Raw genomic sequence first — 113,605 nt, 5'->3', positions numbered from 1 at the left:
TGAGGAACTCCGGACGGAAGTGCGTCTTGAGCTCGTCGTTGACCTTGGTCTTCATCCGCTCGTAGGACGTCGACAGGTCGCCGCCGGCCTGGAAGCCGGTCAGCATGCCCTTGGCGATGTCCCGCGTGCCGAGGTTGGTAGTCATGATGATCACGGTGTTCTTGAAGTCGACCACCCGGCCCTGCGAGTCGGTCAGGCGACCGTCCTCGAGGATCTGCAGCAGCGAGTTGAAGATGTCCGCGTGGGCCTTCTCCACCTCGTCGAACAGGACGACGGAGAACGGACGACGCCGCACCTTCTCGGTGAGCTGACCGCCCTCGTCGTACCCGACGTAGCCGGGGGGCGAGCCGAACAGCCGCGAGACCGTGTGCTTCTCGGAGAACTCGCTCATGTCGAGCTGGATCAGCGCGTCCTCGTCCCCGAACAGGAACTCGGCGAGCGCCTTGGCCAGCTCCGTCTTCCCGACGCCCGTGGGGCCGGCGAAGATGAACGACCCACCGGGCCGCTTCGGGTCCTTCAGGCCGGCGCGGGTGCGGCGGATCGCCTGCGACAGCGCGTGGATCGCCTGGTCCTGCCCGACGACGCGCTTGTGCAGCTCCTCCTCCATGCGCAGGAGCCGGCTGGACTCCTCCTCGGTGAGCTTGAACACCGGGATGCCCGTGGCGTTGGCCAGCACCTCGGCGATCAGCTCCTCGTCCACCTCGGCGACGGCGTCCAGGTCGCCGTTCTTCCAGGCCTTCTCCTTCTCGGAGCGGCGCAGGCCGAGCTGCTTCTCGGTGTCGCGCAGGCGCGCGGCCTTCTCGAAGTCCTGCTCGTCGATCGCCGACTCCTTGTCGCGGCGCGTCTTGGCGATCTCCTCGTCCAGCTCGCGCAGCTCCGGCGGGGCCGTCATGCGGCGGATGCGCAGGCGCGCGCCCGCCTCGTCGACCAGGTCGATCGCCTTGTCCGGGAGGAACCGGTCGTTGACGTACCGGTCCGCCAGCGTGGCGGCGGCGACCAGCGCGGAGTCGGTGATGGAGACGCGGTGGTGCGCCTCGTACCGGTCCCGCAGGCCCTTGAGGATCTCGATCGTGTGCGCCAGCGTCGGCTCGGCCACCTGGATCGGCTGGAAGCGCCGCTCCAGGGCCGGGTCCTTCTCGACGTACTTGCGGTACTCGTCGAGCGTCGTGGCACCGATGGTCTGCAGCTCGCCGCGGGCCAGCATCGGCTTGAGGATGCTGGCGGCGTCGATGGCGCCCTCGGCGGCGCCCGCCCCGACGAGGGTGTGGATCTCGTCGATGAACAGGATGATGTCGCCGCGCGTGCGGATCTCCTTGAGCACCTTCTTCAGGCGCTCCTCGAAGTCGCCGCGGTACCGGGAGCCGGCCACCAGCGCGCCGAGGTCCAGCGTGTACAGCTGCTTGTCCTTCAGCGTCTCCGGCACGTCCCCGCGCACGATGTCCTGCGCGAGGCCCTCGACGACGGCCGTCTTGCCGACGCCGGGCTCCCCGATCAGCACCGGGTTGTTCTTGGTGCGGCGGGACAGCACCTGCATGACCCGCTCGATCTCCTTCTCGCGCCCGATGACCGGGTCGAGCTTGCCGTCGCGGGCGGCCTGCGTCAGGTTGCGGCCGAACTGGTCCAGCACGGCGCTGCCGGAGGGCTGACCCTCGGCCGGGCCGCCGGACGCCACGGGCTCCTTGCCCTGGTAGCCGGAGACCAGCTGGATCACCTGCTGGCGGACCCGGTTCAGGTCGGCGCCGAGCTTGCCCAGCACCTGGGCGGCGACGCCCTCACCCTCGCGGATGAGGCCGAGCAGGATGTGCTCGGTGCCGATGTAGTTGTGGCCGAGCTGCAGCGCCTCGCGCAGCGACAGCTCCAGCACCTTCTTGGCGCGCGGCGTGAACGGGATGTGACCGGAGGGGGCCTGCTGGCCCTCGCCGATGATCTCGATGACCTGGGCGCGGACCGCCTCGAGCGAGATGCCGAGGGACTCCAGCGCCTTGGCCGCGACACCCTCACCCTCGTGGATCAGGCCCAGGAGGATGTGCTCGGTGCCGATGTAGTTGTGGTTGAGCATCCGCGCCTCTTCCTGGGCGAGGACGACCACGCGACGGGCTCGGTCGGTGAATCTCTCGAACATGTGCACTCCTCACGAGCAGCGAGCTTCGGGACCCGCGCGCGTGGGCTGCACGGAGCCGACGAAGCGGCGTTGTTCGATGCTAACGGCGGGGTTGTGCCCGGTCGTCCCGTGTTCGCCGCAGGCGTGACGACGGCTGTCGGGCGTCCTCGTCGGGCTTCCACGGCCGAGGTCGGTCGACCGTCAGTCGAGCGGCGCCGACCAGCGCAGCAGCGCGCCGCGCCCCGACGGCGGGCGCAGCAGGGAGAACGAGCCGCCGGCCTCCTGGGCGCGCAGCGCCAGGTTCTTGGTGCCCGACGAGCGCTCGGGGGCGGCCGGCACGCCGACCCCGTCGTCCTCGACCTCGACGACAACCGAGCCGCCCGGTCCGGAGGTGACCCGCAGCCGCACGTCGACCCGTCGCGACCGCGCGTGCCGCGCGACGTTGGCCAGCCCCTCCCGGACCACCGCCACCACGTTGTTGGCCCGGCCGGGTGCGACGAGGGCGTCGACCGGTCCGGCCGGCTCCCCCTCGTCCTCGACGTCGAGCTCGGCGCCGTCCACCTGCACGGACAGCGTCGGGGTGAACCCGAGGGCCCCGCGGGCGATCTCCACCTCGGCGCGGATGCGCGCCACCAGCGGCACGCTGGCGTCCGGGTCGTCCAGCGCCCGCACGATGACGCGGATCTGCCGGATGCCGGCGTCGATGTGCTCGGTGACCTCGTCCAGGGCGCGGGCGACACCGGCGCCCACGGGTTCCGACGGGTTGCTGGAGACCGCCTCGACCTGCATGCCGGCGGCGAACAGCTGCTGGATCGCCAGGTCGTGCAGGTCCCGCGCGATCCGTGCACGTTCGCCGCGCAGCGCCGCCTGACCGCGCAGGTGCTGCGCCTCGGCCAGCACGAACGCGAGCGCGGCCTGCTGCGCAAAGGACGTGGCGAGCTCGACGTCGTCCGGCTCGAACGGCAGCGCACCCGGGCGTCGCAGCACCGCCAGCACGCCGACGCCCTGCCCCTCGGTGCGCAACGGCGCCAGCAGAATCGGTCCGTACCGGCCCAGCGGGGAGCCCGGCGTCACGGCGGACGCCGAGCCGACGTGCCCGTCCTGGCCGCCGAACACCTGGCGGACCAGCGGCTCGTCGGACACGTCCAGGCCGAGCAGGTCGTCCGCGTCGCCGGACACGATCTCGGTGATCAGCGCCTCGTCCGGGGTGGGGAGGATCAGCACCGTCCCGTCGGCGCCGTCCACCTGGCGCGCGGCGTCCGCGACGGCCTGCAGCACGTCCTCCGCGTCGGCGCCCTCGAGCAGCATCGTCGAGATCTGCGCAGCGGCCTGCGCCCACCGCTGCCGGCGCACCTGCAGCTGGTACAGCGCCGCGTTCTGCACCGCGACGGCAGCCGCCGCGGCGAGGGTGAGCACCACGCCCTCGTCCTGCTGGCCGAACCCGCCCGGCTTGTCGGCCAGGTAGAGCGTCCCGTACCGCTGGCCCCGCACCCGGACCGCGGCGCCGAGGAACGGGCCCATCGGCGGGTGCGCGGCGGGCAGCCCGTGGAAGTTCGGGTGGTCGGTCAGGTCGTCGAGCCGCAGCACGCCCTGGTCGGGGATCGAGCCGAGCACGCCCCACGCGTGCGGCGGGTGGCCGAGGGCGGCGACCGTCGCCGGGTCCACGCCCGTCTGGACGAAGGTGATCGACGTGCCCGTGTCGTCGACGATGTTGATCGCGCCGTACCGGGCGCCGGTCAGCTCGGCGCTCGCCGCGACGAAGCGCTCGAGCAGGCTCGCCACGTCCAGGTCCCCGGCCATGCCGAGGATCGCCGACAGCAGCACGCCGCCCTCACCGTCTCCGAGGTCGCCGGAACCACCCGTCCGACCGGGGCGATCCGTCTCGCGCCCGTCCGTCTCGCGCTCCCCCTCGTGCTCCCCCACCGCACCGTCCTGCACTGCCACGCGCACACCGTAGAACGACCTAGGACCTAGGTCCTAGTGCCTGCCGGTACGACGCACCGCACCCGCCCCGCACCGGCGTACGGTCGACGGCGCGATGAACGACCACCACGACCACCACCACGGCCCGCAGCCGACCGTCACCGTCCTCACCGGTGCGGGCATCTCCACCGGATCCGGCATCCCCGACTTCCGTGGACCGCAGGGCGTCTGGACGCAGGACCCCGCCGCCGCCGAGCTCCTGGAGATCGGCCGGTACATGGCCGCCGCCGAGCTCCGGGCGCGTGGCTGGGCGATGTGGCGGGACCACCCGGCGTGGGCGGCGCAGCCGACGGCCGCGCACCGGGCGCTGGTGGAGCTCGAGCGTGCGGGCCTGCTGATCGCGGCGCTGACGCAGAACTTCGACGGCCTGCACCAGCGCGCCGGGTCCGACCCGCGGCTCGTCGTCGAGCTGCACGGCACGCTGACCACGACGTCGTGCATGCGCTGCGGCGCGCGCTGGCCCACCGAGCAGGTGCTGGCGCGCCTGACCGACGAGCCCGACCCGGGGTGCACCGAGTGCGGTGCAGGCGTGCTCAAGCCGGACATCGTCTACTTCGGTGAGCGGCTTCCCGACGAGGCGCTGGAGCGGGCCGTGAACGCGGCGACGGACGCCGAGGTGTTCGTCGCGATCGGCACCACGCTGACCGTGCAGCCCGTGGCGAGCCTGGCCGGGCTGGCGGTGGACCGGGGCGCCCGGCTCGTCGTGGTCAACGCGCAGCCGACGCCGTACGACCACCTCGCGGCCGAGGTGATCCGCGAACCGATCGACCAGGCGGTCCCGGCCCTCGTCGCGCGCCTGCTGGACGAGGTCGGCTCCGCGGCCGGCTGAACCGCCTCAGCCCTGCCGGCCCGGTCCCGTCGGGCACGCCTCGCCGGCGCCGCGGACCCGCTGCATCAGCCCGGCACCGCCGATGGCGAGCGCCAGCATCGCCTGCCCCAGGTCGCCGGGCGCCGAGGCGACCACCACCAGTGCGACCAGCGAGGCGGCACCGGCCGCACCGGCACAGGGCGTGCAGCCGAGGCGCGACGACCAGGGTCGGCCGGGGTCGGGGACGTAGGTCGCGGCGGTGGCCCCGACGAGCACGGCGACCACCAGCGCGCCGGCGGTCCAGCCGGGCCCTGCGGGGCCGCCCGAGACGACCAGCAGCACCGCGGCGACCAGGGGCGCCACGACGACGGCGACCAGCCGACGGCGCTGCACCCCGGCGCGCTCAGGCGCCGGCGTGCCGAGCACGGGCGGGGGCGTCGGAGCGGACGACGGCGCGAACGGGTGCTGGGGCACGGGACCTCCGGTCGGGTTCAGGTCTCGACGATATACCCCCATGGGTATCCGGTTCGGAATCGGAAGCCGATCCGGCTCACCAGCCGTGCAGCAGCGGCTCCGGCCCCGTGTACGTCTCGAAGGCCGCACGCTCCTGGTCGGTGAACGGCCGAGGCAGGTGCGTCGCCGCGTCCAGCTGCACCATCCGGGTGCGTGCCCGCAGGCACACGGCGCCGTCCTCCGGTGCGTCCCGGATCTCGTAGGCGATGTCCACCGACGACCGGCCGGTCCGCGGCACCCACACCTCGACGACGAACGGCACGGGACGGAAGGTCAGCGGCGCCAGGTAGTCGATCTCGTGCTTGGCCACCACCAGCAGCGAGGCCGTCAGCGCCCCCGACTCGTCGACGCCCATCTGCGGGAACAGGGTGAACCTCGCATCGTCCAGGTACCGCAGGAACGCCGCGTTGTTCACGTGCCCGAACAGGTCGACGTCGGACCAGCGGACCGGCATCACCACGCGCCCGCGAGCACCGACCTGCGCACCGACCTGCGCACCGACCTGCGCACCGTTCGACTCACCGTTCGGCTGACCGTTCACACGTCGGACCGTAGCCCCGAGGCCTACGCTCGGCCCGTGCCAGCCGCTCCCGCCCCGTCCTCGGCACGCTCGCGCCGACCGTGGTGGTGGGTGCTGGCCGGCGCCCTCGTCGTCGGGCTCGGTCCGGTGCTGGTGGTCCAGGCGGTCGGCCAGACGGCGGTGCAGCCGGACGTCGCCTCGGTCGCCCCGAAGCCCGTGGCGCTGGTGCTCGGCGCCGGCCTGGAGCCGGACGGCACCCCGTCGGTGTACCTCGCCCGTCGTCTGGAGGCCGCGCGGCAGCTGTTCGCGGCGGGCACGGTGCAGGTGATCCTGGTCAGCGGCGACAACTCGACGCCGTACCACGACGAGCCGGGGGCGATGCGGACCTGGCTGCTGCAGCACGGCGTCCCCGACGCGAGGATCGTCCGCGACGCCGCCGGGTTCGACACCCACGACAGCTGCGTGCGCGCCCGGCAGATCTTCGGCGTGACCTCGGCCGTGGTGGTGACGCAGGACTACCACCTGCGTCGGGCGCTGTTCTCCTGCCGTGCGGCGGGCATCGACTCCACGGGCGTCGGCGTGTCGGCCGCCTCGGTGACGCCGCGGCAGGCGGTGCTGTGGCGGCTGCGCGAGGTGCCGGCGTCGTGGAAGGGCGCGTGGGACGCGCTCACGCACCGCCGGCCGGTGTTCCTCGGACAGCCGGAGGACAGCGTGCGCACGGCCCTGACCACGCCCTCCGCCCCCGCGTCGTGACCCCCGCCGGCCTGCTGCTCGCACCGGGGGCGGGCGCCACCCGCGACCACCGCACGCTCGTCACCCTCGAGCGCGCTCTCGCCCCGTTCCCGGTGCGCCGCGTGGACCTGCCGCGGTCGGCCGTCGCCGCCGTCACGGCCGTCGGACGCCTGGCCGCCACGTTCGCCGCGGACCTCGGGGTCGGCACCGCGCAGCTCCTGGTCGGCGGCCGCTCGTTCGGTGGCCGGATGTGCTCGATGGCCGTCGCCCACGGGCTGGCTGTCGCCGGGCTCGTGCTGCTGTCCTACCCGCTGCACCCGCCGGGCCGCCCGGAGAAGCTGCGCGTGGAGCACCTGCCGCGGATCACCGTCCCCGTGCTCGCCGTCAGCGGCGACCGGGACCCGTTCGGCACGCCCGACGAGCTGCGCACGCACCTGGCCACGGTCGCCGGCCCGCTGACGCTCACGCTCGTCCCGGGTGCGCACGCCCCTGCCGACGGGCCGGTGGCCGCCGCTGTCCAGGCCTGGCTCCGGTCCGTCCCGGGGGCCTCGTCGGCGACAATCGACGGGTGACCCCAGCCGACCAGCCCGTCCTCGACCCGCCCGCGCTCGGCACCGTCCCGGACGTCCGGCTGATCGCGGTGGACATGGACGGCTCGCTGCTGGACGACGAGAAGCGGATCGACCCGAGCTTCTGGCCGCTGCTCGACGCCCTGCACGAGCGGGGCGTGGTGCTGTGCCCCGCATCCGGCCGCCAGTACGCGACGCTGCGCCGGCAGTTCGGCCGCGACGACCTCGTGTACATCGCGGAGAACGGCGCCTACGTGGTGCGCGACGAGCAGGAGCTCAGCTCGGACGGCGTGAGCCGGGACGCCGCCCTGCCGGTGGTCGACGCGGTGCGGCAGCTGGCCGCCTCCGGCGCGGACGTCGGCACCGTGCTGTGCGGCAAGCGGTCGGCGTACGTCGAGCGGACCGACCGGGCGTTCCTCGAGCAGGCCGAGCCGTACTACGCGCGGCTGGAGCTGGTCGACGACCTGCGGGCGGTGGACGACGAGGTGCTCAAGCTGGCGGTCTACGACTTCGACTCCGCCGAGCGGGGTGCCGCGCCCGTCCTCGCGACGTTCGACGGCCCCGTCCGCGTGGTCGTCTCCGGCGAGCACTGGGTGGACGTGATGAGCCCGAGCGCCGACAAGGGGCACGCCCTGCAGGCCGCGCAGCGGGCGCTCGGCGTGACGCGCGAGCAGACGATGGCGTTCGGCGACTACCTCAACGACCTCGGGCTGCTGAGGGCGTCCGCGTGGTCGTTCGCCATGGACAACGCGCACCCGCAGGTGCGGGCCGAGGCCCGCTACGTCGCACCGGGCAACAACGCCAACGGGGTGGTGCGCACCATCGCCTCGGCCCTGCAGCTGGACGGCGTGCTCAGCCGCTGACTGCTGCGGCCGGGGCGGCGGCCGCGAGCGCGTCGAGGGTCGCGGCGACCGCCGGGACACGGATCAGGTCCGGCGTGGTCACGGCGTAGACCCGGCGGGCGGACGTGCCGGCGGCCGGCCGCAGCACGACGCCCGGGTGCCGCTGCCCCGTCTGGCGCACCAGCCGCGGCAGCAGCGCGACGCCGAGCCCGGCGGCGACCAGGGACAGCACGGCGACGTAGTCGTCCGTCGCGTACGCGATCTCGGGAGCGAACCCGCACGCGGCGGCGGAGTGCAGCAGGTGTCCCCGGCACTGGGGGCAGCCGGCGATCCAGGTCTCGTCCGCCAGGTCGGACAGCTGCAGGTGCGGGTCGTCGGCGCGCGGGTGGTCCGCGGGGAGCACGGCGAGCGTCGGGTCGTCGAGCAGGTGCCGCGCGACGAGCCCGGACAGCTCCGCGTCCCGGGCGGCGTCCGCCCCGGCGTGCCCCACGAGACCCGGGGTGGCCGTCGAGCCGCTCTCCGCGTACGCGAACGTGACCGCGACGTCGCACGTGCCGGCACGCAGCCGGGCGAGCGCCTCGGGCGGTTCGGCCTCGTCCAGCGTCACCGTCAGCCCGGGATGCTCGCGGCGCAGCCGGGCGAGCGCGAGCGGCACCAGCGTGGCCGACGACGACGGGAACGCGACCACCCGCACCACCCCGGCACGCAACCCGGTCAGCGCCGTGACCTGCGCGGCCGCCGCGCGGACCGCCGCGTTCACGGTCCGACCGTGCGCCGCCAGCACCGCTCCGGCCTCGGTGAGCCGCACGCGCCTGCCGGACCGGTCGAGCAGCGCCGTGCCGAGGCGGCGCTCCAGGCGCCGGACGTGCTGGGACACCGCCGGCTGGCTGGTCCCCAGCACCGCCGCCGCCGCGGTCAGGGTGCCGTGCTCGGCGATCGCCTGCAGCAGCCGCAGACCGCCGACGTCGAGCCCGGCGAGGGCGCCGACCGTCTCCCCCTCGTCGCCGGCCACCGCGGCGGCACCACGCCCTTCCAGTCTCCCCATGGCGCGGAAGCATAACGAGAATGGATGGCCTCGGGGCCGAATTCGCCGTTGTGTGATGCCACGGTGCCCGGGACGCTCGTCGTCATGACGCTCGACACCCTCCGCACGCGCTTCGCGCCGACCCGCGGGTACCTGAACGCCGCCACGTGCGGGCTGCCCGTCGCCGGCACGGTCTCCGCGCTGGTCGACGGTGTCGAGCGCTGGAGCCGTGCCGAGCACGACCTCGCCGACTACGACGCCGCGGTCGCCGCCAGCCGCGCGGCGTTCGCCCGGATCGTCGGGGTCCCCACGGCCGATGTCGCGGTGGCGGCGCAGACCGCCGCCCTGGTCGGCATGGTCGCCACCAGCCTGCCCGCGGGGGCGGAGGTGCTGACGGTCGAGGGCGACTTCACGTCCGTCACCTACCCGTTCCTCGTCCGCACGGACCTGCGGGTGCGCGCCGTGCCGCTCGCCGAGCTGGCCGACCGGATCGGCACCGGGACCGACGTCGTGGCGTTCTCCCTGGTCCAATCGCACGACGGCGCGGTCGCCGACACCGACGCCGTGATGGAGGCCGCCCACCGGGTCGGCGCGCTGACCGTCGTCGACCTGACCCAGGCGGCCGGCTGGCTGCCGGTGGACGCCGGTCGCTTCGACGTCACGGTGACCAGCGCCTACAAGTGGCTCTGCGCGCCGCGCGGCGTGACGTTCCTCACCGCCGGCCCGCGGGCCCGCGACCGGCTGCAGCCCGTGCACGCCAACTGGTACGCCGGTGCCGACGTCTGGTCCTCCGTCTACGGCCACGACCTGCGCCTGGCGGACGACTCCCGGCGCTTCGACCTGTCCCCGGCGTGGCTGTGCTGGCTCGGTGCGACCCCCGCCCTCGAGGCGTTCGCCGACGAGCTGGCCGGACCGGCGCCCGACGCCGTCCGCCGCCACGACGTCGCGCTCGCGGACGGGCTGCGCGCCGGCCTGGACCTCGACCCGGCCGGCAGCGCCATCGTCTCCCTGCCGGACCCGGACGGGTCCGCGGGCGCCCGGCTGGTACGGGCGGGACTACGAGCGGCGGCGCGAGGGGGTTGCGCCCGCCTGTCCTTCCACGTCTGGAACGACGACGACGACGTCGCGGCCGCCGTGGAGGCGCTCCGGGGCTGACCGCGGGACGGCGACGGCTGCCGAGCTCAGCCCTCCAGCGCGGCGGCGAACGCGCGGAACGCCGCGTCGTTCCACAGCACGAACCGCACCGTCTCCGGACCGCCCTGGTGCGTCCGGCCCCACTCCCGCACGGTCGCCACCGCCACCCGGGCCACCTGCGTCACGTCCCAGCCGTACACCCCGGCGCTCACCGCCGGGAACGCGACGCTGCGCGCCCCGACCTCCGCCGCGACGTCGAGCGAGCGGCGGAAGCACGACGCCAGCAGCTCCGGGTCGTCCTGACCGGCGTGCCGGTTGGGACCGACGGTGTGCACCACCCACCGCGCCGGCAGGTCGAAGCCTGGTGTGGCGACGGCGTCACCCACCGGCAGGCCCTTCGGCAGGGTGGTGGCCCGCAGCTCGCGGCACGCGGCGAGCAGCCGCGGACCCGCCGCGGCGTGGATCGCACCGTCGACACCGCCGCCGCCCAGCAGCGACGAGTTCGCCGCGTTCACGATCGCGTCGACGTGCTCGGTGGTGATGTCGCCGCGGACCGCTTCGAGCTGCACCCGCCCATCGTCGCCCGTCCGGCGCCGTCGGTCATCCGCACCGCCCGCCGCCGGCACCGGCCGACCCGCTCCGGGGGTCCGCCCCCTGAGACGGGGGGCGGAGGATCCGGGGTGCGATCGGGGGACACCCCGATTCCGCCGTCGTCGGCTGCAGGTGAGGGTGGACGACGTGCCCCGCACCGCCGCCCCGCTCGGACCCGACGTCGCCCCGTCGGCCGTCCGGCGCACCGGGGCCCTGCTCGTCATGGGGGCCGCCGCCCTCTCCGCGTGGGCGTGCTGGTTGGGCAGCTCGCTCCCGCCGTCCGCTCTGCGGCAGTCCTGGTCGGCGGCGTGGACCGGGCTGGGCAGCTGGCAGCTGACCTGGGTGATGGTCGACTCGCTGGAGGTGCTGGGGCTGCTGGTGACCGGTGTCGCGCTGCGCCGTGGCCACTGGGTGTCGGCGTTCAGCGCCGCGGTGAGCGTCCCGCTCTTCGTGCTCGACGCGTGGTTCGACGTGATGACGTCCACCACGCGGGTGGAGCTGTGGCAGGCGGTCGCGATGGCCGTGCTGGTCGAGCTGCCCACGGCGGCCGTGCTGGCACGCGTGGCGTGGTGGGGAGCAAGGACGATGCGGGCGGCGACGGTGCCCGGACATGGCGAGGCCCCTCGGACGCTTACTCCGAGGGGCCTGTACCGGGACCAAGGCTAGGGACGGCCTGCCGCCGACCGGGTGAACGACACGCGAACTGTCCACAAATTCCGTCCACAGGCCTGTGCCTGACCAGCGTTGTCGCAGGTCGTCCTGTGCACAGAGCTGTGAGGTCAACTGTGCACAAAGTTGCTCTCCAGAACCCCTTGTGGGCCCGTCAAGGCGCGACTAGAAATCACTCATCGGCCTCGGCACCGAGAACCGACGGAGAGAGACTCCCCCCGGGGAGATCCCACCGACGGGGACAGGTCGTCGAGGATCGGACCGACCGGAGAACGGACGGCCAGATCGGCGGGGAAACCCGACGACTCGCGGCGACGACGCGAGGGCCATCACGGACCGGGCGGTCGATCGCAGTCGTCCCGTTCGCGGTGGACCGGTTCGCCGGATCCCGTCGCAGCGGGACGGAGCCGCAGCGTCGCAGCGGCGTCCCCATCGGGTGACCGATGAGCCAAGGGACCTGCGATCAGAGGGAGGCCCCCCGGACGCTTACTCCGAGGGGCCTTTCCTCATGTCCGGACTCATGACGGCCTCGTCGGCTCGGACTCCAGCAGGATCGTCACGGGCCCGTCGTTCACCAGCTCCACGGCCATGTCCGCACCGAACACCCCGGTGCCCACCCGCAGCCCGCGCTCTCGCAGCGCCGCGACCAGCGAGTCCACCACCGGCTCGGCCACCGGCCCCGGCGCCGCGGCGTTCCACGTCGGCCGTCGGCCCTTGCGGGTGTCGGCGTACAGCGTGAACTGGCTGACCACCAGCACCGGCGCCCCCACCTCGGCTGCCGACCGCTCGTCGCGCAGGATGCGCAGGTCCGCCACCTTCCGGGCGATCAGGTCCACCTGCGCGGGGCCGTCACCGGGCGTGACGCCGGCCAGCACCACCAGCCCCGGCTCGTCGATCGCGGCGACCACCTCGCCGCCCACCGTCACGCGGGCGCGCGTCACCCGCTGCACCACCGCGCGCACGCGTCACCAGCCCCCGCGGGACGGGCCGCCGCGCGGCCCGCGACCGGAGTACGGCCGCACCGCGGGCCGGACGTCCACCAGGTACACGACGGCCGCCACGGCGGCGAGCAGCGCGAGGAACTGGAAGAAGCTGCTCGGTGCGAACCCGAGGGGCACCGCGAGGAAGGCCACCACGACGGCGGCCGTCAGGATGCCTGCCCAGAACGGCCGGGTCCGCTTGTCCGCGGCGGGGAAGGCCCGGGCCGGACGGGTCAGGCAGTCGACCAGCGCCCAGACGGTCAGCGCGAGGATCGCCACGAAGAAGACGAGGAAGAGGCCGGCCTGCACGGTGCCGATGGCTGTCACGGGCCGAGCCTACGGTGCCGGTCGACACCACCCCGTGCCGCCCTACAGCTCCGGCAGGACGGCCCGCGCCTCGGCCGGGTCGGTCCCGGCGGCCTCCAGCAGGTCGACGACGAGCGACCGGGCCAGCAGCACCAGGCTCTGCGCCTGCCAGTCGTCCGAGCCCATGGCGTACGGGTCCAGCCGCTCGGCCACCGCGCGGAGCGCCGCACGGGCGCGGGCCGGGTCACGGCCGGCGCCGAACGCCTCGGCCAGCGCGTCGGCCGCACGCGCCACCTCCTCGAGCAGCTCGGCGGCGAGCTCGGTGCGCTGCCCGTCCTCGACGGCGGTGACCGCCCGGCGGATCAGCACCCGCGCGTTGCGCACCGCCCGGTCCAGCAGCACCGCGGCGGACACGGACCGGGTCAGCTCGTCCCGGTGCCGCCAGGCGGCCGGGGACACGCGGGCCAGGTCACGGGCGGTCCCGGCGGACTCGCGCCACTCGTCGAGCGCCGGCTGCGACGTGCGACCGCGCAGCAGCGCGTCCTCCACGTCGGCCACCGTGCCGGTGCGCAGGCCTCTGGCCAGGGTGTGCAGCATCCCGGCGAGCTCCTCGGTGGCCGCACGGGCCTGCCGGTGCAGGTGCCGGCGGGGGTCCGTCGGGGTGAGCACCACGACGACCAGGCCGATCACGCCGCCGACCACCGCGTCCACCCACCGGCCGAAAGGTCCGCCCGTCAGCGCCGGCAGGGTCATGATGACGATCGCCTGCACCCCGGCCTGCGTGGTGATCAGCGGCGCCCGGTCGACGAACCGTCCCACCAGGGCGGACACCGCCAGCACCACGCCCATCTGCCAGATGCCGGAGCCGATCAGCCGCACCATCAGCTCGCCGAACCCGACCCCGAGCGCCACGCCGACCGCCAGCTCGGCCACCCGCCGCGTCGACCGGTCCCGCGAGAAGCCCAGGGCCACCCACGTACTGACGGGGGCGAAGAAGGGGTGCGTGTGGCCGAAGGCGTAGAAGGCCACGGCGTACGCGATGGTGCCGGCGACGGCGGCCTGCAGGATCCAGAACCAGGACGCGTGCACCCGGGCCCAGCCCTGGCGGGCGCGCACCTCGGCCGTCACCCGCAGGTCCCGCAGTCCCGCCCGCCGCCCGGTCCGGGCCGGCCGCGCCGGTCCCGCGGCCGCCTCGGTCACAGCGAGACGTGCGGGCCGAGACCTCGGGCCACCGGCCCGCGCGGGGCCGGACGGTCCACCGAGACACCGTCGCCGGGCACCACCTGCTCCTGCGCGGCGGCCACGGGCTCGGCCGGGCCGTCCACCCGCAGCTCGTCGTCCGCGGGCACGGACCGCTTCACCACCGCGAGCGCCACGGGCCCCAGCTCCTGGTGCCGGGCCACGGTGGTGATGGTCCCCACCTCACGGCCGTCCACGGTGCGGACCACGGCACCGGCCTCCGGCAGCAGGTGGCCGGACCCGTCGAGGTGCAGCATCACCAGCCGCCGCGGCGGACGGCCGAGGTTGTGCACCCGGGCCACGGTCTCCTGGCCCCGGTAGCAGCCCTTGTGCAGGTGCACCGCCGTGCGCAGCCAGTCGAGCTCGTGCGGGATGGTGCGGTGGTCCACCTCGTGCGAGAACCGCGGCCGCCAGGCCGCCACCCGCACCGCCTCGGTGGCCCACGTACCGGCCAGCACCGCGCCGGCGGCCTCGCGGACCGCCACCTCGTCGGCCAGCCGCTCCCGCGGCACGAGCACCAGCCGCCAGGGCCGCTCGGCACCGGGGTGCTCGTCGTCGGGCGGTCCGTACCGGGTGCCGCCCGCCGCGACGTGCGGCCACGGGTCCCGCCACGTCAGCGGCTCGTCCGCGTGGCCCTCCGCGTCGACCGGTTCACCGATCACCACCCACTCGTCGGTCACGTCGGCGACCTCGACGCGGAGCATGAAGCGCATCCGGTCCAGCCACGCGGCCAGCTCGACGGGCGTCTCGGTGATCAGCCAGGTGGCCTCGCCGTCGTCCACCACGCCGGCGGCGTGCTCCACGTGCCCCTGGGGGTCCAGCACCAGCAGCTCGGTCGAGGTGCGCGGTGCGAGGTGCTCCACGTCCTGCGAGGTGATGGAGTGCAACCAGCTCAGCCGGTCCGGCCCCGCGACCCGCAGCACGCCCACGTGCGACATGTCCACCACGGCACCGCCGCGCTCGAGCGCACGCTGCTCGGCGACCGGGTCGCCGTAGTGCCACGCGACCCCGGCGTCCGCACCGGCCGCCGGGACGGCACCGTGGCGGTCGAGCAGCGGGCTGCGGTGCCGGGGCGCCGCGGCCGTCGTCCGGTCGGGGGCACCGCCCGGGGTCTGCACCGCGGGCAGCTGGTCCGTCATCGCTCAGTCCTCCACGCGGGTCAGCCGGCCGGAGGAGTACGACTGCAGCGGCTGGCCGAACGCCGCAAGGTCGTGCGCCCACATCAGCTCGCCGTGCACCAGGCCGTACAGCCGCCGTCCGGCGGACACCTCGGCACCGGTCGCCGTACGCGCCACCAGGTCGCTGACCAGGTCGATCCGCCCGTTGCCGACAGCACCCACGTACACGGCCACGTGCCCGGACGGGTCGGCCACCAGCTGCTCCACCGGGTGCTGCCCCTCGGCCAGCTCGACCGACGGCTCCGGCGGCACGCGCCAGTACCCGACCTCCGACGACCACACCGGCCCGGTGTGCTCCGCCGGCGTGCTGGGCGGCGCGTCCGGGGCTGCGGTCGGCTCGTCCCCTGCGGGCTCCGGCGTCGTCTCCAGCGCCGTCAGGTCGTCAGGTGCCACCACCAGCCGGATGCTCGACCGGTAGGCCAGGTACGGCCCGCCGTCGCTGGTGACCTCGAGCTCCTGCGTGAACGCCGCCTCCTCGACACCGGGGTAGGCGAGCACGCCCTCACCGCGCCAGCGGCCCACCAGCCACGCGAGCGGGTAGACCTCGGGTGCCAGACCCTCAGGCAGCACGAAGGGCATGGTGCCTCCCTGACGGACGGCGGTCGGTGCGGACGTGGGACGCGGGCGTCCCGGTCAGGGCCTGGTCAGCGCTGGCCCTGGTACAGCTTGTAGACGGACAGCGCCGCGAACCACCCGATCGCCAGCGTGGTGACGGCGAGCAGGCTGACGAAGAAGATCTCGAGCCCGGACATGGGCCCATCGTAACGACGGCCGGTCCCTTCCCCCGTCCCCGCCACCGCACCGCGCTCAGTCCTCGGCGACGTCGATCAGCACCTTGCCGACGATGCCGCCCTCGACCGCGTCGTGCGCCGCGGCCGTCTGCTCCAGCGGGTAGTGGTGCAGCGGCAGGCCGTGCTCCTCACCGACGCCGAAGGCACCGTCCGCCACGGCGGCAGTGACGTCCGCGGCGGCCGCCGCGAGCGCCGCGGCCCCGACGGTGTAGAGCAGCACCCCCTGCAGCCGCACGTTGGTGGAGAACATGCCCCGCACCGGGAAGCTCAGCTGGTCGCCGCCGTTGTTCGCGTAGATCGAGACGGTGCCGCGCGGCCGGATCACCGCCAGGTCGGTCTCGAGGTTCTGCGCCGGCGCCACCTCGACGACGACGTCGACGCCGTCCGGCGCGATCGCGCGCACCGCCCGCACCACGTCCTCGTGCCGGTAGTCCACGGTGTGCTGCGCTCCGGCGGCCGTCGCGAGCGCCGCCTTCTGAGGGCTGCTCACCGTGGTGACCACCGTCGCACCCGCCCACCGCGCGAGCTGGATCGCCGCGTTGCCGACGGCTCCGGCACCCCCGGCGACCAGGACCGTCCGACCCGTCAGCGCTCCCGGCGACAGCCGGCTGGGGCCGTCCTCCAGGGTGGTCAGCGCGCGGTGCGCCGTCACCGCCGGCACGCCGAGGTCCGCGCCGAGGTCGAAGCTCGCCCCCTCGGGCAGCCGGTGCACGCGGTCGACCGGCAGCACGGTCAGCTCCTGCGCCGTCCCGGTGGGGCGCCGGTGCTGGGCGAGCATCAGCCAGACGCGGTCGCCGACCGCCAGGCCGTCGACTCCCTCGCCGACCGCGTCGACCACGCCGGCGCCGTCCTGGTTGGGCACCACCTCGTCGAACGCCAGGCGCGAGCCGGTCGACCCGCTGCGCGACTTCCAGTCCGTCGGGTTCACTGCCGACCGCACCACCCGCACCCGCACCTCGCCGGCACCGGGCGCGGCCACCTCCCGGTCGACGAGCTGCAGCACGTCGCTGGCGCCGGGACGGGTGAAGACGATCGCTCGCACGGTTCGGACCTTTCGTCGGGGACGGCGCCGTGAGGTGGCTCCGTCGGGGGCCAACGGACGGCGGGGTACGGATATGCCCGCGACCGCGGCGCGACCCGGCACGGCCGAGCCCGCGGTCGCCTGGCTAGCCTGTGCCGGTGACGCGCTCCCTGGTGATCAAGTCCACCTCCGGCACCGACCGCCCCGAGGCCGCGAACCAGGCGTTCACGGTCGCGGCCGCAGCCGTCGCGGCGGGTGCCGACGTCAGCCTGTGGCTCACCGGCGAGGCGGCCTGGTTCGCCGTCCCGGGCCGGGCCGCGGAGCTGGAGCTGGCGCACGCCACACCGCTGCCGGAGCTGCTCGAGCTGCTGCTGGCCGACGGCCGCGTCACGGTGTGCACGCAGTGCGCCGTCCGGCGCGGCATCACCGCGGACGACGTGCTGCCGGGCGTCCGGATCGCCGGGGCGCCCGTGTTCGTGGAGGAGGTCCTCGCCGAGGGTGCCCAGGCGCTGGTCTACTGACCGTCCGGGCTAGGCCGAGCGCACCGACCGCAGCCGCTGGCCCAGCAGGTACAGCTCGCACCCGAGGCACAGCCCGAACGCCGCGTTGAGGAACGCCGCGACCAGGGCGAGCGCCGCGCCGACCGTCACGCCGAGCGGCGCACCGAGCAGGGCGACGACGAGCCCGAGGCCGGTGACCACAAGACCCACCAGCTGGGCGAACCGCGGGGGTCGGGGGTCCTCCCGCTCGGTGGGCGGTGCGAGCCGCGGCGCGACCAGCCGGCGGTAGACGGCGCCCTGCCACGTGCCGCCGACGCCGCGAGTCACGCCGAGGGCGAACCCGGCGGCGACGACGGCGAGGACGACGGTGGCCGCCGTGCCGGTGCCGAGCAGCAGGACGACGACGAGCAGCGCGGCGGTGAGCGCCGCGCCGAACCTGGGGCCGCGGGGGTCGATCCCGGCGGGTGCCTGCACGGGGATGGTGGACGTGCTCATGGGGTTCTCCGGGGGCTGGTGCGGGGCGCGGGTGCGCCAGGGCGCGGGGCCGGGACCATCCGATGCCGGGGTGGTGGACGTGCAGCGCACGTGCACCGGGACCGCGGCGGGGCCGGACGCCTCCGCCGCAGCGGGGCTCAGCCGGCGGTGGTCCCGCGCGGACAGCCGTCGGCCGGAGGCGGGCACGCCTCGAGGGCAGCGAGCGCCTGACGCCGGTCGGTCGCCCCGGACATCCGCCCGACGACGACCCCGGCGCCGTCGATCAGCAGGACGGTCGGGGTACGCATCACGTCGAAGCGTCGCACGAGGTCCAGGTGCTGCGCGACGTCCAGGTCCACATGCCGGACACCGTCTTCTTGAGCAGCGAGATCCGCGAGCACGGCGTGGGTGCGCCGGCAGGGCGTGCACACCTCGCTGGACAGCTGGACGAAGGTCGCCCGCGTCCCGGGCTCCACGCCGATCTCCGCGCTCGTCAGGCGCTCCACGCCGGGCGCGTGGACGTGCGGCCCGTCCGTCAGGTCGGCGGCCGCCAGCACCGCCGTCGGCACCGCGGTGAACCGGCCGTTGCGCCGCTGCCAGGCCAGGCCCACCAGGACCGCCGCCGCCAGCACCGCCACGACCAGCACCACGCGGGTCACGGTCACCGGACCAGCACCCGTCCGACCACGTACAGCACCATGCCGGTCACGCACACGGGCAGGGCGATCGCGGCCAGCGCCGGCATCCGCCGCCGCAGCTCCGGCATCCCGTCGAACAGCGCGTCCATCGCGGCGACCAGCACGCCCACGGCTCCGCCCAGCAGCGCGCCGACGGCGGGGCTGAACGAGGCGAGCGGGATGCTGACCAGCGCACCGACCCCGGCGGCGGACAGGACGGTGGTCACCGCGCTCACCCACCGCGCGACGGCCAGGGCGGACACCGCGGAGCCGACCGCGAGCGCCACCGCGCCGGTGACCACCAGCGTCGGTCCGCCGGACAGCGCGTCGGCCGCCGCCCACCCGGAGGCGGTCAGCGCGATCACGGCACCGGCCGCCGTGCCGGACACCGACTCGACCATCCGCACGCGCCCGTCCCGGCGCAGCAGCTCGTTGACGAACGCCAGCAGCAGCGCCGCGGCCATCGCGATGGACAGCGCGGACAGGTCCGACGACGCCGTGACGAACGCGACGGCGTACAGCGCACCGGCGCCGGCGAGGCCGATCACCGCCGACGAGCCGGGCGGGAAGGGCAGCCGAGCGAGCCACGGCCAGCCGAGCGCCAGCAGCACGACGAGCACGAAACCAGCCCCCACCAGGGCCGTCGGGTGCAGGTAGCCGGCCAGCGCGACCGCTGCGGCGAGGGCGGCCGTGGCCACCGACCGGGTGGCGACGGTCATCGGGCCACCACCTGCCCAGGGCCGCCGAGCGCAGGCAGCGGCACGGGGGCGGGGGTCAGCACGCTGGGATTCTCGCAGATGCCGTGCCGCGGACGGCTCGGCGTGCGGCCGCGCAGTGCGCGGTACCGTGTGCTCACTCGCGCGCCTGGAGGTCCTGGTGGCAGACCTGCTGCTCCTCACTCCGGCGTCCGGGGGGTCCGCGCAGGTGCTGCCCGCACTCGGCCTGCTGTCGCACCGGGTCCGGGTCCTACCGGTGGAGCCGTCCGCTCTCGTGGACGCCCCGGACGCAGACATCGTCGTGCTCGACGCGCGCCGTGACCTGGTGACGGCGCGCACCACGTGCCGGCTCCTGCGCGCCACCGGCCTGACGGTCCCGCTGATCCTGGTGCTGACCGAGGGCGGCCTCACCGTGGTGACCGCCGAGTGGGGCGCCGACGACATCGTGCTGGAGAACGCGACCCCGGCCGAGGTGGAGACCCGCTTCCGCCTGGTGATGGAGCGTGCTGCGACCGCCGCCTACGAGGACGCACCGCTGGAGATCAGCGCCGGCGAGCTGACCATCGACGCCGGCGGGTACACCGCCCGGCTTCGCGGGCAGCCGCTCGACCTGACGTACAAGGAGTTCGAGCTGCTCAAGTACCTGGTGCAGCACCCCGGCCGGGTGTTCACCCGGGCGCAGCTGCTGCAGGAGGTCTGGGGCTACGACTACTACGGCGGCACCCGCACGGTGGACGTCCACGTGCGGCGCCTGCGCGCCAAGCTCGGTCCCGAGCACGAGCAGCTGATCGGCACGGTGCGCAACGTCGGGTACCGGTTCGACCCGCCGAAGGAGACGCGGCGCGGGGCGGACGACCGCTCCGGCCTGACCGAGACCGCGGGCCTGTGACCACCCTCGACCGGTAGCCTGGCTGGCGGTGTGCCGGGAAGCCTGGTCGGCGTCCTGCTGCCGACCCCGGAGGTCCCCGTGCCGCCCCGCCGCGACAACCACCGTCCGACACCGCAGGGCGTACCCACCGGACCTGTCGCCGCCGGGCGCCCGCCGCGCGAGCACCGCCGCCTCTTCGCCGCCCTCACCCCCGGTGGCGAGCGGAACCTGCTCGACACGCTGCGCGACGAGCGGACCGGCGCCGTGCTGCTGCTCGTCGCGACGGCCCTCGCCCTCGGGTGGGCGCAGCTGTGGCCGGCCGCGTACCGCTCGGCGTGGGCGACCGCCGTCGGCCCCGCGGCGGTGCACCTGCACCTGACGCTCGGTCAGTGGGCGACCGACGGGCTGCTGGCGGTGTTCTTCTTCGTCGTCGGGCTGGAGCTCAAGCGCGAGCTGGTGACCGGCGAGCTGCGCCGACCCGCGACCGCGGTGGTGCCCGCCGTGGCCGCCGTCGGCGGCATGGCCGTGCCCGCGCTCGTCTACCTGGCCGTCAACCTGACGTCCGCGGACGGCCGCCCGGTCGGCTGGGCGGTGCCGACGGCCACGGACATCGCCTTCGCCGTCGGGGTGCTCTCCCTGGTGGGACGGTCGCTGCCCGCCTCCCTGCGCGCCTTCCTGCTGACGCTGGCGGTGGTGGACGACCTGCTGGCGATCGTCGTCATCGCGGTGTTCTACGCCCGCTCGCTGTCCGTGCTCCCGCTGCTGGGCGCCCTCGGTACGGTCGCCCTGTTCGCGGTGCTGGCGCGCCGCACGCGCCCCCCGGTGTGGCTGCTGCTGCCGCTCGCCCTGACGGCGTGGGCCCTGCTGCACGCGTCCGGCGTGCACGCCACCATCGCGGGCGTGCTGCTCGGCCTCAGCGCACCGACCAGCACTCCCGTGGGCGCGGCACCCGGCACGGCCTCGACCGCGGAGCGGTGGGAGCACCGCTGGCGTCCCCTGTCGGCCGGCGTCGCGGTGCCGGTGTTCGCGCTCGCGGCGGCGGGGGTGACCGTCTCGGGCGACGTGCTGCGCGCCGCGTCGCACGATCCGGTCGCGCTCGGCGTGGCGGCGGGCCTGGTGCTCGGCAAGCCGCTAGGCATCCTCGCCGCCACCTGGGCCGTTGCCCGGTTCACGCGCGCCAGCCTCGCACCGGCGCTCGGCTGGGCCGACGTGCTGGGGGTCGGGCTGGTGGGCGGGATCGGCTTCACCGTCTCGCTCCTGGTGGGTGGCCTGGCGTTCGGCTCCGGGAGCCCGCAGGACGAGCACGTGGTGGTCGCGGTGCTCGCGGCCTCGGCCGTGGCGGCCCTGCTGGGCGGCAGCACCCTGGCGTGGCGGGACCGGGTGCACCGAGGGCGCCGCCGGTCGGTCAGCGGGTAGGTTTCGTGCCGATGAGCACCGTCGACTCCGCCGAGCTCGCCGTCGACGGCCCGTGGGAGCACCGCTTCGTGCCGGCCAACGGCGCGCGGTTCCACGTGGCGCTGGCGGGCCCGGACGAGCGGGACGCCCCGCTGGTGGTGCTGCTGCACGACGTGCTCACCTACTGGTGGGCCTGGCGGCACCAGCTGCCGGCGCTGGCCGAGGCCGGCTACCGGGTCGCCGCGATGGACGTGCGCGGCACCGGCGGGTCGGACAAGCCGCCGCACGGGTACGACGCACCGACTCTGGCCACCGACGTCGCAGGGGTGATCCGGTCGCTCGGTGCCGGTCAGGCCGTGCTGGTCGGGGCCGGCACGGGAGGTCAGCTCGCGTGGGCGACGGCGGCCCTGCACGGCGACGCGGTTCGCGCCGTCGCGGCGTTGTCGTGCCCGCACCCCCTGGACGTCGGTCCGGCAACCGTGCGCCCCGCAGCCGCGCGCCGCCTCGCCTACGTGCAGCTGCCGTCCCTCCCGGAGCGGGCGCTCACGGAGGGCGATCTGGCCGAGCGCCTGATCACCGGCCTCAGCGGCGGCCGCGGACGGCCCGACGCGGAGGCGGTCGAGGCGTACAGCCGCGCGCTGCGGGTGCCGTTCGCCGCCCACAGCCAGCTGGAGCAGGTCCGGTGGCTGCTGCGGTCCCGCCCCCGGCTCGACGGCCGCCGGTACCTCGCCGCGTTCGAACGCGCACGACCGCTGCCGACGCTGCAGGTGCACGGCGACCGCGACGGGGTGTGCACCCCGGCGGCTGCCGCGCTGCACAGGTCGACGGCCGCGGCGCTCGCCCGCCCCTACCGCTACGAGCTGCTGCGGGGCGTCGGCCACTACGTGTCCGACGAGGCACCCGAGCGCCTGACCGCCCTGCTCCTGGACTGGCTGGCCGAGACCCTCGTCTGACCCCACGCCGAGACCTTCGTCCGAGGCGCACCGAGGCCCTCGTCCGACCCCACGGCATTCCCGTCGAGCCGCCCCCGGCCTCGCGCCCCGGCGTCGCGTCCCCGGGGCTCAGCCCTTCACCATCGCGGCCGCCTTCACCGGGTCGTTCTCCCCCATCCCCGCCGACGGGCACAGCGCGAACACCGGGCACGCCCCGCACGCGGGCTTGCGCGCGAAGCAGATCCGACGGCCGTGGAAGATCAGGTGGTGCGAGGCCATCGTCCAGTCCTTGCGCGGCAGCAGGGCGCACAGGTCCTGCTCCACCTGCACGGGGTCGTCGCTCCCGGTGAGGCCGAGCCGGCCGGACAGCCGGAGCACGTGCGTGTCCACCGGCAGACCGGGCACGCCGAACGCGTTGCCGAGCACGACGTTCGCCGTCTTGCGCCCCACCCCCGGCAGCGTCACCAGGTCCTTCATCCGGCCGGGCACCTCGCCGCCGAACCGCTCGACCAGCGCCTGGCCGATGCCCATCACGGCGCGCGTCTTGGCCCGGAAGAACCCGGTGGGTCGCAGGATCTCCTCGAGCTCCGTCGGGTCCGCCGACGCCATCGCGGCAGCGTCCGGGAACCGGGCGAACAGCGCCGGGGTGGTGAGGTTGACGCGCACGTCCGTGGTCTGCGCCGACAGGACGGTGGCGACCAGCAGCTCGAACGGCGTACGGAAGTCCAGCTCGATGTGCGCGTCGGGGAAGCGGACCGCCAGCGCGCGGTCGATGCGACGTGCTCGTCGGGTGCGGGCGAGCGCGGACTCGTCGGGAACCAGGGTCACCGTCGCAGGTTACGCGGCGGCTCCGACACGGCCGCCGGGCCGCCGCGCCCCCGTTCGGCTCGCACGTTCGGCCGTCCGGGCGAACCGGCCCTGCACAGGGAGTCGGCGGTACGTCCGCGCGAGTGAATCTGGACGCGCGTCCGGGTGGTGGCGCTCAAGTCGGGGGCCCGACGTCCCGAATCAGACACCAGGAGACCGGCGGACGGAGGTGCGGTGACCACGCAGCACGTGCTCGACGTCCACGCCCTCCGGCTGGACCACCGCGCGTTGCGCGCCGAGCGGTCCCGGGTCGGCTGGTGGCGGCGGCTGGTCCGCGCGCGCCTCGACCTCCTCGTCGCCCGTGCCGTCGGTCCGCAGCCGCTGGGTGAGGAGCTCGCCTTCCAGCTGCCCCTCGACGTGGGGCTGGACGTGCCTCGACCGGACGAGCTCGAGGCGGTGCTGGGCGGCCCCCGCTCCGGCACCCACCTCGACCAGCTCACCGCCCTCCGGGCGCTGGACAGCCGGCTGGTGCGGTACCAGGACGGTGTCGACGCCGCCCTGGCGGCCGCCACGGAGCGGCTGATCGGGCACCTGGCCGGGCAGCCGGACGCCGTGCTGGGACCCGTCCCGGAGCACGAGTCGCGCAACTGACCTGCGCGACCGCCATGGGGCAGACTGAGCGCTGACGCCGTCCCTTCGGCGCCTGCGGGAAGGTGGACTGATCGTGGCTGACGACGTGGTGCTGACCGCCCCGCTCTTCGCGGGCCTCGAGCCGGACTCCGCGCGCACGCTGATCGCGTCGATGAAGAGCATCGACGTCGGCCGCGGGGACGTGCTGTTCCACGAGGGCGAGCCGGGCGACCGGCTCTACGTGATCCGCGAGGGCAAGATCAAGCTGGGCACCCGCTCCAGCGACGGCCGCGAGAACCTGCTCGCCGTGCTGGGCCCGGGCGAGATGATCGGCGAGCTCTCGCTGTTCGACCCCGGCACGCGCACGGCGACCGCCACCGCGATCTCCGACGCCGTGGTGCTGGAGATGGGCCACCACGACCTGCAGACCTGGTTGGCGTCCACCCCGGCGGTCGCCGAGCACCTGCTGCAGGCGCTCGCCCGCCGCTTGCGCCGCACCAACGAGGCGCTGGCGGACCTGGTGTTCTCCGACGTGCCGGGCCGCGTGGCCAAGGCGCTGCTGGACCTGTCGAGCCGGTTCGGCCGACCGGTGGAGGACGGCATCCGCGTGGCGCACGACCTGACGCAGGAGGAGTTGGCCCAGCTGGTCGGCGCGTCCCGCGAGACGGTGAACAAGGCGCTGGCCGACTTCGCCGCGCGCGGCTGGGTCCGCCGCGAGGGCCGTGCCGTGGTGCTGCTCGACGTCGACCGCCTGGAGCGGCGCGCCCGCTGAGCGGCGCCGCTCAGGCCGCCTCGACTCAGGCGACCTCGACGACCAGCTCCACCTCGACCGGCGCCCCGAGCGGCAGCGCCGCGACGCCGACCGCCGAGCGCGCGTGCACGCCTGCGTCGCCGAGCAGCGCGTGCAGCAGCTCGCTCGCCCCGTTCAGCACGGCCGGCTGACCGGTGAACGTCGGGTCGCTCGCGACGAACCCGACCACCTTGACCACCCGCACCACCCGGTCCAGGGCCGCGACGGCGTCCCCGCCGGGACCGGCCAGCAGGCTCCCGACCGCGGCGAGCGCGTTCAGCGCCGCGATGCGCGCCTGCTCGGTGGCGGCCGGCGGCGTGACCTGACCGGGCGTCAACCCGACGATCCCCGTGACGGTCAGCCCGCCCGCGACGAACGGCAGCTGGCCGGACGTCCACACGTACGAGCCGGTGCGCACCGCGGGCACGTAGGCGCCGACGGGCGCGGCGGAGGACGGCAGCTGCAGGCCCAGCTCGACCAGACGGTCGGCGACGGACATCAGGCCTCCCGCGGGCGCTTGAGGTAGGCGACGAGGTTGCCGTCCTGGCCCTGCAGGACCGTGACCAGCTCCCAGCCGTCCACCCCCCACTGGTCGAGGATCGCCTTGGTGGCGTGGACGATCAGCGGGACGGTCGCGTACTCCCAGGCAGTGGCCATGCACCCACCCTAGGCGACGGCCCGACGCCGGTCCGGTGCGCGCCCGCCGCTGTCCGCCTGCGGTGCGGCACCGGACCTCGGCTGCGCCGTCAGCGCACGTCGCCGGCGGTGGCGAGCTCGCTGCGCCACGACCGGACCTCGGGGCGACGACGCAGCAGCGCGCGCCGCTCCCGCTCGGTCATGCCGCCCCACACCCCGAAGTCCATCCGGCTGTCGAGCGCGTCGGCCAGGCACTCCAGCCGTACCGGGCACGTGCCGCACACCGACCGGGCGTCCCGTTGCGCCGATCCCTCGACGAACAGGGCGTCCGGCGCCAGCTTCCCCTTGCCGCAGGCTGCCGACGCGGTCCAGTGGCCCTCCCGCGATGTCCAGGCCATCGCGCACCTCCTTGTCACGCGGGCACCCCCCCGAGTGCCCCCTGGTGGGGGACCGTACCGGGGAGTAGTACCGCTTGACGAGCCGCCGTTCGGGTCATCCTGCCTGGTGAGAAGCGTGGAAGCGCTACCAGGCAAGCGTCCAGCTGTGTCCGTGATGCCACGAACGTCCGGATCTTGCTGTCCAGCACAGGCAACCAGGACGAACGTCCCCGCCGTGGACGGGCCGGTCAGCGGTGTGCACATACCGTGCAGACCCGGCTCGCACGAGGAGGTCCACGGGAACGGGTCAGGTGTCGCCGTTACCCTGACGGGCATGGCGTCCCCTGCCCGCTCGCCCCGTACGCACGGCCGGTTCATCCGGCCCGGCCAGGCGTTGGCCCTCTTCCTCGCGCTCGTGCTGGTCGCCGGTGTCGGGGGCGTGCTCGCCGCGGGGCTCGCGCTGCCCGCCGTCGCGGTCGCGGACGGCACCACCAGCATGACGGTCAAGGCCTTCGACGGGCTGCCCACCGAGCTGGAGCAGAAGCCCCTGCCGCAGAAGTCGACCATCCTCGCCGCGGACGGGAAGGTGCTGGCCACCTTCTATGACCAGAACCGGGTGGTGGTCCCCCTCGACCAGATCGCCCCGATCATGCAGAAGGCCGTGATCTCGGTGGAGGACAAGCGGTTCTACGAGCACGCCGGGGTCGACATGCAGGGGATGGCTCGAGCGGCGATCAACACGCTCGTCGGCCAGAAGGAGGGCGCCTCGACGCTGACGCAGCAGTACGTCAAGAACGTGCTGATCGAGGCGGCGCTGGCCATCCCGGACCCCGCGCAGCGGGCGCAGGCGCTCGCCGACGCACGCGACAACTCGGGCTCCTCCGGCATGGCGCGCAAGCTGCGCGAGGCGAAGCTGGCGATCACGCTCGAGAAGACGATGACCAAGGACCAGATCCTGGAGAAGTACCTGAACATCGCCCAGTTCGGCGCCTCCTCGATCTACGGGGTGGAGTCGGCGGCGGAGTACTTCTTCGGCAAGCATGCCAAGGACCTGACGTACCTCGAGGCGGCCACCATCGCCGGCATCACGCAGAGCCCGACGAAGTGGGACCCGGTGCTCAACCCGGCCGACTCGCAGAACCGTCGCGACACCGTGCTGGACCTGATGTACCAGCAGGGCTACATCACCCAGGCGGAGCACGACAAGGGCGTCGCAACCCCCCTGAAGGACACGCTGCACGTCACGCCGATCAAGCAGGGCTGCATGACGGCGAACGACACGGTGGCCGGTTCCGGCTTCTTCTGCGACTACGTCACCAAGGTGATCCTCAACGACCCCGCCTTCGGCAAGACGCAGTCCGACCGGCAGGCCCTGCTGTACCGCGGCGGCCTGACGATCACCACCACGCTGATCCCGGGTGAGCAGACGGCGGCCGACGAGGAGGTCAAGGCCGGCGTGCCGGTGAACGACCCGTCGGGCATCGGCAGCGCGCTGGTCTCCGTCGAGCCCGGCACCGGCAAGATCACGTCGATGGCGGAGAACCGCGTCTACAACCCGATGCAGAACGCCGGCCCGGGTGAGACGGCGCTGAACTTCAACACGAGCTTCGAGTACGGCGGGTCGAGCGGGTTCTCGCCCGGTTCGAGCTACAAGGCGTTCACGCTGCTGGAGTGGCTGCGGCAGGGCCACTCGCTCAACGAGAAGGTCAACGCGACGCCGCTGCAGTACAACATGTCGCAGTTCACCTCCTGCAAGGGCCGGCTTTCCGGTACCTACAAGTTCAGCAACTCCGAGAGCAACCAGAACTACCCGCAGACCGTGCTGAGCGCGACGGCGAACTCGGTGAACTCCGCGTTCATCGCGATGGGCCTCCAGCTCAACCTGTGCAACATCGTCGACGGTGCCGCCGACCTGGGGGTCCTCCGCGCCGGTGACCCGAACCTGAAGGACAACTCCGGGCAGCCGTGGGGCGGCGTGCCGTTCGGCCCCTACCCCGGCAACATCCTCGGTTCGGAGCAGACCTCACCGCTGATGATGGCCGGCGCCTACGCAGCGTTCGCCTCCGGCGGCGTGTTCTGCAAGCCGATCGCCATCACGAGCGTGACCGATGCGACGGGCGCCAAGCTCAACGTGCCGAGCGCCGACTGCCAGCAGAAGGTCGAGCCGCAGTACGCCGCCGCGATGGACTACGCGATGAGCAACGTGTGGAACGGCACGGCCAAGGCCGTCGGCGCACCGCCGTTCCCCGCCGCCGGCAAGACCGGTACGACGACGTTCAACGAGGAGCTGTGGTTCGTCGGCTTCACGCCGCTGCGGGCCACCGCGGTGTGGTCCGGCCAGATCACGGAGCAGCAGAAGACGCTGCACGGCGAGACGATCAACGGCAAGACGTATTACCAGGGACCGTTCGGCTCGGACATCTCGGCACCGACCTGGAAGCGGTTCATGATGCGGATCATGGCCGGCCAGAACGTGCCGAACTTCCCGGCGATCGGCAGCGACCAGCTGTACGGCAAGCAGGTGAGCGTGCCGTACGTCGTCGGCCAGCCGCAGGACCAGGCGACGTCCACGCTGCAGAACGCCGGGTTCACCGTCCAGGTGTCACCGAACCAGGTGTCGTCCTCCGTGGCGGCCGGGTCGGTGGCGAGCCAGTCGCCCACGGGCACCGCGACACCGGGGTCGACCGTCACGCTGGTGATCTCGAGCGGGCAGCCGGCAGCCCCGCCGCCGCAGCCGACCCAACCCGCACAGCCTGGGCCCGGTGGTGGCAACCCCGGTAACGGTGGCGGGAACCCGCACGGCTGATGGGCACCCTGAGCCGGACGACCGGCGCCCTGGCACTGGCCGGCGCCGGCGCGCTCGCGTGGGGCGCCCTCGTCGAGGTCCACTGGTACGCGCTGCGTGAGGCGACCGTCCCGGTGCTGGCCCCCGGGCAGGCGCCGCTGCGGGTCCTGCACGTGTCCGACCTGCACCTGACGCCCGGTCAGCGGCGCAAGGTCGACTGGGTCCGCGACCTGGCGACCACGCGGCCGCACGTCGTCGTGAACACCGGCGACAACTGGGCGCACCTGGACGCGATGCCTGCCCTGCTCGAGGCGCTCGAGCCGCTGCTGGAGGTGCCGGGCGCCTTCGCCCTCGGCTCCAACGACTACGTCGCGCCGCAGCCCAAGAACCCGGCGCGCTACCTGCAGCGCGACGCCCGCACCGCGCAGGTGCAGCCGGTGGCGCTGCCGTGGCGTGAGCTGGTGCGCCGGTTCACGTCGGCGGGATGGGTGGACCTCGACAACCACCGGGGGGTGCTGGACGTCGACGGTCGGCGCATCTCGCTGGTCGGCACGGACGACGCGCACCTCGACCGCGACCGCTTCCCCGCCGCGGGCGGACCGGACGACGTCCGCAGCACTGACGTGCCGGTGGACCTGCACATGGGCGTCACCCACGCGCCGTACCGGCGGGTGCTCGACGCGATGCTCGACGACGGCGTCGACCTGGCCATCGCCGGGCACACCCACGGCGGACAGCTGGGCCTGCCGTTCTGGGGCGCGCTGGTGACCAACTCCGACCTGGACACGCGGCGGGCCAAGGGTCTGCACGGCTGGCCCGGTCCACGTCCGGACCGCCCGGGTGGCGGCGACTCGATGTGGTTGCACGTGTCGGCCGGGCTCGGGACCTCGCCGTACGCGCCCGTGCGCTTCGCGGTGCGGCCCGAGGCGACCCTGCTGACACTCGTCCCCCGCTGAGTCCCGGGCGGCCCCTGCGTCGTGCCGTAAGGGCGCTGCCTCCGCCACCTCCGAGGCGATTTCCTCGCCCGTGTCGGCGTCGGCTATCCTTGCCAGGTTCCTCCGGGGTGTGGCGCAGCTTGGTAGCGCGCTTCGTTCGGGACGAAGAGGTCGTGGGTTCGAATCCCGCCACCCCGACCCGGAGACGACGACGGCCCTTGACCGGCAGAAGTGCTGGTCAAGGGCCGTCGTCATGTGCGCTGAACGGTCCCGGACCGTGCGGGTGGTGGACCGCTCGCCCACCGGTGGGACGTCGAGGCTCGGCGCGCCGCCGCCCGGCAGACTGGTCCCGTGAGCCCCGTGATCGAGCCCGCTGACGACGTGCTGGCGGGGCTGGCGGCCCTCCCCGGCGTCCCCGCCGCCGTGACCAGGGCCCGGGACGCCTGCACCGAGCTGCGCCGGCATCCCGCGATGCGGCGACGCTGGTCGGAGGTCCGGGTGCGCGCCGGCCTCGAGGCAGCGTGGGCGAGCGCGGCGCTGGACGGCGTGCGGGTGCCGGTCGAGAACGTGCGGGCGCTGGCCGCCGGCGCACCCGCGCAGGGGCCGACGGACGACGTCGTCCGCGGTGCGGTGCGGGCGCACGCAGCCGTCGAGCGCCTGATGCCGGACCTCGGCGCGCCGGGTCGGGTCGGCGACGGCAGGGGCACCCTCGGCCCGCTCCCGCTGGGCCAGCTGCTCGCGCGGCTGCACACCCTCGCGGCGACCGGCAGGGTTCCCGACGAGGAGCTGGGCCGCCCCCGCGGCGACCGCCCGACCGCCGACCTCGCCGGCCTGGGAGCCGCGCCGGCCGGTGCGGACGTCGGCCATCGGCTGGCCGCGCTGACCGAGGCGGTCCACCGCACCGCCGCTCCCGCCGCGGTGGTCGCCGCCGTGCTGCACGGCGAGCTGCTGGCGCTGCGGCCGTTCACCGCCGCCAACGGCGTGGTCGCCCGTGCCGTCGCCCGGCTCGCCGTCACCGCTGGCGGCCTCGACCCGACGGGGTGCGCCGTCGCGGAGCCCGTCTGGGCGGATGCGCCGCTGGTGTACCAGGCCACCGCCGCGGGCTTCGCCACCGGTGAACCGGACCGGGTGGCCGCCTGGCTGGTGCTCTGCGCCGATGCCGTCACGGAGGGCGCCGCCCGGGCGGCGCGGCTGGCGGACGAGGTGCTCTCGCACTGACGGGTGACGGCGCTCAAGGCCGCGCCGGCACCTGACGATGCGTGCCTCATGAGTGCGCCGCTTCCACCCGCGGGCTGGTACCCGGACGGGTCCACCCCGAACGTCGTCCGCTGGTTCGACGGCAGCCGGTGGACCGAGCACGTCACGCCGCTCGCACCGGCCGCCGCGCCTGCCGGTGGGTACGCCTCGCCCTCCGGCGGGTACGGATCGCAGGCCGGCGGGTACGGCCCACCGGTCGGCGGGTACGCGTCACCCGCTGGTGGGTACGTCCCCGGGGCGTACGCCACGGCGGCCTACGGACCTGTGGCGGCCCCCAGCACGGACCTGGGGCCCGGCAACGGTCTGCACTGGGTGCTGCCGGTGGGCCGCTCGTGGCAGTCGATCGTCGCGGGCTACGTCGGGCTGTTCGCGCTCTTCGCGTGGTTCATGGCCATGGTCGGGACCGGCGGGGCCGTGTTCGGTGCGGTCGTGGGGCTGCTGTCGGTGGCGCTCGGCATCGTCGCGATCCGTCGCGCGTCGTCCGGCGGCCACGGCCGCGGCAGGGCCTGGTTCGCCGTCGTCGCCGGCGCGTTGTGCCTGGTGATGACCGTCGTGGTGGCCTCCGGCGCCTGAGGTCCTCGGCCATCGGCCACCGGCCCCACGACGCAGACCGGCCCCGGCACCGTCGGGTGCCGGGGCCGGTCCTCGAGCGCGGTCAGGCCGTGGCGAAGCGGCGGGCGACCAGCAGCTCGGCGATCTGGATCGCGTTGAGCGCGGCGCCCTTGCGCAGGTTGTCGTTGGACACGAACAGCGCGAGACCGCGCCCTTCGGGCGCGCCCTCGTCGGTGCGGATGCGGCCGACGTACGACGGGTCCTTGCCGGCCGCCAGCAGCGGCGTCGGGATGTCCTCGACCTGCACACCAGGGGCGTCGGCCAGCAGCTCGTAGGCCCGCTCGACGGACAGCGGCCGCTCGAACTCGGCGTTGACCGACAGCGAGTGGCCGGTGAACACCGGCACCCGCACGCACGTGCCCGAGACGAGCAGGTCGGGGATCTCGAGGATCTTGCGGGACTCGTTCCGGAGCTTCTGCTCCTCGTCGGTCTCGCGCAGGCCGTCGTCCACCAGGTTGCCGGCGAACGGCACCACGTCGAAGGCGATCGTCCGCGGGAACTTGGTCGGCGCAGGGAAGTGCACGGCAGAGCCGTCGTGCACCAGGCCGAGCGTGTCCTCCTCGACGGCGGCGCGCACCTGCGTGTCGAGCTCCTGCGCACCGGCGAGGCCGGCCCCGGACACGGCCTGGTAGGTCGAGACGATCAGGCGGCGCAGCCCGGCCTCGTCGTGCAGCGGCTTGAGCACCGGCATCGCGGCCATCGTGGTGCAGTTCGGGTTGGCGACGATGCCCAGCGGGATCTCGTCGAGCGCGTGCGGGTTGACCTCGCTGACCACCAGCGGGACCCGCGGGTCCTTGCGCCAGGCAGAGGAGTTGTCCACCACCAGGGCACCGGCGGCGGCGAAGCGCGGCGCCTGCTCCTTGGACGTCGCGCCACCGGCGGAGAACAGGGCGATGTCGATGCCGGACAGGTCCGCCGTCGCGACGTCCTCGACCGTGATCTCGTCGTCACCCCAGGGCAGCGTCCGCCCCGCGGACCGCGCCGACGCGAAGTACCGGATCGACGCGACCGGGAACTCGCGCTCGGCCAGCAGCCGGCGCATCACGCCACCGACCTGCCCGGTGGCCCCGACCACTGCGACGTTCACGCCGCTCATCCCGCTCACCGCCCCGTCCCGCCGTACACGACGGCCTCGTCCGACTCCGTGTCCAGCCCGAACGCCGTGTGCACCGCGCGGACCGCCTCGTCGAGCGAGTCGGCCCGGGTCACCACGGAGATGCGGATCTCGGAGGTGGAGATCATCTCGATGTTCACACCGGCCTCGGACAGCGCCTCGAACAGCTTGGCGCTGACGCCCGGGTGCGAGCGCATGCCCGCACCGATCAGCGAGAGCTTGCCGATGGTGTCGTCGTACTGCAGCGACGCGTACCCGATCTCCGGCTGGTGCTCCGCGAGCGCGGCCATCGCCACCGTGCCGTCCGTCGCGGGGAGCGTGAACGAGATGTCCGTCAGGCCCGTCCGGGCCGCGGAGACGTTCTGCACGATCATGTCGATGTTCACGCCGGCGCCGGCGACCACCGTGAAGATCTTGGCGGCCTTGCCCGGCACGTCGGGGACGCCGACCACCGTGATCTTCGCCTCGGAGCGGTCGTGCGCGACGCCCGAGATGATCGGCTGCTCCACGGGAACCTCCTGGGTGGTGTCGGGCTCGTCCGTGACCAGCGTGCCCGGGTGGGTGGAGAACGAGGACCGGACGTGCACCGGCACCTGGTAGCGGCGGGCGTACTCGACGCAGCGCAGCATGAGCACCTTCGCGCCGCTGGCGGCCATCTCGAGCATCTCGTCGTAGCTGATCCGGTCGAGCTTGCGGGCGCTCGGCACGATGCGCGGGTCGGCGGTGAACACGCCGTCGACGTCCGTGTAGATCTCGCAGACGTCGGCCTGGAGCGCGGCCGCCAGCGCGACGGCGGTGGTGTCGCTGCCGCCGCGGCCGAGGGTGGTCACGTCGTTGGTGGCCAGGTTGACGCCCTGGAAGCCGGCGACGATCGCGACCTGGCCCTTGGCCAACGTCTTGGTGATGCGGCTCGGCGTGACGTCGATGATGCGCGCCTTGCCGTACGTCTCGTCGGTGATGACGCCGGCCTGCTGGCCGGTGAAGCTCTTCGCCTCGACGCCGAGCTGGTCGATCGCCATCGCGAGCAGGGACATGGAGATCCGCTCGCCGGCGGTCAGCAGGATGTCCATCTCGCGCTCGGGCGGCAGCGGGGTCACCTGGTGGGCGAGGTCGATCAGCTCGTCCGTCGTGTCGCCCATCGCCGAGACGACCACCACCACGTCGTTGCCGGCGCGCTTCGCCTCGGCGACCCGCTTCGCGACGCGCTTGATGCTGCTGGCGTCGGAGACGGACGAGCCGCCGTACTTCTGCACGATGAGGGCCACGAGGGTGCGCTCCGGAGGGGTTGCGCGATCAGACCGCGATCGGACGAGGGGCGCCTGCGAGTCTAGGTCGGCCCACGATGCGGACCGACGGGTTTCCGCATGACGGACGCGGCCGCCCGCGGCCGGTGTGCTCCGCGGCGTTCGCGCTGGTCAGCCCAGCACGTCGACCGCGAGCCGGGCGATCAGGGCGGCCACGACGACGACGAAGACGATGCGGACGAAGGCGCTGCCCCGGGCCACCGCCGTCCGGGCCCCGAGGTACGCACCGGCGATGTTGGCTCCGCCGACCAGCAGCCCGAGCCGCCACAGCGGCGCCCCCTCGAGCGTGAACACCAGCAGGGCGCCGAGGTTGGTGGCGACGTTGACGATCTTCGCCTGCGCCGACGCCTCGAGGAACCCGTAGCCGACGATGCCGACCAGGGCGATCACCAGGAACGAGCCGGTGCCCGGGCCCAGGAGACCGTCGTACGCACCCAGCACCAGGCCGAGCGCCAGCGCCACCGCCTGGTGTCGCCGACCCGTCCAGCGCAGGTCGGTGGCCCGGCCCACGCGTGGACGCGCCACCGTGTACGCGCCCACCAGCACCAGTGCCACGAGGATGACCGGCTTGAACACGGAGGTGGGCAGCAGCCCGGCGAGGGCCGCTCCCCCGGCTGCGCCGACGAGTGCGGTCATCGCCATCGGCCCCGCAGTGGACAGGCCGGGCTGCACCCGCCGGTAGTAGGTCAGCGCGCTGACCGACGTGCCCATGATCCCGGCCACCTTGTTGGTGGCCAGCGCCTGCACGGGAGTGATGCCCGGCACCAGCAGCAGCGCCGGCAGCTGCACCAGCCCGCCGCCGCCGACCACCGCGTCGACCCAGCCGGCGGTGAACCCGGCGAGCATCAGCAGGCCGACCGTCGCGAGCGTCAGGTGCAGGCCGGACACGGTCACGGTGGCGGACCCTACCTCCCGGCCGGTCTCGGTCGGAGGACGGCGGGCCCGCCGGGTCGGAGGACGCCGGGACGGCCTGCCGTCGGACCGCCAGCAACCGGCGCAGTCCCGGCACAGGATCCCCTCAGAAACGGGCCACGCCGCCCTTTGCCCGACCCCTACCGTCAAGCCATGACCAGCGACGTCGCTGCCTCGGCCGTCCCTCCGCACCCTGGCTCGCCCGGGCCAGGCGGCCCGGACGGGATCCGCACCGCCGGCGTGGTCCGCAGCTTCGGCGCCGTGCGGGCGCTGGACGGCGTCGACCTGCACGCCCGCGCCGGCCGGGTCACCGCCCTGGTAGGGCCCAACGGGTCCGGGAAGACGACGCTGCTGCTGGTGCTGGCCGGGCTGCTGGCGCCTGATGCGGGCACGGTGAGCATCGACGGGTACGACCCGGTGACGGACGGCCCCGCCGCACGGGCCCGGACCGGCTGGATGCCGGACACGTTCGGCACGTGGGACTCGCTCACGGCTCGCGAGGTGCTCCGGACGTTCGCGGCGGCCTACCGCCTGCCTCCGGCGTCCGTCGGGGCCCGCGTCGACGAGCTGCTCGCCCTGGTGCACCTGTCCGAGTACGCCGACCGGCCCGCCGCAGTGCTCTCGCGGGGCCAGAAGCAGCGGCTCGGACTGGCCCGCGCGCTGGTGCACGACCCGGCGGTGCTGCTGCTCGACGAGCCGGCCTCCGGCCTGGACCCCCGGTCCCGCGTCGACCTGCGCGAGCTGCTGCGCCGGCTGGCGGACGAGGGGCGCACCGTGCTGGTGTCCAGCCACGTGCTGTCCGAGCTGGAGGAGATGGCCGACGACGCAGTGTTCCTGTCGCACGGTCGCACGGTGCTGACGGGCGACACGGAGGCGACCCTCGGCACCGCGGGCGCCCGCCGGCCCTGGCGGGTGCGCGCGCTGGACGCGGAGGCGCTCCAGCGCTGGCTCACCGCGGTGCACGCCGCGTGGCGGCCGGACGACGACGGTGTGTTGATCGACGTCGACGGCGACGAGGGCGCCGCGACGCTGGTGCGGGACGCGGTGGCGGCCAGCGTGCCGCTCGTCTCGATCGCCCCCGCCGGCGGGGTGCTGGAGCAGGCCTACCTGGCACTGGACGAGGAGCGGCGATGAGCGGCACGTGGCGGGTGTCCTGGCACGGGGTGCGCACGGTGGCGGCCCTGGAGCTGCGGCAGCGGGTGCGGTCCACCCGCTGGATCGTCGCGCTGGTGGTCTGGTTCCTCGTGGTCGGCGCCGTCACCGCGCTCACCACCGGAGCCCTCGGCGCGCTGACGGGTCACGACACCTCTCCCCTGCACCGCGGTCCGCTGCTGTTCTTCGTGGTGACCTTCCTGGTGCTGGGGCTGGGGCTGCTGGTCACCCCGACCCTGTCGTCGACCGCCGTGAACGGCGACCGCGCCGCCGGCACGCTCGCCACGGTCCAGGTGACCCTGCTGACCCCGGCCGAGATCGCCACCGGCAAGCTGCTCGGGGCGTTCGCCGCCGCCACCGCCTTCCTGGTGGCGAGCCTGCCGTTCTACGGGCTCGCGATGGCGATGGGCGGGACGAGGGTGATCACGCTGGTCAGCGTCGTAATCGTGACCGCCGTGGTCCTCGCGTCGGTGTGCGGCATGGGCATCGGGTTCTCGGCCCTGACCGCCCGGACGGCTGGGTCGACCGTGCTGACCTTCCTCGGGGTCTCGGCCCTCGCGGTGTTCACCCTCGTCTTCTTCGGCCTGACGCTGCCCGCGAACACCTCCCAGGAGGAGGTGCGCGTGTGGGGCGTCTCGCCGTCGTCGGCGCAGTGCGAGTCCAATGCCCTGGGCGACACGACGTGCAGCGGCAGCGTCACCCTCGGCGGTAGCACGGCCGCGGGCGACTCCTCGGCGGTACCCGCGTGCGAGTGGCGCACCGAGACGCGGCCCGTCGTCCACACCGAGCGGACCTGGTGGCTGCTGGCGGCCAACCCGTTCGTCATCGTCTCCGACGCCTCGACGGTGCCGCAGCAGGACCTCCAGTCGGTGACGTCACCGTTCGGCGCCATCCGCGAGGAGGTCCGTACCGCGCGTGCCGGCGCCAGCGGGATCTCGAACGAGTGCTGGGGCCCGATGGGACAGGTGTCCCTGCCCACCGAGGGTCCACGGCCGTCGGCGGTGCCGGTGTGGCCGTGGGGCCTGGCGTTCACGGTCCTGCTCGGCGTGGCCGGCTACGTCACCGCCGTGCGCCGGCTGCGCATCCCGCAGCACGCTCTGCCGCGCGGGGTGCGGGTGGCCTGAGGCGCGGCTCCGGTTCGGGGGCGTACGGCGTCGTCGCGACGTCCGCCCTGGTCAGGGCTGCAGCGCGTCGTACTCCGCCTCGGCAGCCACGTCGTCGTCCACGTCGAGCCGCAGGTGCGCCAGGATCGTCTGCACCGTGCGCAAGGCCGACGACGCGCGCTCGCCCCAGTCGGACAGGTAGGAGAACTGCCACCACCACAGCGCCTCGACCGGGCGGCCCGCCTCGTAGTGGCGCAGCCCCTGGGCCAGCGCCCCGGCGATCGCGACGAGGTCGCCGGACAGCGTCGCCTGGGCCACCTCCGGGCCGACGACGGGGTCGACCACCTCGACGTACTCGTCGACTCCCTCGAACACGTTCGCGAGGTTGGCGCGCAGCGGCTCGACGTCCGGGTCGGGACCGACGTCCGGCTCGAACCGCAGGGCCGGCACCACGTCGTTGATCGCACCGAGCCGGGCACCGGCCGCGATCACGTCCGACAAGGCGAGGAGCAGCAGCGGCAGCGTGGCCTCCGGCGCCGAGCCGGCGGCCACCTCCGTGACCGTGGTCAGGTAGCTGCGCGCCTCGTCGTGCACCGACCGGGCGAGGTTCGCGAGGTCGTCGGTGTCGCTGTCGGTCATCGTCCGCTCCCTACGCGCTGATCCGTCGGCGGCCCTCGAAGGCCCGGCCCAGGGTGACCTCGTCGGCGTACTCCAGGTCCCCGCCCACCGGCAGGCCGGAGGCGAGCCGGCTGACCGCCAGGCCCATCGGGACCAGCAGCCGGGCCAGGTAGGTGGCGGTCGCCTCGCCCTCGACGTTGGGGTCGGTGGCCAGGATCACCTCGGTGACGGTGCCGTCCGCCAGGCGGCTGAGCAGCGAGGCGATCCGCAGGTCGTCCGGACCGACGCCGCCGATCGGGTTGATGGCCCCGCCGAGCACGTGGTACCGGCCGCGGAACTCGCGCGTCCGCTCGATCGCAACGACGTCCTTGGCCTCCTCCACCACGCAGATCACGTTCGGGGAGCGTCGCGGGTCGCGGCAGATGCGGCACTGCGCCTCCTGGGCGACGTTGCCGCAGATCTCGCAGAACCGGACGCGGGCCTTGACCTCGGTGAGCGCGTCGGCCAGCCGACGGACGTCCGCCGGGTCGGCCGAGAGGATGTGGAACGCGATGCGCTGGGCGCTCTTGGGGCCGACCCCGGGCAGCCGCCCGAGCTCGTCGACCAGGTCCTGGATCGCCCCCTCGTACACGCGGTCAGCCTAGTTGGTCACCCATCCAGTTGACCTCGCGAGCCCGTCGCAGGGCGGCTGTGGCGGCGTCGACCCGACGGACCGACCGCACGGCGTCGACGTCGTGGAACCGCGACTCGAGGCGGGCGGCTCAGGCGTTCGGGTCGTCGATCTGCTCGTCGATCACGGTGCCGCCGAGCAGCCGCGCGACCAGCGGCGCGCCGACCAGGCCCGATCCGTCGATCAGCGGGTCGTCCGGCGACGGTTCGTCGGGCTCGTCGGACCAGCCCGAGCCCGCCGGACGGGGGCCGGAGCCGGCCACCGGGTCCCGCGGGACGTCGCGCGGGTCCTCGAACGGCACCTCGTCGTCCGGCGGGATCCAGTCGCCGGGCGGCAGGTCGTCCACCGGCTCGTCGGGCGGGTCGAGGTCCGGTGGCTCGTCCGCAGGACCGCTGCGGCGTGCAGCGGCAGCGGTGCCGGCGGCGCGGCCCCGGGGTGCCGAGCCGCGGTCCGGACGGGCGCCCGACGGCGCAGCAGCGGTGCCGGGCCGGCCCTGGGATGCGCGCGCTCCCGATCCCGACGAGGCCGCACCGGGAGATCCTGTGCTCGAGCCTGCCGAGCGGGACGAGCCGGCGGCGGGTGCGGCCGAACCGTCCGGCGCCGACCCGGCGTCCGGGGAACCGGGTTCCGGTCCCGAACCCCCGGCCGGAGCCGAGCTGGACGGCACCGGACGACCCCATGACGCGGCGGCCTCGTCCACGCTCGGGATGCCCGGCGTACGCCGTGCCGCACGAGCAGTCGAGCCGGTCGATGACGCGCCGGCGGGCGTGTGAGCTCCTGACGCCGGTGCAGCGCCGGCGGCCGACCGGTCGGACGCCGCACCGCTGCCGGCTGGTGTCGCCGCGTCGCCCAGCACGCCCTCGACCCTGGCCTCGACGCCCAGCGTCTCCCGGAGAGCCTGGGCGACCGCCTCGGCGTGGCTGCCGCGCTGGAACTGCTGGATCAGACCCGGCTGCGCGAACCCGAGCCGCAACGTCGTCGCGTCGAGCTCGAGCACCTGGGCGTGCTGGCTGACCAGGGCGTGCGTCAGCAGCCGCAACCCGCGAAGGGTGCCGAGCACCTCGGGCCAGCGGCGACGGAGCATCTCGGTGTCCGGGCCGCCGGCGCCGCGCGGCGCTGCCGGTGGTGTGGTTGCCGCCGGGGCGGACGGTGCGGGTGGTGCGGTTGCCGCCGGGGCCGGTGGTGCGGGTGGTGCGGCTGCTGCCGGTGCGGGCGCCGCCGCGGCGGCTGGAGCCGGCGAGGGACCAGCGGTGGCCGTCTTCCGTCCGGACGACGACCGGGCGGGCACGTCGTCGACCGGCCACGGCGGTGTGTCCAGGTCGGCAGCGGCGTCCGTAGCGGCCTCGGCGTCCGCTGCCTCAGCGGGTGCCTCGACGGCGGGCTCGGCGGCCACCGGCGGGGTGCCGAGCGGCGGGGTGGCCGGTTCCACCGGTGCCGATGCACGGCTGGCCACCACAGGCGCACCACCGGCACCGACCACCGCCGGGGCGGCCGCGAACCCGCCGCGCTCCAGCCGGTCGAGCCGGGCGCCGAGCCCGAGCGTGCCGTCGTCCGCCGCCGGCAGCAGCAGCCGCGCCATCAGCAGCTCGAGGTGCAGCCGTGGGGACGTGGCACCGGCCATCTCGGTCAGCGCGGCGTTGGCCAGGTCGGCGGACCGGGACAGCTCGGCGGCGCCGAGGTGCCCCGCCTGAGCACGCATCCGGTCCAGCTGGTCGGCCGGGATCATGCCGAGCGCCGCGCCGGCGGCGTCCCCCGCTGCGGCGAGGACGATCAGGTCCCGCAGCCGTTCGAGCAGGTCCTCGACGAAGCGCCGCGGCTCGTGGCCGGTGGACACCACGCGCTCCACCACGGAGAACGCGGTGGCGCCGTCGCGGGCGGCGATCGCCTCGACCAGGTCGTCCAGCAGGGACGCCGGCGTGTACCCGAGCAGCGCCACCGCGCTCTCGTACTCCAGCCCGCTCTCCCCCGCGCCGGCGATCAGCTGGTCCAGCACCGACAGGCTGTCCCGCACCGACCCGGCACCCGCCCGCACCACCAGCGGCAGCACGCCTGAACCGACAGGCACGCCCTCCTGCTCGCACAGCTGCGCCAGGTACGGCACCAGCACGTCAGGCGGCACCAGCCGGAACGGGTAGTGGTGCGTGCGGGAGCGGATGGTGCCGATCACCTTGTCCGGCTCCGTCGTCGCGAACACGAACTTCACGTGCGGCGGCGGCTCCTCGACGATCTTCAGCAGGGCGTTGAAGCCCTGGTTCGAGACCATGTGGGCCTCGTCGAGGATGAACACCTTGTACCGGTCCCGGGCGGGGGCGAAGGTGGCCCGCTCGCGCAGCTCACGGGCGTCGTCCACACCGCCGTGGCTGGCGGCGTCGATCTCGACGACGTCGAGGCTGCCCGGACCGCCCGTCGCCAGCTCGATGCACGACTCGCACTCCCCGCAGGGCGTGTCCGTCGGGTGCTCGGCGGTGTTCTGCGCGCAGTTGAGCACCCGCGCGAGGATCCGTGCGGAGCTCGTCTTGCCGCAGCCGCGAGGGCCGGAGAACAGGTAGGCGTGGTTGACCTGGCCGGAGCGCAGCGCCTGGCGCAGCGGAGCCGTCACGTGGTCCTGCCCGATGACCTCCGCGAAGGTCTCGGGCCGGTACCGGCGGTACAGCGCTGTCGTCACGTGCGAACCCTATGCGGCAGATCCGACACCCGTCTCCGGCCCTCCCGGGCTCAGGCGAGGGCGCCCATCGGGTCCCAGGCCGGCAGGACGAGGGGCTCGGCGGTCAGCGCGGGACGCAGCTCCTCCGGCAGGGCGTCGGTGCGGACGACGACCTCGAAGACGTACTCGTCGAACCACGAGTCGTCCATGGTGAAGAAGCCCTTGTCGGCCTTGTCGTCGCCCCAGCTGTTCTCCACCCGCCACCGCCGCGGGGTGCCGTCCACCACGTCCACACCGGTCAGCAGCATCGCGTGGGTCATCGCCGACTCGCCGGAGACCACCCGCTCCTCCTTGGTGGTGGACAGGTCGACGCCGTACACGCCGGAGTAGTCGAACAGGTCGGCGGCCCAGATGCCGTCCTCGCGGTGCATCTGCGGCTTCACGTCGCAGCCGAACCAGACGGGCTCGCCGGCGACGATCGACGCTGCGGCCAGCTCCTTGATGGTGGCCATCGGCGCGTTGACGTACCGCACCTGCCGACCGCCGACCACGTTGCCGAGGTTGGCCACCGTCAGCGCCGCGCCCTTGGGGTGCTCACGGCGCGGGTCGTCCACCAGGCACACGTACTGGGTCAGGTCGAGGGTGACGTACCGCTCGAAGAACTGCTGCGGCGTCAGCACGCCGTCACGGTGGAACTGCTTCGCGTCGTCCGTCCACTGCCAGTCGAACGACGTCGGCGGCGTACCCAGGTGGATGGTCAGGATGGCGTGCACGTCCGTGAGGATCGCCGCCTTCACCGCCGCCACGTCACCGCCGTCGGCCACCGCCGCGCGCAGCGCCAGGGCGCCCTTGCGCAGCCGCGCGCGCAGCTGGGTGTTCATCGCATCGGTGTCCGAGGACGACTGCGTCTCCGGCATCGCCTCCTTGGGCACCACGCCGTGCTTGAGGAACACGCTGACCGCCATGTCCCACTGGCCGCCGTCGCCCAGCAGGGTCTGGAGCAGGAAGCCGACCAGGCGCGAGTCGATCGGCTCGCCGGCGGTCGCGATCACGTCCTCGCAGAAGAAGTTCGCCCGCTCGAGCTTGTCCCAGTACATGGCGTAGTTCTGGCTGAACTCGAACTCCTTGACGCCGAGCTTCTGCTTGGCACCGACGCGCAGCAGGTTCAGCGCCGCGAACAGCCAGCAGCGGCCGCTCTTCTTCTGGTTGGCGACGGACCAGTCGTCGAGCTGGTTCGACACGCTGGTGCGGATCGAGGTGGCGCGCGCGTGGTTCATCGCGACCTCGCCGACCGGGGTGCGGGTGACGGCGTTCTGCGCGCGCAGCCGGGCCGGGTCCGCGGCGAAGCCGGCGGCCAGGGTGGCGACGAAGTCGGGGTGGAGCGGCGTCGCCGCGACGGTTCCGGTGTGATCGGTGCTCTGCGTCGGGATGAGTGCCGGCGTCTGGGTCGGGTTCGGGGTCTGGGTCTGGTTCGAGGTCGTGGCAGTCACGCCCGCCATTGTGGTCCTCCCCTGTTGTCCGGCTCCTGGGACTGCGGTTCGCTGAGGCCATGACCCCAGCGGTCCGTGGTTCTGCTGGCGACCCCGAGCTGGCTGCGGTGTACCGGGCCACGGCGACGCCCGTCCGGGTGGACGTGCCACCGCTGCAGTGCCTGATGGTGGACGGCGTCGGAGATCCCGAGACGACTCCGGCCTACGCCGACGCCGTCGGCACCCTCTACGCCGTCTCCTACGGCCTGCGCTTCATGGCCAAGGCGATCGGTGAGCAACCGTGGAAGGTCGGGCCGCTGGAGGGGCTGTGGTGGGCCGACGACCCCGACGTGTTCCTCACCGGCACACGCGCGGAGTGGCGCTGGACGATGCTGATCGTCCAGCCGACCCGCGTCACGGCGGACCTCGTCGGACGCGCGCTGGACGCGGCCGTCGCCAAGGACCGTGCGCCCGCGGCGGAGCACCTGCACCTCGACGTGCTCGACGAGGGCACCGCCTTCCAGGTGCTGCACGTCGGCCCGTACGACGCCGAGGGGCCGACCATCGCCGGCCTGCACCGCGCCATCGCCGACCAGGGGTACGCGCTGCGGGGCGCCCACCACGAGATCTACCTCGGCGACCCGCGCCGCTCGGCGCCCGAGCGGCTGCGGACGATCATCCGCCAGCCGGTCCAGCCCCCGGAGGACGCGCCGCAGGGGTAGGACGCGCCAGCCCGGCGCGACGCGTGGCTGGGTGGAGCCGATGGCGGGTCGGGACCCGGCACGAGCGGGACGGGGCCGACGAGACGGGCCCGGACACCTCCGCCCCCGGGCACCCATTTCGGACTGTGCGCCCGGTGTACGTACATCGGGCGTACAGGCCGTTCGGTACCTTGCCGAGCCGCGCGGACTCGCCCGTGAGCCCGGGCAGCCCACCGCCGGGCGCGATGAGCTGGGGAAATCGGGCATATCGGGACACGGCTTCTGCCAGGCTGCACGCGCCCCCAACGCCGCGCCCGCCGAGGTCACCCCATGTCGACACGCGCCCGCACCCACCACCGGAGCGGTCGGCTCGCGCTCCTCGTCCCCCTGGCCGTCGCCGCTCTCGTCGCAGGCTGCGCACCGGACCCGACGCCCGCGCCGACCCCGGGCGCGCCCAGCCCCTCCGCCAGCCCGACGTCGCCGCTCCCCGCTCCAGCCCCGTCACCGACACAACCGGCGGAGATGTCTCGCGACGACGAGACCGGCGCGGTAGCCGCCGTCGCCTACGTGCTGAGCCTCTACGCGTACACGGAGTCAACCCAGGACACCGCACCGTGGTCAGCGATCAGCCACCCATCATGCAAGTTCTGCCAAGGCGTTCTCGACGATGTCGCCGCCCGCCGCGCCGCGGGTCAAACGGCGCGATTCCAGCCGCTGATCGTGACATCGAGGAGGACCCTGAGCGCCAGCCCCCTCCAATACTCGATCGCCGTCAGTGTCGCCGCGGGTCCTGACTCCTCCTGGACCAAGGACGGTCGCCTCATCGACCCGGGCCGAGTGACGACGGGCGAGCTGACGTTCCTGATGGTCTTTCAGATCGATCGGTGGCTCGTTCGCGAAGCCCAGGTCAAGGCGACCTCGTGATGTCAGCTGCGCCGGTACTCGCCGCGGCGCTGGCACTCGTATCGGCGGGACTGGCATGTGATCCGTCAGCTGATCCGTCAGCCGGGCCCCCCTCGACGCCTGTCTCGATCACAGCGCGAGCGGGTGGCTCCGACGTCGACGTCGCCGGTGCGACGAGCCAGCCCGGCGCAGTTCGGGACCTCACACCGTCGACAACGGGCGAACCTCTCGTCGAGAGGTTGCGGGCGCCCATCTGCCGTCGGAACCTCAGCGACTCTCCGAATCTCTTCCCGTGCCTCGGTGACGACATCACTCCGTTGCCGGAGTGCGAGGCGGCGGGGGTGGCGACGTTGGCGCCGGTTTGGCAGCGGACCCGGGCGGATGCGGCGAGCCCGTGGAGCGAGTGGACGGTGACGGCGCCGGCGTCGTGCGCCGCGGCAGCGACCGTGACACCCGAGATGGTGCTGGCCGAGTTCCGACGGATGACGCTGACGCCCAGCGCACTGACGGTCCAGCCGGATCGCGGGTGGGTGCTGGTGAACAAGCCGACGGTCGTCTACGCCGCCGGCGCGGCCGACCAGACGCTGACCACCACGATCCTAGGCACCCCGGTGACCATCACCGCCCACCCGCACAGCTACCGGTGGGACTTCGGCGACGGCGCCGTGATCAGCACAACGATCCCGGGTCGGCCCTGGCCCCAGGCGGACATCTCCCACCCCTACGTCCACACCGGCACCTACGCGATCACGCTGACCACCACCTGGTCGGCGACCTTCACCCTCGCCGAGGATCCGACGCCCCGAGACGTCCCCGGCACGGCCACCACGGTCAGCACCAGCAGGCCCTTCACCGCCGAGGAGCTGCGCTCCCACCTCGTCGCCACCACGTGCAACGAGGAGCCGCACGCCCCCGGCTGCGACTGACCGACCACCGACCACGCCGCCAGCCGTCCACCGGGCGGCGCGCGGGCATGGACACGCTGGAGGCCGCGGCGAGCAGGTGCGACAGTGTGTCCACCGGCGCGGCCGTCCACCGGTGTGCGGCTCGCCTCTGGTCATCCGTTGGAGGACCCCTGTTGGGTACCGAGATCGTCACGCGCACCCTGGCCCCCTGCACCATGGCCGCCGTCCGGGACACCCTTCCCTCTGCCGCCGACGAGGGTGTGCTGTGGGGACGCCTGTGGTCAGGGCTGGCCACAGCCGGTGCGACGCCCGTCGCCATGCCCCTGGCGCTGACCGTCTACCACGACGACTTCCTGCTGAGCCGGAATGCCGATCTCGAGGTGCTGCTCGAGGTGGCGCGCCCGTTCGAGGACACCGAGGCGGTGCACTGCCGCCAGGTCCCCGCCACGCTGGTCGCCTGCAGCCGGCAGGACGACGGTGAGCCGGAGCTGCACACCGTCTTCGACGCGCTGGGCCGGTGGATCGCCCGGAACGGCTACCGGTTCGCCGGACCGATGTTCAGCGTGCACCGGCCCGAGCCGGGGATCGTTCCGCAGGCCGGGCGGGGCATCGTCGAGGTCTGCGCGCCGGTGTCGCTGCTGCAGCTCTGAAGGCGCTCGGGTTCGTCCGACGACGCCCGTTGGCCGCTGACCCCGCCGGATGGCGCCGGATGGCCGCTTCCCCGGCAGCCGCTGCCCGGGCATGAGAGGACCCCCCGCACACCCGCCAGAGCTCACCTGCCCTTGCTGCCTTCCGGCCCTGGGGGAGTTCAGCGAGATGACGCCGCACGAGGGGTCTGCCCCCAGTCTAGGGCAGGGCCAGGGTGGCGCCGGTCGCCCCCTGCTCGACCGGCGCCGGCTCAGCGCAGCACGTCGGCCAACGGACGACGAGGGCTCGCGACCGCCCGACCGCTCGGTCGGCCCATCCGGAGCGCCGCGATCACCTGTCCACCGGCGAGCTGCGTCAGCGGTCCGTCGAACCGGTCCGCCGTCCCCAGCGCGGCGTCCCGCTCGGCCATCTCCACCGCCTGGTTCATATGCTGCATCGCCCATCCCTCCGCGACCAGGGCCAGGTGCAGCCGCTGCAGCACACGGCCGGCGTGCACCCGGGTGGCCGGGTCGCTGCGGTCGCCGACGACGAGCCCGTAGGCACGCGCCGTCGCGGTGTGCACGTCCCGCGTGGACCGGACCCAGGAGTTGTCGCCCTGCGTGCGCGACGTGGCCGGCAGCAGCTGGGCGGCCACCTCGAGGAACGGTGACAGGGCCTGCGCGTCGATGGTGAGACCGTCGCCGTACCGCTCCACCTGCTGGTGGTCGTACCGGATCAGCTCCGCGTTGTCGACGCTCATCTGGTGGTCGGCGGTCAGGGCGGTGGCGGCGTCGACGAGCAGCGTGCCGAGGCGTTGCCGCTGGTCAGGGGTGGTGATCCAGACGAGGTCCACACCGGTGCTCCCGTCCAGCGCGGTGGCGCGCAGGCGGCCCAGCAGATCGGCCGACGGCTCCTCCGGCGGGTACGCACCGCGGTCCGAGTGCCGGTGCCAGATCGCCTGGGCCAGCGGGTCCGGATCGGCGGGCGTGCGCGGGGTGAGGACGAGGCGGGCCAGCAGCGTCTCGTCGTCGGCCGCGGGCCGCACGGTCAGCCGGGTGTCGAAGCCGAGCGCCGGGGCCGCGACCTCGGCGTTGGCCACGGCGGCGCCGATGCCCAGGTGCGCCTCGCGGCGGTGCGCGTCGACCACGCCGAGGGACCGCGAGGTGTCGTCGTGCACGTCGAGCGTGACCGAGCCGTCGGCGGCCGCCGTCGGACGGAACCACCAGTTCTGCAGGTTGTGCGGGCTGGCGGCGAGCACCGCCGCGGCGACTACAGCCTCGGCACCGGTGCGGTGCGTCGGCTGCCACGCGGTGTACGCGGGGCCGGTGCGGGGGTCCAGCAGTCCCTGGCGCTGGGCGCGCACCAGCGTCCCGCCGACGACGACGAGGGCGCCTGCGCCCACCCACCCCAGCACGGCTCGTCTGCTCACACCGTCAGTGTCGTCGTCGTCCGCACCGGGCCGGCGACGCGACCGCCGGCTCATCGTCCGGCGTCCGCCGCGAGCGGGACGGAGGGGAGCCCGGCCCCCTCCAGGCCGGTGGCGAGGTACGGCTCGATGAGGGCCCTGATCAACCGCTCGCCCTCGACCGGTTCGGGCCGCTCGTCATCCAGCTGCGCGAACGCCCACCACGACTCGGCGAGCACCAGCAGCGCCTCGACGACGTGGTCCAGCCGGTCGTCGTCCACAGGGACCAGCACACCCCGCGCCCGCCAGCCGCGCGCGACCCGCCCGAACAGCTCACGGCGCTGGACCCGCACCGCCCGGTATGCCTCGGCGAGCTCCTCGTCGTCGCGGACCAGCGTGATCAGGTCCCGTGCGAAGTACGGGTGGTCCGCCGTGATCCGCGCGCCGGCCGCGACCAGCCGGTCGAGGCGCTCCGGGGTGACGTTGTCCGGGTCGATCCCGTCCCACACCGCCGAGTGCGCCTTGGCGTACCGGGCGAACAGCGCGCGGACGATCGCCTGGCGGTCGGCGTACCAGTAGTAGAGGTTGCCGGGGCTGATCCGGGCGGTGGACGCGATGCGGTTGGTGGAGACCGCGCGGACGCCTTCCGCCGCGAACAGGTCACCCGCCACGTCGAGGATCCGCTCGGCGGTGCCGGGGCGGCGCTTGCCGGTGACCCGGAGGCTGCGGCGGACGGGGGCGACGGTGGGGATCTGCACGGTGGACTCGGCCATGCCTAGAGTTTTCGCTCTAGAGCGAGCGCTCTAGTGGGACGGGGGTCCCGGGTGAAGACCTGTCAGGCGCACCGCCGGGGCTCCGCTAGACTTGCCGCCGCGGTCGGCCCGTCAGCCCAGGGTCGCCGTGCACGTGGCAGTACCAGGAGGATTCGCCTAGTGGCCTATGGCGCACGCTTGGAAAGCGTGTTGGTGTAACAGCCTCGGGGGTTCGAATCCCCCATCCTCCGCCCGTGAATGTCCGAAGGGCCCGTGACCTGCAGCGATGTGGGCTACGGGCCCTTCGTCGTTTCGGCGGTGACCATGCGTGGAGTGCCGTGGCTGCAAGCAGGTCGGCGGCGTGACGTGCGGAGCGGGACCCACTCCCAGCGGAGCGCGCGGGCGCTCCCTCTGGACGACGCCCGCCGTGGCACCGGCGGCTAGCGTGGCCGCATGCCGCACCCGGGCCAGCACGACGAGCGCGCGTGGGGGCCGCCCGGGACGCGTGGCGGCGGGCCGTGGGGCCCGCCCTGGATGCGCGGTGAGCTGGATCCCGAGCGCCGCCGCCCGGGCGCCGCGAGGCTCATCGTCCCGGCCCTCGTGCTCGCGGCCATCGCGCTCGGGGGCTCGGCTGCCGCCGATCACTTCTCGAGTGCGCCGCGGGCGCTCGACGGGCTCGGCCACCTGCTGCTCCTCGTCGCCCCCGCCTGCCTGCCCATCACCGCGCTCGGCCGGCGCGTGGGCGCGGTGGCGGGATTCGTCGCGGCGGCTGCGGTGGGCACGTACCTGTGGCTCGGCTACGCGTTCGGACCGGTCCCGCTGCCGCTCGTCGTCATCGTGGTGGTCCTCGGCGCCCGTGGGCGGCGCGGGGAGTCGTGGACGGTCGCCGGGCTCGGCATCGCCGCGATCGTGGCGCGCGGCCTGACGGACGCATCGGCACGGCCGACCGCAGCTGCCCTGTGGACTGCGGCGCTGCTGGTCGGCGGCCTGCTGGGTGAGGGCGCGCGCGGTCGCGGCGAGCGCATGCGGGCGGTCCAGGCGGCCAGGGTGTCGCGTGAGGAGGCGGCCGCCACGGCCGAGCGGCTCCGCATCGCGCGGGAGCTGCACGACGTCCTCGCGCACTCGCTGTCGACGATCAGCGTGCAGGCGGGTGTCGGGTTGCACCTCATGGACCGCGAGCCGGAGCGGGCGCGCGACGCGTTGCGCAACATCCGGACGACGAGCGTCGACGCGCTCGACGAGGTGCGGCAGGTGCTCGGGATCCTGCGCGCGGAGGGGGAGGCCGCCCCGCGCGAGCCGGCCGCGACCGCTCCGGCGGACGCCGTTCCGGCGCTGCTCGACTCGGCGCGCGCGGCGGGGATCAGCGTGGACGACCAGCTCGACCCGGCGGTTCTCGCCGGCCTCGACCCCGACCGGGCGACCGTGCTGGTGCGCGCGCTGCAGGAGGCGCTGACGAACGTGCGCCGGCACGCGGGAGCGGGCGCCCGGGTCACCGCGAGCGTTCGGGTGGAGTCAGGGGTCGTGCGGCTCGAGGTGGTCGACGACGGCAGGGCCGACCGCGGCGGCGCACGCTCCCCTGGCATCTCGTCGCCGGGTGACTCAACGGGCCACGTCGGCCACGGCTTCGGCCTGCGCGGCATGCAGGAACGCGTGGGGGCGATGGGCGGCACGGTCGACGCCGGGCCGCGCGGCACCGGATGGGCCGTCGTCGTCGAGCTGCCGCGGGGCGCGGCATGATCCGCGTGCTGCTGGCCGACGACCAGCAGCTGATCCGCGCCGGCCTGCGTGCCCTCGTCGACGCCGAGCCCGACCTCGTCGTCGTCGGCGAGGCGGCGACCGGCGCGGAGGCGGTCGAGCGCACGCTCGACCTGCTGCCCGACGTGGTCCTCATGGACATCCGCATGCCGGGGCTCGACGGGCTCGAGGCGACCCGCCGCATCGTCGCGGATGCCCGGGCGGGCGGTGTGCACGTCGTCGTCGTGACGACGTTCGAGCTCGACGAGTACGTCGGCGAGGCGATACGGAACGGCGCGAGCGGGTTCCTCGTCAAGGACACCGAGCCCGCGGAGCTGCTGCGGGCCATCAGGGTGGCGGCTGCCGGCGAGGCGCTGCTGTCGCCCACCGTCACACGCCGCCTGCTCGAGCGCGTGGCGCGCGCGACGCGCGACGCGCCGCCGTTGCCGGGCATCGCCGAGCTGACCGCACGGGAACGCGAGGTCGTCGTCCTGGTCGGCGAGGGCCTCTCGAACTAGGAGATCGGCGAGCGGCTGTTCCTCTCGCCGCTCACGGTGAAGACGCACGTGCTGCGCGCGAGCGGCAAGCTCGGTGCCCGCGACCGGGCGCAGCTCGTCGTCGCCGCCTACGAGTCCGGCCTGGTCCGGCCGGGGTGGGCGACCTGAGTCTCGTGCTCCGTCCGGAGCGTGCGGAAGGCTCCGCCGGGACGACGACGGGGACCGTCCTGCCGAGGGAGCGTGGAGCTGCGGCCGAGGTCCGGTCGCACGCCACACCGGGAGGTTCGTCATGCTCACCACGTTCGCCAGCGCGCTGGCCCACCCCGTCGCGTACGGCGGCTGGTGGCCAGGCCCGTGGTTCCTGCTGGTCCCGCTGTTCTGGTTCCTCGTCGTCGTCGGCTTCGTCGTCTTCTTCGCGACGCGCCGGCGCCGGTGGGCAGCCGCTGGTCGAGGCCCGTGCGGCCCTTGGCCGGGGATGGTAGGCCGGAGCTCGGCGACGTCCGTGCTCGCCGAGCGGTTCGCCCGCGGCGAGATCGACGAGGCGGAGTACCGCGCCCGGCTGGAGACGCTGCTCGCGACGGAGCAGCCAGCGCAGCCCTGACCGACGCGCCGCCGGACCGTGGCCCGCGGTTCGGCGGCGTCGCCCCGGGGCTACGGCGCGGTGAGCTCGACCAGCTTCAGCACGGTGTTCCAGTTGCGGCTGGTCGCGACGACGCCCTTGGGCGGTCCGGACCGGGCCAGGGCCTCGGCGAGCGGGGAGCGGCCCAGACCGTCCGGGGCGTACAGGTAGAGCGCGCGGTCGCCGAGACGGACCTCCTCCGGCAGGAACGCCGCCAGGTCGAGGGACGCGAACCGGGACTCCTCGACCGGCTCGGAGAAGTACGTGACGTGCAGCTGCTTGCCCTGCAGCACCCCCGCCGGGAACGGGCAGGCGTCGGCGACGGCCTTCAGGTAGTCGTGGTCGCGCACCAGCACCTCGACGTCGAACCCGAAGCGTGCCCCGATGGCCGCCCGGAGCCGGGTCGCGAGCGCCTCCTCGTCGTCGTGGTCGCTGGTGAAGACGGCGTTGCCGCTCTGCAGGTAGGTGCGCACGTCGCCGTGACCCAGGTCGGTCAGCAGCGACCGCAGCTCGGCCATCGGCAGCTTCTTGTTGCCCCCGACGTTGATGCCCCGCAGGAGCGCGGCATAGGCCTTCGTCACGGCGTGACCGCGGCGCGGGTGGACTGGCGGACCACCAGGTGCGTCGGCAGCGGCGTGTCCACCGTGACGCTGTCCGGCTCCTCGACGGCGACCAGCACCTTCTGCATCATCAGCTCGCCCAGCGCGGCGAAGTCCTGCCGCACGGTGGTCAGCGCCGGGTAGAGGTAGCCGGACTCGGGCACGTCGTCGAACCCCACCACGCTGACGTCGTCCGGCACGCGCAGGCCCCGCTCGCGCAGGGCCGAGAGCACACCGATCGCCATGTGGTCGTTGGCCACGAACACCGCCGACCCGGGGGCGACGTCGAGCTCGGCACCGAGCCGGTAGCCGCTGGCCGCGGACCAGTCGCCGTGCAGCGGGGTGACGATCTCGAGCCGGCGCTCCGCGAGCTCGTCGCGCCAGCCGCGCACGCGCTCGATCGCGTCGGCGGCCCGCTGCGGGCCGGCCAGGTGCAGGATCCGCTGGTGGCCCAGCTCGGCCAGGTGGCGGACGGCGGAGCGCGCACCCCGGTACTGGTCGATCGAGACGAACAGCGGGCTGCGGCGCGCGGTGGACGCCGCGGCGACCACGGGGACGCTCAGGTCCAGGCCGCGGACCAGCTCGAGCACGTCGGCGTCGGCGACGACGAACACGATGGCGTCCACCCGCTGGCGCAGCAGGCTCTCGACGATCGCCCGCACGTCGGTCGGGTCGGTGTCGAGCAGACTGACCGTCTCGACGTTGTAGCGGGCGGCCCGGGCCGCGACGTTGAAGTGCATCGCCACCGACGTCGGCCCGAAGTCGGCGGCCATCGGGGTGACCAGGCCGATCGTGCGGGTGCGACGGGTCACCAGCGCACGGGCCTGCGGTGACGGGCTGTACCGCAGTTGCGCGATCGCCTGCTCGACGCGCGCGCGAGTGGCCGGCCGCACGTTCGGCAGGTCGTTCAGCACGCGCGAGACCGTTTGGTGGGACACCCCCGCGAGCCGCGCGACGTCGAGGATGTTCGCGGCGCGCGAGCCGCCGTCGCCGCTCATGCCTCGTCCCCCTCCGACCGGGCCACCATCGCCAGCAGCGAGTCCGTGGTCAGGCCCTCGGACGGCACGACGTCGACGACGCGGCCGTCCTGCAGGATCGCCACGCGCGTGCCGACCCGCAGCACCTCCTCCAGCTCCGCCGAGATGAACACCACGGACAGCCCGTTGTCGGCCAGCTCGCCCACCAGGTTCTGGATCTCCACCTTGGCGCCCACGTCGATGCCGCGCGTCGGCTCGTCGAGCACGATCACCCGCGGGGACAGCGCCAGCAGCCGGGCGAGCAGCACCTTCTGCTGGTTGCCGCCGGACAGGCTGGCGACCGGCCGGTCGAGGTCCGGCGGGCGGATGTCCAGCGCCTCGACCCAGCTCGCCGCGAGCTCCCGCTGGCGCGCCGACCGGATCCGGCGCAGCACCCCGCGCTGCGCCTGCAGGGCCAGCGTGATGTTCTCCAGCACGCTCAGCTCGCCGATCAGCCCCTCGGTGCGGCGGTTCTCCGAGGAGTAGACGACGCCGAGGGACAGCGCTCGGCGCGGGCTGGACAGGCGCCGCTCCTGCCCGTCGATGCGGATGATGCCGGCCTCCAGCCGGTCGACACCGGTCAGGGCGCGGGCGAGCTTGGTCCGGCCGGAGCCGAGCAGCCCAGCCACGCCCAGCACCTCGCCCTCGACCAGGTCGACGTCCGCGTCGGCGATGCCCGGCAGGACGGTGACGCCGCGGGCGCTCAGCGTCACGGACGGGTCGTCGTCGGGCGCGTCGAACGCCTGCCGCTCGGCGAGCGCGGCGGCGGACCGGCCCAGCATCTTCTGCACCAGGTCGATCCGCAGCAGCTCGGTGGTCAGGTACTCCCCGACCAGCCGGCCGTTGCGCAGCACCGTGATGCGGTCGCAGATCTCGTACACCTGGTCGAGGAAGTGCGAGACGAACAGGATCGCGACGCCACGGGCCTTCAGCTCGCGGATGACGCGGAACAGCTCGGCGACCTCGTCGAAGTCCAGGCTCGACGTGGGCTCGTCGAGCACCAGCACCTTGACGTCCGTCGAGATGGCGCGGGCTATCGCGACGAGCTGCTGCACGGCCAGCGGGTGGGTGCCCAGCACCGACGCGGGGTCGATCTCCAGGCCGAGGGCCGCGAGCGCCTCGTGCGCCAGCCGACGGGTCGCGGCCCAGTCGATGGCCCCGACGCGGTTGCGCGGCTCGCGGCCGAGCGCGATGTTCTCCGCGACCGTCAGGTTCGGCAGGAGGTCGATCTCCTGGTACACGGTGCTGATGCCGGCCAGGTGCGCGTCGTGCGGCGTGGCGAACCGCACCACCTCACCGCCGAGGCGGACCTCGCCGGCGTCCAGCGCCAGCGCGCCCGTGAGCGCCTTGATCAGCGTCGACTTGCCGGCGCCGTTCTCGCCCATGAGCGAGTGGACCTCGCCGGCGAACATGCGGAAGTCGACGCCGTCGAGCGCGGTGTCCGACCGGAAGCGCACCGTCGCGCCGGTGACCTGCACCAGCGGCTGCGCGTCCTCCATGGTGCTCATCATGCCGTGGCCCGCACGGCGCCCCGACGGGCCACGGCGAGCCTATCTGCGCCGTGCGGACCGGGCGACGATCAGCCGCTGGACCACGACGAACAGCAGCAGCAGGGCGCCGATGGTGATGCGGGTCCACGACTGGTCGACACCGAGGAAGTTGATGATCGTCTTGATCATCCCGTAGACGAACACGCCGATCATCGAGCCGACGACGAACCCGCTGCCGCCGGTCAGCAGCGTCCCGCCGATCACCACCGCGGCGATCGTGTCGAGCTCGGTGCCGATCCCGTTCAGCGGGTAGGCCGCGCCGGTGTAGGCGGTGAAGATGACGCCCGCGAGCCCCGCGCACGTACCGCTGACGACGTAGGCGAGCAGCTTGGTGCGGGCGACCGGCAGGCCCATCAGCCGCGCCGACTGCTCGCTGCCACCCACCGCGTAGACGGTGCGGCCGAACCGCGTGTACGCCAGCAGCCCGGCCCCGACCAGGACCACCAGCAGCGCGATGATGCCGGTCGGCGTGATGTACCAGCCCGCCCCCGCCTGCAGGCGCGTGCCCTGGAGCCAGAGGATCGCCGGGTCGGTGACCTTGATCGAGTTCAGGCTCACCACGAACCCGAGCCCGCGCGCCAGGAACATCCCTGCCAGGGACGCGATGAACGGCTGCACGTCGAAGTACTGGACCAGGACGCCGACACCGAGCCCGATGAGGGCGCCGGTCGCCAGCATCGTCGGGGCGACGACGGACGACGGCAGCCCGTCCCGCAGCAGGCTCGCACCCATCATCCCGGTGAACGACATCACCGCCCCGACGGACAGGTCGATGCCGCCCGTGAGGATCACGAACGTCATGCCGACGGCCAGGATCAGCAGGTAGGAGTTGTCGAGCAGGATCGACGACACCAGCCGCGGCGTGAGGAACTTGCCGAAGTAGAGCTGGGCGCCGACCACCATCACGACGAGGATCGCGACCGCCGCGAACACGGGGATCCACGAGGCGTGCCGAGCCATGAACCGGTGCGGGCGCGTCACCGCGCGCAGCTCGCCCGTCAGAACCGTCTGCGTGCTCGTCATGACGCGACCTCCGTTCGCTCGACGGGCTGGGCGGACCGCACGCTCAGCCGACCGCCGAGCCGACCGACCCAGCGCCGGAACCGGCTGGACTGGATGAGGACGACGACCACGACGACGGCCGCCATGAACACCGGCGTGACGGCCGGCGGGACGCCGAGGAACGTGATGGTCGACTTCAGCGTCTGGATGGTGAACACGCCGACGACCGTGCCGGCCAGGCTGAACGTGCCCCCGGCCAGGGAGGTCCCGCCGAGCACCACCGCGAGGATCGCGTCGAGCTCGATGTACAGACCGGCCGCGTTGGCGTCCGCCGCCATGATGTTGGAGCTGTAGAGCAGGCCGGCGAAGCCGGCGAGCAGCCCGCTGGCGGCGTAGGCGCCCCAGATGATGCCCCTGGCCCGCACACCGGCCAGCCGGCTCGCCTCCGGGTTGATGCCGACGGCCTCGGTCAGCACGCCGAGCGCCGTGCGCCGCTCGATCACGGCGACGACGGCGATCGCCGCCAGCGAGACGTAGAACGCGAACGGCAGCCCGAGCACGTACCCCTGCGCCATGAACTTGTAGGGGTCGCTGTTGATCGTGGTGATGAAGCCGCGCGTGATCAGCAGCGCGATGCCGCGACCGGCGAGCATCAGCACGAGGGTCGCGATGATCGGCTGGATGCCGAGCACCGAGATGAGGAAGCCGTTCCAGACGCCGCACGCCAGGCCGGCCAGCACGGCGGTGCCGATGGCCACGGCGAGCACGGACGGGTTCGACGGGGCACCCGAGTCCTGGATGATCTGCAGGGCCACGGCCCCCGACACCGCCATCACCGCACCGACGGACAGGTCGATGCCGCGGGTCGCGATCACCAGGGTCATCCCCAGGGCCACGAGCATCAGCGGTGCGCTGTTGCGCAGGATGTCGATGAGCGACCCGTACAGCCGCCCGTCCTGCACGGTGATGCTGACGAAGCTCGGCCGCGACAGCGTGTTCGCCAGGATCAGCGCGAGCAGCACCACGACCGGCCAGAACAGCCGATGCTTCATGACGGCGTTCACGCCGCTCCCTCCCGGCCCTGGTGGGCGATGAAGTCGATCAGTCCGTCGACGTCGGTCTCGCTCGAGGCCAGCTCGCCGATCTTGCGGTGCTCGCGCATCACGACGATCCGTTGCGACAGGCGCAGCACCTCCTCGAGCTCCGAGGAGATGAACACGACGGACAGCCCCTGCTCGGACAGCTCGGCGACCTTGCTCTGGATGTCCGCCTTGGCGCCGACGTCGATGCCGCGCGTCGGCTCGTCGAGGATCAGCAGCGCCGGTGCGGTGGCGAGCCACCGGGCCAGCAGCACCTTCTGCTGGTTGCCGCCCGAGAGGTTGCGGATGAGCATGTGCGGGTTCGCGGGCCGGATGCCGAGAGCAGCGATGTACTCGGACACCAGCGCATCCTGCTCGGACCTGCGCACCTTGCGCCATCCCCTGCGCGCCTGGATGCCCAGCACGATGTTCTCCGCGACGGTCAGGTCGCCCAGGATGCCCTCGGCGCGACGGTCCTCGGGCGAGTAGGCGATGCCGTGGTCGATCCCGCGCCGCGGCGTGTTCAGCCTGACGGCCTTGCCGGCGACCTCGATCTGGCCCTGGTCGGCGTGGTCCGCACCTGCCAGCACCCGCGCGAGCTCCGTGCGGCCGGACCCGAGCAGGCCGGCGATGCCCACGACCTCCCCGGGGTAGACGTCGACGTCCACGGGCTCGATGAGGCCCTTGCGGCCGGCCCCCTTCATGCGGACCACCGGGGTGCCGGACCTGTCGACCGGCCGGTCGGACGCGCCCGAGAGGGCGGCGAGGTCCTCGAGCTCGCGGCCCAGCATCAGGGAGACGAGACGGCCGGGCGACAGCTGGTCGATCGGGTAGTCGCCGACGAGCCGGCCGTTGCGCAGCACCGTGCACCGGTCCGAGATCTCGAACACCTGGTCGAGGAAGTGCGTGACGAACAGGACGGCGACACCGCGCGACCGCAGGTCGCGCATCACGGCGAACAGCTGCTGGACCTCCCCGCGGTCGAGGCTGGACGTCGGCTCGTCGAGCACCAGCACCTTCGCCTCGGTCACCATGGCGCGGCTGATCGCGACGAGCTGCTGGACGGCGATCGAGTGGCTCCCCAGCGCGGTGCGCGTGTCGAGCCTCAGGCCGAGGTTCTGCAGGTGGCCGGCCGCTTCCCGGTGGGTCGCGCGCCAGTCGATCCGTCCGGCGCGGCGCACCTCGTGGCCGAGCATGACGTTCTCGCCGACCGACAGGTTCGCGCAGAGGTTGACCTCCTGGTACACCGTCGACACGCCGGCCGCCTGCGCATCGGCGGTGCCGTGGAACACGCGCTGCTCACCGGCGACGGCGATGCTGCCGGCGTCGACCGCGTACTCCCCGGTGAGGGCCTTGATCAGCGTCGACTTGCCGGCGCCGTTCTCGCCCATCAGCGCGTGGATCTCCCCGCCGCGCAGCGTGAGGTCGACGTCGTCCAGGGCCTTGACCCCGGGGAACTGGATGGTGATGCCGCGCATCGCGACGAGCGCGTCGCTCGTCGTCTCCTCGTCGGTGAGGGACATCGGGGCTTCCTTCACGGTGGGCCGGGGCGGGGGCCGGTACGAGACCGACCCCCGCCCGTCGACGGTGCCTGGCGGGTCAGTACTTGCGGCTGGGCAGCGCCGTCTTGGCCTGGTCCTGCGTGAAGGACTGGTCCGTGGCGACCTGCGACTTGGGCACCGACTGACCGGCGACCACCTTCTTGACCAGGTCGGACACCTGCGGGCCGAGCAGCGGGTTGCACTCGACGACGTAGTTGAACTTCCCGTCGGCGAGCGCCTGCAGGCCGTCGTGCGTGGCGTCGATCGTCACGATCTTGATGTCCTTGCCGGGGGTCAGACCGGCTGCGGTGATCGCGTCGAGCGCGCCCAGACCCATGTCGTCGTTCTGGGCGAACAGCATCTGGATCTTGTTGCCGTACTTCTGCAGGAAGCCCTCCATCACGGTCTTGCCGTCGGCCCGCGTGAAGTTGCCGGTCTGCGAGGCGAGGGTGGTGATGGGAGCACCGGCCGAGCCGGCCGTGAAGCCGGTCGCACGGTCGAGCGCCGGGGCCGAGCCGGTGGTGCCCTCGAGCACCACCATGTTGGTCGGGCTGGTTGCCGTCTTCTTGGCCCACTCGCCGGCCGTCTGGCCCTCCTTCTTGAAGTCGTCGCCGACCCAGGCGGCGTACAGGCTCGGGTCCGACACGTTGATCGTCCGGTCCTCGAGGATCACCGGGATCTTGGCGGCCTTGGCCTCCTTGAGCACGTCGTCCCAGCCGTCCACCGTGATGGGTGCGATGACGATCGCGTCGACGCCCTGGTTGATGAAGCTGCGGACGGCCGCGATCTGGGCCTCCTGCTTGTTGTCCGCGGCGTTGAAGATCAGCTTGAAGCCGTTCGCCTCGGAGAACGCATCCTTCATCGACTGCGTGTTGGCGGCGCGCCACCCGGACTCCGAGCCCGTCTGCGCGAACCCGACCGTGATCACCTTGTGGGCGGCGCCCCCTCCACCGGCCGTGCTCGAGCCCGTCGAGCCCGAGGCAGAGCCCGAACATCCCGTCGTCGCCAGCGCGATGGCCCCTGCCAGCGCGAGCCCAGCGAGCAGCCTCTTCCTCATCCTCAAAACCTCCTTGTTTTGAGCCCGGACACGTCCGGACTGAGCCGGAAACCTGCTGAGCCAGGTCCGTGGGCGCGACGTTAACCTTCACATCGGACATCGGGGAAGATTGTGAGCGGTAACAATTGGGTAACGTGCCTGCTCACCAGCGGCGATGGCCTGGCTGCGGACCTCCCCAGTGGCGCCTGGTGTGATCCTTCACATTCCGGTTCCAGGGCGTGAGCAGCGGCTTCGTCGCCGCGACGGGGCGAAGGCCCGGACTCGTGGTCCAGGCAGGGCGTCAGGCGTCGAGCAGCGCGAGCACCGGGCGGAGCGCCTCGATCGAGCCGGCGGTGATCGGGTCGAGCACCAGCTGCACCTCGGTGATGCCGGCGTCGGCGTAGGCGCGCAGCCCCGCGGCCAGCTCCTCGGGCGAGCCCGTGAGCGGGCGCACCTGCTGGGAGTCCGAGGTGTCCCCCATCGTCCGGCCGACGCCGCCCGGCAGCTGGACGAGCACGGCGACGGTCCGCGCGACCTCGTCGGACTCCCGTCCGGCCGCCCGCAGCGCCGCTGCCAGGGGCCGCGCCGCGGCGGCGGCCCCGTCCGGCGTGTTACCCGTGTCGGCGTACCAGGCGTTCCACGAGTCGACGTGCGGCGCCGTGGCAGCCAGCATCCGCGGCCCGATCGAGCCGATCATCAGCGCGGGGCCGCCCGGCGTCGGGCCGCGGGGCACCAGCTCGCAGTCGCGTGCCGACCAGTACTGCCCGACGAAGTCCACGGAGCCGTCGCGCAGCAGGGACCGGATGATGGTGAACGCCTCCTCGAACCGCGCGATGCGGTGGTCGAAGGGCAGCCCGAACGCCGCGAACTCGACGGGGTTCCACCCCGCGCCCAGGCCGAGGACGAAGCGGCCGCCGCTGATCTCGTCGAGCGTCGCCGCCTGCTTGGCCAGCACCGCCGGGTTGCGGAAGGCCGTGCACGCCACCAGCGGGCCGAGGGTCACCCGCGACGTCGAGGCCGCGAGCGCGGCCAGCAACGAGCCGGCCTCCCACGGGCCGCGGGTGGAGCCGTCGGCGAAGCGGTAGAGCAGGTGGTCGCCGACCCACACCGAGTCGAGGCCGACGTCCTCCACGCGGCGGGCCAGGTCCAGCAGCTCCGGCCAGCGGACGTCCCGCTCGACCTCCGGCAGCTGGACGCCGACCCGGAGCGGGCGACGGGAGGACGCGCTGGAACGGCGGGGATGGCGCGGCTCGTCGGGCATGTGCCGACGGTAGCTGCGCGCCCCGACCTGGGCCGGACGGGCGGAGGACGGGACGCATCCCGGCGCCGGGTCGGGCCGGGCCGCGGTCGGCCTGTGAGGAGTTCCACATCGCCCCGGGGACCACCGGCCCGGAGGTGCCGGGGCAGCCCCCGGTTACCGTCGACGCCGGACCGTCACGGGCGACGCGCCCGACCGCCGCGACCCTCCGACCGACCAAGGACCACCCCGTGCGCACGCTCCAGCGCGTCCCCGTCAGCTTCTTCGGCATGGTGCTCGGCGTGTTCGGCCTGGGTAGCGCGTGGCGGTACGGCGCGAGCATCGGGCTGGTCCCGCACTGGGTCGGTGAGGTCGGCGTGCTCGCCGGCTGCGCCGTGTGGCTGGTGCTCACCCTGATCTACGCGTACCGCTGCGTGCGCGCGCGGGACGGCGTCGTCGCCGAGTGGCGCGACCCGGCGACGTTCTCGTTCATCAGCCTGCTGCCGGCGGGAGGCATCCTCGTCTCCGCCGGCCTGCACCCGTACGTGCCGGCGGTCGCGGCCGTGCTGCTGTGGCTGGGCATCGCCGGGCAGGTGGCGTTCGCCGCGATCCGGGTCGCGCCCCTGTGGACGGGCACGCAACCGCTCGAGGCGACGACGCCCGGGTTCTACCTGCCGTTGGTCGCGGCGAACTTCATCAGCGCGATCGGGCTCGGTGTCGCCGGTCACGATCAGCTCGGGTACCTGTTCCTCGGCGCCGGGCTGGTGTCCTGGTTGACGCTCGAGCCGATCATCACGCACCGGCTGCGCACCGGGACCGAGGTGGCCCCCCGGGCCCGCGGGGTTGTCGGGGTGCAGCTCGCACCGGCGTTCGTCGCCTGCTACGCGTACCTCTCGGTGAACGGCGGCCGGTTCGACACCGTCGCGCTGCTGCTGTTCGGGTACGGGCTGCTTCAGCTCGCGCTGATGCTGCGGCTGTGGCGCTGGGTGCTCGGCGCCGGCTTCGCACCGGGGCTGTGGGCGTTCTCGTTCGGGCTGGCCGCCATGGCCAACTCGGGGCTGCGCCTGGTGCACTCGCACCCGGAGCCGGCCGTGCTCGTCGTTGCCGTCGCGTCGGTCGGGCTCGCCACGACGCTGCTGCTCGCGCTGGTCGTCGGCACCACGGTCCTCGCCGTGCGGGGACGCCTGGTGCCCGGACCGGTGCGTGAGGCCGACCCCGGCCGGACCAGCCCGGCACCGGCGACGGACGCCCTGGTCTCCGGCTCGATCCGCTGACCGGCCGAGCCTGACCGCGGGTCAGGCGGACCCGTGCGACCGCGGCCCCGAGGTGCGACGAGCCTCCCGGCGACGCAGCCGGCACTCGGGACGTCCAGCCGCGCGACGTACCCTGGCTGGCCGTGGCCACCTTCTCCTCCGTCCTGCGACAGCACGTGATCCAGACCCTCGCGGAGTACGACCAGCGCGGCGGTGCGGAGTTCCTCCGCCTCTACGGGTTCACGGCCCAGCCGGAGTACACGGTGGTCCACGAGGGGCTCAGCTACGACGCGCGCGCGGTGCTGGGCGTCGCGCACCGGCTGGCGACGGGTCGCCTGGCGCCTGCCGACGAGTTCCACGGCATGGACGCCGCCGTCGCCCTGCTCCGCAAGCGCGGGTTCGAGGTGCACGAGCCGTTCTCGGCCTCGGCAGCGAGGGCGGCCGCCGCCCGGCCCGCCGCCCGCGCGCCGCGGGCCGTGAGGACGCCGTCGGTCCGCAGCGCACCGTCGCGGTCGGCCGTGGCCGACGAGGCGCCGGCGATCTGCCCGACGTGCTTCATGGCGCTGCCCGCCACCGGCATCTGCGACAACTGCGGCTGAGCCGCCCGACGAGGAGCGACCCCCGATGTCCCTGGACCGCGCCCGCGACCACCTCGCCCGGTACGGGCGCGCCGACGACGTGATCGTCACCGAGCACTCCAGCGCCACCGTCGAGCTCGCGGCGCAGGCGCTCGGGGTTGCCCCGCAGCGGATCGCCAAGACGCTCAGCTTCCGCGGGGCCGACCCCGACACGGCGATCCTCGTCGTGCTGGCCGGCGACGCACGCCTGGACAACGCCGGCTTCAAGCAGGCGTTCGGGCTGAAGGCGCGGATGCTGGGTGGGGACGAGGTCGAGCGGCTGACGGGCCACGAGCCCGGCGGCGTGTGCCCGTTCGGCAACCCGGAGTCCGCCACCGTGTGGCTGGACACGTCCCTGCAGCGGTTCGACTCGGTGTTCCCCGCGTGCGGCGACGCCGCCTCGGCCATCGAGCTGACGTGCGACGAGCTGGAGACGGTCGCCCGGCCGGCGGGGTGGGTGACCGTCTCCCGACTGCCCGACTGACCCCCCGCCAGTCTGCGGCGGGCCGGCTCCGGCTTGGGGCGGGCGGCGCTCCTGCTCAGTGCGTCGGCACCACCGCGGGCGCCTGCTCGATCGCGGCGTGCACGCAGGCGTCCCAGTCGAGCAGGTCCCGCGGCAGCAGCGCGCGGATCGGCACTGGGTCGCCCACGAGGTCGTCGGCCAGGTGGTCCAGGGCGGCCCGCAGACCCCCGCGCGGGTGTCCGCCGACGCGCTCGAGCAACGGTGCCACCAGGTGCAGCACGCCCAGCGGCAGCCCGATGACGTGCGGCGCCGGCCGGCCCAGCGCAGCCGCCGTCGCGGTGACCAGCTCGCGGTAGGTCGGGGCGTCGACGGTGCCGACGTCGAGCACCCGGCCGTACGTCGCCGGCTCGTCGAGCGCGTCCACCAGGTAGCCGACCAGGTCGTCGAGCGCGATCCACGACCAGCGCTGCCGTCCCGCACCGCGGATCGCGGCGACAGGGCGGCGGGCGGCCGTCAGCAGGTCGTCGAACCCGGCCCCGCCCTTGCCGGCGACGAGCCCGGGCCGCAGCACCGTCACGTCGAGCCCGCTGCCGAGCAGCTGCCGCTCGACGGCCACCCGCGAGCGCACCCAGGGGTTGGTCGCCTGCGCCCGGGCGTCGATCAGCCCGACGGTGAGCAGCCGGCGGGTGCCGGCGCGGCGGGCGGCCGCGACCAGCAGCTCGGTGGCTCGTCGTTCCGCGTCGGCGAAGTCCCCGGCGCCGTCGGGCTGCCGGGCGGTGACGGTCTGCACCAGCACGTAGACGGCGCGGGCCCCGGCGAGCAGGGCGTCGAGCGCGGCTTCGTCGTGCATGTCGCCGACGACGACGTCCAACCGCTCGCCCCCGGCACCGCCGAGCCGGGCGCGGGCCCGCGCCTCGTCGCGGACCAGCACGCGGACCGGCTCGGGACGACCGCCCTCCGCAGGGCCGGCTGCGCGCAGCTGACGGGTCAGGGCCGTACCGACGAACCCGGTTGATCCGATGACGGCGATCATGGTTCCTCCTCCACATCGATGACGTGTCACCGAGTCTGCCTCGCCGTCCTGACCGGTGCAAGACATGTCACGCATGTTGTGTCACCGGTATGGTGACCCCGTGGATCGCATCGAGGAGCTGCGCTACCTGGTGCTGGCCGCGCAGCGCGAGGGCAACCGGCGGCTCACCGAGGCCTTGCGTCCCCTGGGCGTCACCCCGGCACAGTCCGAGGTGCTCACCGTGCTGGCCGGCAGCCACGAACCGTTGTCCGTCAAGGAGCTGGGCGCCCTGCTGGTGTGCGAGACGGGCAGCCCGAGCCGGCTCACCCGCACGGTGGTCGCCGCAGGCTGGGCGGAGCAGGTCCCCGACGAGGCCGACGGCCGCCTGACCCGGCTGCGCCTCACCCCGTCCGGCGCCGAGCTCGCGCGGCAGATCGCGCAGGTGGAGGCGGCTTTCCACGCACGGCTGCGGGCCGCGCTCCCGGACGACGAGACCGCCCACAGCACGATCACCGTGCTGCGCGCGCTCGTCGCCGACGGCCCCGCGGGCGCTGCGATCGAGCGCCGTCGCGCGCGCGTCTGATCCGGCGGACCGTCCGCGTGCGCCGGTCCCGACGGCGGGCCCGGAGCACGGCGCTAGCCTGCACCCCGGAGTGGTCAGGGTGGACGACGGGAGCGGGTTCGGTGGCAGAGGGGCACTCGACGGGGACCGGCAGCAACGGGTCGCGGGCCAAGACCACCACCGGTGAGCGCAAGCGCGAGCAGATCCTCGACGCCTCGGTCCGGGTGTTCGGCACCGGCGGCGCCTCCGCGGTGACGCACCGCGCGGTCGCCAAGGTGGCGCAGGTTCCCCTCGGGTCGACGACGTACTACTTCACCGACCGGGACGACCTGCTGCTCCAGACGATGGCGCACGCCCGTGAGGCGGAGGCGGTGCGGCTGGCGTCCATCGTCGACGCGCTGCACGAGGTGCCGGACGTCGACCGGGCCCTGGACGTGCTGACCGAGATGTTCTTCGACAAGACGGTGGCCGACCCGCTGTACGACCTGGCCCTGTTCGAGATGTTCATGGAGGCGACGCGCAACGGCGTGGTCCGCCACGAGGCGCGCGCCTGGTCGCGGATGATCGGCGAGCTGGTGGACCGGGTGCTGCCGCCTACCGACCCGGCGGTGCCGCGCGACCAGGCGGTGCAGATCGTGGCGTGCCTGGTGGACGGCCTGATGCTCGAGGCCGTCTCGAACGCCGAGCTCAGCGTGCCGGACCTGACCACCCGGCTGCGCGTGGTGGTCGAACGGCTCTGCGTGCAGCCGTAGTCAGCTCGACCGCACCGCAGGACGAAGGTCCCTAGGCCTCAATCTCGTCACATGTACGTTTGTACAACACGAGAAGTTGTACGTTTGTACATGTTCGGACCAGACCTCGCGACCGCGAGCGGCTCCCCCGGTGCGACGTGCGCGACTCGGCACAGCGGCACGCCACGCAAAGGAGCTGCAATGACCGCGCAGACGGACCGTCCCCCGACGGCCGACACAGGGACCCGCAAGACGTTCCGGATGTTCGACATGGTGCTGTTCTCGGTGGCGGCGATGCTGCTGCTGTCGCAGCTGACCGTGACGGCCGCCGTCGGTCCGACCGCCATCTTCTGGACGGTCGCGATCATCGTCGTCTTCTTCGTCCCCTACGGCCTGGTCACCAGCGAGCTCGGCTCCGCCTACCCCGACGCGGGCGGCATCTACGCCTGGGTGGTCCGGGCGTTCGGCAACCGCTGGGGCACCCGGGTGTCGTGGTGGTACTGGCTGAACGTCGGCCTGTGGGTGCCCAGCGTGTACCTGATGTTCTCCGGGGCCATCTCGTCGATGTTCTTCGACGGGCACCTGAACTTCTGGGTGCAGGTGGCGGTGACCGTCACGCTGATCTGGATCAACTACTGGGTGAACGCCCGCAGCCTGAAGACCGGCACGTGGGTGTCCAACCTCGGCGCCGGCATCACCATCGCGGTGATCGTCGCCCTGGCCGTCGCCGGCGGCATCTACACCGCCCACCACGGCTCGGCCACCACGTGGTCGGTCGGCTCGGTGATCCCCACCCACACGCTGCCGGCGTTCATCGCGGCGCTGCCGATCGTCATCTACAACTTCCTCGGGTTCGAGCTGATGTCGTCCGCCTCCACCCAGATGGAGAACCCGCGCCGGGACGTCCCGCGGACCATCGCGATCGCCGGTGCGCTGATCGGTGCGTTCTACCTGGTGGCGACGGTCGGCATGCAGCTCATCGTGCCGGCCGACGAGATCTCGAAGACGACCGGACTCGTCGACGCGCTGCGCCGCGGCTTCGGCGACTCCGGCGTCGCGAGCACCGTGGTGACCATCCTCGGCATCGGCGCCCTGTTCTGCTTCTTCGCCAGCCTGGTGCCGTGGACCATCGGCGCGAACATCGCCGCGGCCGAGTCCGCCCAGCAGGGCGACCTGCCCAAGGTGTTCGCCCGGACGCACCCCGACCGCGGCACCCCCGTCGGCGCCGCGATGCTCTGCTCCCTGGTGGGGACGGTGTTCACGCTGGCGTACGCCGTGCTGTTCTCGGTGACCGGCGGGTCGATCGACGAGGTGTTCTGGAACCTGTTCGCGTTCTCGTCGGTGATCTTCCTGCTGCCCTACATCGTGATGATGCTGGCGTTCGGCAAGCTGCGTCGCATCGACCCGGACCGGGTGCGGCCCTACCAGGTACCCGGTGGTCGGACCATGACGTGGCTGGTCACGTGGGTGCCGACGGCCCTGCTGACGGCTGCGGCGGTGTTCTTCGTCTGGAACCCGTACGACTTCTCCTGGGCCGTGACCGGCTCGATCCTCATCGGGCTCGCCATCACCGTCGGCATCCAGGAGTACTTCTGCGCCCGCGCACCGCGCTGGACCCGGGACCGCGCGCTGGAGCGCGGCGAGGACCCGGACGCGGAGCCGGAGCTCGCGGTCGTCGACTGACCGCACCCACCTGATCCCCCGACCCCGGGTGGTCCCGGGCGATCCCCGACCGGGACCACCCGGCACGACCACCGACGCCCCAGGAAGGTCGCCTCCCATGGCACGCACGCACAGCTCCACCCCCGCCGCCGACGGCTACCGCATGCCGGCCGAGTGGGCCCACCACAGCGGCTGCTGGCTCGTCTGGCCCGAGCGCCCCGACAACTGGCGCCTCGGCGGCAAGCCCGCACAGGCCGCGTTCACCGCGGTGGCGACGGCCATCGCCGAGACGGAGGCCGTCACCGTCGCGGTGTCCGCGCGGCAGTACGACAACGCCCGCAGCCAGCTGCCCGAGCAGGTCCGGGTGGTGGAGATGTCCAACGACGACTCCTGGATGCGCGACACCGGCCCGACCTTCGTGGTGAACGACGAGGGTGACGTCCGCGGCGTCGACTGGGTGTTCAACGCCTGGGGCGGTCTGGTCGACGGGCTGTACTTCCCCTGGGCGGCCGACGACGCCGTGGCCCGCAAGGTGCTCGAGATCGAGGGCGTGGACCGGTACCGCGCACCGCTGGTGCTCGAGGGCGGCTCGATCGACGTCGACGGTGAGGGCACGGTGCTGGTCACCGAGGAGTGCCTGCTGTCGGCGGGCCGGAACCCCGACCTGACCAGGGAGGACATCGAGCAGCACCTGCGCGACCACCTCGGGGTCGAGGTCGTCGTCTGGCTGCCGTACGGCGTCTTTCTCGACGAGACCAACGGGCACGTCGACAACTTCTGCCGGTTCGTCCGGCCGGGCGTGGTGATGCTGACCTGGACGGACGACGAGACCGACCCGCAGCACGAGCGGTCGGCGGCGGCGCTGAAGGTGCTTCAGTCCACGACGGACGCGCGCGGCCGGTCCTTCGAGGTGGTGAAGATCCACCAGCCCGGTCCGATCGTCATCACCGAGGAGGAGTCCCGCGGCGTCGACTCGATCGAGGGCACGCTGCCGCGCGAGGCCGGTGACCGGCTGGCCGGCAGCTACGTGAACTCGTACATCGGGAACGAGCTGGTGGTGCTGCCGGTGTTCGACGACCCGCACGACGACGCCGCGGTGGCCGCGTACACGCAGCTGTTCGCCCCCCGCCGCATCGTCACGGTCCCCGGCCGGGAGATCCTGCTGGGCGGCGGCAACGTGCACTGCATCACCCAGCAGGTGCCCTCCGGGCGCTGACCACGCCTCTCCACCACCCCACGCCCTGACCAGGGCGTTCGCCCGACCCCGACGGGGCCGACGCGACCGGCGTCACGACGACGCCACCATCCCTCCCCCGGCATCCGACCGGTCCTGCTCCCGCACCCGCGGCGACCCGACCGCGCTCGGCCGACCCCGCACACCCAGAACCAGCCCACGAACCAGCCCACGAACCCGCAGGAGAGAGCCATGTCCCCCCGCCACTTCATCGACACCCAGGACCTCACGAAGGACGAGGTGCTCGACCTCGTCCGCCTCGGCCTGACCCTCAAGCGCTGCGTCCGTGCCGGGTACTTCCCGCCGCTGCTGGCCGGCCGGACGCTCGGCATGATCTTCGAGCAGTCGTCCACCCGTACCCGCGTGTCGTTCGAGACGGCGATGTCCCAGCTCGGCGGGCACGCGCAGTACCTGGCTCCCGGCCAGATCCAGCTCGGCGGCCACGAGTCCATGGAGGACACCGCCCGCGTGCTGTCCCGCCTGGTCGACGTGGTGATGGCCCGCGTCGCGCGGCACCACACCGTGGCGGACCTGGCCCGGTACGCCACCATCCCGGTGCTCAACGGGATGTCGGACTACAACCACCCGACGCAGGAGATCGGCGACCTGATCACCATGGTCGAGCACCTGCCGGCCGGGAAGCGGCTGGAGGACTGCAAGGTGGTGTTCGTCGGCGACGCCACCCAGGTGTGCGCCTCGCTGATGATGATCACCACCAAGATGGGCATGGAGTTCGTCCAGTTCGGGCCCGAGAGGTTCCAGCTGAAGCCGGAGCTGCAGGCGATCGGCCGGGCGAACTGCGAGACGTCGCACGGCAGCGTGCTGGTGACGGACGATGCCGCCAAGGCGCTGGCCGGCGCGGACTTCGTCTACACCGACGTCTGGTACGGCGACTACGAGGCCGAGCTCGGCGAGGCCGAGCGGCTCGCCGCCTTCATGCCCACCTACCAGGTGAACCGCGACCTGATGGCCCTGGCCGGGCCCGACGCCAAGTTCATGCACTGCCTGCCCGCCACCCGCGGCGAGGAGGTCACCGACGACGTGCTGGACGCCGACTTCTCCATCGCCTTCGACCAGGCCGGCAACCGGCTCACCGCCCAGCGCGCGCTGCTGGTGTACTTCCTGCGGCCGGAGGTGCCGAACCCGGTCAAGGTCGCGGCGGCGAAGGCCGAGCTCGAGTCCGTGCTCGCCGGCATCCTCTGAGGCGCCCGCATGTCACGCATCGTCATCGCCCTGGGCGGCAACGCCCTCGGCACGTGCCCGGCCGAGCAGCAGGAGCGGATCGACGCCGCCGCCCCGGCCCTGGTCGGTCTGATCGCCCAGGGGCACGAGATCATCGTGTCCCACGGCAACGGACCCCAGGTCGGCGCCATCGAGCTGGCGTTCGAGATCGCCTCGCAGCACACCGACCGGGTCGCCGCGCTGGACCTGCCGGAGTGCACGGCCATGAGCCAGGGGTACATCGGCTACCACCTGCAGCAGGGCATCGCCCGTGAGCTGCGGCGGGTCGGCATGCCGTGGCACGTCGCCTCCGTGGTCACGCGCGTGGAGGTCGACCCCGACGACCCCGCGTTCGCGCGGCCGACCAAGCCGATCGGCGGCTTCTACGACGAGGCCACCGCACGTCGGATGATGGCGGCCACCCCGGGGCTGTCCATGTCCGAGGACTCCGGACGCGGCTGGCGCACCCTGGTGGCGTCGCCGCGACCGGTGGACATCGTGGAGCGGGACTCGATCCTCAACCTGCTGGACCACGAGTTCATCGTGGTGGCGTGCGGCGGCGGCGGGATCCCCGTGGTGCGGGACGCCGACGGTGACCACCACGGCGTGCGGGCGGTGGTCGACAAGGACTTCGCCTCGGCGAAGCTGGCCGAGGTGGTCGGTGCCGACTACCTGTTCGTCCTCACGGCGGTCGAGAAGGTGGCGATCGGGTTCGGCACGCCGCAGCAGCAGGACCTGGACCACCTCGACCTCGCAACCGCGCAGCGGTACGTGGACGAGGGGCAGTTCGGTGCCGGTTCCATGCTGCCGAAGGTGCAGGCGGCGACGGGATTCGTCGCGAGCGGGCCCGGACGGCGTGCGGTGATCTGCGCGCTGGAGAAGGCGCCGCTCGCGATGAGCGGTGCGACGGGCACGGTGATCCACTCCTGACGGCTGCGTCCACGGGGCAGCGGATCGCCCTCTCGCGCTGTACGCCTCGTGTACGTACACCAGGCGTACAGAGCGAGAGCCGTCCCCGTCCCGGTGCGGCCGGCTAGACCTGCACCGCCAGCGGGACGTCGACCGATCCGACCCGGAGGGTCGCAGCGCCAGCTGCGACCCTGTCGGGCACCACCACGTCGAACGCGACCGGGTAGCGCTCCGCACGCGGTCCGGCGGCCGTCGAGCCCAGCGGCCAGGCGCTCGCACCCTGCTGCAGGGTCAGCGCCACGTCCGCCATCGGCCGCTCGCGATCCGACGGAGGCGGCCCGCTGCACCCCGGGCCGGTGCTGCCGGTGTCCTCGCACCCCGTGTGGAACAGCTCACCGCGCACCACCAGCCGGTCGCCGCGCCGGACGACCAGCGCGGGGGCGGACTCCGTCACCAGGGTCGGCGTCGCACCACCGACAGCCACCCACACCTGCGGCGCCGCACAGCTGGCCGCCGCGCGGTCGGGCACCCACAGGCCGACGAGGCCGGCGGTGCCGAGCAGCATCGCCACGACGAGCGCACGAGAGCGCACGGTGGTCCGGTCGTCGCGCCAGGGAGCGCGGGGGTGCGCGGCGGACCTCATTGCGGCACAGCCGCGGCACGGGCGCGCAGCACCACGCGCTCGAGGTAGCGCGGCACCACGGCGTTCCAGCCGAGCTCGTCGTCGAGCCGCTCGGCGAACGTCTCGGCGGAGTCCGGCTCGCCGTGCACCACGTAGGCGGTGCGCGGCGGGCTCACGGTGGAGAACCAGGCGATCAGCTCGTCCGCGTCGGCGTGCGCCGAGAAGCCGTCGATCACCACCACCTCCGCACGCACCGGCACGTACTCGCCGTGGATCTTCACCTGCCGGGCGCCCTCCGCGAGCGCGGCACCGCGCGTGCCGGCCACCTGGTAACCGGTGAGGATCACGGCGTTGTCGCGCACCGGCAGCTGGGAGACGAGGTGGTGCAGCACGCGCCCGCCGGTGGCCATGCCGGAGGCGGAGATGATCACGCACGGGTGGTCGGGGTGGTTCAGCCGCTCGGACTGCTCACGGGTGCTGGCCAGGTGCACGCCGGGGGCCGCGAGCACCGCGTGGGCGGCCAGCACCTCCGGACGCAGCGTCGGGTCGTGCGCCGCGAAGGCCTGCCGGTACACCTCGAGCGCCCGCAGGGCCATCGGGCTGTCGACGTAGATCGGCACGTCCGGGATCGCCCCCTGCTCGCGCAGCTCCGACAGCGTGACCAGGAGCACCGCCGTGCGGTCGATGGCGAACGCCGGCAGCAGGCACACGCCGCCGCGGCCGACCGTCCGCGTCACGGCGGCTGCGAGCGCCTCCCGTCCGCCGTGCTCGTGCACGCGGCCGCCGTACGTCGACTCGGTGACCACCACGTCGGCGTCCACGGCTGGCGCCGGCGGCTGCAGCAGCACGTGCCCGGGCCGACCCATGTCCCCCGTGAACAGCACGCGGACACCGTCGACGTCGAGCACCGCGAAGGTCGAGCCGAGGATGTGCGCCGAGGGGTGCAGGGACACCTGCATGCCGCCGGGCAGGGCCGCCGGCTCGGGGCCGTCGTGCGGCCGGAACAGGGAGATCGCCTGCTCGGCGTCCGAGCTGTCGAACAGCGGCAGCGCCGGCGAGTGCTTGCTGAACCCGGCGTCGCGGGCGTACTCGGCCTGCTCCTCCTCGAGGTGGGCGGCGTCCCGCAGCACGATGCTCGCCAGCCGGGCCGTGTCGCGGCTGCACACCACGGGTCCCGAGAAGCCGTTCCGGGTCAGCAGCGGCAGGTACCCGCAGTGGTCGAGGTGCGCGTGCGTCAGCACGACCGCGTCGACAGAGGACGGCTCAACCGGCAGCCGGTCCCAGTTGCGTCGCCGCCACTCCTGCGGGCCCTGGAACAGCCCGCAGTCGACGAGGACGCGCGCGTCCGGCGTCTCCACCAGGAACTTGCTGCCGGTCACCGTCCCCGCCGCGCCGAGGAAGGTGAGGGTGGGCCGACGCTGCGGCCGACGGGGGGTGGACCAGCCGGCGGACGACGAGGCGGGCGAGGAGACGGACGACGAGGCGGACATGGTGCTCACATCCTTCGGACGACGATGTCCTCGCTGCCAGTCTCCACCCCGCCGCGGCCCCGCGGCAGGCCCTTGCAGGACGCTGACCAGGCGAGATCCTCAGGCGCCCACGAGGTCCCGCCGCCACAGCGCCGCCGCACCGGCCGCCGCCAGCGCCACGGCGATGCCCGTCATCACCCAGGCCGCCGGCCACGCGACGTCGGAGGTCGGCACCGTCGCCAGGTGGTGGAACGGCGAGACGTTCAGCACCCAGTCGGGCCACTTCAGCAGCGGTCCCAGGGTCTGCAGCAGGTACGCCGCGATCGCCGCGGTGGCGCCGACCGGGACCACCAGGCGAGGGGCGACGCCGAGCAGCAGCACGTCCAGACCGGCGAACAGCAGCACCACGGGCAGCGGGTTCAGCGCCGACACCACCGCGTCCGGCACCGTCACGTCGGCACCGGCCGACGTGGCACCCACCCAGAACGCCGCACCCGCCACGGCGACCAGCCCCACCGCACCGACCACCAGCACCACCACGTGCCCGGCCAGCCAGCGCCACCTCGGAAGCGGGCCGGCCAGCAGCAGGTCGAGCCGCCCCGCGGCCTCCTCCGCCCGGGCGGCACCCACCCGGAACGCGACCTGCACCGCGACGGCCACACCCGCGATGGTGCCGACCATGCCGACGAACCCCCGCACGTAGTCGCCGGGCGACATGCCCATGGCGGACAGCAGCTGCTGGTACGACGGGTCCTGGTCCAGGAACCCCGTGACGGTCGGCACCAGGGTCCCGAACATCGCGAGCCACACCACCAGGGCACCCGCCCAGGCGAGCAGCGACCCCAGCCCCGTCCGCGTCGCCAGCGCCACCGGGCTGCTCAGCCCCCAGTGCCGCGACCGGTCGGCACGGCGCCGCACCAGCAGCCCGGCGCCGGTGTCCCGGCGCAGCCGCAGCCGCACGGCCAGGACGCCGAGCACGACGACGACGCCGAGCGGCACCGCCAGGACCGCCACCCGGTTGGCGCCGAACGGCGCGAGGTGGTCGGTCCACCCGAACGGTGTCAGCCAGCCGAGCCACGCCCGCGACTCCGCGCTGTTCGAGGCCACCCGCAACGGCAGCGCCACGCCGATCACCACGGCCGCCACCCCGGCGGCGCCGCCGCGGGAGCCGAACAGCTGGCTGGTCACCGCGGTCAGCATCACCGCGGTGCCGGCGAACCCCGCCAGCAGGCCGCCCATCAGCACCGCACCGGTCAGCTGCCCACCCACCGCCACGAAGGCGGCCGCCGCGGCGAACCCGATCACCAGGCAGGCTCCGAGCAGCACGGCCAGCTGGGACGCCAGCAGCTGCACCGGACGCAGCGGCTGCGCCAGCACCGGGTCGTGCCGGCCGGTCCGCTCGTCCGCCCGCAGCACGCGCGCGGTCGTCGTGATCGCCCACGCCGCGGCCACCAGCTCGATCATCCAGCCGGCGTCCCAGACGGTGAACCCGCCGACGGTGTCGACGCCGGCACCAGGCCCGGAGATCAGCCGGATCGACTGGTTCCGCGACCACTCCACGAGCGTCGCCCGGTCCGAGGCCTCGGGGTACGCGACCCGGAACGTGATCCCCTCGATCGCCACGTACACCGCCGCGGCCAGCGCGATCGCCGCCGTCCCCCGCCGCAGCAGCCGCACGGTCAGCGCCGCGGCCGTCCCCGCACCACCGGGTCGCCGCACCGTCCGGGCCGCAGCGCCGGTCCCAGGAGCGGCCCGGTGCACGTGGTGCCGACGAACGGTCGGCGCCGTCGGACGCGTCCCCGCACCGGCCGTCGCGGTCAGCTCGGCGGTCGGCTGAGCGGTCGTCGAGCGCTGCGCCGCCGCACCGCGCCCCGTCGTCGGACGCTCGTCAGTAGTACGCAAGGAACGCCTCCTCCAGCGAGCGTTCCGGTGTGCGCAGCCGCACCACCTGCACGTCGGCCAGCGCGCGCAGCAGGGCGGACGGCGGCCCGTCGAGGGTCACGCGCAGCCCACCCAGCACGCCGGGCATGGGTTCCACGCTGCCGACGCCGGGCACGCCGGCCAGCGCCGGCACCGGCCCGTCCACCACCAGCTCCACCACCGTGGCGCCCATCCGGCGGAGCTCGTCGAGGGTCGCCACCTCCACCAGCCGTCCCTCTCGCAGCATCGCGACGCGGTCGCACAGGTCCTGCACCTCGTCGAGGATGTGCGAGCTGAGGAAGACGGTCTGCCCGCGGCCGGCCGCCTCGCGGACCAGCGCCTGGAACACCTCCTCCATCAGCGGGTCCAGCCCGGCGGTCGGCTCGTCGAGCAGCAGCACGTCCGCCCTGGTCATCAGCGCGACCACCAGCGCCAGCTTCTGCCGCGTGCCGCGCGAGTAGGTGCCCACACGGCGCGACGGGTCCAGCTGGAGGCGTTCGAGCAGCTCGGCGCGGTACGCCGGGTCGACGCCGCCGGCGAGGTTGGCGAACAGCTCGAGGGTCTCGGTGCCGGTCAGCTGCGGCCACAGCGCCACGTCGCCCGGCATGTACCCGATGTGCCGGTGCGCCCGCCGCACGTCGGTCACGGGGATGCCGTGCACGCGGGCGCTGCCGGCGGTCGGCCGGATCAGGTCCAGCAGCAGGCGGATGGTGGTGGACTTCCCGGCACCGTTGGGGCCCAGGAAGCCGAACGTCTCCCCCGGCGTCACCGTCAGGTCCAACCGGTCCAGGGCCAGCACCGAGCCGAACCGCTTGGTCAGGCCCACCGTCTCGATCGCCCACCCGTTGGCGGTCATCGTCGACCTCCTCGCAGGAGCCCTACGTCCAGCATGGCCCGCCCTGCGGGGTTGCGGGAGACCGAATCCTCACCTCAGGGCGCCCTGTCCGCAGGGGCCGCTACGGTGCCGGCCATGGCAGCAGTGGTGCAGGAGGTCGTGGTCGACTGCGCGGAGCCCGCGGCGCTGGCGCGGTTCTGGGCCCAGGTGCTCGAGGCCCGCTGGGCGTCGGTCGACCCGGGCTGGGCGGTCGTCGACGCGACCCCGTTGATCGTGGCGTTCCAGCAGGTCCCCGAGCCGAAGTCGTCGCCGAAGAACCGGCTGCACCTGGACGTCCGTGTCCCGGACGCCGCTGCCGCGGTCGCTCGTGCGGAGGCGCTCGGTGCGCACCGCACCGGCCACCAGGAGCTGCGCGACGACGGCGACGGCTACGTGGTGCTGCAGGACCCCGAGGGGAACGAGTTCTGCTTCGTGGTCGACGAGTCGAGCCGCTGGGCCGGCGTCCTGCGGTCCGCGCTGGAGCACGCCGACCAGACGACGGGCCTGCCCGCAACCGTCTGATCCGCGGGACGTTCGCCTCTGGCGCCGGGCGCGACGCCGGTGGTCTGCTCGACGCATGACGACGCGGACGCCCCTGCTGCCCCCGCCGCCACCGCGGCCGCCGGCCCGTGTGCTCGCCATCGCGGCGGCCATGGCGGTCGGTGCCGCGCTCCCCGTGATCCGCACCTGGATGCTGCAGTTCGGCGCCACCGAGGCGGAGCTCGACGCCCACCTGCCTGGTGACGACCTGATCGCCTCCCCCGACCTGGTGGCCACGCGCGTCGTCGGCATCGCGGCCGCACCGGACCAGGTGTGGCCCTGGGTGGCCCAGCTCGGCCAGGGTCGCGGCGGCTTCTACTCCTACGACTGCCTCGAGAACTTGGTCGGCTGCGACGTGCGTTCCGCCGACCGCGTGGAGGCCCGGTGGCAGGACGTGCGGGTGGGTGACCCGTTCCGGCTGCACCCCGACGTGGCCCTCGAGGTGGTCGCGGTGGAGCCCGGGCGGGCGCTGGTGGTCCGCGGAGCCGTCGGCGTCACCGGGTCCACGGCGTCGTCCGCCGGCGCCCCTCCGTACGACTTCACCTGGGCGTTCGTGCTGCGCCGCGGCCGTGACGGCGGCACCCGGCTGGTGGTCCGGGAGCGGTACGGCTACACGCGCCGTGGTGCCGCCCTGCTGGTCGAGCCGGTCAGCGTCGTCAGCTTCGTCATGACCCAGAAGATGCTGCGCGGCCTGCGGGACCGCGCCGAGCGGGCTGCCGCCTGATCAGCCCGCAGCGGAACACCGTTGCCGCGTCGGACACCCTCCGGTTAGGGTGGCCGACGTAGTCGCAGTGCAGAGATCTTCCCCCCGGTTCTCCGGAGCGGACGACGACCACCGTGATTCACCGGTCCCGGTCGTCGGGGTCGAACACCAACCGCAAGGAGAACGCACATGCCTACTGGCATCGTGAAGTGGTTCAACGCCGAGAAGGGCTTCGGCTTCATCGCCCCCGAGGACGGCGGCCCGGACGTCTTCGTCCACTACTCGGCCATCGCGACGAGCGGCTACCGCTCGCTCGAGGAGAACCAGCGCGTCTCGTTCGACGTGCAGCAGGGCCCCAAGGGCCCGCAGGCCTCGAACGTCACGCCTGCCTGACCAGGCCTCGCCGGCGCACGCCGGCTGACGAAGGGCGCTCCACCTCCGTGGTGGGGCGCCCTTCGCGCACCTGGGGGACGTCGGCGCCGTCCGGGTGCCACGACCGATCGCTCCGTGCCATGCTGCGCCCAGGTGCCGACGACGAGGCCCAGCCACCGGGAGGCTCCGTGGACGACCAGCAGATCCTGGACCGCATCCACCAGCTGATGCTCCAGGAGCACGCGCTGCGAGAGGCGGTCGAGCAGGGCCGGGCCGGCGACGGGCACGTCCGGACGGCCGAGCGGATCGCGCAGCTCGAGGTGGAGCTCGACCAGGCGTGGGACCTGCTGCGTCAGCGCCGGGCGCTGCGGGAGGCCGGCGCCGATCCCGACGGGGCGCACGAGCGGCCTGCCGCGGAGGTCGAGGGGTACCTCGACTGAGGGTCGTCGAGCGCCGGAGCGTGCGCCCGTCGGTCGCGGTGCCCGGCCCGGACGAGGCGGGCGCCGAAGGGTGCGGTGTCGGTGAGGGGACCGTGTGCCTCACGCGTCGACCCGTCGTGCCTGGTCGCGGCCCCCTAGACTCGCGTCCGTGATCTTCAAGGCGGTGGGGGACGGCCGTCCGTACCCGGACCACGGGCTGACGACGGCCAAGCAGTGGGCTGCCGTGGCCCCGCGCCAGGTTCGCCTGGACGAGCTGGTCACCACCAAGCGGACGCTCGATCTCGATGCGCTCCTGGCGGAGGACTCCACCTTCTACGGCGACCTGTTCGCCCACGTGGTGCAGTACAAGGGCGTGCTGTACCTCGAGGACGGGCTGCACCGGGCCGTCCGTGCCGCGCTCCAGCAGCGCCCGGTGCTGCACGCGCGGGTGCTGGTGATCGAATGACCGATCCGGACCGCGCCCGTGCGCTGCGCCGCCGCCACGTGCACGAGCGGCAGGCGGTGATCTTCGGCATCCTGCTCGCCATCCTGGCGGTGGCCGGCGTCTCGGCAGCGGCGATCTACACCGGCAACCTCAACGTGCCGTTCTTCGCCCGCGGCTTCTCCAGCAAGCCGACGCCGAGCGTCACGAGGCAGCCCGCGCCGTGCCCGCCGCAGGGCGCGCTGCCCGTGGCGGCCAACACCATCAAGGTGAACGTCTACAACGGCGCCAACCGGGCGGGGCTGGCGGCGTCCGCGGCCGTGGCGCTCGGTCAGCGTGGGTTCACCATCGGTACCACCGCCAACGCGACCACGCAGTTCGTCGGCTCGGAGCAGATCTCGTTCGGCGTGGCCGGTGTCGCGCAGGCGTACACGGTCGCCGCGCACTTCAAGGACCCCGTGCTGCTGCTGATCGCCCGAGCCGACCCCAAGGACGCGACGGTCGACGTCACCCTGGGCAGCGACTTCGACACGCTGGTCCCCACCGACCAGGTCGGGCTGGACCCGAACACGCCGCTCGTCGGGCAGCCCGGCTGCGTGCCGGTCGAGCAGCTGGCGGCGCAGGCGAGCGCCAAGCCGGCGGCGACGTCGACACCGACCAAGTCCTGACCGGCGCGGTGCCCGCCCGGCGGGCACGCCCTCCTGCGGGCCACGTGCCGCCGCGCAGCACGTCCTGACACGAAGGAGCGCCCCGCGTCGTGACGACCGCGGGGCGCTCCTTCGTCGTGACGCGACGGGCCGTCAGACCCGGTCGCTGGTGACCGACGGCGCCTCGGCCAGCTCCGCGCCACCGGGCACGGAGGCCGGCGTGGCGGGCTCCTGGGAGGTGCCGCGCCACTTCGCCAGCACCCGCATCAGGTGGTAGAGGCCGATCGCGGCGGCGGTGCCGAGCGCGATGCCCTGGAACTGCAGCTTGCCGGCGGTCCAGCTGAAGTTGGCGATGCCGATCACCAGGGCGATCGCCGCCGGGAACAGGTTCACCGGGTTGGAGAAGTCGACGCGGTTCTGCACCCAGATCCGGGCGCCGAGCAGGCCGATCATCCCGTACAGCACGGTCGCGGCACCGCCGAGCACGCCGGCCGGCACCGTGGCGATCGCGGCGCCGAACGTGGGCGACATCGACAGGATCAGGGCGGTGGCGGCGGCGACCCAGTAGGCGGCGGTGGAGTACACGCGGGAGGCGGCCATCACGCCGATGTTCTCGGCGTAGGTGGTGGTGCCGGAGCCGCCGCCGAGACCGGCGAGCGTGGTCGCCACACCGTCGGCGATCAGCGCGCGGCCCATGATCGGGTCGAGGTTCTGGCCCGTCATCGCGGCGACCGACTTCACGTGGCCCACGTTCTCGGCGATGAGCACCAGCACCACGGGGACGAACAGACCCAGCACCGAGACGTCGAGCTTCGGGGCGACGAAGTGCGGCAGGCCGAACAGCGACGCCTGGCGGACGGCGGTGAAGTTCACCTCACCGCGGAGGGTGGCGACCAGGTAGCCGACGACGACGCCGACGAGGATCGCGAGGCGGCCGAGCACCCCGCGGAACAGCACCGTCACCAGGATCACCGTGCCGAGGGTGGCGATGGCGGTCACCGGCGACGCCCGGAAGCCGGAGCAGCCGGACGCCGAGCAGGAGCCCCACGCCGCCGGCGCCAGGTTGAGGCCGATCAGCGCGACGATCGTGCCGGTGACTGCCGGGGGCATCACGGCGTCGATCCAGCGGGAGCCGCCGACGTGCACCAGCAGGCCGACGACCGCCAGCAGCAGACCCGTGACCAGGATCCCGCCGACCGCCACCGACTGGCCGCCGCTGGCGGTCGCCGCCCCGATCGGCGCGATGAACGCGAAGCTGGAGCCGAGGTAGCTGGGTAGGCGGTTGCCGGTGATCAGCAGGAACCCGATGGTGCCGAGGGCGGAGAAGAACAGGGTGGTCTGCGGCGAGAAGCCGGTGAGCAGCGGCACCAGGAAGGTGGCCCCGAACATCGCCACCACGTGCTGCAGACCGATCCCGGTGGTGCGCGGCCAGCTGAGCCGCTCACCGGGGGACACCACGGCGCCGGGGGCGATGGTCCGCCCGTCGCCGTGCAGCCGCCAGCTCCAGCGCTGGGACCCGTTCGAGGACAAGGACGCCATCGGTTCCTCCATCGTCTGCGCGCCCAGCCCGGGCGTCGGGACGAAGAGTAGTGATCCGGGTGCAGCCCGCGTGGGCGGCTCGGCGGGCGTGGACAGGACGGTCGTGCGACGCTCGGACGGACGACAAGGCGGTGCCGGGCCGCACGGGAGCGGTCCGCCCGCCGCGAACCCCACGGAGGTGCGCGATGACCGTCCCGCCGACCCCTGACGAGCAGCAGCCCGGCCTCGACGAGGTGCCCGACCCGGTGAAGGCGACGGAGCCCACCGCGGAACCGGCACCCGACGAGCGCGACGACGAGGACGCGACCGGACCGGTGATCGCCGGGCCCGGCATCGGGGGCGCCACGACGACGCCGATGCCGCCCGTTCCGCCGAGACCGAACCTCGGCAGCGGCCACTGAGCCGAGGCGCCGAGCCGCAGCGCTCGTCGCGTGGCGACGTGGTCGTCGTCACAACCGCCCGGACCGGCGTCCGGAGAAGGTCTCGGTGCGGCTGCGATCAGGTCACGGGCAGGCCACGATCTGCCCCTAACCTGGGGAGGTCCTGTGTGACCGATGGTCGTCCGACGTCTCGCACAGCACCTCCACCTACCCTGGCAGGACATCCCGCCCGGCCCCGGAGGTCATCCTGAAGCGCACGCTGCTGCACAGCCGCCCCGCGGTGTGGACCGCCTTCCTGCTGGTCCACGCGTGGCTGGCGGTGCTCGGCGTGTGGCTGATCCCGCAGAAGGCCTTCTGGGACCTGGACCTGTACCGCTACTGGATGTGGCTGGGCGTGCACGGGTTCGGGTGGCCGGGGATCGACACCAGCTGGGTGTACCCGATCGGTGCGACGGTGCCGATGCTCGCCGCCGGGTTCGGCGGGCTGGCTATCGGCCACGGGTACGCGCTGGCCTGGTCGATCATGGTGACGGTCCTCGACGTGCTCGCCATGGCGATGCTGCTGCGCCGCGACCGCGGCCAGGTGGGTGGCTGGTGGTGGACCGGTTTCCTGCTGCTGCTCGGCCCCATCGCGATGGGCCGGCTCGACGCCATCGTCGTCCCCCTGGTGATCGCCGCCCTGCTGTGGAGCATGGACCGACCGGCCGTCGCGTCCGCGCTGCTGACCATCGGCGCGTGGATCAAGGTGGCGCCCGGCGCGCTGCTGGTCCCCCTGTTCTGGGGCGCGCACAAGCCGTGGCGCGACGTGGTCGCACCGGCGGCGGGCGTCTCGGCGATCGTCATGGGCACCGCCATCGGCTTCGGCGGTCAGGGGCACGTGCTGTCGTTCCTGCTGGAGCAGGGGCAGCGCGGCCTGCAGATCGAGGCGCCCGGTGCGACCCCCTGGGTGCTGGCCGCCCTGTTCACCACCTCGATCAAGCGGGTGCTGAACGCGCAGATCGTCACGTGGGAGCTGCTCGGGCCCGGGACGCAGAAGATGGCGGACCTGCTCGGCCTGCTGCTGCCGATCGCCGCCGCCGCCGCGATCGCGCTGCTGTGGTGGAAGCGGGAGCGCGTCGGCCTGGCGCTGTGGGCGGACCGCAAGAAGCGCGGTGAGCTGGTGGTGCGCGGCGCGATGCTGATGACCCTGGTGCTGCTGGTGTTCAACAAGGTCGGGTCGCCGCAGTACATGACGTGGCTCGCCGCACCTGTCGCCGTGGCGCTGGTGCTGGGCCTGCCTGGCTGGGGCACCACCGCCAAGTGGGTGCTGGGCGTCGGCGCCGCCACCCAGCTGGTGTTTCCGTGGGAGTACACGGAGATCACCGGCGGCGGCCTGGGTGTGACCCTGGTGCTCGCCGCCCGCAACCTCGCGCTGATCGGCCTGCTGGTGCACACCGCCCGAGAGCTGTTCCGCGTGGAGACGGACGAGCCGGCGGCGCCGAGCGCGCCTGCGGACCGACGGTCTGCACCGGCCCCCGCGCCGGAGCCCGCCACGAGCCCCGTGCTCGCGGACGCCCTGCTGGTCGACGAGGCGCCGGCGGTGGAGACCGCGGCGCCGAGCCCCGCGCGCGAGCCGGTCGACCCGTCGCCGCGCCGTGGCGTGCTGCCGGACGGTGGTCTCGCGTCACCCGCCACACCCTGACGCGACTGCCACCGCAGCGAGCGGTGCGGCGGAGCCGGCGCGCCGCGCCGAGCGCAGCCCCCTGCCCGCGCTGAGCGGGCGCGCCGGCTACCGCCAGCTCAGTAGGCGGCCGTGAAGCGCGCGCGCCGGTGGGTGGGGTTCTCCACCTCGTCGAGGATCGCGACCGCCAGGTCGGCCCCGGACAGGTCCGAGCGGCCCTCGTCGTCGGTCAGCAGCACGTCGTCGCCCACGCGGAACGTTCCGGTCCGCTCCCCCGGTGCGTAGGCGCCGAACCCCGCGGCGGGGCTGATGTAGAACCAGTCGAACTGCTCGGGGCTGCCGCGCAGCTCGTCGAGCACCGCGGCGAGCTCGAGGGACTCCGCGAGGTACTCGGCGGGGAACTCCGGCGTGTCGAAGAGCCGCGGGCCACCGGGGGCGACGTGCAGCGACCCGGCGCCGCCGATCACGCCGAGCCGCACGCCGGCGGCCTGCGCCGCGACGGCGAGCTCGTGGATCACCTCGCCGAGGCGGCCCGTCAGGGCGCCGCGCGGGGACAGCGCCTCGACCACCACGTCGGCGTCCGCCACCGCGGCCGCCGCGTAGGCGGGGTCGAGCGCGTCCGCCTGGCGGTAGGCGACACCCTCGACCGGCTGGTCCGGCAACGAGCGGCTGACCGAGGTCACCTGGTGGCCGCGGGCGGCGGCCTCCTGGACGATGTGCCCGCCGGCGTAGCCCGTGCCGCCCAGAACCGTGATCCGTGCCATCTGTGCTCTCCTCGAGGTCGTCGTCCGCGGCCGGCCGCTCACCCGCCTGCCGCCGTCGACCTGACGAACACCGCCGAGGTCAGAACCCTTCCGGCGCCTGCGGCACGTACGGCTGCTCGAGCTGGGACAGCTCCTCCGGGTCGAGCCGCAGCTGCAGGGAGGCGACCGCGTCGTCGAGGTGGTGCGGCTTGGTGGCACCGACGATCGGGGCCGTCACGGCCTCCTGCTGACGGACCCATGCGAGCGCCACCTGCGCCCGGGACACCCCGCGGTCGGCGGCGATGCGGCCGACGGCGTCGACGATCGCGCGGTCGGCGTCCTCGCTCTGCTGGTAGAGGGTCTGGCCGAAGCGGTCGGTCTGCGAGCGCGTCGTCGTCGTGCCCCACTCCCGCGTCAGCAGGCCGCGAGCCAGCGGGGACCACGGCAGCACGCCGATCCCCTGGTCCAGGCAGAAGGGGTGCATCTCCCGCTCCTCCTCGCGGGACAGGAGGTTGTACTGGTCCTGCATGGAGACGAACCGGGTCCAGCCGCCCAGGTCGGCGGTGTACTGCGCCTTGGCGAGCTGCCAGGCGTACATCGACGAGGCGCCGATGTACCGGGCCTTGCCCGCGCGCACCACGTCGTGCAGCGCCTCCATCGTCTCCTCGACGGGCACCTGCGGGTCCCAGCGGTGGATCTGGTACAGGTCCACGTAGTCGGTGCCGAGGCGGGTCAGGCTGGCGTCGATCGCCGAGAGGACGTGCTTGCGGGACAGGCCGCCGCCGTGCGGGCCGTCGTGCATGCGGCCGTGCACCTTGGTCGCCAGCACGACCTCGTCGCGGGACGCGAAGTCACGCAGCGCGCGCCCGACGATCTCCTCGCTGGAGCCGTCGGAGTAGACGTCGGCGGTGTCGAAGGTGTCGATGCCGAGCTCCAGGGCTCGACGGAGGAACTCGCGGCTCGGCTCCTCCGGGAGGCTCCACCCGTGGTTGCCGCGGGCGGGGTCGCCGTAGCTCATGCAGCCCAGCACGATCGAGCTGACCTGCAGGCCGCTGCTGCCGAGACGGTGGTGGTCCATGGGTGTCCTCCCGAGGGGACCGACGGGGACGGACCCGGACGGCCGAGCGGCGCGGGTCCTCGTCGAGGCTAGCCCGCGACCCCGGCAGGCGCCGGGCGGGATCGGGTGCGACCGTGGAAGACCCGCCACGAGGAGGACCACCGTGATCACCGAGCTGGCCACCAGCGTGTCCGTGTCACCCGCGTCCCTGCTGCACGCCCTCGGACCATGGGCGCTGGCGGGGATCGCCGTGATGATCTTCATCGAGTCCGGGGTGCTGTTCCCGTTCCTGCCCGGCGACTCCCTGATCCTGACGGCGGTGCTGCTGCGCGGTCAGCTGGGGCTGTCCCCGGTGTGGATCGCGGTGGTGGCGTTCCTCGCGGCGGTCGCCGGTGACCAGACCGGGTTCTGGCTGGGCCACCGGTTCGGGCGGCGGTTCTTCCACGACGACGCCCGCGTGCTGACCACCGCGCGACTGGCGGAGGCCGAGCGCTTCTTCGACCGGTACGGGCCCGTGTCGCTGGTGCTGGCGCGGTTCGTGCCGATCGTGCGGACGTTCGTGCCGCTGGTGGCCGGGACGGCGCGGCTGCGGTACCGGCGGTTCGTGGTGTGGAACGTCACCGGGGCGCTGCTGTGGGTGGTGGGGCTGACGGTCGTCGCGCTGGCGCTGGGTCGGCTGCCGTTCGTGGCGCACAACATCGACCTGCTGGCGGTGGTGGTCGTGGTGGTGTCCGTCATCCCGATCGTCGTCACCGCCCTGCGGCGGCGCGCCGCGACCGGCGCCCCCGAGCGGGACCGGGCTACCGTCCACGGGTGAGCGACTGGGTGCTGGACGTGCCGCTGCGCACGGAACGGCTGGAGCTGCGCGAGCACCGGGCCGGTGACCTGGAGGACCTGCTGGTGTTCCACGGCGACCCGCAGGTCACCCGGTACACGTCGTGGCCGGTGCGGGACCGGGAGCAGACGAGCGTCGCGCTCGAGCGGCGGCTGACGCAGACGCGGGCCGCCGAGCCGGGCGACCTGCTGAGCCTGGCCGTGGTGGAGCGGGCGAGCGGCACGGTGATCGGCGAGGTGCTGCTCGTGCGCAGGTCGGACAGCACCGCCGAGCTGGGCTACGCGATCCGCGCGGACCGGTGGGGGCAGGGACTGGCGTCCGAGGCGGTGCGGGCCCTGCTGGACGGCGCAGTGACGCTGGGGGTGACGCAGGTGGGGGCCGTGGTGGTGGACGGGAACGACGCCTCCGTGCGGCTGCTGGGCCGCCTCGGGTTCACCGACCTGGACACGGCCGGTCCCCCGGCGAAGGACGGCAGCCCGACGCGGACGTTCGCGCTGACGCTGGGCTGACGGCCGGCTACGGCCGGCGGGGCTGGGGGCCGGGGGTGCGGTGGGCCCGGTCGATGTCGTCGTCGGCCGGGAAGTCCGTCGCGGGCGCCTCTCTCGCGCGGGACGATGGGGGCGTGACCCTCCTCGACCGCCTGGACACCGACCTGCACACCGCGATGAAGGCGCGCGACGCCTTCGCCACCTCGACGCTGCGGCAGGTGATCGCCGCCGTCCGCGGGGCCGCGAAGGCCGGCCCGGTGGCCCGGGACCTCGATGACGACGAGATCCTCGCGGTGCTGACCGCCGAGGTGAAGAAGCGCCGGGAGAGCGCCGAGATCTACGCCGGCGCCGGTGCCGCCGACCGGGCGGCGAACGAGACCGCCGAGGCCGACTTCATCGAGGCGTACCTGCCGGCGGCACTGACCGATGCCGACCTGGACGCCCTGGTCGCCGAGGCGGTCGCCGCGACCGGCGCCACGTCGATGAAGGACATGGGTGCCGTGATGAAGGCGGCGCAGGCCGCGGCGGCGGGCCGGGGACGCGTGGACGGCAAGGTGCTGTCCGGCAAGGTGCGTGCGGCACTGAGCTGACGTGGGCTGACGTGGGCTGACGTGGACGCAGGACGCCGCGGACTCAGCTCCGCACAGGCGGCCGCCCGGTTGCGGTCGGACGGACCGAACACGCTGCCCGCACCACGTCGGCGGTCGCCCCTGGCGACGTTCGCCGCGCAGCTGGTGCACGCGTTCGCGCTGCTGCTGTGGGTGGCCGCCGGGCTGGCGGCGCTGGCCGGGCTGCCGCAGCTGACCGTCGCGATCGCCGTGGTGGTGCTGGTCAACGCCGCGTTCTCGTTCCTGCAGGAGGCGCGTGCCGACCGGGCCGCCGAGCGGCTCCGGTCGCTGCTGCCCGGCACGGTCAGCGTGCGGCGGGACGGGCAGCCGCGGCAGGTGGAGGCCGCGGACGTCGTCGCAGGCGACGTGCTGCTGCTCGAGGCGGGCGACCGCGTGCCGGCGGACGGCGACGTGCTGCTGGCCGACGCGGCGCTGCTGGACACGTCGACGCTGACCGGTGAGAGCGAGCCGAGCACGCTGGACGTCGCCGAGCGGGTGTACGCCGGGACGTTCCTGGTGGAGGGTTTGGCCGAGGCCGTCGTCGTCGCGACCGGGCCGCGCACCCGGTTGGCCGGCATCGCCAGCGCCACCTCGGCGGCCGGCCTGCACCCGACCCCGCTGACCCGCGAGCTGACCCGGGTGGTGCGCGGCATCGGGGCGATCGCCGTCGTCGCCGGCCTGGCGTTCCTGCTGCTCACCCTGATGATCGGCCGCTCGCTGCCCGACGCCTTCGTGCTGGCGATCGGCGTCACCGTCGCGCTGGTGCCGGAGGCGCTGCTGCCCACCGTCACCCTGGCGCTCGCCTGGGGAGCCGAGCGGATGGCGAAGCGGCAGGTGCTGGTCCGCTCGCTCGAGGCGGTGGAGACGCTGGGGTCCACGACGTTCGTCTGCACCGACAAGACCGGCACGCTGACCCTCAACCAGATGACGGTGGTGGCCGCGTGGACGCCCGCCGGGTCGGCCGTGGTGGGCACCGCCGGGTACGCGCCGACGGCGGCTGTGGACGTGGACCCCGGTGCGCACGAGGCGATGGTGGAGCTGGGCCGGGCGGCCGCCCGCTGCTCGCGCGGGTACGTGGAGCAGGCCGGCGAGCGGTGGGTGGCGCACGGCGACCCGATGGAGGCGGCGCTGGACGCCTTCGCGCGGCGGCTGGGGGTGGACACCCCGACGGTGCGCGTCGAGTCCTGGGCCGACGTCGCGTTCGCCTTCGACCCGCACCGCCGGCGGATGAGCGTGGTGGCCGGCGACCAGGTGCTGACCAAGGGCGCGCCGGACGCGCTGCTGCCGCTGTGCCCGGCCGGTGAGGCGGCGGCGGCCGCGGCCGCCCTGGCGCGGCTGTCCGGGCAGGGGCTGCGCGTGCTGGCCGTGGCGAGCCGGCCGACCGGTGCGACGGCGCCGACCACGACGGCCGCCGCCGAGACGGGGCTGCACCTGCTCGGCCTGGTCGGGCTCGAGGACCCGCCACGACCGGAGTCGGCCGCCGCGATCGCCGCCTGCCGCAGCGCGGGCGTGCAGGTCGCGATGATCACCGGCGACCACCCGGTGACGGCGGCCGCGATCGCGCTGGAGGTGGGGTTGCGGACCGCGGACGGTCCGGTGCACCTCGGTGCCGACCTGCCGGCGGACGACGCGGCGCTCGGCGCGCTGCTGGACCACGACGGGGTGGTGGTGGCCCGCGTCGCACCGGAGGACAAGCTGCGGATCGCGCGGGCGCTGCGCGCCCGCGGGCACGTGGTGGCGATGACGGGCGACGGGGTGAACGACGGGCCGGCGCTGCGCGAGGCGGACATCGGTGTGGCGATGGGCGCCTCCGGCACCGACGTGGCCCGCGAGGCGGCCGACCTGGTGCTGCTGGACGACCGGTTCTCCTCCGTCGTCGCGGGCATCGAGCTGGGCCGGGCGACGTACGCCAACGTCCGGCGGTTCCTCACCTACCACCTGACCGACAACGTGGCCGAGCTGGCGCCCTTCGTGCTGTGGGGCGTCACCGGTGGGGCGTTCCCCCTGGCGCTGGGGGTGCTGCAGGTGCTGGCCCTGGACATCGGCACGGACACGCTGTCGGCGACGGCGCTCGGTGCCGAGCCGCCCGCCCGCGGCGTGCTGGCCGAGCCCCCGGCGGCCGGGCGGCTGCTGGACCGGACGGTGCTGCGGCGGGCGTTCGGGCTGCTCGGGCCGGTCGAGGCGGTGGTGTCGCTGACCGCGTTCACGGTGTCCCTGCTCGCGGCGGGGTGGCGGTTCGGCGATCCGGCACCGGCAGGTGCGGTGCTGGCGACGGCGTCCGGTGCGACGTTCCTCGCGGTGGTGCTGGGACAGGCCGCGAACGCGTTCGCCTGCCGCAGCGAGGGACGGGCGGCGCCCGGCCGGGCGAAGAACCTGCTGCTGGCGCCCGCCGTGGCGATCGGCATCGCGTTCTGCCTGGTCACCATCTACGTGCCGGCCCTCGCGCGGCAGCTGGGACAGGCGCCGCCGAGCCCGACGGGGTGGGCGCTGGCGCTCGGGGCACCGGTGGCCGTGCTGGTGGCGGACGCGCTGGACAAGGCGGTGCACGCGCGTCGCGCGGCCCGCGGTCGCGGTGCAAGTTCCGCAATGACTACGGAGGTCACGACGGCGGCCCGCGGCTAGCGTCGGGGCGGCGCACGACCGTGTGCGGCACACCGTCCGGAGGGCACATGAGGGCAGCACCACGCATCGGCGGCACCGGTACGGCGCGTCGGGCGCTCGTCGTGCTGACGGCCGGCGCCGTGGTGCTCGGCACGCTGAGCGGCTGCTCCCTGTTCGGCCAGGACAAGAAGGGCCACGCCGTGTCGGCGCTGGCGGCCAAGCCGGGCGACTGCGTCATCGCGCCGACCGCGATCACCGCCGAGATCAAGGACGTCACCGTGGTCCCCTGCTCGCAGCCGCACCAGCAGGAGGTGTACGCGCTGGCCGCCTACCCGCTGCCCGCCGGCACCGAGAAGACGGCGGCCTACCCCGGCGCCGCGGTGCTCAAGGCCTTCGCCGACGGCGCCTGCCTGTCCGCGTTCTCCGGGTACGTCGGCACCGACTACCACGACTCGTCGCTGTACTTCACCTACCTGCTGCCGTCCGCCCGGGGCTGGCAGGCGGGTGACGACCGGGACGTCACCTGCGTCATCACCACCACGGGGGCCAAGCGCACCTCGTCGGTCAAGGGATCGAAGCTCTAGCAGCAGCGGCGCGAGCCTGCGCCGACGGGAGGACGACCATGGGCAAGCCCGCCGCCACCGCGACCGCGATGCTGCAGTGCAGCTTCGGCCTGGCCCCCAGCACGCTGAACGTGCTGCCGATCGCCCGCGTGATGATCGAGGGCAAGCCCGCCGCCGCGATCACCGACGCGATCCCGATGGTGAACATCCCGCCCTTCGGCATGTGCACCTCGCTGGCGAACCCGCAGGTGCTGGCCGCGACGACGGCCGCGCTCGGCGTGCTGACGCCGATGCCGTGCGTCCCGGTCACCGGCGCGTGGGTGGGCGGTGCGGTGCAGACGACGATCGGCGAGAAGCCCGCGCTGACGCTGGGCGCCACGTGCACGTGCGGGTTCGGCGGCGTGATCCAGATCGTCAACCCCGGTGCGGTGCGGACGCTCGAGGCCTGAGCGCAGCCGTCACTCCCGGCCGGCGAAGGACTGCGCGAGGCCGTCGATCCGGGCCCGCGCCCGGGCGTCGTCACCGGGAGCGGTCGCCCACAGCAGCAGGTCGCCGTTCACCGTCGTCTCGACCACCAGGTCCGTCTGCCCGGCGAGGCCGCGCAGCTGCTCCTGGGCCGCCTCGGCCTCGTCGTAGTCCTCGAACTCGAGCACCGTGACGTGGGCCTGCTCGCCGGGCCAGTCGAAGGCGATCGCGTCGAGCGCGTCGACGTCCTCGGCGGTCGGCACCGGGTCCGTCTCCTGCAGGTCCGCGTCGTCGGTCAGACCCAGCAGCGCCAGGACGCGGCCACGCTGGTCGGTGAGGCTGTTCATCAGGTTCTCCTCGTCGGGATCGGGGATGCAGGCGGCTCGTCGGACCGGTCAGGCCGACGGCATCGCCTTCTTGGCGTCGGACCACTTCCCGTCGCTGATCGCGTCCTTGAACTTGGTCCACTTCGAGTCGAGCGTCCCCGTGCTCATCTTCGGCTTCTTGGCCTTCCACGCGGCCCGGAAGCTCGCCTCGAGCTTCTCCGTCTTGCCCTCGAAGTAGATCTCGCCCAGGACGGTCTCCTGGTCCACCTTGCTGGCGCCGAGGATGCGGACCATCTCACGCACGAACGTCACGTTGTCCTGGTAGTTGTTCCGCTCCGGACCGCCGTCCTTGGTGGGGGTGGCGTTCTTGGTGGTGAGCATGCGGGTGAAGTACTCCGTGATGCCCTCGTTCAGGTCGAAGCCGAACGTGTCCAGCACGTCGTTGGGCGCGTAGCGGTGCATCGACTCGTGGATCGCCGTGCTGGGCGTCCCGCGGTCGGCGTGCAGGATGGCCGGCTCGTCGGCGTTCTTGGTGGAGGCGTAGGCGTTGGTGCTCTGCTCCTCCGCCACCGAGTCGGTGGGGAACTCCACGCCGTAGACGATGGCCCAGTCCTCCGGCGAGATGCTCGCCACGTAGCCCTCGCCCTTCTTGCCGGCGGCGACGGCCGTGGCGATGAACGGCTTGATGTGCGGGTAGTCCTCGATGTTGGTCCTGATGAACTCGTCGGCCTCGGCGCCGGTCAGGTGGTGCTTCACCTTGGTGCCGTCCTTCTTGGTCTTCTGCTTCGCCATGTTCACGGCGGCGAGCAGCGACATGTAGTACAGGTCGCCGAGGTGCGCGCGGCCCTTGGCCATCGCGGCGGGGTCGTCGGCGATCGACTTCTTCTCCGCGGTGCTGAAGGTGTTGATCAGCTGGCGGAGCGCGTCCATGCGCACCTTGGCCTGCGCCTTGCCGGCCGGGGCGGTCTGCGGGTCGCAGGCCTCCTCGAAACGCTCCTTCGCCGACTTCGGCGTGGGCGGGGTGACGGCCTCGGGGGTGGGCGTCTGCGTGGTCGGGGTCTGGGTGGTGGGCGTCTGGCTCGGGGTCTGGTCCTGGGTCGGCGTCTGGGGCGCGGTCTCGGTCGGCGTCTGGGGCGCGGTCTGGGGTGCTGTCTGCGGCGTGACGGACTCCGGCGTGACGGACTCCGGCGTGACGGACTCCGGCGTGGGCACGGGCAGCTCCCCGCCCTGCGGCACGGGCAGCGGGACCGGCTGCTCGGGCGTCGGCACCGGTGGTGTCAACGCCTCCGGGAGCGGGGTCTGCGGCAGCGTCGGCGCCTTCTTCTTCTTGCCGCCGAACAGCTTCTTGAACGGGTTCCACCGGCGCACCGTCGTCGCCTCGACGCGGGCCTGCTGCCGGCGCAGCGCGCCGGCACCGGCGGTGGTCGTGGTCCCCGCCTGCTCGGCATCCGCCGTGCTCGTCGTCGCGACGCGCGCCGCCTGCCGCTGCAGCCGCTGCACCGTCCGCTCGGCCACCGCGTCGGCGGCGGCCTCCGCCGGGTCGTCGGCCCGCCCGATCACTGGGCCGTCCCCCGCCGGTGCCACCCGGCCGCTGTGCTGCTGCACGACGTGGGCCAGCTCGTGGCCCAGCAGCCGGTCGCCGCCCGGGGTGCCCGGCGCGTAGGTGCCGCGGCTGAAGTACACGTCGGACCCGGCCGTGAACGCCACGGACTGCACCGACCGGGCGATGGTGTCCGCCTCCGCGTCGTCGTGGATGCGCACCCCGCGCAGGTCCGCGTCCATCGCGGCACCCATCCGCTGCGCGACCTCCGGCTCCAGCGGCCGGCCCTGGCCCTGCCGCCGGCGCAGCACGTCGGCGACCTCGGGTGCCGCGGCCGTGCCACCGAGGGGGTCCTGGGTGGCGGCGCGGCGGCGGACGTCCACGGCCAGGCCAGGGACGGCGACCGGGTCCACGGCGTCGTCCTGCGCCACCTCCGTCGCCGCCGCCGTCGCAGGGCCGACGGCGGGCGGCGCCGCGGTCAGCCGTCGCTTCTCGAGCGTCGTGCGCTCGTTCTCAGCCGGCATGGTCGCCCTCGCTCTCGATCGGAAGTGTCGTCCGGACCCACCCACCTGGCCGACCGCTCGCCAGGACCCTGCCCCTCGCAGCCACCGGCGGTCAGCCCGGCGCGAACCCGTCGGCCGGCACCCGCCGGCCGAGCTTGTGGTACTCCGCGACGGTCGCCGCGAGCACGTGCCGCATGCCCACCGGCTGACCGGCGGCGATCGCGTCGTAGGCCGCGGCCAGCACGATGTTGCGGATGTCGCCGCCGGCCAGCTCGATCTGCTTGGCGAGGTGCGTCACGTCCACCGGGTCGGCCGGGTCGGTGGTGACCCGGTCCAGGTGGGAGCGCCACAGCAGCCGCCGCGTGGGCTCGTCGGGGTCCGGGAAGTGCACGATGAAGCTCATGCGGCGGCTGAACGCCGGGTCGAGGTTGCCGTGCAGGTTGGTCGCCAGGACGGTGATGCCGTCGAAGCTCTCCATCCGCTGCAGCAGGTAGGCGACCTCCTGGTTGGCGTACCGGTCGTGGGCGTCCTTGACGTCCGACCGCTTGCCGAACAGGGCGTCCGCCTCGTCGAAGAACAGCAGCACGTCCAGGCTCTCCGCCTCGTGGAACACGCGCTCGAGGTTCTTCTCCGTCTCCCCGATGTACTTGTCGACGATCGACGTGATGTCCACCCGGAACAGGTCCAGGCCCAGCTCGGCGGCGATCACGTGGGCCGCGAGCGTCTTGCCGGTGCCGGGGCTGCCGCTGAACAGGGCCGCGAGGCCGGTCCCCTTGCCGCCGACGTCGACCAGCCGGCCGTCGGCGAGCACCTCGTCGCGGTGCTGCGCCCAGGACACCAGCCGGCGCAGCGTCGCGGCGGCGTGGTCCGGCAGCACCAGGTCGTCGAACGACGGCGCCCGGCGCGGTGCCGCGGCGGGTCCGGTGGTCATCGAGCCGGCCACGCGGCGGGCGGCGGCCCGCGCCGAGCCGGCGGACAGCTCCGCCCCGGTCAGCGCCGCGAGGTCCGTCGCGTAGCGGGCGGCGTCGGCGATCGACTCGGGTGCGAGCCGCAGCGCCGTCAGCGCCGGGTCGGCGACACCGGTGCCCAGGTGCTGGTCCCAGACCACGGTGCGGTGCTGCGTGGTCACCGGGGGCGCCTCGACCACCAGCGGGTGCCGGGCGAGCCACAGCGGCTGCCACGGCCGGTCGCTGACCGCGAGCACCGGCACCACGGCCTGCGCCAGCGCCAGGAACGCCGCGGCGGGGTCGGTGCCGGCCCGTTCGGGGCCGGCCAGCTGGTCGGCGTGGGCCAGCACCAGGCCGGCCCCGCGCAGCGCCGCCTCCCGCACCAACGCCCTGACCAGGGCGGACAGGTCGGCAGACGGCGGGACCCGGGCGAGGTCGACCGCCAGGCAGCCGACGCCGGCGGCCGCGAGCGCCCCGGCGGCCAGCGACAGCCCGCCCGAGCCGAGCGGTGAGCGCACCCACACCAGCGGCGCACCGGCCTCGACGGCCGCCGTCAGCACGCCGTCGGCGTCCAGGTCCGGCAGCGGCACCGGGTCGACCAGCAGCGCGGCGAGCGGGCCGTCGAGCTGGTCGACGCCCGTCAGGTGGGCCAGCACCCGGTCCGGCAGCCACACGTCGCGCAGCAGCCACGGCCGGTCCGACGACTGCTCGAGCAGCCCGTGCCGCCGCAGCGGAGAGCCGGCGCCGAGCCGGGCGTGCGCCTCGCTCGACAGGGACGGCTGACCGGTCAGCTCCAGCACCAGGCCGGTCGACGCGCGGGCCGGTGCCCGCTGCCCCCGCAGCAGCCCGAACACCAGCGCGAGGTTCACGTCGAGGTCCGGTGCGGCGGCGACGGTGAGCACGTCGACGTCCTCCGGGTCCAGCCCGAACACGTCCGCGACGCCCGCCAGGCGGTCCTCCTGCTGCGGCAGCGGCCCGGCGTACTCGTCGCGCAGCACCTCGAGCGCCGCCTCGAGCCGCGCCGCCAGGGCCGGGTCCGCGACGTGCCGCCGGTCCGCGGCGAGCTCGACCGGCTTGAGCAGGCGCGCCAGGCGTTCGCGCACGACGAGCCTCCTTCACGACGACGGACGGCACGCGGCACCGGGCCGCCCTCGACCCGGCGTGCCGACCCACGGCGCCGGGGCAGCCGGACGGGCTGCCCGCACCGCCGGTCCGGGTCGACCGGCCGGTCCGCTCCGAGTCTGACCGCGGCGCGTGCGCACGGTCGAGGGCTGGGCGGCAACTTCGGTAGCGATTACCGATGTTGGCCGTTCCGCCCGGTTCCTAGCATCGGCAACGCCTCTCCGGCGTGCGGTGGCTGCTGGCAGCGACGGCCTCTGGCATGCGACGGCTGCTGGGCCGGTGACCGGGCCCACGGGCGGCACGTCGAGCAGAAGGGAGCCCGCCATCCTCATCCCCGCAGTCGAGGACGGGCTCGAGAGCTACCTGCGCTCCGCCCTCCCGCTCAGCACCGAGACGGGCGACATCTCCTTCGAGGCGCCGTCGTCCACCTGGGCCGCGCAGGTCAACCGAATCACGGTGAGCCTGTTCCTCTACAACGTCGGACGCAGCCCGGTGCCGCCGCGGCCGGCCGCCTCGCGCCCGGGACCCGACGGGCGCGCCGAGCACCGGGCGCCGCTGCCGATGGTGCAGCTGTCGTACCTGGTCAGCGCGTGGGCCGGGAGCACCCGCGACGAGCACCAGCTGCTCGGCGACGTGCTGACGCGGCTGGTGACGCAGCAGGTGCTGCCGGTGGAGCACCTGACCGTCCCCCTGGAGTCCAGCGTGCAGCTGAGCCTGGCGGTGGACGAGCTGAACCGGCCGCGCGAGCTCTGGTCCGGCCTGGGCGGCACGCTCAAGGCGTCGTTCACGCTGCTGGCGACGGTGGCCGCGGACGCCTACCCGTGGCAGCTCGCCGCCCCGGCCGTCACGGCGGTCGACGCGACCGCCACCCCGCTGCGCCCGGCCGCCCTCGACCGCAGGGCGTGACCTGACCGTGCGCGTGCTCAGCGGTGTCGACGTCCTCGAGGTCCCCCCGGGCGGGTCCGGCGAGATCCCGATCGACGTGGTGAACACCGGCACGGTGATCGACGGCGTCAGCGCCCAGGTGCTGGGGCTGCCCGCCGAGCACACGTCGTCGCGACCGTCCGTGCTGGCCCTGTTCCCGGACGCGACCGGGCAGCTGGTGGTGCGGCTCGACCTGCCGAGCAGCTTCCCGGCCGGCACGCACCCGATCACGGTGCAGGTGACGGGCGAGGCGGGCACGGCGGGCGCCGCGCACCACGACGTCGACGTGGTGGTGGCCACGCGGCCCGAGCTGGCGCTGAGCGCGGCGCCGACGACCATCCGGGCACGCCGCCGGGCGACGTTCGAGGTGCAGGTGGCCAACCGCGGCAACGTGCCGCTCGACGTCGCGCTGCGCGCGACGGACAGCGACCGGAGCCTGGCCGCGACGCTGACGCCGTCCACCCTGAGCCTGGCGCCGGGGGCGACCGCCACGTGCGCGGTGCGGGTGCAGGGCCCGCGGCAGCTGCTCGGCCCCGACCGGGAGCGGGCGCTGCAGGTGGAGGGCACCGCGCTGGACCAGCACCAGGTGCTGCCGCTGGTGCTGCGGCAGCGGTCCCGGTTCAGCGCCGGGGTGCTGACGCTGCTGGTGCTGGCGGCGATCCTGGCGGCCTGGGCGACGATGTTCCTGCTCGGCGTGGGTGCCGTGCTCGGCGCGGACCCGTTCACCAAGGTGGCCCCGGCGTCGTTCTTCGCGGCGACGGGGGTGACGGGGGCGGGCGGTGCCGCCGGCGCGGCGGCCGGCGCGGCGGGCGACGGTGGCGCACCCGCCGGTGCGGTGCCGCGTGACGGGGTGCTGCCGGCGGGCGTCGGTGGCACGGTGGCCGGCACGGTGACCGCCACCAGCGACCAGCAGGGCGTCGGGCGGCTGACCGTCGAGGCGTGGCGGTCCACCGCCAACGGCCCGGTGCTGGTCGGCTCGGCGGCCACCCAGCAGGACGGCAGCTACGCGATCGCGGGGCTGTTCCCCGGGGCGTACCTGATCAGCGTGCGGGCGGAGGGCTACACCACCGTCTGGTACCCGGCGGCGGCCGACGCGTCCGGCGCCACGTCGGTGAGCGCCGTCGCGCAGACGGTCACCAGCGGCGTGAACCTCACCATCACCGGCGCCGCGGCGCAGATCAGCGGCAAGGTGGACGTCGGCGTGGTCACCACCCCCGTCGTCACCACCGTCGTCGCGCGGGCGACCTGGGCGCGCGACGACGCGACCCTCACCCGCACGGTGACCGCCGCCGCCGACGGCACGTACTCCCTGCCGAACGTGGTGGCGCCCGGCACCTACGAGCTGAGCTTCACGGCGCCCGGCTACCAGCCGACCACCATCACCGAGACGGTCACCGGCGGGCAGCAGCGGTTCGCGCCGAACGTCACGCTGCGCGCCGGTACCGGCCAGATCTCCGGGACGGTGACGGACGGGAAGGCCCCGCTCGGCGGTGTCACGGTCACCACGGCGGACGGAAGCAACCCGATCGTCGTCGGCACCCCGACGGTCGGCGCCGTCGGCACGTTCGTCATCCCCAACCTGCCGACGCCGGGCACCTACGTGGTGACGTTCACCGCACCGGGCTACACGCCGTCGACCGTCGTCGTCGACCTCACCGCCGGCCAGTCGAAGACGGGCCTCGCCGTCGCGCTGACGGGAGGCGCCGGCACCGTCACCGGCCGGGTGCTGGCGCCGGACGGCAGCGGTCTAGGCCGGGCGACCGTCACGGCGACCGGCGGCCCCACCGCGGTCAGCGCCACCTCGCTGACCACCGGCACCGTCGGCTCCTTCACGCTGGCCGGGCTCAAGCCGGGCCTGTACACGCTCACCGTCACGCTCGCCGGGTACACGTCGCAGAGCGTGGCGGTCGACCTGTCCACCGGGGTGGCGCCGCCGGTCAGCGTCACGCTGCGCCCGTCCTGGGGCACGGTGCAGGGCGTCGTCCGCACCGGCACCGTCGGCACGGCCGGCGTCAGCGTGGTGGCGACCGACGGGCAGCACAGCTGGACGACGACGTCGACGGCGGCCGCCGGCACGCCGGCCGGGTACTACTCCTTCGTCCAGCTGCCGCCCGGCTCCTACTCGGTCAGCGTGTCCCAGGGCGGCGTGGTGGTCAGCACCGCCGTGGTGACGGTGACCGCGGGCGGGACCGTCAGCCAGGACCTGAGCCTGCCCGGGGCGGGCTGACGTGCGCGTCGACCTCGCCCCGCGCCGGCTCAGCGCCGTCGCCGGCGCCCCGAGCACCGTGACGGTCACCATCACCAACACGGACGACGTGATCAGCGGGTACTCCCTGCGCTGCCTCGGCGTCGACCCCGCCTGGGTCCGCACGGACACCGCCGAGCCCACGCTGTTCCCCGGCGAGAGCACCACGCTGACGCTGACGCTCGACCTGCCGGCCGAGCTGCCGGCCGGTGAGCGGCGGATGGCCGTGCAGGTGCGCGAGCTGACCGGCCCGGGGCGCACCGGCGTCGAGGAGCTGGTGATCGACGTCGCCGGTGCGCCGCGGGTGGACGTCACCCTGGAGCCGACGGTGGCCACCGGCGGACGGTCGGCGGCGTTCGCGGTCGCCGTGGAGAACAACGGCAACACCGCCGTGGACGGTGCGGTCGTCGGCAGCGACCCCGAGAAGGCGGTCCGGTTCACCTTCGACCCGTCCGAGTTCCACCTCAGCCCCGGCGAGCGGCTGGTGACGCAGCTGCGGACGACCGCGAAGCGGCCGCTGGTGGGCTCCCCCGAGCCGCGCTCGTTCGAGCTGCGGCTCGCCGAGCGCCCGCCGCTGCCCGCGCAGCTGGGCACGTGGGACGTGGCGGCGGCCGTCGAGCGGGCCGCCCGGGACGGTGCCGACCCGCTGGGCCGCCGGCCCGCGTCCCCGCCCGCAGCGGTGGGCGTCTTCGTGCAGAAGCCGCTGCTGGGCCGCGGGCTGCTGGCCATGGTCGGCCTGGTGGTGGCGATCTCCCTGTTCGCGGCCGTGATCACCACGGCGCTGGGCGGGGTGGTGCAGCGGTCCGCGGCCGACCGGGACGTCGCGCTGCAGGTGGCGCAGGCGCGCGACCAGAAGACGACCACCGGCACTTCGGCCCTCGGCGGTCAGGTGCGGCTGCTGTCCACCGGTGACGGGGTCGCGGCGGTGTCCGTGGACGCTTTCGACCAGGCCGACGCCACCACGCCGGTGGCCAGCACGGCGACCGACTCGGCCGGGGCCTTCCACATCGGCTCGTTGCCCGCCGGCTCGTACCTGCTGCGGTTCCGCGCCGCCGGGTTCGGCGAGGTCTGGTACCCGGCGGCCTCGGCGCAGGCCAAGGCGCAGCTGGTGCCGCTGGCGGCCGGGCAGGACGTGACCGACCTGGTCGCGGTGGTGGGCGGCGTGCCGGCGACGGTGTCCGGCACGGTGACCGGCACCGACCTGGCCGGTGCCGTCGTGCGGCTGGAGCTGCCGCTGGACACCGCGCCGCTGGCCGGCAAGGTGACGCCGCCGCCCGGTGAGGCGCCGGCGGGTGCGACGTCCGGTGCGGTGGTGCGCAGCGTGCCGGTGGGGGCGGACGGCAGCTTCGTGCTGGACCAGGTGCCGTCCCCCGCGGTGTACGACCTGGTGACGACGAAGACGGGCTACAGCACCCAGGTGCAGCGCCTCGACGTCGCCGCCGGGGAGAACCGGACCGGCATCCAGGTGCAGCTGCTGGACGGCGACGGTGCGATCAGCGGCGTGGTGTCCGGCGCCGGCGGGCCGGTGCCCGGGGCCACCGTCGTCGCCACGTTCGGGCAGGTGACCGTCCGCACCGTGACGCTGACGCAGGACACCCCCGGGGGGTTCACGCTGCGCGGCCTGCCGACCCCGGGCACGTTCACCGTGGTGGTCAGCGCACCCGGTTTCGCACCGGCCACCCTCAACCTCAACCTCGGCGCCGCCCAGACGCTCACCGGTGTGGCCGTCACCCTGGGCGCCGCCGCGGGCACCCTGTCCGGCACCGCCACGACGCCCGACGGCACCGGCGGGGTCACCGTGACGGTCACCGACGGCGGCGACACCCGCCAGACCGTCACGCAGAGCGGTGCACCGGTCGGCTCGTGGGCGATCTCGGGGCTGCACATCCCCAGCACCTACACGGTGACGTTCTCCCGCTCCGACCTGGAGTCGCAGGTGCTGTCGGTCAGCGTGGACGGGTTCGGCACGGTGACGGCCGGAGCGGCGAGCGCGACGGCGGTCGACGTGAAGATGCGGCCGGCCACCGCGCAGATCGTCGGCACCGTCTCGCAGAGCCCCGCCGGCGGCGGTACGGCGACGCCCGCCGGCAACGTGCAGATCAGCGCGAGCTCCGGGCAGGCGCAGTTCACCGTCACCTCGGCGTCCACCCCGGCCGGCAGCGTCGGCACCTACGCCATCCAAGGCCTGCCGCCGGGGACGTACACCGTGACGTTCAGCCGCAAGGGCACGCAGCCCACCTCGACGATCGTCACCCTCGCCGCCGGGCAGGTGCAGCGGCTCGACCCCGTGCTGGTCTCCCCCGCCGCGATCAGCGGCGTGGTCAGCCAGCGCGGCACGCCCACCGTCGGCGCCGTCGTGTCGCTGTACCTGGCCTCCCAGTACGGCACCGCGGCGCCGCCCGTGGCGACGGCCACCACCGACGGCAACGGCCACTACTCGTTCACCGACGTCGACGCGCCGCAGTTCTACCTGCTCGAGGTGCAGCTGTCGCCCAACGCGGCCGCTGCCGCCACGTCCCCCCCGACCACGTTGAACCCCAGCCAGCAGCTGGTGCTCGACATCCCGATCCCCTGAGGGACAAGCCGCCGATGAGCGCACAGCACCCGAGCAGGCCGACCGTCAGCGTGGCGGTCGAGCCCGGCGCGCACGCGCCCGCGGGCCGCGAGGCCACCGTCCGCGTGCACGTGCGCAACCTGGCCGACGGGCCCCGCGACATCATCGTGTCCGCCATCGGGCTGGACGGCGCCTGGCGTCCCCGCGCCGCACGCCTGGTCGGTGTCCCGGCCGACGCCACCGCGTCGACGGACGTCGCCGTCGGCATCGCCCGCGGTGCCCTGCCGGGCACGTACCCGTACGCGCTCGCGGTGCAGTCGCAGGTGCCGGGCGGCGCCGGTGACGGCGTCACGATGGTGGACACCGCGCTGGTGGTGGACTCGCCGAGCGCCGTGGTGCTCGCCGTGGAGCCGGCCGAGGCGACCGCCGTACGGGCGCGCCGCGTCGCGGTGGTGCTGAGCAACACCGGTGACCGGCCGGCGGACGTGCTGGTGGACGCCGTCGCGGCGGACCAGCTGCGCGTGCAGCTGCAGAGCCAGGTGGTCAGCGTCCCGGCGCACGCGACGGTCCGCCTGCCGGCCCGCGTCGCGGTGCACCGGCCGCGGCTGGTCGGGCCCCGCACGCGCACCACGTACTCGGTCAGCGCGCACGGCGACCAGGCGCCCGCGCACGCCCAGGCGGTGCTGACCGCCCGGCCGCTGCTGTCCTCCGGGGTGCTGCGGGGCGTGGCGATGGTCGCCGTGCTCGGGCTGTGGGTGGCCGGCGTGGCCGTCGGGCTGCCGTGGCTGTCGCACCGGGCCAGCCAGTCGGCGACGACGGCCGGGCAGGCCGCGGTGGCACCGGCGCCGGCCGGGACCGGTGGGACGGGCGGCACGGCAGCACCCGGGAAGGCCGGTGGGTCGACGGGCGGGAGCGGCGGCGCGGCCGGTGGGTCGGGCGGCGGTGCGGGCGGCGCGGCGACCGGTGTGCGCATCGGGGGGATCGTCACGGCCGCGGACCCGTCGGGCTTCCGCGTCGAGGTGGTGCCGGCGAGCCTGCTGATCGGCGACAGCGGCCCGGCACCAGCGGGCGGCGCGACGGCACCGGCCGGCGGGGCGTCGTCGGGCACCGCGTCCGGCACGGCCGCCGACGGCTCGTCGTCGGCCACGGCCTCGGGCGACGCGCAGACCGCCGGCGACGCCGTCTTCCGCACCGTCTCGAACGTCGTCGCCGCACCGGCCGTCCCGGTGTCCGCGCCCGTCGACCGCTCCGACCTCGGCAAGGTCGCGGCCGGCGCGCTGGCGCTGCAGGCCGTCGGACCGGCGGACGGCGCCCGCACCACGTCGTCCCTCAACGACGGCACGTGGGCCTTCGCCGGCATGTCGGCCCAGTCGAACTACCTGGTCACCATCTCCAAGCCCGGCTTCCAGACGCAGCGCTTCGAGCTCACCGGCGCGCAGGCGGCCGCCAACCCGCTCAAGGTGACGATGGTCGCCGGTGCCGGTCAGCTGTCCGGGCACATCACCGGCCCCGACGGCCCTCTCGGCGGCGTCGCCGTCACCATCACCGACGGCACCAACGTGGTGACCACCAGCAGCGCGACGCAGGGGAACGTCGGCTCCTGGTCGGTCACCGGCCTGTCGACGCCCAGCACCTACCTGGTCACCGCGGCGGCCACCCGGTACGGCGCCCAGTCGAGCCTGGTCTCGCTCGGCCCGGGCGGCAGCTCGGTGGTCGACCTGACGCTGTCGCACGGCGTCGCCTCGCTGGCCGGGACCGTCACCGGTCCGGACGCGCTCGGCGCGATCGGCGGCGTGGGCGGCCTCACGGTCACCGCGACCGACGGCACCACCACCCGCACGGCGTCGACGGTCACCTCCGGCCAGGTCGGCACCTTCGTGCTGGCCGACCTGCCGGTGCCGTCCACGTACACGGTGACGGTGAGCGGTCCGGGCTACGCCTCGCAGACCACCCAGCTGACTCTCGGCACCGGCTCGTCGGCGGCCCGGCTCGACATGCGGCTCGACCTGTCCACCGGCGTGGTGCAGGGCACGGTGCGCGAGCCGAGCGGGACGGGGCTCGGTGGCGCCGGCCTGAAGCTGACCGACGGCGTGAACACCTACAAGACGATGAGCACGTCGGACGCCGACGGCACGTTCCGGTTCAACGGCATCGCACCCGGCACCTACGTCCTCTCGGCGGACCTGTTCGGCCACCTGGCGGCGTTCGCCCCGGTGACCGTCGTCGCCGGCTCGGCCGCCACGGCGGACCTGGAGATGACGCCGATCCCCGGCTCCGGGCTGCTGTCCACGTCCGTGATCAAGGGGCGGGTGTCCGACGCCCGCACCAACGGCCAGATCACGTGCACCAACCTGGGCCTCGACCCCAGCGGCAAGCCCGAGGTCTGCCAGATCACCGTCACCATGACGGCGCCGGCGGCCGACGGGTCCACCCGCACCATCACCGTCACCTCGGCACCGGACCTCGAGTACGTGATCCCCGCGCCGGGCGACACCGGCCTGCTGCCCGGCCTGTACACGCTGACGGTCTCGGTTCCCGGCTACGAGCCCGGCACCGTCAAGGTCAAGGTGCCGATGGGCCAGACCGTCGAGGCGGCCCAGGTGGCGCTGTACCCGTCGCCGTCCGTCGTCGGCACCATCCTCACGCGGGTCGGCGCCGTGCCCGCCGGCACGTGCGTGATCGCCCGGCCCACCGGATCGACCACGCCCCTGGGCCCGTGCGCCGTCTCCACCGCGCCCGACGGCTCCGTCACCTGCACCATCACCGGCGGTGCGAAGTGCGCCGGCACCAAGCCGGACGGCTCGTACGCGCTCGAGCGCCTGGGCAGCGGCCAGTTCGACGTGTCGGTGCAGCCGGGCGACGACGAGTACCTGCCGGTCGCGCCCGTGTCGATCGTGCTGAGCCCCGGCGACGTGCGCCGGTACGACGCGACGATGGACCGGCTCGCCCGCGTCGCGGTCAGCGTCCTGTCCGACAGCGGCACGTCGTCGCTGGTGCCCGCGCCCGGCGCCGTCGTCACCGCCGTGCGCGTCTCGTCGGGCACCTACACGCCGCCCACCACGCCGTGGACCACGGGCACGGACGGCCAGGTGACCGTGACGCACCTGCCCGCCGGCTCCTACCGGTTCGACGTCACGTGGACCACCGTCCCGCCGGGTGCGACGTCCGCCGTACAGCTCAAGGCCTCGTCGCCGGTGCTGACGGTGGGCAACAACCAGGAGATCGCCACCCAGGTGGTGCTGACGCGCCCGCGCAACGCCTTCAGCGGCACCGTGGTCACCCAGCTGTCCTCGTCGGCGTTCACCCCGGTCGGCGGCGCCACCGTGCAGCTGACCGGTGTGACCGGATACTCCGGCCTGGTGCCGGTCACCACGTCGGTGCAGGTGACCACCGCGGCGGACGGCACGTTCCAGGTGGTGGCCAGCCCCGCCGACGTGACGTCGTCGTCGCAGGTGTACTTCCCGGTGGTGACCGACCAGCTCGACGTGACGGTGTCGTACACCGGCTCACCGGCGCCGTACCGCACGCTGATCAGGTCGAGCATCACCATCGCCGACCTGTCGTCCCCGCTGGTGCTCGAACCCACGGGCCGGCACTTCGACGGGACCATCACGTTCACCGGTGCACCCGCGCCGACGGACGCCGAGCTGGCCAGCACCACGTTCACCGTGGTCCAGGCACCACCCGGGGCCAGCAACGCCGGGCTGCAGGCGGTCGTCTCCGGAACCCCCGGCCAGGGCACGCTGGTGTGGTCCGACCCGTCGCAGCCCACCGACCCCGCCGGCGGCACGCTGGTGCGGCCCGGCACCTACCGGGTGACGGCATCGCTGCCCGGCTTCGACTCGCGGACGCTGACGTTCACCGTCCCCGTGCTGCCCACGGCGTACCCGACCGTCGCCTTCGACCTGCCGCGGTACGGCAACCTCACGGTGGCCGTGGTGACGGGCCCCGCGCCCGGCACCCCGGTGCAGGACCCGGTGGTCACGCTGATCCGCCCCGGCTCGGCCAACGTGACGCTGACGGCGATCCCCGGCACCAGCTCGGTGTCGTTCGGGCAGCTGCCGAGCGGGACCTACCAGGTGCTGGTGCAGGCCGCCGGGTTCGAGTTCGACACGTTCTCGGTGACGGTCGCCGCCGGGCAGGTGGACCCGATCCCGGTCACCGTGACCAAGCTCGGCTCGATCGGCGGGACGGTGTCCGTGCAGCGGTCCAGCGGCGTCACCGCGACGCTGGCCGGCGTGCTGGTGCGCGCCGCGCAGGCCGGCGGGCAGACGTTCACGGCCACCAGCGACGCCGCGGGTGCGTACCGGATCACCGGCACCACCACCACGCAGGGCCTGTCCGCCGGCACGTGGAACGTGACCATCCTCGCCGCCGGGTACAGCTTCGCCGACGGGTCCACGTCGGTGACCGTGACGGTGGGCGCCGGTGCGGACGTCACCCAGGACCTGCTGCTCAAGGCCAACCCGGTGGACCTGCGGCTGACCGTCTACGACCCCTCCGACCCGACGTCCACTGCGGTGAACGCCCTGGACGTCGCCCTGATCGGCGTGGACGGCACCAAGACGCAGGACTGCACCACGTCCACGTCCACCACGTGCCCGGTGCCGGCGCCGACCGGCGGCCTGTACGTGTTCACCGGCAACGACCCCGGCACGTACACCGTGGCCATCAACGGCGGCGGGTTCGCACCTCTGACCGTGAACATCACGCTGGCCGCCGGTGAGCCGACCATCCTCAGCCTGCCGATCGCGGTGCGCAGCAACACGGTGACCGGGACGGTGTCCGGCCAGGCCGGTGCCGCGGCGCCGGTGGCGCTGGACGGCGCGACGGTGCAGCTGAAGGACTCCGGCGGGACGGTGCTGAAGCAGACCACCACGGCGGCCGGTGCCTTCACGCTGACCGGCATCGCCGACGGCTCGTACTCGCTGGCGTTCGCGGCGACCGGGTACGGGTCCACCACCAGGGCGGTCACGCTGAGCGGCGGGCAGCTCTACTCGGCGGACATCGTGCTGTACACGGTGTCCCGGCAGGTGACGGTGACCGTGACGTCCCCGGAGGGCTTCGACCTGACCGGCGCGCTGGTGTCCCTGGTGCCGAACCCGCCGTCGGGCGGCCTCGCGCTCGCGGCGCAGCCGGCGGTGCGCACGGGGACCAGCACGTTCGCGACGACGTTCAACCAGGTGCCACCCGGCGCCTGGACCGCGACGGTGTCGGGCCCCGCCGGCCACGTCGGCACGTACACGGCGGCGGTGGCCGCCACGGACACCGCCGTCACGGTGACGGTCGACGAGCTGCGGATCCGGGTGACGGCCACGTCCGCCACGTCGGGCGCGCCGTCCATGCCGTTCACCATCACGCGCAGCAACGGCACCGCCTCCGGGACCACCGTGTACTCCGGCACCGCCGGCATCGACACGGGTGCCGAGGTGATCTACGTCGACCGGACGTCCAACTACACCGTGACGCCCAACGTGACGGGCTGGCAGGTGTCGCCGACGTCCGCCGCGGTCAGCACCACCGACCCCAGCGTGTCCGAGGTGACCACAGCCTTCGCGCTGTCCAAGTCGGCGAGCACCACCACGCTCGCCGTGTCGCCCACCACCATCTCCCCCGGCGACACCCTGACGCTGACGGCGACGGTCAGCCCGGCTTCGGGCAGCGCCTCCGGGCTCACCGGCGGCACGGTGACGTTCTTCCGGGACGGCGTCTCGCTCGGTGACGTCACCGTGTCGAGCAGCGGCGGCACCCGGACGGCCGTCCTGACACCCAGCACCACCGGCTGGGCCGGCGGCAGCACCACGTTCACCGCCCAGTTCAACGGGACGGCGACCTTCGCGTCCTCGACGTCCGCCGGCGTCGCAGTGACCGTGCGCTACGCGAGCACGACCGCGCTGACCTCCGACACCAGCACGTTCAAGGCCGGCACCGCCCAGCCGATCGTGCTGACCGCCACGGTGACGGGCGGCACCGGGACGGTGGGCGCGGGAACGGTGACGTTCAGCCGGGACGGCACCAGCCTGGGCACCGCGACGGTGAGCAACGGGACCGCGACGCTGACGGTGCCGGGCACGACGACGTCGACCTGGACCGCCGGCACCTCGACGCTGACGGCGGCCTACGCGCAGACGGCGACGCTGACCGCCTCGACCAGCGCGGGCGTGACGCTGACGATCACGCCGTGACCGCGGTGCTCGGCGCCCCGGCCTCTGGTGCGCATGCCGCCTCCCAGACTGCGCGACCGTCCTTGTAGACGCGTTCGTTGCCGCTGCTCATGCGGAGGCTTCCCGAGCAGAGGACTCCACCGGTTTGCCTGCATTCAGCACGGCGAGCGCGATCTGCGGGGTGAGGGCGGTCTTCATGCTGCTCGACTGGTTCAGCAGCGTGACGAGGGAAGCCATGTCCGGCGTGGGCATCGCGTCGGCCAGGCGAGTGATTGCGGCCAGTCCGCCGGCATGGAGAAGCTGCTGCCCGACCGGGCTGTTGACCAGCTGCCGTTGCAGCGCCTGGGAAGACAGGCCCTGCAGATCCAGCAGGCGCTCGCTGAGCTCGACCCCGTCGCGGTCGCCGTATCGGTGCGCCAGAGGCTGCAGGTAGGCCGACAGGCGGTCGCGGTCGACCAGTCCACGACGCACCCCGTCCGCGACGACGGTGGCGACGTGGTCCAGGTCGGTGCCGTCGCGCAGCAGGTCCGCGACGGCGCGCTCGACCGTCGTCGTCGGCAGGCCGTCCACCAGCGTGACGTCCGCGGGGGTCAGGTCGGCTCGGTGCAGACGCACACCGCGCCGTGTCTGGCGGCGGGTCGTCAGCGTCAGCTCGGGGATGTCGTGCAGCAGGTCCCCCAGGCCGTAGAGGTTGGCTGCCGAGGTGTGCGAGACGACCCCGCTGCCGATCGGGTCCCCGAGTCGCTCCTCGGCGGTGCGGGTGGGGTCGAGCGCGAGCCACGCGGCACGAAGCCGGCGGTGCTCGTCCGCCTGCGACGCGCTCACCGCGTAGACGCCGTGCTCGAGTCGCTCGAGCAGACCCTGGTCGGCGAGGCGAGCCAGCCGGTAGCGGGGCACGCCTTCACGCTCGGCCTGGCCGGCGGTCAGCAGGCCCCATTGGCCGGAGCTCAGCTGCGCCACGCGCGCAAGCACCACAGCGACTCGCTCCACGCTGCAATAGTAGCGAAAAGCGGCAACTATTGCAGTGATGGATCGTTTCGCCGAAGAGATCGATGCTGCATCCGTAGCGTCCCGCGCAACTATCGCAGCACTCCGTTTGACGCACCGCTGCGCAGCCGACAGCTGACCGCCTCGTCTCCACGCGGGCCCCTGGCCTTGTAGGTCCCGTGGGTCAGTAGTGCGTGCTGACCCACCACGCGATGCCGCCGATCGCCGCCATCGCCAGGTACCACCACCACGGGAAGCGCACCTTGGGCTGCTCGCGCGGCACCACCACGGGCACCACCACCACGGGCTCGGGCACCGGCAGCGGCACCGGGACGGGTGGCGGCGGCGGCACCATGTCGGCCCCGCAGCGCACGCAGACCACGGCCGACGGCAGGTTCAGCTCCTCGCACTCCGGGCACGGCACGGTGGCCAGCAGCATCGCGCCGGACGCGCCGGGCGAGCGCCGTCGGGCGTCGTCGGGACCGTCCTGCGGCGGGACGGTGCGGTCCTGCGGGCGGGCCCAGAACAGCGGGTAGTCGCACGTCGGGCAGAAGTCGTCGGCGTCGCGCCGGGCCAGCGCGACGGTGGAGGCCGTCCCGCACTCCGGGCAGACGATGGTCACCTCGGCCGGCGCGGGAGCCGCCACCGGCGCCGGGGCAGCCCCACCGAGCGCGGGCGTGCGGACCACGGCCGTCGGGGCCGTCTCCGGCCGCAGCGGCCCCGTCGGCGCCTGGAACGCCGGCACGCGGACGGGCTCAGCCACGTCGGCCTCCCTCGGCACGCGCGGCCGACCAGATGTCCCGGTCCCCCACCCACAGCTGCGCGCGCACGTGCGCGGGCACGTGGTCGGCGATCAGCGCGACGAAGTCGGCGTCGTCCAGCCCTCCGGTGGACTGGACGTGCATCACCACCCAGGCGTGATCGGCCGGCGCATCGCCCTCCCGCCACACGCCGCCGCCGTCCTCCACCAGGGCCGGGCCGCCGCTGAACAGCTCGAGGAAGCTCTGCAGGGCGCCGGGCGTGCCACGCCGCCGCATGGTGCGCGCCGCCGTGGTGACCAGGCGTCGCTGGGTCAGCTCCGGCAGGCCGGGGTCGATGCCGTCCAGGCCGATCCAGTCGGCCATCCAGCGCACCATCGCCGGCGGCGCCACCGTCGGGTCGGCCAGGTGGGGCAGGTTGTCGCCGTGCGCCAGCAGCGTGCCGGCCTCGGCCTGGAAGATCGAGACGAACCGCGCGAAGAACTCGTCGCTGACCATGCCGACCGGCAGCTGGTCCAGCAGCCACGTGTCGCGGGTCATCGGACCACCACCCGGTGCTCGGCGGACAGGAACAGCGTGTGGGGCTCGGGGTGCAGCACGTCGCGACCGCTGCCCAGGCGCCGGCCGGTGCGCAGGTCGTACTCGAACAGCTGCACCTCCTCGACCCGCTCCACCCCCTCGACCGCCTCGAGCAGCTGGGCGATCTCGGCCGCGGTGATGTCCTGGTCGAACGGCCACCCGGTGCCGGTCGGCCCGCCGGTCAGCGGGTTGACGTACCGGTCCACCACGGCGAGCACCCGCTGGCGCACCAGCGCAACCGGCCGCCCGGGCAGCGCCCTGACCAGGGCCGCCACGCTGACGCCCTGGTAGAAGGGCGTGCCGATCTCGACGGCCACACCGACGCAGCGGCGCTCCTCGAGCACGTCGGCGATCGCGTGAAGCAGCGGCTCGGACAGCGCGAAGTCGTCGATCTTGTGGGTGCGCGGGTCGGTGCGCACCTGCGGCACCACCAGCACGCGCACGGCACCGTTCTCGGTCGCGGTGCCCGGCAGGCATCGGGCGCGCGCCACCTCGACGGAGGTCTCGCGCGTCAGCCGCTCGTAGTCCCCGGCGGTGACGGCCCGCTGCCCGGTGCGCAGCGACAGGGGCCCGCGCACCTTCGCCTCGTCCACCGTCTCCGCGTCGACGCCGCCGGCGGCGGGCACCAGGTTCACCACGCTGGCGACGAGCGGCAGCGTGGACCGCAGCTCGGTCAGCGTGCGGGCGCCGACGTTCCCCGCCGCACCGCCGCCGTGCCGGTAGCCCGTCACCTGCACCAGGGCACCGTCCGGCGGGATCGCGCCGTGCTGGCGCACCGACCCGTCGGGGTACCGCACCCGCGGCCCGAACCGCACCACGCCGGTGGACGACTCCCACACCACGTGCCGGTCCGCCGGCCCGGACTCGGAGAAGTCGGCCACCTCGGTCCAGTCTTCGGCGCCGACCGTCGTCACCACCCGCACGTGCTCGCCGTCGCGCCGCGCGGCCACTGGCACCGACGCGACGCGGAACTGCTGCGCCGGCACGCCGACCGACCGGCCCAGGTTCTCCGGCCCCACCGTCATCGCGTGCTCGGCCGGCACCGTCAGGCCCACCACCTCGGCCCGCACCGACTGCAGCCGCGGCGACGCCTGGTACGTCGGCTGCCCGGGTGCCGGGCGCACCAGGCGCACCCGCAGCCAGTACGCCGTCGTGCCCGCGAGCATCAGCGCGGCGTGCGCCTGCGGCACCAGCAGCACGATCTGCCCGTCGCGGTTCAGCCCGCCCGTGGTGTCCTGCTGCACGCGCACCGGCGTCCACGCCTCACCCGTCCACACGTCCCACGCCAGCGGCGGGTTGGTGGGGTCGACGCCGATGCCCTGCGCGGACGCCTGGACCGTCAGCCGCAGCGCCGCGCCGGCCAGGGACTCGGCGAAGCCGAACAGGGTCGCGTCACCGGGCTCGAGCGGGTCGGAGACGAAGCAGGTCACGGCGCTGCCGGGGTAGGTCAGGTCCTCCCAGGCGTCCACCGTCTGCTCGCCGCGGGCCCGTGCCGAGTGCGCGGCGACCATCCGCGGCGGGCTGACCACCGCCTCGTGCTCGGTGGAGAACACCACGGCGTCCACCGCACTCGTGGACGTGGTCACCTCGGTGCCGGCCGGGATGGTCAGCGGCCGCTCGGACGGCGCCGAGAGCCAGAACGTCACGTCGGTCCGGGCCACCGACGGCGGGAACGGTTCGATGCCGGCGAGGTTGAGGAAGTGCACGTACAGCCGCTCGGGCACCTGGTTCACCCGGAACAGCACCATCTCGCTCATCCACGCGAACAGCTCGATCAGCGCGACGCCCGGGTCGGACACGTTGTGGTTGGTCCACTCGGGGGTGAACCGCGGGATCAGCCGCTTGGTCTCGTCGACGATGTCCTGGAAGGACCGGTCGTCGAGGTTCGGAGGGGGGATCGGCGGCATCAGGAGTCCTCACGCGGGATCACGTAGAAGGGGTAGACGAGGTTGCGGCGGTCGTTCGTCGCACGGACCCGGTAGCGGATGGCGATGCGGACCAGGCCGCCGTCGTCCTCGTCCTGCACCGGCTCGACGTCCTCCACCTCGACGCGCGGCTCCCACTGGGCGAGGGCGTCCCGCACCGCCTCGGCGATCAGGCCGAGCAGGTTCGCGTTGACCGGCTCGAACAGCAGGTCCCAGATGCGGCAGCCGAACTGGGGTCGCATCACGCGCTCGCCGGGGGCGGTCAGCAGCACCACGCGGATGGACCGGTCGAGGTCCTCCGGGCCCTGGGTGAGCCGGATCGCGCCGCGGTGGTCCACCTCGAGGGGCCAGCTGAACCCGCGCCCGATGAACGACGCGTCGGGGACGGCCTGCGTGGGGTCAGGGATCGAGAGGCTCATCAGTTGATCTGCACCATCGATCCCTTGACGGCGGTGATGCCGGAGGACTGCAGCGTGGCGGTCCCGTCGGCCTTCAGGTCCACCTCGGGGGCGGAGGCGGCCACCTTCGCGGTGCCCTTGGCGGTCACCTGGACGCCCTCGAGCGTGAGGTCCTGGGTCGCCTTGATGGAGATGGTCGTGCCGGACAGCGTGATGGCGCCGTTGCCGTCGAGCTTGATGGACGACGAGCCCGAGGCGATGGTCAGCGGCACGCCGTCGGGCAGCGTCAGGTCGGCCTTGTCCTTGCCGATCCGGAGCCGCGCCTCACCGCCCGCGAGCGCGAGCCGGATGTGCTGGGTGTCGGGGCCCGTCCCGTCGGCCAGCTCGACGACGTGACCCAGCCGGGACGTCAGCGTGCGGTGCGCCACCGCGCCGTCGGCCACCAGGCTGGTCGGGATCTTGTCCTTGGTGCCGAACAGCCCGCCGAGCACCACGGGCCGGCGCACGTCGCCGCCCTCGAAGCCGACCAGCACCTCGTCGCCGACCTCGGGCAGGAACACCATGCCCCGGTCGGCACCGCCGCCGAGCACCGCCAGCCGGGCCCACTGCGACTCGATGGTGCTGTCCAGGCCGGGCAGCGACACCTTGACCCGGCCTGCTGCCTGCGGGTCCTGGTCGATGGCGGAGACCAGTCCCACTACCAGCCCGTCGTGCGTGAAGCTCGACCCGTTCCCCGTCGCGATCGTCGGTGCGACGAGCGTGCCCGGCTCCCGGTCCCCCGCGACGAAGCTGGTGTGGAACCCGGCCGGCCGGTAGGTGTGCTCCACCTCGCGCACGTAGTACGTGCCGGAGGACGGACCGCCGTCGCGGACCTGCACCAGCACCCCGGGTCGCAGCGTCGGCGTGATCTCGCAGCGTCCCCGGGCCAGCACCGCGCCGTTCAGCCGGCCGACGGCCTTGGCCAGCGCCTCGGCGTCCGACTGGTCCACCGGCCCGGCCTGCGCGTCCAGCACGGTCGCCGCCGCCAGCCCGGAGGTCGGCGCCAGGGACCCCAGCCCGTCCGGCACGGCCGACCGGCTGGTCTGCGCGTCGCCCACCACCTCGGTCTTCTTCAGGTGGTCCCAGCCGCGCACCCGCACCGAGCTGGGCGCATCGGCGTACACCCGGGCGGAGAACTCCCGCAGGCTGTCGCCCACGGTGAGCCGCACGGCTGCCGACCCGGTCCCGTCCGGCAGGGCCCACGCCCGGAACGTCGAACCGTCCATCTCCCAGTCCAGCCCGTTGCGCCGGCACAGCTCGTCGACGAAGGCGAGGTCGGTGTCGGTCTGCAGCGTGTACTCCAGCACCGCGGAGGTGGCCGTCACGGACGGGCTCGCGCCGGCGGCGCGCACCACCTTCTCGACGATCTGCGAGGCGGTGACCTTGAGGTACGTCGCCGCCCGGGCCGACCGGCTCAGCTCGAAGGCCAGGTCCTCCGCGACGACGTGCAGCTCCGGCTGGCCCCCGTCGCGGTGCTCCACCCCGGTGGACGTCACCTTGCCCTGGAACACCACGGTCGCGGTGGCACCCTGCTCGACGCCCTTGGCGGTGACCCGCACCGGCGTGCCGACCTTGAGCTTGCTCGCCTGCGCGAGCGTGTAGCCGGGGTCGACGAACCGCATGGTGCAGCGCCCGATGGTGCGGACGGCGCGCCGCACGCGCAGCTCGACCAGCGCGTTGCTCCAGGCGGCGGGCAGCTCGGTGCCGTTGGCGGCGACCACCGGGGCCAGCGCCATGCCGTCGGAGGCGAGGGGGGCGACGGACACGCTCACACCTCCAGCCGCGGGATGGACAGCCGGGAACCGGGACGCAGCGACAGCGGGTCCTCGATGCCGTTGGCCACGGCGAGCGTCCGCCAGCGGGTCGCGTCGCCGTAGTACCGGGCGGCGATGCGGTCCAGCGTCTCGCCGGGCTGCACCTGGTGGACCCGGTGCGGGCGCGGCGTGCCGGAGGTGGGGTTCTGGGGGCCGAACGCGTGCGACTCCTCGTACTGGCGCAGCACCAGCGCGAGGGTGGCGCGCAGCGGGACACCGGTGGACGAGAAGTAGGTGAACGTCAGGTCCAGGTGAGCGATGACGGCCTTGAACGAGTGCAGGTCGCCCCAGTGGAACGTCACGTACGGCGGCCGGGCGTTGTGGGTGGCGTCGTTGGCGCCCGGCAACGACGGGTCCACCTCCATCAGCCCGAGGATCTTGCCGGTGTACCGGGTGACGGCCGTGCCGTCGTTGGTCGTGTCGAAGAACAGCTCGACGGCCATCGTCGCCGGCCGGGCACCGGCGTAGCGCAGCCGCGGCACGCCCCGGCCCGGCATCGACTCCCCCGCCCAGCTGTTGCTACGCGTGATCGCCAGCTGCGCCGGGTTGAACAGGCACGGCAGGCGCTCGCCGCTCTCGATCTCCAGGAACGCCTTCTCGGTCGCGGCCATCAGAACACCCCCGGCATCCGGCGGCGCCCGCGCCGCTCGAGCTCCTCGACCACGCGGTCCTCCAACCGCTCCACCACCCGGTCGACCAGCTCGTCCATCACCTCGGGCGGGAACGCGGCCTGCGACGGGTCCTCGGGCGGGGACCAGGACCGGCTGACGCGGTCCGCGGCGCTCGGGGTCATGACGGCTCCCTCGGTGGTGCGCAGGACGGTGGCGGCGCTGGGGACGCCCGGGGTTCCGACGGGGCCGGCAGGGCCGCCGACGGGGCCGCCCGAGCCGGTGCCGAACGCCGTGCCCGCCCAGCCGGTGCGGCCGGCGGAGGTGCTCTCGAACGCACCGGCCGCCTCGGCTGCGACCAGGGCGGCGAGCCGCGCCGGGACGGACCCCGCTGGCGATCCTGCGCTGGACGGTGCGGGGGCGGCCGCGGAGCGACGCACTGCGTCGGCGGGGCCGGACGGCGCAGGGCGGTCCGACGGCCGTCGGCCGGCGCGGGCCGACGACGGCTCGGGCGGCCCTCCCGGTCGAGCACCGAGGCCCGTGGTGCGCGGCGGCAGCACGACGAAACCGGAGGCGACCCCGGACAGCTCCACCGGCGCACCGGCGCTGCGGTGCAGGGTCAGTGCCGCGGCGGGGGTGCGGTGCAGGGTGGGTGCCGCGCCGGCGCTGCGGCGAGACGTGGCGGCCGCGGACGCGCGGCGGACGGCTGTCGACGGGGCGGCCTCGACGGGCCCGGCGGTGCCCGACACGGCTGCGCCGAGCAGCGCGCTCGCACTGCGTCGGACGTCTCCAGGCGCAGGTGCGGAGACGGGCGTCGATCGTCCCCCGGTGGCCACGAGCGGACGGACGGTCGCTGCCGCGGGAGCTGCTCGTCGGCGCATCGGCGCACGAGGTCCGTCCGGGCCGCCCGGTCGGTTCGGCGACGCGGGCGTGCCGGGTCCGTCCGGACCGACGATGCCGAGCGACCAGGAGCGACGTCCGGGTGCGGCCTCGACCCGCCGCACCGGTGCCGTGCGACCCGCGTCCGTCCGCACGCCGCCCCGCGTCCCCGCCGCAGCAGGCAGCACGCCGCGCGGCGCCACGCGCTGCAGCGACGTCCCCCCGGAGACGAGTGCTGCGCCGCGACCCCGATCGGCGGCCGCGCCCCCCTCGGCCACCACGGTCAGCGCTCCGCCATGGCGGGCGGACACGACGGCCGATGCTGCTCCGTGGCGCACCGCGCGTCCGGCACTGGCCGCGCTGCCGACCAGCCCGTCGTCGACGCCGTGCCCGACGGCCAACCGGTCGATCGCCACCGGCAACCCGGTGTACCGGCGCACGTTCGCGGCGCGGCGCGGGCGCCGCGACGTCCCGGCGCCGTGCACGACGGCATCCGGAACCTCGAGTCCCTGTGCCGGGACGGACGTCGGTCGGGCATGGGCGTCGGCGGCCGCGGTGGGCTGCGCGGCGATCGGCGGGGCAGCAGCCGTTGGGGCCGGTTGAGCAGCCGCCGGCTGCGCGGAGGCGTGAGCTGGAGCAGCGTCCGGCTGCGCAGCGCTCGGCTGCGCCGGCGCGGCGACGGCTGCGGTCAGCTGGGCAGGGGTCGGCTGGGCAGGGGTCGGCTGGGCAGGCGTCGGCACGCCCGCGGTGCGCTGCACGGTGGTCGGCGCCGTCGGGGCGGGCTGCGCCGCGGTCGGCTGTGCGATCTCCGACGGCACGGCGGCGGACTCGGCGAGCGGGGCCGGAGCCGCAGTGCCGCGGGTCACCGGCGACGACGTCAGAGGCGCTGCCGATGCCGCCGCGGAGGTTGCAGGGGCCGGTGTCCGCATCGCGCCGGAGCCATCGCCCCTGGTCGGACGCGTCTTCGAGGACGAACCTGCGGAGCGGGCACCAGCGTCGGACCGCACTCGTCCGCCGCCGACCGGAGCGCCGACCGCCCCCGCGCCCGCGGGCCGCAGGCGCACGGGCGCGCCCAGTGCGCGCCGCAACGGTCGGCCCGCC

General features: G+C 74.0%; 106 protein-coding genes, 2 tRNA genes, 1 other RNA gene and 1 pseudogene (1 of these 110 cut by a window edge). 54 read left to right on the top strand and 56 right to left on the bottom strand.

The window, feature by feature from the left end:
• Together N0B34_RS10915 and N0B34_RS10910 are read right to left on the bottom strand one after the other, a co-directional pair.
• A protein-coding gene (locus tag N0B34_RS10915; RefSeq protein WP_263731418.1) for an ATP-dependent Clp protease ATP-binding subunit crosses the window boundary here: on the bottom strand, positions 1-2,122 show its 5' portion. Its footprint begins 458 nt before the window's first position; the window shows 2,122 of its 2,580 coding nt (coding positions 1-2,122); the start codon lies at positions 2,120-2,122; its stop codon lies beyond the left edge, outside the window.
• Positions 2,123-2,302: 180 nt separating this feature from the next.
• Positions 2,303-4,045, bottom strand: a complete 1,743-nt coding sequence (locus N0B34_RS10910) for a GAF domain-containing protein (protein ID WP_263731417.1) — start codon at positions 4,043-4,045, stop codon at positions 2,303-2,305.
• A gap of 94 nt (positions 4,046-4,139) precedes the next feature.
• Between N0B34_RS10910 and N0B34_RS10905 the strand changes: the two genes are divergently transcribed.
• The gene (locus N0B34_RS10905; protein ID WP_263731416.1) at positions 4,140-4,913 is read left to right on the top strand and encodes an SIR2 family NAD-dependent protein deacylase; all 774 of its coding nucleotides are present in this window, start codon (positions 4,140-4,142) and stop codon (positions 4,911-4,913) included.
• A gap of 6 nt (positions 4,914-4,919) precedes the next feature.
• Here N0B34_RS10905 and N0B34_RS10900 read toward each other — a convergent pair whose 3' ends face one another.
• Complete coding sequence (locus N0B34_RS10900; protein ID WP_263731415.1) at positions 4,920-5,366, bottom strand: hypothetical protein; 447 nt, start codon at positions 5,364-5,366, stop codon at positions 4,920-4,922.
• 76 nt (positions 5,367-5,442) lie between these two features.
• On the bottom strand, positions 5,443-5,946 hold the full coding sequence (locus N0B34_RS10895; protein WP_263731414.1) for an acyl-CoA thioesterase: 504 nt from the start codon (positions 5,944-5,946) through the stop codon (positions 5,443-5,445).
• Between the two features lie 36 nt (positions 5,947-5,982).
• Here N0B34_RS10895 and N0B34_RS10890 point away from each other — a divergent pair, with 36 nt between their 5' ends.
• Genes N0B34_RS10890 through N0B34_RS10880 form a run of 3 tightly spaced genes read left to right on the top strand, consistent with a single transcriptional unit; the run spans position 5,983 to position 8,089 of the window.
• Positions 5,983-6,678, top strand: coding sequence for a vancomycin high temperature exclusion protein (locus N0B34_RS10890; protein ID WP_263731413.1), 696 nt, complete (start codon positions 5,983-5,985; stop codon positions 6,676-6,678).
• Positions 6,675-7,229, top strand: coding sequence for an alpha/beta family hydrolase (locus N0B34_RS10885; protein WP_263731412.1), 555 nt, complete (start codon positions 6,675-6,677; stop codon positions 7,227-7,229). Before N0B34_RS10890 ends, N0B34_RS10885 begins: the two co-directional genes overlap by 4 nt.
• Positions 7,226-8,089: a Cof-type HAD-IIB family hydrolase gene (locus N0B34_RS10880; protein WP_263731411.1), complete on the top strand. Its 864-nt coding sequence runs from the start codon at positions 7,226-7,228 to the stop codon at positions 8,087-8,089. Before N0B34_RS10885 ends, N0B34_RS10880 begins: the two co-directional genes overlap by 4 nt.
• Here N0B34_RS10880 and N0B34_RS10875 read toward each other — a convergent pair.
• A complete protein-coding gene (locus N0B34_RS10875; RefSeq protein WP_263731410.1) occupies positions 8,079-9,113 on the bottom strand; it encodes a LysR family transcriptional regulator in 1,035 nt (344 codons plus the stop codon). The two genes, N0B34_RS10880 and N0B34_RS10875, sit on opposite strands and share 11 nt — an antisense overlap.
• Before the next feature lie 84 nt (positions 9,114-9,197).
• On the opposite strand from N0B34_RS10875, the gene N0B34_RS10870 reads away from it, so the two are divergent.
• Complete coding sequence (locus tag N0B34_RS10870) at positions 9,198-10,247, top strand: aminotransferase class V-fold PLP-dependent enzyme (protein ID WP_263731409.1); 1,050 nt, start codon at positions 9,198-9,200, stop codon at positions 10,245-10,247.
• A 26-nt stretch (positions 10,248-10,273) separates the two neighbouring features.
• On the opposite strand, the gene N0B34_RS10865 is transcribed toward N0B34_RS10870, so the two are convergent.
• A complete protein-coding gene (locus N0B34_RS10865; RefSeq protein ID WP_263731408.1) occupies positions 10,274-10,795 on the bottom strand; it encodes an O-acetyl-ADP-ribose deacetylase in 522 nt (173 codons plus the stop codon).
• 169 nt (positions 10,796-10,964) lie between these two features.
• Here N0B34_RS10865 and N0B34_RS10860 point away from each other — a divergent pair, with 169 nt between their 5' ends.
• Positions 10,965-11,483 carry a hypothetical protein gene (locus N0B34_RS10860; RefSeq protein ID WP_263731407.1) on the top strand — a complete coding sequence of 173 codons (519 nt, stop codon included), beginning with the start codon at positions 10,965-10,967 and terminating at the stop codon, positions 11,481-11,483.
• A 521-nt stretch (positions 11,484-12,004) separates the two neighbouring features.
• On the opposite strand, the gene dtd is transcribed toward N0B34_RS10860, so the two are convergent.
• The 6 genes from dtd to N0B34_RS10830 form a co-directional block, all read right to left on the bottom strand.
• Entirely contained in the window at positions 12,005-12,448 is a 444-nt protein-coding gene (dtd, locus tag N0B34_RS10855) for a D-aminoacyl-tRNA deacylase (protein WP_263731406.1), read from the bottom strand.
• Positions 12,449-12,451: 3 nt separating this feature from the next.
• Entirely contained in the window at positions 12,452-12,793 is a 342-nt protein-coding gene (locus tag N0B34_RS10850) for a DUF2516 family protein (protein WP_263731405.1), read from the bottom strand.
• Positions 12,794-12,835: 42 nt separating this feature from the next.
• Positions 12,836-13,972 carry an FUSC family protein gene (locus N0B34_RS10845; protein ID WP_263731404.1) on the bottom strand — a complete coding sequence of 379 codons (1,137 nt, stop codon included), beginning with the start codon at positions 13,970-13,972 and terminating at the stop codon, positions 12,836-12,838.
• The gene (locus N0B34_RS10840; protein ID WP_263731403.1) at positions 13,969-15,150 is read right to left on the bottom strand and encodes a YgfZ/GcvT domain-containing protein; all 1,182 of its coding nucleotides are present in this window, start codon (positions 15,148-15,150) and stop codon (positions 13,969-13,971) included. The genes N0B34_RS10845 and N0B34_RS10840 overlap by 4 nt, the downstream gene beginning before the upstream one ends.
• 3 nt (positions 15,151-15,153) lie before the next feature.
• A complete protein-coding gene (locus N0B34_RS10835) occupies positions 15,154-15,768 on the bottom strand; it encodes an FABP family protein (RefSeq protein WP_263731402.1) in 615 nt (204 codons plus the stop codon).
• Between the two features lie 228 nt (positions 15,769-15,996).
• Positions 15,997-17,022, bottom strand: coding sequence for an NADPH:quinone reductase (locus N0B34_RS10830; RefSeq protein ID WP_263731401.1), 1,026 nt, complete (start codon positions 17,020-17,022; stop codon positions 15,997-15,999).
• A gap of 137 nt (positions 17,023-17,159) precedes the next feature.
• Here N0B34_RS10830 and N0B34_RS10825 point away from each other — a divergent pair, with 137 nt between their 5' ends.
• Entirely contained in the window at positions 17,160-17,522 is a 363-nt protein-coding gene (locus N0B34_RS10825; protein ID WP_263731400.1) for a DsrE family protein, read from the top strand.
• A gap of 9 nt (positions 17,523-17,531) precedes the next feature.
• On the opposite strand, the gene N0B34_RS10820 is transcribed toward N0B34_RS10825, so the two are convergent.
• From N0B34_RS10820 to N0B34_RS10810, 3 genes are all read right to left on the bottom strand, one after another.
• Entirely contained in the window at positions 17,532-17,996 is a 465-nt protein-coding gene (locus tag N0B34_RS10820) for a DUF4395 domain-containing protein (protein ID WP_263731399.1), read from the bottom strand.
• A 137-nt stretch (positions 17,997-18,133) separates the two neighbouring features.
• The gene (locus N0B34_RS10815; protein WP_263731398.1) at positions 18,134-18,640 is read right to left on the bottom strand and encodes a thioredoxin family protein; all 507 of its coding nucleotides are present in this window, start codon (positions 18,638-18,640) and stop codon (positions 18,134-18,136) included.
• Positions 18,637-19,371, bottom strand: coding sequence for a hypothetical protein (locus N0B34_RS10810; RefSeq protein ID WP_263731397.1), 735 nt, complete (start codon positions 19,369-19,371; stop codon positions 18,637-18,639). Before N0B34_RS10810 ends, N0B34_RS10815 begins: the two co-directional genes overlap by 4 nt.
• Before the next feature lie 157 nt (positions 19,372-19,528).
• On the opposite strand from N0B34_RS10810, the gene N0B34_RS10805 reads away from it, so the two are divergent.
• From N0B34_RS10805 to N0B34_RS10795, 3 genes are read left to right on the top strand one after another with little or no spacing between them, the layout of a single operon-like run.
• On the top strand, positions 19,529-20,257 hold the full coding sequence (locus tag N0B34_RS10805; RefSeq protein ID WP_263731396.1) for a winged-helix domain-containing protein: 729 nt from the start codon (positions 19,529-19,531) through the stop codon (positions 20,255-20,257).
• 30 nt (positions 20,258-20,287) lie between these two features.
• Positions 20,288-21,652 carry a Na+/H+ antiporter NhaA gene (gene nhaA / locus N0B34_RS10800; RefSeq protein ID WP_263731395.1) on the top strand — a complete coding sequence of 455 codons (1,365 nt, stop codon included), beginning with the start codon at positions 20,288-20,290 and terminating at the stop codon, positions 21,650-21,652.
• Between the two features lie 11 nt (positions 21,653-21,663).
• Complete coding sequence (locus N0B34_RS10795) at positions 21,664-22,584, top strand: alpha/beta fold hydrolase (protein WP_263731394.1); 921 nt, start codon at positions 21,664-21,666, stop codon at positions 22,582-22,584.
• Positions 22,585-22,692: 108 nt separating this feature from the next.
• Here the strand turns inward: N0B34_RS10795 and nth are convergent, their stop codons facing one another.
• The gene (nth, locus tag N0B34_RS10790) at positions 22,693-23,391 is read right to left on the bottom strand and encodes an endonuclease III (RefSeq protein WP_412175731.1); all 699 of its coding nucleotides are present in this window, start codon (positions 23,389-23,391) and stop codon (positions 22,693-22,695) included.
• 213 nt (positions 23,392-23,604) lie between these two features.
• Here nth and N0B34_RS10785 point away from each other — a divergent pair, with 213 nt between their 5' ends.
• The gene (locus N0B34_RS10785; RefSeq protein WP_263731393.1) at positions 23,605-24,021 is read left to right on the top strand and encodes a hypothetical protein; all 417 of its coding nucleotides are present in this window, start codon (positions 23,605-23,607) and stop codon (positions 24,019-24,021) included.
• 73 nt (positions 24,022-24,094) lie between these two features.
• Positions 24,095-24,772, top strand: a complete 678-nt coding sequence (locus N0B34_RS10780; protein ID WP_263731392.1) for a Crp/Fnr family transcriptional regulator — start codon at positions 24,095-24,097, stop codon at positions 24,770-24,772.
• A 25-nt stretch (positions 24,773-24,797) separates the two neighbouring features.
• Here N0B34_RS10780 and N0B34_RS10775 read toward each other — a convergent pair whose 3' ends face one another.
• The 3 genes from N0B34_RS10775 to N0B34_RS10765 form a co-directional block, all read right to left on the bottom strand.
• On the bottom strand, positions 24,798-25,289 hold the full coding sequence (locus N0B34_RS10775; RefSeq protein ID WP_263731391.1) for a RidA family protein: 492 nt from the start codon (positions 25,287-25,289) through the stop codon (positions 24,798-24,800).
• Positions 25,289-25,447: a hypothetical protein gene (locus N0B34_RS10770; RefSeq protein ID WP_263731390.1), complete on the bottom strand. Its 159-nt coding sequence runs from the start codon at positions 25,445-25,447 to the stop codon at positions 25,289-25,291. The genes N0B34_RS10775 and N0B34_RS10770 overlap by 1 nt, the downstream gene beginning before the upstream one ends.
• 89 nt (positions 25,448-25,536) lie before the next feature.
• Complete coding sequence (locus N0B34_RS10765) at positions 25,537-25,824, bottom strand: WhiB family transcriptional regulator (RefSeq protein ID WP_263731389.1); 288 nt, start codon at positions 25,822-25,824, stop codon at positions 25,537-25,539.
• A 313-nt stretch (positions 25,825-26,137) separates the two neighbouring features.
• On the opposite strand from N0B34_RS10765, the gene N0B34_RS10760 reads away from it, so the two are divergent.
• From N0B34_RS10760 to N0B34_RS10740, 5 genes are all read left to right on the top strand, one after another.
• Positions 26,138-28,609 carry a transglycosylase domain-containing protein gene (locus N0B34_RS10760; RefSeq protein WP_263731388.1) on the top strand — a complete coding sequence of 824 codons (2,472 nt, stop codon included), beginning with the start codon at positions 26,138-26,140 and terminating at the stop codon, positions 28,607-28,609.
• The gene (locus tag N0B34_RS10755) at positions 28,609-29,544 is read left to right on the top strand and encodes a metallophosphoesterase (RefSeq protein WP_263731387.1); all 936 of its coding nucleotides are present in this window, start codon (positions 28,609-28,611) and stop codon (positions 29,542-29,544) included. Before N0B34_RS10760 ends, N0B34_RS10755 begins: the two co-directional genes overlap by 1 nt.
• Positions 29,545-29,647: 103 nt before the next feature.
• Positions 29,648-29,721, top strand: a tRNA-Pro gene (locus N0B34_RS10750).
• A 153-nt stretch (positions 29,722-29,874) separates the two neighbouring features.
• Positions 29,875-30,741, top strand: coding sequence for a Fic family protein (locus N0B34_RS10745; RefSeq protein WP_263731386.1), 867 nt, complete (start codon positions 29,875-29,877; stop codon positions 30,739-30,741).
• Positions 30,742-30,789: 48 nt separating this feature from the next.
• Complete coding sequence (locus tag N0B34_RS10740; RefSeq protein ID WP_263731385.1) at positions 30,790-31,353, top strand: DUF2510 domain-containing protein; 564 nt, start codon at positions 30,790-30,792, stop codon at positions 31,351-31,353.
• Positions 31,354-31,435: 82 nt separating this feature from the next.
• Here N0B34_RS10740 and N0B34_RS10735 read toward each other — a convergent pair whose 3' ends face one another.
• The 3 genes from N0B34_RS10735 to N0B34_RS10725 all read right to left on the bottom strand — a co-directional run bounded on the left by N0B34_RS10735 (position 31,436) and on the right by N0B34_RS10725 (position 34,656).
• Positions 31,436-32,488: an aspartate-semialdehyde dehydrogenase gene (locus N0B34_RS10735; RefSeq protein WP_263731384.1), complete on the bottom strand. Its 1,053-nt coding sequence runs from the start codon at positions 32,486-32,488 to the stop codon at positions 31,436-31,438.
• Between the two features lie 5 nt (positions 32,489-32,493).
• Entirely contained in the window at positions 32,494-33,771 is a 1,278-nt protein-coding gene (locus N0B34_RS10730; RefSeq protein ID WP_263731383.1) for an aspartate kinase, read from the bottom strand.
• A 150-nt stretch (positions 33,772-33,921) separates the two neighbouring features.
• Positions 33,922-34,656 (bottom strand): sulfite exporter TauE/SafE family protein, encoded by a 735-nt coding sequence (locus N0B34_RS10725; protein WP_263731602.1) that lies wholly within the window; start codon positions 34,654-34,656, stop codon positions 33,922-33,924.
• A 219-nt stretch (positions 34,657-34,875) separates the two neighbouring features.
• Here N0B34_RS10725 and N0B34_RS10720 point away from each other — a divergent pair, with 219 nt between their 5' ends.
• Positions 34,876-35,856 carry an ABC transporter ATP-binding protein gene (locus N0B34_RS10720; protein WP_263731381.1) on the top strand — a complete coding sequence of 327 codons (981 nt, stop codon included), beginning with the start codon at positions 34,876-34,878 and terminating at the stop codon, positions 35,854-35,856.
• The gene (locus N0B34_RS10715) at positions 35,853-36,998 is read left to right on the top strand and encodes an ABC transporter permease (protein WP_263731380.1); all 1,146 of its coding nucleotides are present in this window, start codon (positions 35,853-35,855) and stop codon (positions 36,996-36,998) included. Before N0B34_RS10720 ends, N0B34_RS10715 begins: the two co-directional genes overlap by 4 nt.
• A gap of 51 nt (positions 36,999-37,049) precedes the next feature.
• On the opposite strand, the gene N0B34_RS10710 is transcribed toward N0B34_RS10715, so the two are convergent.
• The 4 genes from N0B34_RS10710 to N0B34_RS10695 all read right to left on the bottom strand — a co-directional run bounded on the left by N0B34_RS10710 (position 37,050) and on the right by N0B34_RS10695 (position 42,399).
• Positions 37,050-37,616, bottom strand: coding sequence for a DUF5063 domain-containing protein (locus N0B34_RS10710; protein ID WP_263731379.1), 567 nt, complete (start codon positions 37,614-37,616; stop codon positions 37,050-37,052).
• Between the two features lie 10 nt (positions 37,617-37,626).
• The gene (gene recR, locus N0B34_RS10705) at positions 37,627-38,226 is read right to left on the bottom strand and encodes a recombination mediator RecR (protein ID WP_263731378.1); all 600 of its coding nucleotides are present in this window, start codon (positions 38,224-38,226) and stop codon (positions 37,627-37,629) included.
• 130 nt (positions 38,227-38,356) lie between these two features.
• Positions 38,357-40,930 (bottom strand): DNA polymerase III subunit gamma and tau, encoded by a 2,574-nt coding sequence (locus N0B34_RS10700; protein WP_263731377.1) that lies wholly within the window; start codon positions 40,928-40,930, stop codon positions 38,357-38,359.
• Positions 40,931-40,980: 50 nt separating this feature from the next.
• Positions 40,981-42,399 (bottom strand): aminopeptidase C, encoded by a 1,419-nt coding sequence (locus tag N0B34_RS10695; protein WP_263731376.1) that lies wholly within the window; start codon positions 42,397-42,399, stop codon positions 40,981-40,983.
• Between the two features lie 59 nt (positions 42,400-42,458).
• Here N0B34_RS10695 and N0B34_RS10690 point away from each other — a divergent pair, with 59 nt between their 5' ends.
• From N0B34_RS10690 to N0B34_RS10675, 4 genes are all read left to right on the top strand, one after another.
• The gene (locus N0B34_RS10690) at positions 42,459-43,100 is read left to right on the top strand and encodes a GyrI-like domain-containing protein (RefSeq protein ID WP_263731375.1); all 642 of its coding nucleotides are present in this window, start codon (positions 42,459-42,461) and stop codon (positions 43,098-43,100) included.
• A 309-nt stretch (positions 43,101-43,409) separates the two neighbouring features.
• A complete protein-coding gene (locus N0B34_RS10685) occupies positions 43,410-44,003 on the top strand; it encodes a DUF6318 family protein (RefSeq protein ID WP_263731374.1) in 594 nt (197 codons plus the stop codon).
• Between the two features lie 425 nt (positions 44,004-44,428).
• Complete coding sequence (locus N0B34_RS10680; RefSeq protein WP_263731373.1) at positions 44,429-44,908, top strand: PKD domain-containing protein; 480 nt, start codon at positions 44,429-44,431, stop codon at positions 44,906-44,908.
• Between the two features lie 152 nt (positions 44,909-45,060).
• Positions 45,061-45,537, top strand: coding sequence for a hypothetical protein (locus N0B34_RS10675; RefSeq protein WP_263731372.1), 477 nt, complete (start codon positions 45,061-45,063; stop codon positions 45,535-45,537).
• A 92-nt stretch (positions 45,538-45,629) separates the two neighbouring features.
• On the opposite strand, the gene ffs is transcribed toward N0B34_RS10675, so the two are convergent.
• From ffs to N0B34_RS10660, 3 genes are all read right to left on the bottom strand, one after another.
• Positions 45,630-45,726, bottom strand: an RNA gene (gene ffs / locus N0B34_RS10670) — signal recognition particle sRNA small type.
• Between the two features lie 59 nt (positions 45,727-45,785).
• Positions 45,786-46,943, bottom strand: coding sequence for a hypothetical protein (locus tag N0B34_RS10665; protein ID WP_263731371.1), 1,158 nt, complete (start codon positions 46,941-46,943; stop codon positions 45,786-45,788).
• Positions 46,944-46,993: 50 nt separating this feature from the next.
• Positions 46,994-47,692 carry a TetR/AcrR family transcriptional regulator gene (locus N0B34_RS10660; RefSeq protein ID WP_263731370.1) on the bottom strand — a complete coding sequence of 233 codons (699 nt, stop codon included), beginning with the start codon at positions 47,690-47,692 and terminating at the stop codon, positions 46,994-46,996.
• Positions 47,693-47,837: 145 nt separating this feature from the next.
• Here N0B34_RS10660 and N0B34_RS10655 point away from each other — a divergent pair.
• The 4 genes and pseudogenes from N0B34_RS10655 (at position 47,838) to N0B34_RS10640 (ending at position 50,503) form a co-directional block, all read left to right on the top strand.
• Positions 47,838-47,922: transfer RNA gene (locus tag N0B34_RS10655), tRNA-Ser, on the top strand.
• Between the two features lie 202 nt (positions 47,923-48,124).
• A complete protein-coding gene (locus tag N0B34_RS10650; RefSeq protein ID WP_263731369.1) occupies positions 48,125-49,408 on the top strand; it encodes a sensor histidine kinase in 1,284 nt (427 codons plus the stop codon).
• Positions 49,405-50,070, top strand: a pseudogene (locus tag N0B34_RS10645) (response regulator). Before N0B34_RS10650 ends, N0B34_RS10645 begins: the two are co-directional and overlap by 4 nt.
• Positions 50,071-50,191: 121 nt before the next feature.
• Positions 50,192-50,503: an SHOCT domain-containing protein gene (locus tag N0B34_RS10640; protein ID WP_263731368.1), complete on the top strand. Its 312-nt coding sequence runs from the start codon at positions 50,192-50,194 to the stop codon at positions 50,501-50,503.
• A 50-nt stretch (positions 50,504-50,553) separates the two neighbouring features.
• Here the strand turns inward: N0B34_RS10640 and N0B34_RS10635 are convergent, their stop codons facing one another.
• The 8 genes from N0B34_RS10635 to N0B34_RS10600 form a co-directional block, all read right to left on the bottom strand.
• Positions 50,554-51,102, bottom strand: coding sequence for a DUF1697 domain-containing protein (locus N0B34_RS10635; protein WP_263731367.1), 549 nt, complete (start codon positions 51,100-51,102; stop codon positions 50,554-50,556).
• Positions 51,099-52,118, bottom strand: coding sequence for a LacI family DNA-binding transcriptional regulator (locus N0B34_RS10630; RefSeq protein WP_263731366.1), 1,020 nt, complete (start codon positions 52,116-52,118; stop codon positions 51,099-51,101). Before N0B34_RS10630 ends, N0B34_RS10635 begins: the two co-directional genes overlap by 4 nt.
• Positions 52,115-53,644 (bottom strand): sugar ABC transporter ATP-binding protein, encoded by a 1,530-nt coding sequence (locus N0B34_RS10625; protein WP_412175735.1) that lies wholly within the window; start codon positions 53,642-53,644, stop codon positions 52,115-52,117. The genes N0B34_RS10630 and N0B34_RS10625 overlap by 4 nt, the downstream gene beginning before the upstream one ends.
• 42 nt (positions 53,645-53,686) lie before the next feature.
• On the bottom strand, positions 53,687-54,709 hold the full coding sequence (locus N0B34_RS10620) for an ABC transporter permease subunit (RefSeq protein WP_263731364.1): 1,023 nt from the start codon (positions 54,707-54,709) through the stop codon (positions 53,687-53,689).
• The gene (locus tag N0B34_RS10615) at positions 54,706-55,752 is read right to left on the bottom strand and encodes an ABC transporter permease (RefSeq protein WP_412175730.1); all 1,047 of its coding nucleotides are present in this window, start codon (positions 55,750-55,752) and stop codon (positions 54,706-54,708) included. Before N0B34_RS10615 ends, N0B34_RS10620 begins: the two co-directional genes overlap by 4 nt.
• Positions 55,749-57,290 carry a sugar ABC transporter ATP-binding protein gene (locus tag N0B34_RS10610; RefSeq protein ID WP_263731363.1) on the bottom strand — a complete coding sequence of 514 codons (1,542 nt, stop codon included), beginning with the start codon at positions 57,288-57,290 and terminating at the stop codon, positions 55,749-55,751. The genes N0B34_RS10615 and N0B34_RS10610 overlap by 4 nt, the downstream gene beginning before the upstream one ends.
• A 76-nt stretch (positions 57,291-57,366) precedes the next feature.
• Complete coding sequence (locus tag N0B34_RS10605; RefSeq protein ID WP_263731362.1) at positions 57,367-58,365, bottom strand: ABC transporter substrate-binding protein; 999 nt, start codon at positions 58,363-58,365, stop codon at positions 57,367-57,369.
• Positions 58,366-58,645: 280 nt separating this feature from the next.
• Complete coding sequence (locus N0B34_RS10600) at positions 58,646-59,605, bottom strand: LLM class flavin-dependent oxidoreductase (RefSeq protein ID WP_263731361.1); 960 nt, start codon at positions 59,603-59,605, stop codon at positions 58,646-58,648.
• A 227-nt stretch (positions 59,606-59,832) separates the two neighbouring features.
• On the opposite strand from N0B34_RS10600, the gene tehA reads away from it, so the two are divergent.
• The 3 genes from tehA to N0B34_RS10585 all read left to right on the top strand — a co-directional run bounded on the left by tehA (position 59,833) and on the right by N0B34_RS10585 (position 61,935).
• On the top strand, positions 59,833-60,855 hold the full coding sequence (gene tehA / locus N0B34_RS10595) for a dicarboxylate transporter/tellurite-resistance protein TehA (protein ID WP_263731360.1): 1,023 nt from the start codon (positions 59,833-59,835) through the stop codon (positions 60,853-60,855).
• A gap of 122 nt (positions 60,856-60,977) precedes the next feature.
• Positions 60,978-61,433: a hypothetical protein gene (locus N0B34_RS10590; RefSeq protein ID WP_263731359.1), complete on the top strand. Its 456-nt coding sequence runs from the start codon at positions 60,978-60,980 to the stop codon at positions 61,431-61,433.
• Between the two features lie 25 nt (positions 61,434-61,458).
• Positions 61,459-61,935 (top strand): YbaK/EbsC family protein, encoded by a 477-nt coding sequence (locus N0B34_RS10585; protein WP_263731358.1) that lies wholly within the window; start codon positions 61,459-61,461, stop codon positions 61,933-61,935.
• Between the two features lie 55 nt (positions 61,936-61,990).
• Here the strand turns inward: N0B34_RS10585 and N0B34_RS10580 are convergent, their stop codons facing one another.
• Entirely contained in the window at positions 61,991-62,947 is a 957-nt protein-coding gene (locus tag N0B34_RS10580; RefSeq protein WP_263731357.1) for an SDR family oxidoreductase, read from the bottom strand.
• A gap of 100 nt (positions 62,948-63,047) precedes the next feature.
• On the opposite strand from N0B34_RS10580, the gene N0B34_RS10575 reads away from it, so the two are divergent.
• From N0B34_RS10575 to arcC, 6 genes are all read left to right on the top strand, one after another.
• Positions 63,048-63,509: a MarR family winged helix-turn-helix transcriptional regulator gene (locus N0B34_RS10575; RefSeq protein WP_263731356.1), complete on the top strand. Its 462-nt coding sequence runs from the start codon at positions 63,048-63,050 to the stop codon at positions 63,507-63,509.
• A gap of 101 nt (positions 63,510-63,610) precedes the next feature.
• Positions 63,611-64,240: a TetR/AcrR family transcriptional regulator gene (locus N0B34_RS10570; protein WP_263731355.1), complete on the top strand. Its 630-nt coding sequence runs from the start codon at positions 63,611-63,613 to the stop codon at positions 64,238-64,240.
• A 180-nt stretch (positions 64,241-64,420) separates the two neighbouring features.
• Entirely contained in the window at positions 64,421-65,902 is a 1,482-nt protein-coding gene (locus N0B34_RS10565) for an APC family permease (RefSeq protein WP_263731354.1), read from the top strand.
• A 97-nt stretch (positions 65,903-65,999) separates the two neighbouring features.
• Positions 66,000-67,097, top strand: coding sequence for an agmatine deiminase (aguA, locus tag N0B34_RS10560; RefSeq protein ID WP_263731353.1), 1,098 nt, complete (start codon positions 66,000-66,002; stop codon positions 67,095-67,097).
• A gap of 210 nt (positions 67,098-67,307) precedes the next feature.
• Positions 67,308-68,318: a putrescine carbamoyltransferase gene (gene ptcA, locus N0B34_RS10555; protein WP_263731352.1), complete on the top strand. Its 1,011-nt coding sequence runs from the start codon at positions 67,308-67,310 to the stop codon at positions 68,316-68,318.
• Positions 68,319-68,327: 9 nt separating this feature from the next.
• A complete protein-coding gene (gene arcC / locus N0B34_RS10550; protein ID WP_263731351.1) occupies positions 68,328-69,266 on the top strand; it encodes a carbamate kinase in 939 nt (312 codons plus the stop codon).
• Positions 69,267-69,369: 103 nt separating this feature from the next.
• On the opposite strand, the gene N0B34_RS10545 is transcribed toward arcC, so the two are convergent.
• The 4 genes from N0B34_RS10545 to N0B34_RS10530 form a co-directional block, all read right to left on the bottom strand.
• Positions 69,370-69,837 (bottom strand): hypothetical protein, encoded by a 468-nt coding sequence (locus N0B34_RS10545; protein ID WP_263731350.1) that lies wholly within the window; start codon positions 69,835-69,837, stop codon positions 69,370-69,372.
• Between the two features lie 47 nt (positions 69,838-69,884).
• Positions 69,885-71,357, bottom strand: coding sequence for an MBL fold metallo-hydrolase RNA specificity domain-containing protein (locus N0B34_RS10540; protein WP_263731349.1), 1,473 nt, complete (start codon positions 71,355-71,357; stop codon positions 69,885-69,887).
• A 99-nt stretch (positions 71,358-71,456) separates the two neighbouring features.
• Positions 71,457-73,238 (bottom strand): hypothetical protein, encoded by a 1,782-nt coding sequence (locus N0B34_RS10535; protein WP_263731348.1) that lies wholly within the window; start codon positions 73,236-73,238, stop codon positions 71,457-71,459.
• On the bottom strand, positions 73,225-74,112 hold the full coding sequence (locus tag N0B34_RS10530) for an ABC transporter ATP-binding protein (RefSeq protein ID WP_263731347.1): 888 nt from the start codon (positions 74,110-74,112) through the stop codon (positions 73,225-73,227). Before N0B34_RS10530 ends, N0B34_RS10535 begins: the two co-directional genes overlap by 14 nt.
• Positions 74,113-74,226: 114 nt before the next feature.
• Between N0B34_RS10530 and N0B34_RS10525 the strand changes: the two genes are divergently transcribed.
• The 6 genes from N0B34_RS10525 to N0B34_RS10500 all read left to right on the top strand — a co-directional run bounded on the left by N0B34_RS10525 (position 74,227) and on the right by N0B34_RS10500 (position 77,274).
• Positions 74,227-74,652: a VOC family protein gene (locus N0B34_RS10525; protein ID WP_263731346.1), complete on the top strand. Its 426-nt coding sequence runs from the start codon at positions 74,227-74,229 to the stop codon at positions 74,650-74,652.
• Between the two features lie 55 nt (positions 74,653-74,707).
• Positions 74,708-75,394, top strand: coding sequence for an SRPBCC family protein (locus tag N0B34_RS10520; protein WP_263731345.1), 687 nt, complete (start codon positions 74,708-74,710; stop codon positions 75,392-75,394).
• Positions 75,395-75,562: 168 nt separating this feature from the next.
• Complete coding sequence (locus N0B34_RS10515) at positions 75,563-75,766, top strand: cold-shock protein (RefSeq protein WP_263731344.1); 204 nt, start codon at positions 75,563-75,565, stop codon at positions 75,764-75,766.
• A gap of 167 nt (positions 75,767-75,933) precedes the next feature.
• Positions 75,934-76,185 carry a DUF2630 family protein gene (locus tag N0B34_RS10510; RefSeq protein WP_263731343.1) on the top strand — a complete coding sequence of 84 codons (252 nt, stop codon included), beginning with the start codon at positions 75,934-75,936 and terminating at the stop codon, positions 76,183-76,185.
• A gap of 148 nt (positions 76,186-76,333) precedes the next feature.
• Complete coding sequence (locus tag N0B34_RS10505; protein WP_263731342.1) at positions 76,334-76,630, top strand: type II toxin-antitoxin system VapB family antitoxin; 297 nt, start codon at positions 76,334-76,336, stop codon at positions 76,628-76,630.
• The gene (locus N0B34_RS10500) at positions 76,627-77,274 is read left to right on the top strand and encodes a LytR C-terminal domain-containing protein (protein WP_263731341.1); all 648 of its coding nucleotides are present in this window, start codon (positions 76,627-76,629) and stop codon (positions 77,272-77,274) included. Before N0B34_RS10505 ends, N0B34_RS10500 begins: the two co-directional genes overlap by 4 nt.
• A gap of 132 nt (positions 77,275-77,406) precedes the next feature.
• Here N0B34_RS10500 and N0B34_RS10495 read toward each other — a convergent pair whose 3' ends face one another.
• Complete coding sequence (locus N0B34_RS10495; protein WP_263731340.1) at positions 77,407-78,792, bottom strand: uracil-xanthine permease family protein; 1,386 nt, start codon at positions 78,790-78,792, stop codon at positions 77,407-77,409.
• Positions 78,793-78,977: 185 nt separating this feature from the next.
• Between N0B34_RS10495 and N0B34_RS10490 the strand changes: the two genes are divergently transcribed.
• The gene (locus N0B34_RS10490; RefSeq protein WP_263731339.1) at positions 78,978-79,193 is read left to right on the top strand and encodes a hypothetical protein; all 216 of its coding nucleotides are present in this window, start codon (positions 78,978-78,980) and stop codon (positions 79,191-79,193) included.
• Positions 79,194-79,452: 259 nt separating this feature from the next.
• The gene (locus N0B34_RS10485) at positions 79,453-80,853 is read left to right on the top strand and encodes a hypothetical protein (RefSeq protein WP_263731338.1); all 1,401 of its coding nucleotides are present in this window, start codon (positions 79,453-79,455) and stop codon (positions 80,851-80,853) included.
• Between the two features lie 98 nt (positions 80,854-80,951).
• Here the strand turns inward: N0B34_RS10485 and N0B34_RS10480 are convergent, their stop codons facing one another.
• Both N0B34_RS10480 and N0B34_RS10475 read right to left on the bottom strand, forming a co-directional pair.
• Positions 80,952-81,596 carry an NAD(P)-dependent oxidoreductase gene (locus tag N0B34_RS10480; RefSeq protein WP_263731337.1) on the bottom strand — a complete coding sequence of 215 codons (645 nt, stop codon included), beginning with the start codon at positions 81,594-81,596 and terminating at the stop codon, positions 80,952-80,954.
• 79 nt (positions 81,597-81,675) lie between these two features.
• On the bottom strand, positions 81,676-82,653 hold the full coding sequence (locus N0B34_RS10475) for an aldo/keto reductase (protein ID WP_263731336.1): 978 nt from the start codon (positions 82,651-82,653) through the stop codon (positions 81,676-81,678).
• A gap of 142 nt (positions 82,654-82,795) precedes the next feature.
• Here N0B34_RS10475 and N0B34_RS10470 point away from each other — a divergent pair, with 142 nt between their 5' ends.
• From N0B34_RS10470 to N0B34_RS10445, 6 genes are all read left to right on the top strand, one after another.
• Complete coding sequence (locus N0B34_RS10470; RefSeq protein ID WP_263731335.1) at positions 82,796-83,449, top strand: DedA family protein; 654 nt, start codon at positions 82,796-82,798, stop codon at positions 83,447-83,449.
• Positions 83,446-83,976 (top strand): GNAT family N-acetyltransferase, encoded by a 531-nt coding sequence (locus N0B34_RS10465; RefSeq protein ID WP_263731334.1) that lies wholly within the window; start codon positions 83,446-83,448, stop codon positions 83,974-83,976. Before N0B34_RS10470 ends, N0B34_RS10465 begins: the two co-directional genes overlap by 4 nt.
• Positions 83,977-84,089: 113 nt before the next feature.
• Positions 84,090-84,545 carry a GatB/YqeY domain-containing protein gene (locus N0B34_RS10460; protein ID WP_263731333.1) on the top strand — a complete coding sequence of 152 codons (456 nt, stop codon included), beginning with the start codon at positions 84,090-84,092 and terminating at the stop codon, positions 84,543-84,545.
• 21 nt (positions 84,546-84,566) lie between these two features.
• Positions 84,567-87,185, top strand: coding sequence for a cation-translocating P-type ATPase (locus N0B34_RS10455; protein ID WP_263731332.1), 2,619 nt, complete (start codon positions 84,567-84,569; stop codon positions 87,183-87,185).
• A 47-nt stretch (positions 87,186-87,232) separates the two neighbouring features.
• Positions 87,233-87,748, top strand: a complete 516-nt coding sequence (locus N0B34_RS10450; protein ID WP_263731331.1) for a septum formation family protein — start codon at positions 87,233-87,235, stop codon at positions 87,746-87,748.
• 38 nt (positions 87,749-87,786) lie between these two features.
• Positions 87,787-88,176, top strand: coding sequence for a DUF4280 domain-containing protein (locus N0B34_RS10445; protein WP_263731330.1), 390 nt, complete (start codon positions 87,787-87,789; stop codon positions 88,174-88,176).
• 9 nt (positions 88,177-88,185) lie between these two features.
• On the opposite strand, the gene N0B34_RS10440 is transcribed toward N0B34_RS10445, so the two are convergent.
• From N0B34_RS10440 to N0B34_RS10430, 3 genes are all read right to left on the bottom strand, one after another.
• A complete protein-coding gene (locus N0B34_RS10440; protein WP_263731329.1) occupies positions 88,186-88,539 on the bottom strand; it encodes a hypothetical protein in 354 nt (117 codons plus the stop codon).
• A 48-nt stretch (positions 88,540-88,587) separates the two neighbouring features.
• Positions 88,588-90,582 (bottom strand): DUF4157 domain-containing protein, encoded by a 1,995-nt coding sequence (locus tag N0B34_RS10435; protein ID WP_263731328.1) that lies wholly within the window; start codon positions 90,580-90,582, stop codon positions 88,588-88,590.
• Between the two features lie 91 nt (positions 90,583-90,673).
• Positions 90,674-92,611 carry an ATP-binding protein gene (locus tag N0B34_RS10430; RefSeq protein WP_263731327.1) on the bottom strand — a complete coding sequence of 646 codons (1,938 nt, stop codon included), beginning with the start codon at positions 92,609-92,611 and terminating at the stop codon, positions 90,674-90,676.
• A 298-nt stretch (positions 92,612-92,909) separates the two neighbouring features.
• On the opposite strand from N0B34_RS10430, the gene N0B34_RS10425 reads away from it, so the two are divergent.
• From N0B34_RS10425 to N0B34_RS10410, 4 genes are read left to right on the top strand one after another with little or no spacing between them, the layout of a single operon-like run.
• Positions 92,910-93,536 (top strand): DUF4255 domain-containing protein, encoded by a 627-nt coding sequence (locus N0B34_RS10425; protein WP_263731326.1) that lies wholly within the window; start codon positions 92,910-92,912, stop codon positions 93,534-93,536.
• Positions 93,537-93,543: 7 nt separating this feature from the next.
• On the top strand, positions 93,544-95,781 hold the full coding sequence (locus N0B34_RS10420; protein ID WP_263731325.1) for a carboxypeptidase regulatory-like domain-containing protein: 2,238 nt from the start codon (positions 93,544-93,546) through the stop codon (positions 95,779-95,781).
• 1 nt (position 95,782) lies between these two features.
• Positions 95,783-98,374 (top strand): carboxypeptidase-like regulatory domain-containing protein, encoded by a 2,592-nt coding sequence (locus tag N0B34_RS10415; RefSeq protein ID WP_263731324.1) that lies wholly within the window; start codon positions 95,783-95,785, stop codon positions 98,372-98,374.
• 14 nt (positions 98,375-98,388) lie between these two features.
• A complete protein-coding gene (locus N0B34_RS10410; RefSeq protein WP_263731323.1) occupies positions 98,389-104,538 on the top strand; it encodes a beta strand repeat-containing protein in 6,150 nt (2,049 codons plus the stop codon).
• Between the two features lie 87 nt (positions 104,539-104,625).
• On the opposite strand, the gene N0B34_RS10405 is transcribed toward N0B34_RS10410, so the two are convergent.
• The 8 genes from N0B34_RS10405 to N0B34_RS10370 form a co-directional block, all read right to left on the bottom strand.
• The gene (locus N0B34_RS10405; RefSeq protein WP_263731322.1) at positions 104,626-105,507 is read right to left on the bottom strand and encodes a type IV toxin-antitoxin system AbiEi family antitoxin domain-containing protein; all 882 of its coding nucleotides are present in this window, start codon (positions 105,505-105,507) and stop codon (positions 104,626-104,628) included.
• Positions 105,508-105,688: 181 nt separating this feature from the next.
• The gene (locus N0B34_RS10400; RefSeq protein ID WP_263731321.1) at positions 105,689-106,267 is read right to left on the bottom strand and encodes a hypothetical protein; all 579 of its coding nucleotides are present in this window, start codon (positions 106,265-106,267) and stop codon (positions 105,689-105,691) included.
• The gene (locus N0B34_RS10395; RefSeq protein ID WP_263731320.1) at positions 106,260-106,802 is read right to left on the bottom strand and encodes a phage tail protein; all 543 of its coding nucleotides are present in this window, start codon (positions 106,800-106,802) and stop codon (positions 106,260-106,262) included. Before N0B34_RS10395 ends, N0B34_RS10400 begins: the two co-directional genes overlap by 8 nt.
• Positions 106,799-108,748 carry a putative baseplate assembly protein gene (locus tag N0B34_RS10390; protein WP_263731319.1) on the bottom strand — a complete coding sequence of 650 codons (1,950 nt, stop codon included), beginning with the start codon at positions 108,746-108,748 and terminating at the stop codon, positions 106,799-106,801. Before N0B34_RS10390 ends, N0B34_RS10395 begins: the two co-directional genes overlap by 4 nt.
• Positions 108,748-109,185 (bottom strand): GPW/gp25 family protein, encoded by a 438-nt coding sequence (locus N0B34_RS10385; protein WP_263731318.1) that lies wholly within the window; start codon positions 109,183-109,185, stop codon positions 108,748-108,750. Before N0B34_RS10385 ends, N0B34_RS10390 begins: the two co-directional genes overlap by 1 nt.
• Positions 109,185-110,969 carry a phage baseplate assembly protein V gene (locus N0B34_RS10380; protein ID WP_263731317.1) on the bottom strand — a complete coding sequence of 595 codons (1,785 nt, stop codon included), beginning with the start codon at positions 110,967-110,969 and terminating at the stop codon, positions 109,185-109,187. Before N0B34_RS10380 ends, N0B34_RS10385 begins: the two co-directional genes overlap by 1 nt.
• Positions 110,970-110,971: 2 nt before the next feature.
• Positions 110,972-111,628, bottom strand: a complete 657-nt coding sequence (locus N0B34_RS10375; RefSeq protein ID WP_263731316.1) for a LysM peptidoglycan-binding domain-containing protein — start codon at positions 111,626-111,628, stop codon at positions 110,972-110,974.
• Positions 111,628-113,370: a hypothetical protein gene (locus tag N0B34_RS10370; protein ID WP_263731315.1), complete on the bottom strand. Its 1,743-nt coding sequence runs from the start codon at positions 113,368-113,370 to the stop codon at positions 111,628-111,630. Before N0B34_RS10370 ends, N0B34_RS10375 begins: the two co-directional genes overlap by 1 nt.
• Between the last annotated feature and the right edge of the window lie 235 nt (positions 113,371-113,605).

The organism is Cellulomonas sp. SG140, from assembly GCF_025770785.1.
Classification (GTDB): Bacteria; Actinomycetota; Actinomycetes; order Actinomycetales; family Cellulomonadaceae; genus Cellulomonas.
Note: the sequence above shows the minus strand (reverse complement) of the source record. Positions and strands in the feature narration are given on the sequence as shown.

What these genes read in the sequence shown, in the direction of transcription:
- N0B34_RS10740 (WP_263731385.1), top strand. Translation starts at nt 30,790, where the DNA reads ATGAGTGCGCCGCTTCCACCCGCGGGCTGGTACCCGGACGGGTCCACC.
- N0B34_RS10630 (WP_263731366.1), bottom strand. Translation starts at nt 52,118, where the DNA reads ATGAGCGGCGACGGCGGCTCGCGCGCCGCGAACATCCTCGACGTCGCG.
- N0B34_RS10440 (WP_263731329.1), bottom strand. Translation starts at nt 88,539, where the DNA reads ATGAACAGCCTCACCGACCAGCGTGGCCGCGTCCTGGCGCTGCTGGGT.
- N0B34_RS10610 (WP_263731363.1), bottom strand. Translation starts at nt 57,290, where the DNA reads ATGTCCCTCACCGACGAGGAGACGACGAGCGACGCGCTCGTCGCGATG.
- N0B34_RS10715 (WP_263731380.1), top strand. Translation starts at nt 35,853, where the DNA reads ATGAGCGGCACGTGGCGGGTGTCCTGGCACGGGGTGCGCACGGTGGCG.
- N0B34_RS10640 (WP_263731368.1), top strand. Translation starts at nt 50,192, where the DNA reads ATGCTCACCACGTTCGCCAGCGCGCTGGCCCACCCCGTCGCGTACGGC.
- N0B34_RS10735 (WP_263731384.1), bottom strand. Translation starts at nt 32,488, where the DNA reads ATGAGCGGCGTGAACGTCGCAGTGGTCGGGGCCACCGGGCAGGTCGGT.
- N0B34_RS10710 (WP_263731379.1), bottom strand. Translation starts at nt 37,616, where the DNA reads ATGACCGACAGCGACACCGACGACCTCGCGAACCTCGCCCGGTCGGTG.
- N0B34_RS10905 (WP_263731416.1), top strand. Translation starts at nt 4,140, where the DNA reads ATGAACGACCACCACGACCACCACCACGGCCCGCAGCCGACCGTCACC.
- N0B34_RS10385 (WP_263731318.1), bottom strand. Translation starts at nt 109,185, where the DNA reads ATGAGCCTCTCGATCCCTGACCCCACGCAGGCCGTCCCCGACGCGTCG.
- N0B34_RS10755 (WP_263731387.1), top strand. Translation starts at nt 28,609, where the DNA reads ATGGGCACCCTGAGCCGGACGACCGGCGCCCTGGCACTGGCCGGCGCC.
- N0B34_RS10530 (WP_263731347.1), bottom strand. Translation starts at nt 74,112, where the DNA reads ATGACCGCCAACGGGTGGGCGATCGAGACGGTGGGCCTGACCAAGCGG.
- N0B34_RS10565 (WP_263731354.1), top strand. Translation starts at nt 64,421, where the DNA reads ATGACCGCGCAGACGGACCGTCCCCCGACGGCCGACACAGGGACCCGC.
- N0B34_RS10605 (WP_263731362.1), bottom strand. Translation starts at nt 58,365, where the DNA reads ATGAGGAAGAGGCTGCTCGCTGGGCTCGCGCTGGCAGGGGCCATCGCG.
- N0B34_RS10685 (WP_263731374.1), top strand. Translation starts at nt 43,410, where the DNA reads ATGTCGACACGCGCCCGCACCCACCACCGGAGCGGTCGGCTCGCGCTC.
- N0B34_RS10520 (WP_263731345.1), top strand. Translation starts at nt 74,708, where the DNA reads ATGACGACGCGGACGCCCCTGCTGCCCCCGCCGCCACCGCGGCCGCCG.
- N0B34_RS10840 (WP_263731403.1), bottom strand. Translation starts at nt 15,150, where the DNA reads ATGACGGACCAGCTGCCCGCGGTGCAGACCCCGGGCGGTGCCCCCGAC.
- N0B34_RS10820 (WP_263731399.1), bottom strand. Translation starts at nt 17,996, where the DNA reads ATGAGCACGTCCACCATCCCCGTGCAGGCACCCGCCGGGATCGACCCC.
- N0B34_RS10475 (WP_263731336.1), bottom strand. Translation starts at nt 82,653, where the DNA reads ATGGACCACCACCGTCTCGGCAGCAGCGGCCTGCAGGTCAGCTCGATC.
- N0B34_RS10795 (WP_263731394.1), top strand. Translation starts at nt 21,664, where the DNA reads ATGAGCACCGTCGACTCCGCCGAGCTCGCCGTCGACGGCCCGTGGGAG.
- N0B34_RS10525 (WP_263731346.1), top strand. Translation starts at nt 74,227, where the DNA reads ATGGCAGCAGTGGTGCAGGAGGTCGTGGTCGACTGCGCGGAGCCCGCG.
- aguA (WP_263731353.1), top strand. Translation starts at nt 66,000, where the DNA reads ATGGCACGCACGCACAGCTCCACCCCCGCCGCCGACGGCTACCGCATG.
- N0B34_RS10690 (WP_263731375.1), top strand. Translation starts at nt 42,459, where the DNA reads ATGACCCCAGCGGTCCGTGGTTCTGCTGGCGACCCCGAGCTGGCTGCG.
- N0B34_RS10540 (WP_263731349.1), bottom strand. Translation starts at nt 71,357, where the DNA reads ATGTCCGCCTCGTCGTCCGTCTCCTCGCCCGCCTCGTCGTCCGCCGGC.
- N0B34_RS10390 (WP_263731319.1), bottom strand. Translation starts at nt 108,748, where the DNA reads ATGCCGCCGATCCCCCCTCCGAACCTCGACGACCGGTCCTTCCAGGAC.
- N0B34_RS10775 (WP_263731391.1), bottom strand. Translation starts at nt 25,289, where the DNA reads ATGTCCGTCGCCGACCGTCTGGTCGAGCTGGGCCTGCAGCTGCCGTCC.
- N0B34_RS10875 (WP_263731410.1), bottom strand. Translation starts at nt 9,113, where the DNA reads ATGGGGAGACTGGAAGGGCGTGGTGCCGCCGCGGTGGCCGGCGACGAG.
- N0B34_RS10810 (WP_263731397.1), bottom strand. Translation starts at nt 19,371, where the DNA reads ATGACCGTCGCCACCCGGTCGGTGGCCACGGCCGCCCTCGCCGCAGCG.
- N0B34_RS10580 (WP_263731357.1), bottom strand. Translation starts at nt 62,947, where the DNA reads ATGATCGCCGTCATCGGATCAACCGGGTTCGTCGGTACGGCCCTGACC.
- N0B34_RS10660 (WP_263731370.1), bottom strand. Translation starts at nt 47,692, where the DNA reads ATGGCCGAGTCCACCGTGCAGATCCCCACCGTCGCCCCCGTCCGCCGC.
- N0B34_RS10835 (WP_263731402.1), bottom strand. Translation starts at nt 15,768, where the DNA reads ATGCCCTTCGTGCTGCCTGAGGGTCTGGCACCCGAGGTCTACCCGCTC.
- N0B34_RS10600 (WP_263731361.1), bottom strand. Translation starts at nt 59,605, where the DNA reads ATGCCCGACGAGCCGCGCCATCCCCGCCGTTCCAGCGCGTCCTCCCGT.
- N0B34_RS10375 (WP_263731316.1), bottom strand. Translation starts at nt 111,628, where the DNA reads ATGGCCGCGACCGAGAAGGCGTTCCTGGAGATCGAGAGCGGCGAGCGC.
- N0B34_RS10765 (WP_263731389.1), bottom strand. Translation starts at nt 25,824, where the DNA reads ATGGCCTGGACATCGCGGGAGGGCCACTGGACCGCGTCGGCAGCCTGC.
- N0B34_RS10495 (WP_263731340.1), bottom strand. Translation starts at nt 78,792, where the DNA reads ATGGCGTCCTTGTCCTCGAACGGGTCCCAGCGCTGGAGCTGGCGGCTG.
- N0B34_RS10450 (WP_263731331.1), top strand. Translation starts at nt 87,233, where the DNA reads ATGAGGGCAGCACCACGCATCGGCGGCACCGGTACGGCGCGTCGGGCG.
- N0B34_RS10585 (WP_263731358.1), top strand. Translation starts at nt 61,459, where the DNA reads ATGTCCCTGGACCGCGCCCGCGACCACCTCGCCCGGTACGGGCGCGCC.
- N0B34_RS10395 (WP_263731320.1), bottom strand. Translation starts at nt 106,802, where the DNA reads ATGACCCGCGACACGTGGCTGCTGGACCAGCTGCCGGTCGGCATGGTC.
- N0B34_RS10720 (WP_263731381.1), top strand. Translation starts at nt 34,876, where the DNA reads ATGACCAGCGACGTCGCTGCCTCGGCCGTCCCTCCGCACCCTGGCTCG.
- N0B34_RS10500 (WP_263731341.1), top strand. Translation starts at nt 76,627, where the DNA reads ATGACCGATCCGGACCGCGCCCGTGCGCTGCGCCGCCGCCACGTGCAC.
- N0B34_RS10490 (WP_263731339.1), top strand. Translation starts at nt 78,978, where the DNA reads ATGACCGTCCCGCCGACCCCTGACGAGCAGCAGCCCGGCCTCGACGAG.
- ptcA (WP_263731352.1), top strand. Translation starts at nt 67,308, where the DNA reads ATGTCCCCCCGCCACTTCATCGACACCCAGGACCTCACGAAGGACGAG.
- N0B34_RS10770 (WP_263731390.1), bottom strand. Translation starts at nt 25,447, where the DNA reads ATGGCCACTGCCTGGGAGTACGCGACCGTCCCGCTGATCGTCCACGCC.
- N0B34_RS10625 (WP_412175735.1), bottom strand. Translation starts at nt 53,644, where the DNA reads ATGAGCACCATGGAGGACGCGCAGCCGCTGGTGCAGGTCACCGGCGCG.
- N0B34_RS10435 (WP_263731328.1), bottom strand. Translation starts at nt 90,582, where the DNA reads ATGCCGGCTGAGAACGAGCGCACGACGCTCGAGAAGCGACGGCTGACC.
- N0B34_RS10620 (WP_263731364.1), bottom strand. Translation starts at nt 54,709, where the DNA reads ATGACGAGCACGCAGACGGTTCTGACGGGCGAGCTGCGCGCGGTGACG.
- N0B34_RS10725 (WP_263731602.1), bottom strand. Translation starts at nt 34,656, where the DNA reads ATGCTCGCCGGGTTCACCGCCGGCTGGGTCGACGCGGTGGTCGGCGGC.
- N0B34_RS10480 (WP_263731337.1), bottom strand. Translation starts at nt 81,596, where the DNA reads ATGGCACGGATCACGGTTCTGGGCGGCACGGGCTACGCCGGCGGGCAC.
- arcC (WP_263731351.1), top strand. Translation starts at nt 68,328, where the DNA reads ATGTCACGCATCGTCATCGCCCTGGGCGGCAACGCCCTCGGCACGTGC.
- N0B34_RS10650 (WP_263731369.1), top strand. Translation starts at nt 48,125, where the DNA reads ATGCCGCACCCGGGCCAGCACGACGAGCGCGCGTGGGGGCCGCCCGGG.
- N0B34_RS10410 (WP_263731323.1), top strand. Translation starts at nt 98,389, where the DNA reads ATGAGCGCACAGCACCCGAGCAGGCCGACCGTCAGCGTGGCGGTCGAG.
- N0B34_RS10445 (WP_263731330.1), top strand. Translation starts at nt 87,787, where the DNA reads ATGGGCAAGCCCGCCGCCACCGCGACCGCGATGCTGCAGTGCAGCTTC.
- N0B34_RS10515 (WP_263731344.1), top strand. Translation starts at nt 75,563, where the DNA reads ATGCCTACTGGCATCGTGAAGTGGTTCAACGCCGAGAAGGGCTTCGGC.
- N0B34_RS10870 (WP_263731409.1), top strand. Translation starts at nt 9,198, where the DNA reads ATGACGCTCGACACCCTCCGCACGCGCTTCGCGCCGACCCGCGGGTAC.
- N0B34_RS10760 (WP_263731388.1), top strand. Translation starts at nt 26,138, where the DNA reads ATGGCGTCCCCTGCCCGCTCGCCCCGTACGCACGGCCGGTTCATCCGG.